91 protein-coding genes (2 of these 91 cut by a window edge) are annotated in these 115,343 nt (G+C 39.0%); 30 read left to right on the top strand and 61 right to left on the bottom strand.

Annotated features, from left to right (window positions below; all coding sequences use genetic code 11):
- Together LC418_RS10395 and LC418_RS10390 are read right to left on the bottom strand one after the other, a co-directional pair.
- On the bottom strand, positions 1–1,981 hold the 5' portion of the coding sequence (locus tag LC418_RS10395; RefSeq protein ID WP_223559038.1) for a vWA domain-containing protein. It extends 491 nt beyond the left edge of the window; only the first 1,981 of its 2,472 coding nucleotides appear in the window; the start codon lies at positions 1,979–1,981; its stop codon lies beyond the left edge, outside the window.
- 11 nt (positions 1,982–1,992) lie between these two features.
- A complete protein-coding gene (locus LC418_RS10390; protein ID WP_111954547.1) occupies positions 1,993–2,511 on the bottom strand; it encodes an RNA polymerase sigma factor in 519 nt (172 codons plus the stop codon).
- Positions 2,512–2,729: 218 nt separating this feature from the next.
- Between LC418_RS10390 and LC418_RS10385 the strand changes: the two genes are divergently transcribed.
- Complete coding sequence (locus tag LC418_RS10385) at positions 2,730–3,932, top strand: C1 family peptidase (RefSeq protein ID WP_223559037.1); 1,203 nt, start codon at positions 2,730–2,732, stop codon at positions 3,930–3,932.
- Between the two features lie 174 nt (positions 3,933–4,106).
- Positions 4,107–4,268, top strand: a complete 162-nt coding sequence (locus LC418_RS10380) for a bacteriocin-like protein (protein ID WP_157963356.1) — start codon at positions 4,107–4,109, stop codon at positions 4,266–4,268.
- A gap of 209 nt (positions 4,269–4,477) precedes the next feature.
- On the opposite strand, the gene LC418_RS10375 is transcribed toward LC418_RS10380, so the two are convergent.
- Positions 4,478–5,539 (bottom strand): NADH:flavin oxidoreductase, encoded by a 1,062-nt coding sequence (locus LC418_RS10375; protein WP_223559036.1) that lies wholly within the window; start codon positions 5,537–5,539, stop codon positions 4,478–4,480.
- 122 nt (positions 5,540–5,661) lie between these two features.
- Between LC418_RS10375 and LC418_RS10370 the strand changes: the two genes are divergently transcribed.
- Complete coding sequence (locus LC418_RS10370; protein ID WP_223559035.1) at positions 5,662–6,048, top strand: winged helix-turn-helix transcriptional regulator; 387 nt, start codon at positions 5,662–5,664, stop codon at positions 6,046–6,048.
- An 84-nt stretch (positions 6,049–6,132) separates the two neighbouring features.
- Here the strand turns inward: LC418_RS10370 and LC418_RS10365 are convergent, their stop codons facing one another.
- A complete protein-coding gene (locus LC418_RS10365) occupies positions 6,133–8,565 on the bottom strand; it encodes an alpha-ketoacid dehydrogenase subunit alpha/beta (protein WP_223559034.1) in 2,433 nt (810 codons plus the stop codon).
- 137 nt (positions 8,566–8,702) lie between these two features.
- Here LC418_RS10365 and LC418_RS10360 point away from each other — a divergent pair, with 137 nt between their 5' ends.
- Together LC418_RS10360 and LC418_RS10355 are read left to right on the top strand one after the other, a co-directional pair.
- A complete protein-coding gene (locus tag LC418_RS10360) occupies positions 8,703–8,999 on the top strand; it encodes a hypothetical protein (RefSeq protein WP_111954535.1) in 297 nt (98 codons plus the stop codon).
- 275 nt (positions 9,000–9,274) lie between these two features.
- Positions 9,275–10,066, top strand: coding sequence for a hypothetical protein (locus LC418_RS10355; protein WP_111954533.1), 792 nt, complete (start codon positions 9,275–9,277; stop codon positions 10,064–10,066).
- A 60-nt stretch (positions 10,067–10,126) separates the two neighbouring features.
- Here the strand turns inward: LC418_RS10355 and LC418_RS10350 are convergent, their stop codons facing one another.
- From LC418_RS10350 to queA, 5 genes are all read right to left on the bottom strand, one after another.
- Positions 10,127–11,104 (bottom strand): polyprenyl synthetase family protein, encoded by a 978-nt coding sequence (locus tag LC418_RS10350; protein WP_111954531.1) that lies wholly within the window; start codon positions 11,102–11,104, stop codon positions 10,127–10,129.
- Positions 11,105–11,178: 74 nt separating this feature from the next.
- The gene (locus tag LC418_RS10345) at positions 11,179–12,057 is read right to left on the bottom strand and encodes a hypothetical protein (RefSeq protein ID WP_223559033.1); all 879 of its coding nucleotides are present in this window, start codon (positions 12,055–12,057) and stop codon (positions 11,179–11,181) included.
- A 307-nt stretch (positions 12,058–12,364) separates the two neighbouring features.
- A complete protein-coding gene (locus LC418_RS10340; RefSeq protein ID WP_223559032.1) occupies positions 12,365–13,282 on the bottom strand; it encodes a sterol desaturase family protein in 918 nt (305 codons plus the stop codon).
- Positions 13,283–13,354: 72 nt separating this feature from the next.
- Positions 13,355–14,389, bottom strand: coding sequence for a dual-specificity RNA methyltransferase RlmN (rlmN, locus tag LC418_RS10335; RefSeq protein WP_111954525.1), 1,035 nt, complete (start codon positions 14,387–14,389; stop codon positions 13,355–13,357).
- 114 nt (positions 14,390–14,503) lie between these two features.
- Positions 14,504–15,553: a tRNA preQ1(34) S-adenosylmethionine ribosyltransferase-isomerase QueA gene (queA, locus tag LC418_RS10330; RefSeq protein ID WP_111954523.1), complete on the bottom strand. Its 1,050-nt coding sequence runs from the start codon at positions 15,551–15,553 to the stop codon at positions 14,504–14,506.
- 180 nt (positions 15,554–15,733) lie between these two features.
- On the opposite strand from queA, the gene LC418_RS10325 reads away from it, so the two are divergent.
- From LC418_RS10325 to LC418_RS10310, 4 genes are all read left to right on the top strand, one after another.
- Positions 15,734–16,426, top strand: a complete 693-nt coding sequence (locus tag LC418_RS10325; RefSeq protein ID WP_111955053.1) for an AIM24 family protein — start codon at positions 15,734–15,736, stop codon at positions 16,424–16,426.
- 155 nt (positions 16,427–16,581) lie between these two features.
- On the top strand, positions 16,582–17,979 hold the full coding sequence (locus LC418_RS10320) for a Gfo/Idh/MocA family protein (protein WP_223559031.1): 1,398 nt from the start codon (positions 16,582–16,584) through the stop codon (positions 17,977–17,979).
- Positions 17,969–18,874 carry a sugar phosphate nucleotidyltransferase gene (locus tag LC418_RS10315; protein ID WP_223559030.1) on the top strand — a complete coding sequence of 302 codons (906 nt, stop codon included), beginning with the start codon at positions 17,969–17,971 and terminating at the stop codon, positions 18,872–18,874. Before LC418_RS10320 ends, LC418_RS10315 begins: the two co-directional genes overlap by 11 nt.
- On the top strand, positions 18,865–19,899 hold the full coding sequence (locus LC418_RS10310; protein ID WP_223559029.1) for a phosphotransferase enzyme family protein: 1,035 nt from the start codon (positions 18,865–18,867) through the stop codon (positions 19,897–19,899). Before LC418_RS10315 ends, LC418_RS10310 begins: the two co-directional genes overlap by 10 nt.
- Before the next feature lie 197 nt (positions 19,900–20,096).
- On the opposite strand, the gene LC418_RS10305 is transcribed toward LC418_RS10310, so the two are convergent.
- The 4 genes from LC418_RS10305 to LC418_RS10290 form a co-directional block, all read right to left on the bottom strand.
- Entirely contained in the window at positions 20,097–20,588 is a 492-nt protein-coding gene (locus LC418_RS10305; protein WP_223559028.1) for a DNA-deoxyinosine glycosylase, read from the bottom strand.
- A gap of 124 nt (positions 20,589–20,712) precedes the next feature.
- Complete coding sequence (locus tag LC418_RS10300) at positions 20,713–22,707, bottom strand: S9 family peptidase (RefSeq protein ID WP_223559027.1); 1,995 nt, start codon at positions 22,705–22,707, stop codon at positions 20,713–20,715.
- Between the two features lie 265 nt (positions 22,708–22,972).
- Positions 22,973–23,317 (bottom strand): phage holin family protein, encoded by a 345-nt coding sequence (locus tag LC418_RS10295; RefSeq protein WP_111954513.1) that lies wholly within the window; start codon positions 23,315–23,317, stop codon positions 22,973–22,975.
- Positions 23,318–23,429: 112 nt separating this feature from the next.
- Positions 23,430–23,852, bottom strand: a complete 423-nt coding sequence (locus tag LC418_RS10290) for a PaaI family thioesterase (protein WP_223559026.1) — start codon at positions 23,850–23,852, stop codon at positions 23,430–23,432.
- 311 nt (positions 23,853–24,163) lie between these two features.
- On the opposite strand from LC418_RS10290, the gene LC418_RS10285 reads away from it, so the two are divergent.
- On the top strand, positions 24,164–24,586 hold the full coding sequence (locus LC418_RS10285; protein WP_223559025.1) for a hypothetical protein: 423 nt from the start codon (positions 24,164–24,166) through the stop codon (positions 24,584–24,586).
- A 2-nt stretch (positions 24,587–24,588) separates the two neighbouring features.
- Here the strand turns inward: LC418_RS10285 and LC418_RS10280 are convergent, their stop codons facing one another.
- Positions 24,589–26,712: a type IA DNA topoisomerase gene (locus LC418_RS10280; protein ID WP_223559024.1), complete on the bottom strand. Its 2,124-nt coding sequence runs from the start codon at positions 26,710–26,712 to the stop codon at positions 24,589–24,591.
- Between the two features lie 504 nt (positions 26,713–27,216).
- Here LC418_RS10280 and LC418_RS10275 point away from each other — a divergent pair.
- The 5 genes from LC418_RS10275 (at position 27,217) to LC418_RS10255 (ending at position 33,310) form a co-directional block, all read left to right on the top strand.
- Complete coding sequence (locus tag LC418_RS10275) at positions 27,217–28,212, top strand: EamA family transporter (protein ID WP_223559023.1); 996 nt, start codon at positions 27,217–27,219, stop codon at positions 28,210–28,212.
- Between the two features lie 21 nt (positions 28,213–28,233).
- Positions 28,234–29,262, top strand: coding sequence for a methionine ABC transporter ATP-binding protein (locus LC418_RS10270; RefSeq protein ID WP_223559022.1), 1,029 nt, complete (start codon positions 28,234–28,236; stop codon positions 29,260–29,262).
- Positions 29,255–29,911, top strand: a complete 657-nt coding sequence (metI, locus tag LC418_RS10265) for a methionine ABC transporter permease MetI (RefSeq protein WP_223559021.1) — start codon at positions 29,255–29,257, stop codon at positions 29,909–29,911. Before LC418_RS10270 ends, metI begins: the two co-directional genes overlap by 8 nt.
- A gap of 85 nt (positions 29,912–29,996) precedes the next feature.
- A complete protein-coding gene (metQ, locus tag LC418_RS10260; protein WP_223559020.1) occupies positions 29,997–30,815 on the top strand; it encodes a methionine ABC transporter substrate-binding lipoprotein MetQ in 819 nt (272 codons plus the stop codon).
- Positions 30,816–31,048: 233 nt separating this feature from the next.
- Complete coding sequence (locus LC418_RS10255; RefSeq protein ID WP_223559019.1) at positions 31,049–33,310, top strand: glycoside hydrolase family 3 C-terminal domain-containing protein; 2,262 nt, start codon at positions 31,049–31,051, stop codon at positions 33,308–33,310.
- Positions 33,311–33,702: 392 nt separating this feature from the next.
- On the opposite strand, the gene LC418_RS10250 is transcribed toward LC418_RS10255, so the two are convergent.
- The 8 genes from LC418_RS10250 to LC418_RS10215 form a co-directional block, all read right to left on the bottom strand.
- A complete protein-coding gene (locus tag LC418_RS10250) occupies positions 33,703–34,662 on the bottom strand; it encodes a Fic family protein (protein WP_223559018.1) in 960 nt (319 codons plus the stop codon).
- Positions 34,663–34,797: 135 nt separating this feature from the next.
- Positions 34,798–35,352 carry a DUF2652 domain-containing protein gene (locus LC418_RS10245; RefSeq protein WP_111954495.1) on the bottom strand — a complete coding sequence of 185 codons (555 nt, stop codon included), beginning with the start codon at positions 35,350–35,352 and terminating at the stop codon, positions 34,798–34,800.
- Positions 35,353–35,411: 59 nt separating this feature from the next.
- Entirely contained in the window at positions 35,412–36,830 is a 1,419-nt protein-coding gene (locus LC418_RS10240) for an efflux transporter outer membrane subunit (protein WP_223559017.1), read from the bottom strand.
- 17 nt (positions 36,831–36,847) lie between these two features.
- Positions 36,848–39,988, bottom strand: coding sequence for an efflux RND transporter permease subunit (locus LC418_RS10235; RefSeq protein WP_223559016.1), 3,141 nt, complete (start codon positions 39,986–39,988; stop codon positions 36,848–36,850).
- A gap of 9 nt (positions 39,989–39,997) precedes the next feature.
- On the bottom strand, positions 39,998–41,143 hold the full coding sequence (locus LC418_RS10230) for an efflux RND transporter periplasmic adaptor subunit (protein WP_223559015.1): 1,146 nt from the start codon (positions 41,141–41,143) through the stop codon (positions 39,998–40,000).
- 239 nt (positions 41,144–41,382) lie between these two features.
- Positions 41,383–42,300, bottom strand: coding sequence for a helix-turn-helix domain-containing protein (locus tag LC418_RS10225; protein ID WP_223559014.1), 918 nt, complete (start codon positions 42,298–42,300; stop codon positions 41,383–41,385).
- 91 nt (positions 42,301–42,391) lie between these two features.
- Entirely contained in the window at positions 42,392–43,186 is a 795-nt protein-coding gene (locus LC418_RS10220) for a metallophosphoesterase (RefSeq protein WP_223559013.1), read from the bottom strand.
- 419 nt (positions 43,187–43,605) lie between these two features.
- Positions 43,606–44,994, bottom strand: coding sequence for an MFS transporter (locus tag LC418_RS10215; protein ID WP_223559012.1), 1,389 nt, complete (start codon positions 44,992–44,994; stop codon positions 43,606–43,608).
- Positions 44,995–45,136: 142 nt separating this feature from the next.
- On the opposite strand from LC418_RS10215, the gene LC418_RS10210 reads away from it, so the two are divergent.
- Both LC418_RS10210 and LC418_RS10205 read left to right on the top strand, forming a co-directional pair.
- Positions 45,137–45,607: an Lrp/AsnC family transcriptional regulator gene (locus LC418_RS10210; RefSeq protein WP_223559011.1), complete on the top strand. Its 471-nt coding sequence runs from the start codon at positions 45,137–45,139 to the stop codon at positions 45,605–45,607.
- Between the two features lie 291 nt (positions 45,608–45,898).
- Positions 45,899–46,669 (top strand): methyltransferase domain-containing protein, encoded by a 771-nt coding sequence (locus LC418_RS10205; RefSeq protein WP_223559010.1) that lies wholly within the window; start codon positions 45,899–45,901, stop codon positions 46,667–46,669.
- Positions 46,670–46,724: 55 nt separating this feature from the next.
- Here the strand turns inward: LC418_RS10205 and LC418_RS10200 are convergent, their stop codons facing one another.
- The gene (locus LC418_RS10200; RefSeq protein ID WP_223559009.1) at positions 46,725–47,240 is read right to left on the bottom strand and encodes a hypothetical protein; all 516 of its coding nucleotides are present in this window, start codon (positions 47,238–47,240) and stop codon (positions 46,725–46,727) included.
- 19 nt (positions 47,241–47,259) lie between these two features.
- Positions 47,260–48,312, bottom strand: coding sequence for a hypothetical protein (locus LC418_RS10195; protein ID WP_223559008.1), 1,053 nt, complete (start codon positions 48,310–48,312; stop codon positions 47,260–47,262).
- 535 nt (positions 48,313–48,847) lie between these two features.
- Between LC418_RS10195 and LC418_RS10190 the strand changes: the two genes are divergently transcribed.
- Positions 48,848–50,026, top strand: a complete 1,179-nt coding sequence (locus LC418_RS10190; protein ID WP_223559007.1) for a T9SS type A sorting domain-containing protein — start codon at positions 48,848–48,850, stop codon at positions 50,024–50,026.
- Between the two features lie 88 nt (positions 50,027–50,114).
- On the opposite strand, the gene LC418_RS10185 is transcribed toward LC418_RS10190, so the two are convergent.
- The 7 genes from LC418_RS10185 to LC418_RS10155 form a co-directional block, all read right to left on the bottom strand.
- Positions 50,115–50,492, bottom strand: coding sequence for a helix-turn-helix domain-containing protein (locus LC418_RS10185; protein ID WP_223559006.1), 378 nt, complete (start codon positions 50,490–50,492; stop codon positions 50,115–50,117).
- Between the two features lie 50 nt (positions 50,493–50,542).
- A complete protein-coding gene (locus tag LC418_RS10180) occupies positions 50,543–51,943 on the bottom strand; it encodes a restriction endonuclease subunit S (RefSeq protein WP_223559005.1) in 1,401 nt (466 codons plus the stop codon).
- Complete coding sequence (locus tag LC418_RS10175) at positions 51,940–53,400, bottom strand: class I SAM-dependent DNA methyltransferase (RefSeq protein WP_223559004.1); 1,461 nt, start codon at positions 53,398–53,400, stop codon at positions 51,940–51,942. Before LC418_RS10175 ends, LC418_RS10180 begins: the two co-directional genes overlap by 4 nt.
- Positions 53,401–53,409: 9 nt before the next feature.
- Complete coding sequence (gene hsdR / locus LC418_RS10170; protein ID WP_223559003.1) at positions 53,410–56,403, bottom strand: type I restriction-modification system endonuclease; 2,994 nt, start codon at positions 56,401–56,403, stop codon at positions 53,410–53,412.
- A 344-nt stretch (positions 56,404–56,747) separates the two neighbouring features.
- Positions 56,748–57,470, bottom strand: a complete 723-nt coding sequence (locus LC418_RS10165) for a siderophore-interacting protein (protein WP_223559002.1) — start codon at positions 57,468–57,470, stop codon at positions 56,748–56,750.
- Between the two features lie 82 nt (positions 57,471–57,552).
- Entirely contained in the window at positions 57,553–58,425 is an 873-nt protein-coding gene (locus LC418_RS10160; RefSeq protein ID WP_223559001.1) for a helix-turn-helix domain-containing protein, read from the bottom strand.
- A 53-nt stretch (positions 58,426–58,478) separates the two neighbouring features.
- Positions 58,479–59,114 (bottom strand): LysE family translocator, encoded by a 636-nt coding sequence (locus LC418_RS10155; protein ID WP_223559000.1) that lies wholly within the window; start codon positions 59,112–59,114, stop codon positions 58,479–58,481.
- A 583-nt stretch (positions 59,115–59,697) separates the two neighbouring features.
- On the opposite strand from LC418_RS10155, the gene LC418_RS10150 reads away from it, so the two are divergent.
- From LC418_RS10150 to LC418_RS10135, 4 genes are all read left to right on the top strand, one after another.
- Positions 59,698–62,037, top strand: a complete 2,340-nt coding sequence (locus tag LC418_RS10150; RefSeq protein ID WP_223558999.1) for a TonB-dependent receptor — start codon at positions 59,698–59,700, stop codon at positions 62,035–62,037.
- 3 nt (positions 62,038–62,040) lie between these two features.
- On the top strand, positions 62,041–62,856 hold the full coding sequence (locus LC418_RS10145; RefSeq protein WP_223558998.1) for a DUF4249 domain-containing protein: 816 nt from the start codon (positions 62,041–62,043) through the stop codon (positions 62,854–62,856).
- A 295-nt stretch (positions 62,857–63,151) separates the two neighbouring features.
- A complete protein-coding gene (locus tag LC418_RS10140; protein ID WP_111954463.1) occupies positions 63,152–63,811 on the top strand; it encodes a hypothetical protein in 660 nt (219 codons plus the stop codon).
- 336 nt (positions 63,812–64,147) lie between these two features.
- A complete protein-coding gene (locus tag LC418_RS10135; protein WP_223558997.1) occupies positions 64,148–65,164 on the top strand; it encodes a S1 family peptidase in 1,017 nt (338 codons plus the stop codon).
- Between the two features lie 114 nt (positions 65,165–65,278).
- Here the strand turns inward: LC418_RS10135 and tssD are convergent, their stop codons facing one another.
- From tssD to LC418_RS10025, 22 genes are all read right to left on the bottom strand, one after another.
- Positions 65,279–65,686 carry a type VI secretion system tube protein TssD gene (gene tssD, locus LC418_RS10130; RefSeq protein WP_111954459.1) on the bottom strand — a complete coding sequence of 136 codons (408 nt, stop codon included), beginning with the start codon at positions 65,684–65,686 and terminating at the stop codon, positions 65,279–65,281.
- 198 nt (positions 65,687–65,884) lie between these two features.
- On the bottom strand, positions 65,885–67,450 hold the full coding sequence (locus tag LC418_RS10125) for an ABC transporter permease/substrate-binding protein (protein ID WP_223558996.1): 1,566 nt from the start codon (positions 67,448–67,450) through the stop codon (positions 65,885–65,887).
- The gene (locus LC418_RS10120) at positions 67,447–68,358 is read right to left on the bottom strand and encodes an ABC transporter ATP-binding protein (protein ID WP_223558995.1); all 912 of its coding nucleotides are present in this window, start codon (positions 68,356–68,358) and stop codon (positions 67,447–67,449) included. The genes LC418_RS10125 and LC418_RS10120 overlap by 4 nt, the downstream gene beginning before the upstream one ends.
- A 9-nt stretch (positions 68,359–68,367) precedes the next feature.
- Entirely contained in the window at positions 68,368–69,540 is a 1,173-nt protein-coding gene (gene egtB / locus LC418_RS10115; protein WP_223558994.1) for an ergothioneine biosynthesis protein EgtB, read from the bottom strand.
- A 254-nt stretch (positions 69,541–69,794) separates the two neighbouring features.
- Positions 69,795–70,778, bottom strand: a complete 984-nt coding sequence (egtD, locus tag LC418_RS10110; protein WP_223558993.1) for an L-histidine N(alpha)-methyltransferase — start codon at positions 70,776–70,778, stop codon at positions 69,795–69,797.
- Between the two features lie 139 nt (positions 70,779–70,917).
- Positions 70,918–71,412, bottom strand: a complete 495-nt coding sequence (locus LC418_RS10105) for a GNAT family N-acetyltransferase (protein ID WP_223558992.1) — start codon at positions 71,410–71,412, stop codon at positions 70,918–70,920.
- A gap of 357 nt (positions 71,413–71,769) precedes the next feature.
- Positions 71,770–72,912: a 1-acyl-sn-glycerol-3-phosphate acyltransferase gene (locus LC418_RS10100; protein ID WP_223558991.1), complete on the bottom strand. Its 1,143-nt coding sequence runs from the start codon at positions 72,910–72,912 to the stop codon at positions 71,770–71,772.
- Between the two features lie 393 nt (positions 72,913–73,305).
- On the bottom strand, positions 73,306–73,851 hold the full coding sequence (locus tag LC418_RS10095; RefSeq protein WP_223558990.1) for a hypothetical protein: 546 nt from the start codon (positions 73,849–73,851) through the stop codon (positions 73,306–73,308).
- Positions 73,852–74,035: 184 nt separating this feature from the next.
- Entirely contained in the window at positions 74,036–75,061 is a 1,026-nt protein-coding gene (locus LC418_RS10090; protein WP_111954443.1) for a terpene synthase family protein, read from the bottom strand.
- A 20-nt stretch (positions 75,062–75,081) separates the two neighbouring features.
- Positions 75,082–75,906: a terpene synthase family protein gene (locus tag LC418_RS10085; protein ID WP_223558989.1), complete on the bottom strand. Its 825-nt coding sequence runs from the start codon at positions 75,904–75,906 to the stop codon at positions 75,082–75,084.
- Between the two features lie 198 nt (positions 75,907–76,104).
- The gene (locus LC418_RS10080; RefSeq protein WP_223558988.1) at positions 76,105–77,121 is read right to left on the bottom strand and encodes a terpene synthase family protein; all 1,017 of its coding nucleotides are present in this window, start codon (positions 77,119–77,121) and stop codon (positions 76,105–76,107) included.
- Between the two features lie 28 nt (positions 77,122–77,149).
- A complete protein-coding gene (locus LC418_RS10075; protein WP_111954435.1) occupies positions 77,150–78,148 on the bottom strand; it encodes a terpene synthase family protein in 999 nt (332 codons plus the stop codon).
- Positions 78,149–78,832: 684 nt separating this feature from the next.
- Positions 78,833–79,171 carry a hypothetical protein gene (locus LC418_RS10070; protein WP_223558987.1) on the bottom strand — a complete coding sequence of 113 codons (339 nt, stop codon included), beginning with the start codon at positions 79,169–79,171 and terminating at the stop codon, positions 78,833–78,835.
- Between the two features lie 30 nt (positions 79,172–79,201).
- Entirely contained in the window at positions 79,202–79,639 is a 438-nt protein-coding gene (locus LC418_RS10065) for a hypothetical protein (RefSeq protein ID WP_223558986.1), read from the bottom strand.
- 95 nt (positions 79,640–79,734) lie between these two features.
- Positions 79,735–80,988 (bottom strand): condensation domain-containing protein, encoded by a 1,254-nt coding sequence (locus LC418_RS10060; RefSeq protein WP_223558985.1) that lies wholly within the window; start codon positions 80,986–80,988, stop codon positions 79,735–79,737.
- Positions 80,985–82,256 (bottom strand): condensation domain-containing protein, encoded by a 1,272-nt coding sequence (locus LC418_RS10055; protein ID WP_223558984.1) that lies wholly within the window; start codon positions 82,254–82,256, stop codon positions 80,985–80,987. Before LC418_RS10055 ends, LC418_RS10060 begins: the two co-directional genes overlap by 4 nt.
- A gap of 3 nt (positions 82,257–82,259) precedes the next feature.
- Positions 82,260–84,665, bottom strand: a complete 2,406-nt coding sequence (locus tag LC418_RS10050; RefSeq protein WP_223558983.1) for a glycosyltransferase — start codon at positions 84,663–84,665, stop codon at positions 82,260–82,262.
- A complete protein-coding gene (locus tag LC418_RS10045) occupies positions 84,658–85,452 on the bottom strand; it encodes an alpha/beta fold hydrolase (protein WP_223558982.1) in 795 nt (264 codons plus the stop codon). Before LC418_RS10045 ends, LC418_RS10050 begins: the two co-directional genes overlap by 8 nt.
- Entirely contained in the window at positions 85,443–85,742 is a 300-nt protein-coding gene (locus LC418_RS10040) for an acyl carrier protein (RefSeq protein ID WP_034728171.1), read from the bottom strand. Before LC418_RS10040 ends, LC418_RS10045 begins: the two co-directional genes overlap by 10 nt.
- Entirely contained in the window at positions 85,730–89,962 is a 4,233-nt protein-coding gene (locus LC418_RS10035) for a type I polyketide synthase (protein WP_223558981.1), read from the bottom strand. Before LC418_RS10035 ends, LC418_RS10040 begins: the two co-directional genes overlap by 13 nt.
- A 19-nt stretch (positions 89,963–89,981) precedes the next feature.
- Positions 89,982–96,980, bottom strand: coding sequence for a type I polyketide synthase (locus LC418_RS10030; protein WP_223558980.1), 6,999 nt, complete (start codon positions 96,978–96,980; stop codon positions 89,982–89,984).
- A gap of 695 nt (positions 96,981–97,675) precedes the next feature.
- Entirely contained in the window at positions 97,676–100,051 is a 2,376-nt protein-coding gene (locus LC418_RS10025; RefSeq protein WP_223558979.1) for a TonB-dependent receptor, read from the bottom strand.
- Positions 100,052–100,160: 109 nt separating this feature from the next.
- Between LC418_RS10025 and LC418_RS10020 the strand changes: the two genes are divergently transcribed.
- Complete coding sequence (locus tag LC418_RS10020) at positions 100,161–101,825, top strand: histidine kinase (RefSeq protein ID WP_223558978.1); 1,665 nt, start codon at positions 100,161–100,163, stop codon at positions 101,823–101,825.
- Positions 101,825–102,523, top strand: coding sequence for a LytR/AlgR family response regulator transcription factor (locus tag LC418_RS10015; protein ID WP_111959651.1), 699 nt, complete (start codon positions 101,825–101,827; stop codon positions 102,521–102,523). Before LC418_RS10020 ends, LC418_RS10015 begins: the two co-directional genes overlap by 1 nt.
- Positions 102,524–102,553: 30 nt before the next feature.
- Here LC418_RS10015 and glsA read toward each other — a convergent pair whose 3' ends face one another.
- Complete coding sequence (gene glsA, locus LC418_RS10010) at positions 102,554–103,561, bottom strand: glutaminase A (RefSeq protein WP_223558977.1); 1,008 nt, start codon at positions 103,559–103,561, stop codon at positions 102,554–102,556.
- 234 nt (positions 103,562–103,795) lie between these two features.
- On the opposite strand from glsA, the gene LC418_RS10005 reads away from it, so the two are divergent.
- The 6 genes from LC418_RS10005 (at position 103,796) to LC418_RS09980 (ending at position 108,576) form a co-directional block, all read left to right on the top strand.
- Positions 103,796–104,206 carry a hypothetical protein gene (locus LC418_RS10005; RefSeq protein WP_111959649.1) on the top strand — a complete coding sequence of 137 codons (411 nt, stop codon included), beginning with the start codon at positions 103,796–103,798 and terminating at the stop codon, positions 104,204–104,206.
- 184 nt (positions 104,207–104,390) lie between these two features.
- Positions 104,391–105,404: an NAD-dependent epimerase/dehydratase family protein gene (locus LC418_RS10000; protein ID WP_223558976.1), complete on the top strand. Its 1,014-nt coding sequence runs from the start codon at positions 104,391–104,393 to the stop codon at positions 105,402–105,404.
- A gap of 39 nt (positions 105,405–105,443) precedes the next feature.
- The gene (locus tag LC418_RS09995) at positions 105,444–106,016 is read left to right on the top strand and encodes a Crp/Fnr family transcriptional regulator (protein WP_223558975.1); all 573 of its coding nucleotides are present in this window, start codon (positions 105,444–105,446) and stop codon (positions 106,014–106,016) included.
- Positions 106,017–106,111: 95 nt separating this feature from the next.
- The gene (locus tag LC418_RS09990) at positions 106,112–106,810 is read left to right on the top strand and encodes a DUF1826 domain-containing protein (protein ID WP_223558974.1); all 699 of its coding nucleotides are present in this window, start codon (positions 106,112–106,114) and stop codon (positions 106,808–106,810) included.
- 94 nt (positions 106,811–106,904) lie between these two features.
- Complete coding sequence (locus LC418_RS09985) at positions 106,905–107,372, top strand: cupin domain-containing protein (RefSeq protein ID WP_111959641.1); 468 nt, start codon at positions 106,905–106,907, stop codon at positions 107,370–107,372.
- Positions 107,373–107,763: 391 nt separating this feature from the next.
- Positions 107,764–108,576, top strand: coding sequence for a helix-turn-helix domain-containing protein (locus LC418_RS09980; protein WP_223558973.1), 813 nt, complete (start codon positions 107,764–107,766; stop codon positions 108,574–108,576).
- A 4-nt stretch (positions 108,577–108,580) separates the two neighbouring features.
- Here LC418_RS09980 and LC418_RS09975 read toward each other — a convergent pair whose 3' ends face one another.
- The 7 genes from LC418_RS09975 to LC418_RS09945 all read right to left on the bottom strand — a co-directional run.
- Positions 108,581–108,937 (bottom strand): helix-turn-helix domain-containing protein, encoded by a 357-nt coding sequence (locus LC418_RS09975; protein ID WP_111959637.1) that lies wholly within the window; start codon positions 108,935–108,937, stop codon positions 108,581–108,583.
- Positions 108,938–108,955: 18 nt separating this feature from the next.
- A complete protein-coding gene (locus LC418_RS09970; RefSeq protein ID WP_111959635.1) occupies positions 108,956–109,396 on the bottom strand; it encodes a transposase in 441 nt (146 codons plus the stop codon).
- 49 nt (positions 109,397–109,445) lie between these two features.
- Entirely contained in the window at positions 109,446–110,258 is an 813-nt protein-coding gene (locus LC418_RS09965) for a hypothetical protein (protein ID WP_223558972.1), read from the bottom strand.
- A gap of 598 nt (positions 110,259–110,856) precedes the next feature.
- Entirely contained in the window at positions 110,857–111,732 is an 876-nt protein-coding gene (locus LC418_RS09960; RefSeq protein WP_111959631.1) for a helix-turn-helix domain-containing protein, read from the bottom strand.
- 669 nt (positions 111,733–112,401) lie between these two features.
- Entirely contained in the window at positions 112,402–113,214 is an 813-nt protein-coding gene (locus LC418_RS09955) for a helix-turn-helix domain-containing protein (protein ID WP_223558971.1), read from the bottom strand.
- A 55-nt stretch (positions 113,215–113,269) separates the two neighbouring features.
- The gene (locus LC418_RS09950; RefSeq protein WP_223558970.1) at positions 113,270–114,685 is read right to left on the bottom strand and encodes an aldehyde dehydrogenase family protein; all 1,416 of its coding nucleotides are present in this window, start codon (positions 114,683–114,685) and stop codon (positions 113,270–113,272) included.
- Positions 114,686–115,115: 430 nt separating this feature from the next.
- A protein-coding gene (locus LC418_RS09945; protein ID WP_223558969.1) for a PhzF family phenazine biosynthesis protein crosses the window boundary here: on the bottom strand, positions 115,116–115,343 show its end. Its footprint extends 561 nt past the window's final position; the window shows 228 of its 789 coding nt (coding positions 562–789); its start codon lies off the right edge, out of view; the stop codon is at positions 115,116–115,118.

The raw sequence follows: 115,343 nt of genomic DNA, 5'->3' as shown, positions 1-115,343 counted from the left end.
CATATTTAGGGTTAAACTCAATCTGGATCTTTACATCTTTTGCAATCGTATATATGCTTCCTGCAAATTCTTTTCCCAGGAATTTATTGGCTTCCTGAAGATTGTCAATGTAAGCATAATTCCCGTTTCCTTTATCAGCTAGGGTTTCAAGCGTATTATCTTTATAATTACCCATTCCAAAGCCCAGGCAAGTCAGAAAAACTCCGGATTTTCTTTTTTCTTCAATCAAAGTTTTAATATCTGAAGTGGAAGAAGCACCAACGTTAAAATCTCCATCTGTAGCTATAATTACCCGGTTGTTACCGTTTTTAATGAAATTTTCTTGCGCTAGCTTATAGGCAAGCTCAATTCCTGCACCGCCTGCCGTGCTTCCTCCTGCCTGAAGATTGTCCAGTGCAAGAACTATTTTTTCTTTCTCTCTGGCAGAAATCGGTGGCAGAACCATACCTGCACTTCCAGCATACACTACAATCCCAACCTTATCTTCAGGTCTGAGCTGGTCCAGAAGTACTTTGAAAGAGGATTTCAGGAGTGGCAGCTTATTCGGTTCATTCATTGATCCAGAAACATCTATCAGGAATACGAGATTAGATGCGGGAACTTTATCCATAGCAATATTCTTTCCCTGAAGACCTATTTTTAAAAGTTTATGGGTTGGATTCCAGGGTGCATTGCCATATTCTGTATTAATGGAAAACGGCTCGTTATTTTTCGGCTGAGGATAGCTGTATTTAAAATAATTGATCATTTCTTCAACCCTTACCGCGTTTTTATCTACGGTTTGTCCATTATTGATCATTCTTCTGATATTGGAATAGGCTGCATTATCCACGTCAATAGAAAAAGTTGACAGCGGCTGGTTTTTGGTGAGCTCAAATGGGTTTTCTTCAAATGCATCATAGCCTTCATTATCGAAAACATTCTGTTTGTATTGGCTGATTGTTTTCTGTATTTCCTCCATCCTTCTTTTCTCCTTTCTGGAAAGCCTTTTGGTCTTTATTACAATAACTCCGTTCACTCCCCTGCTCCCGTACAAAGCTGATGCACCAGCTCCTTTTACCACTTCCACACTTTCAATCTTTTTGGGATTCAATGCATTGAAATAATCACGCTGTACTATTTCACCGTTAACCACAAATAATGGTTCGTTTGTCCCTTTTAAACTTGCTGCACCTCTTATGCTTATTTGATTATTACCTGAAAAAGCATTATTGATTGCATTCATTTTATTAGCAATCTGATCATTTTTTCTCCGCTTAGTTCCATAAGCCTGAATCTGGACTCCCATTACACTTCCCTGAAGTGCTTGGGAAACAGTATTTGATGCAATATAATTTGACTGTACGCTAACAGCACTTGAGGTATAAGCCTGTACTTTTTTAGGCGCAAATCCTGTTACAACAACTTCTTCAATATTCTGCGTCTGTAAAGTATCTTTCCACTTTCCTCCTTTTCCCGGTGCAATAGTACCATTATTAGCTTCTTTCTTTTTAATATAATATTCATCTGTTGAGTAAGCATTTTTTCCTAAAGCATACCTCTCCTCATTCTTATTAACAGCTAAGGTTTCACTCTTGTTGTTCGGGACTTTAATAGCTTCATCTTTTGCGACAGAAAGGGCTTTCTGTGATGATTTTGAGATTTCAATTTCCTTTTCAATATTTGATTTAACTGTGCTGTCTACTGTATAAATGTTCTTTTTTTCAGGATGTATTTCAGTACTGTTTTCTACCATTAAAGGAGCTGAATTTTCAACAGTTCCATTTTTGCCGATAAAATAAAGTGCTCCCAAACCAAGAATTAAGCTGGCTGCAACTCCATAAGGAAACCAAACCGGTAATATTCTCTTTTTTTCTTCTATTGTATCCAATTTTTCTTCAACCTTCGCCCAAACTTTATCAAAACCCTGAAAAACAGCCGGTTCTTCTGAAAGCTTAGAAGCATCATTGAATCTTTTATCTATGTCGTGATTATTTTCCATTTTCCTAAAGTTTAAATGTTCTGATTGACTAAAAGTTCCTGTAGTTTTTTTCTTGCAAAATTGAGCTGGGATTTAGAAGTCCCTTCGCTTATCGAGAGCATGGAAGCAATTTCTTTATGGGGATACCCCTCAATGGCAAACAGATTGAAAATCGCTCTGCAGCCTTCGGGAAGAAAATTCAGCAGGCTCAGAATATCTTTCTCAAATGAAATGCTTTCTGATAAGGTTCCGGATGTTTCTGCAAAACCGTCATCCATAGAGACGAATTGAGCTTTGGTAGCTCTCAATTTCTGAAGGCATTCATTGACTGCAATTTTTTTAGCCCATCCTTCAAAGGTGTCCAGATTCTGAAGCTGGGTGATCTTGGTGAATATTTTGTAAAAAGTATCGGCCAATACTTCTTCAATATCTTCATCATTTTTCAGATAGCGTCTGCAGACTGAATACAGCCTGCCCGCCATTTTCTCGTAGATCTTCCGCTGGGCACTCCGGCTGTTACGCTGGCATTCTATTAGTAATTCTTTTTCCATAGTCAGGCTTTATACTGTAATAGATGCATAAACTGTTGAATGGGTTGGAAACATTTAGATCTTTTTTTAATAAAAGCAAAATACTTAATAAATTGATTGACAAATTAATTATTTACTTTGAACTTTTTATTCAAATTTTCACTTACAAATTTAACTTTTCCCTTTGTAACAAATCTTTAATATGAACGACTATTCATATAAATAATCTTTTTATAGTAATGAAAAATACCAAAATTGCCTCATTACTTTTTGTTTTGTCTGCAGGAAGTATGATGTTTGCCCAAGATGACTTGATCAACAAATTAAAAAACAATCAATCTCAAAATGCTAATTTTCAGTTCACAGCGTTAAAAGACGTAGGAGCTACTTCAGTAAAGAACCAGGGTTCATCAGGAACCTGCTGGAGCTACTCAGGAAATTCTTTTCTTGAATCCGAAATGCAGAGAATGGGTAAAAAACCTGTAGACCTTGCTGAAATTTTCACAGCAAGAAATTCTTACCACGATAAAGCTAAACTATATGTACTGAATAACGGAGCGATCAGCTGGGGAGACGGCGGTGAGCTGCACGATGTGGTAAACATGTACAAAAAATATGGTGCTGTTCCTCAGGATGTTTATACAGGTCTAAAATCGGGACAGACCCTTAATAATTTTAAGGAAATGCAGGGTAAACTGAAGCCTGTTTTAGACAGTCTTGTTCAGGCAGGATCAAAAGCACGGCTTACAGATAACTGGATGGATTCCGTAGATGCCATTCTGGATGAATACCTTGGAAAAGTTCCGGCTAACTTTACGTATGAAGGAAAAAATTACACTCCTAAAACATTCGCTAAAGAAGTTGTAGGGATCAACCCTGAAGATTATATCGAGATTTCTTCTTATAAGGATTATCCATATTACCAAAAATTTGTAGTTCCGATTCCTGATAACTGGAGCCATGATTCTGACTGGAATGTTCCGATGAAAGATCTTACAGCTATTATTGATAACGCCGTGAACAAAGGATATTCTGTGGGATGGGCAACGGATGTTTCCGAACCTTATTTTTCCTACAAAAACGGAGTGGCTTACGTTCCGGACATGGATCTGAGCCAGATTACTGCTGAAAACAAGCAGACTTTGTTCACTGAGCCTAAAAAAGATAAAACCATTACGGAGGATATGCGTCAGAAATCTCTTAATAACCTTTCTACAACAGATGACCACGGTATGCATATCGTAGGATTGGCAAAAGATCAGACGGGTAAGGAATATTATATGGTTAAAAATTCCTGGGGTGTAACCAATGATTTTGAGGGTTATCTGTATGTAACAAGACCGTATGTAGAATACAAATCAACGGCTATCTTAGTACACAAGAATGCCGTTCCAAAAAGCATTCTTAAGCAGCTAAAGCCTACAAAGAACATCGGTTTATAATCAACAATCACTGTTACCGGTCATTACGGTAATTTTAGATATTTAAATCTGTTAAAACTGCGCTCCAAAATATTGGAGCGCGGTTATTTTTTATGGATGGTAATATTTATTTACATACTATTTCGCTATTTAGTGAAAATAGTATACTTTTATTATCCAACAAATTATTACCATATGAAAAATTTAAAAAAATTAACAAAATCTGATTTAAAGAAAATTAACGGTGGAAATGCACCTGATTGTCCTACAGGAACAACAGCATGCTATATTCCTCCTAAAAATGGTTTTCCATCTTACTGGAAATGTATTTCAGATACTATGGAATGCCCGGATTAAGAACAATCAAAACCCTCTTTCAGAAATTCTGAAAGCGGGTTTCTTTAAATAAATAGGTGAAAAATTTAATATAAAAATAAAGAAAAATATAATTTGTGAATGGTGAATAGTGAATTCGCTTCGCTGTCAATTTTTATTTTCGCTGAAATTAAGTGAACTGTTAATTCTATTCACTTGCGAAGCAAAATTGACCATTCACTATTGCCATCTTAATACAATTTCGCCATGCTTTCTGCTGAAAAGTCAAGAAGCTCTTCTGTATTTCCGGTTTTTATTTTCTGAACCCATTGAGGGTCCTGTAAAAGTGCACGTCCTACCGCAACCAGATCAAATTCTTCATTATCCAGTCTTCTGATCAGGTCGGTCAGGTCAGTTTTTTCAGTTCCCTGCCCTGCGAAAGCACTCATGAAATCTCCTTTCAGTCCTACAGAACCTACAGTGATCGTCGGCTGTCCTGTAATTTTTTTAGCCCAACCTGCAAAATTTAAATCTGAACCTTCAAATTCCGGTTCCCAGAAACGACGTTGTGAGCAATGGAAAATATCTACTCCGGCTTCTTTTAATGGCAGTAACCATTCTTCCATTTCTGTTGGGTTATTGCTCAATCTGCTGCTGTAATCCTGTTGTTTCCATTGTGAAAGACGGAGAATAATAGTAAAATCCTCTCCTACTGCAGCTCTGATGGCTTTAATCACATCTACTGCAAAACGGTTTCTTTCTTTGATTGTTTTACCTCCATATTCATCGGTTCTTGTATTGGTTACTTCCCAAAAGAACTGATCAATAAGATAGCCATGTGCTCCATGAACCTCAACGACATCAAAACCTAAATCTTTTGCAGATTTTGCAGAAGCAGCAAACTGTGCAATGGTATCCTGAATATCTTCCAAAGTCATTGTTGAAGCTTTCTCCATGGGTGCCAGCGGATAATCTTCAGACATTCTTGTATCTCCTACATGCCAGATCTGCGGTCCCATTTTGCCACCATTCTGATGAACGGCATTGATCACATTTTTCCAGCCTGCCAATGCTTCATCCCCGTAAAAGTCCGGGATGTTCTGCATATTTTTTGAGGATGGTCTTTTGATCACGGTTCCTTCAGAAAGAATTAATCCAACTTCTGAAGCAGCTCTTCTTGCGTAATACTCAGCGATATTTTGGGTAGGAACTCCATTATCAGACTGGGCTCTGGTCATAGGAGCCATTACGATTCTGTTTTTAAGTTCCAGGTTTTTGTAAACAAACGGTTTAAATAATGATTCTGTGCTCATTTTTAAATTGATATTTTATAATTGTTACACAAAGTAACTAATAATAGTTTGTTTTTGTATCTTTTATCAAAAAAATAGTGGTAACTTCGCAGTAACTTACATTAGTAACATAAAAGTAACGCATGGTAAAGAATGAACTGATGAAATATAGCTGTCCTCTAGGCAAAGCAATGTCTGCGCTAGGAAGCAAGTGGAAACCGATCATTGTTTTGGTGATTAAAGACCGTAAGCTACGTTTCGGGGAACTAGCTGTACGAATTAATGTGATTTCCAGAAAAGTTCTTACGGACCAGTTAAGAGAGATGGAAAGTGACGGATTGGTTATTCGTGAAGAGTTTAAAGAGCTGCCTCCGAGAGTTGAATATTCATTGACAGAAAAGGGATTGGCCTTGCTGCCGATTTTGTATTTACTGGAAGAATGGGAGGCGAAATTTACTACTGAAAATTTTAATTCTGAAAAAAACTGTAGTTTATTGGATAAGGAAAACAGAAAGGAGGCCAAAGTTTGATAATTTAGTCTAAAATCCAATGTGTTAAATAAAAAACCGCTTCCAGAAGTTCTGAAAGCGGCTTAATTTTATCTAAAATCCCAATTAAAATATCGCAGGATATTTCTGAGGATTTGTTTCATTGAACATCGCGTAGATTCTTTCTACCATATCATCTGAAGATGGCTTGCTGAAATAATCTCCGTCACTTGCATAAGCAGGTCTGTGATCGTTAGCTGCAATTGTCAACGGATCTGAATCCAGGTATCTGAATGCTTTCTGCTTTTCAAGAATCTGTTGAAGAATAAATGCCGAGGTACCTCCTTCCACATCTTCATCAATCACGACCAATCTGTTGGTTCTCTTCACGCTTTCAGCAATTTCATTCGTTAAATCAAATGGAATTAATGACTGAACGTCAATAACTTCCGCAGAGATTCCCAGTTTCTCCAATTGTTCTGCTGCATCCATTACAATTCTCCATGTAGAACCGTAAGTCACCAATGTAACATCTTTTCCTTCTTTGGTCACTTCAATTTTCCCTACAGGAACAGTGAATTCACCTAAGTTATCAGGCTGCTTTTCTTTTAATCGGTATCCGTTCAGACATTCAACGATCACCGCAGGATCATCACTTTGAAGCATGGTATTGTAGAAACCAGCCGCTTTCGTTAAGTTTCTCGGTACCAATACCAGGATTCCTTTAGAAAGGTTCAGAATTCCCGCCATCGGAGAACCTGAATGCCAAACCCCTTCCAGTCTGTGACCTCTTGTTCTGATAATCACCGGAGCTTTCTGACCGCCTTTTGTTCTGTACTGAACCGTCGCCAGGTCATCACTCATTCCCTGTAAACAGTATAAAATATAATCTAAATACTGGATTTCAGCGATAGGTCTCAGACCTCTCATTGCCATACCGATACCCTGACCAAGAATGGTAGCTTCACGGATTCCGGTATCTGCTACACGTACTTCGCCGTATTTTTCCTGCATTCCTTCTAATCCCTGGTTCACGTCGCCGATATTTCCGGCATCTTCACCAAACACTAAAGTTTCAGGATATTTTTCGAAAATTTTATCAAAATTATTTCTTACCACGACTCTTCCGTCTACTTCTTCAGAATTTTCTGAGAAAACAGGCTTTATCTCCTTCACATTTTCAGCTTTCCACTGAGACTGGGAATATAAGTGGGAAGAATAGTTATCTTTTTCTATTTCAAAAACTTCATTGTACTTCTGCATCAATTGGGTTCTTTCTGCAGAACTAGTTCCTCTTGTAGCCAGTAAAGCTTTTCTTGTCAGGTGGAAAATATCTTTTTTAGCTTTGGAAACCAATTTATTGAACTGAGCAATATATCCTTCGATTTCAGCATTCTGACCTTTAAGGTTTTCAACTAATGGAAGAACAGACTGAACTAAATCTGTAATGGTTTTCTGGTAATTATCCCAGGCATTTTTCTGACCTGCTTTTACTATTTTCTTAGCTTCTTCATCTATCGCATCCAATTCTTCTGCTGAAGCAATAATTTCTTCTTTTCCTTCGATTTCGATGGAATAATTCAGGATCCATTCTTTGAATTTCACCATACCGTCAAAATCTGCCTCCCAGGAAAGACGTTCTTCATTTTTATATCTTTCATGAGATCCTGAGGTTGAGTGCCCCTGAGGCTGTGTAACCTCAATAACATGAACCACAACCGGAATACTTTCTGTTCTGGCAAAATGTTCAGCTCTGGCATAAGCATCCAATAGTGAAGGATAATCCCATGCTTTTACCTGAATGATCTCGCAACCCTGGTTTTCACCTTCTTTTCTCTGAAAACCGCTTAGCATTTCAGCAATATCTGCTTTTGCTCTCTGGTTTCTGGTTGGAACTGAAATTCCGTACCCGTCGTCCCAGATAGAAACAATCATTGGAACCTGAAGCGCACAGGCTGCATTCAATGTTTCCCAGAAATGTCCTTCTGCTGTAGAAGCATCTCCAATAGTACCGAAAGCAATTTCATTTCCTCCTTTTGAAAACTTCTCAGAACCGTCGAATTTTACACTTTTATACACTTTAGAAGCTTGGGCCAATCCTAAAAGCCTTGGCATCTGTCCCGCTGTAGGAGAAATATCGGAAGAGATATTTTTTTGTGCCGTAAGGTCTTTCCAGCTTCCGTCTTCATTTAAACTTCTTGTGGCAAAGTGCCCGTTCATCTGTCTTCCAGCTGATGCCGGCTCTCTTTCAACGCTTGTATCTGCATACAACTGAGCGAAAAAACTTTCAACCGTTAAAGCATGTACTGCCAATGCAAAAGTCTGATCCCTGTAATATCCTGAACGGAAGTCGCCATTTCTGAAAACTTTCGCCATTGCCAGCTGAGGAAGCTCCTTACCATCCCCAAAAATTCCGAATTTAGCTTTTCCTGTTAGCACTTCTCTTCTTCCAAGATAAGACATCTCACGTGATATCTTTCCTAACCTGTAGTCTTCAAGTATCTGGTTTTTAAAGTCCTGGAAAGAAATTTGCTGTGTTTCAATATAGGTTGTCTGCATAGCTAGATATAAAAGTTTTTATTCTTCAAGTATGCCGCTAATATACAATTTTTAAATTAATTTTAATTTTCAATAATCTTTTTTAAAAATTTGATAATAAAAGAATTGTGTTTTATATTGTAAAAAAATTGTAAACGATGGAAAAAAAGTCAACTCACATCCTGAATGCATCCAGCAATCTTTTAGGTTTTTCCCTGATTATCATTACCTCGCTGAAAATCACTAAAATCAGTGGGAATACACATCTTGATGAGTTTGCCGGTATAGCATGCCTGCTATTTTCCTGCAGCTGCTTTTTTTCATTTATGGCGATCCGTACCAAAAGCCAAAAGCAAGAAAATAAATATGAGACCATTGCGGATTATCTATTTTTAATCGCTTTATTTTGTATTGTTTTAGCAGTTATTATTGTGACTGTAAAAATAATTGATTAAATCTATAATCTTATCATTCCATTTTTCAAAAAATTCATTTTCTTTTGATAAATAAATCACTAGTTTGTTCTTATTATAGTAAATAATAAGAGGAGCTGTTGTATAAATTAAATCAAATAAAAGAGATATTTTTTTATGTAATCTGTAATATTCTTCTTCTAAAACACTCAAAATTATCATATCGTTAATTATTCTTTCTATAATGGTATAAAAATTGATAAATGAAATGGAAAGTTATGTAACTTTAACACACAAAAGAAAAAAAATTAAATCAAATGAAAAAAAAAATTATTTCGCTTCTTGGCGTTTTTTTAATGTCAAGCATTATCTATGCACAAGTAGGCATAAACACAAACAATCCCCAAGCCAGCTTCCATATTGATGCAGCAAAAGACAATCCATTATCTGGCACACCCTCCGCTGCACAGCAAGCTAATGATTTTGTTGTAACGAGTACTGCTAATGTTGGTATTGGGACTACGACCCCAACTGATAAGCTCGATGTAGCCTCAGGAAATGCAAGGATCCGAAACATTAATTCAAATATTGGAGTAGGAGGAACAGACAGAGTTGTTGTGGCTGATGCAAATGGTGTATTAAAAACAATAGACTTTACTGCTTATTCATTATTCCATGCCCGTCTGGCAGCCAATCAGAATTTGACATCAAGCACGATTGCTACTTTATTGTTTTCTTCTCCTTTGGCAACTTCACCGTTCTATTCTTACAATACAACCACCGGTGTATTAACTTTCAATCAACCCGGAAATTATCTGGTTACGCTACAGGCAAGCTTTGCGAGTGCTCCGGCCGGAACTCAGCTACTGGTTGGGGTAAGACCTAATCCGGATGCCAATTATCTGGGAAGAGGAAGCCATTATAATGCAACAGCAACCACTGCAACGGTAGGAGAACTGATGAACTATACCACTGTGCTGGTAATACCAACGGCAGGCTACCAGATCCGTTTTACAGCTGCTCCTAATCAAAACTGTACAGTTTTGTCTACTGAAACCGGAAGTACGGGAAGCGGAAACGTAACCAACGTTACGGTACAAAAGATTTAACCTTAAAAATAAAAAGGGATGTAGTGCTACATCCCTTTTTTTATCATTAATTCTAAATACCTAGAATTTTCTTTCAATTACGTAATCAAGCATACTGTGTAATGATCTCCTGGCTTCAGAATCCGGAAATTCTTCCAGGATATCTTTGGCTTTCTGCTGAAAATCTTTCATTACTTTTATGGCGTAATCCATGCCTCCGGAATTTTTGACAAAGTCTATAAGCTCCTTAACGCGTTTCGGATCGTTATTGTAACGCTTGATGGTATTGAAGTAGTATTTACGTTCTTTTTCACTGGCCATTTTTAAAGTATGAATCAAAGGAAGGGTCATTTTTTGCTCCTTGATATCAATTCCTACAGGCTTTCCGATGACGTTGGAACTCAGATAATCGAAAAGGTCATCCTTGATCTGGAAAGCCATCCCGGTATACGTACCGAAGTTCATCATCTTTTTAGCCAGAGTTTCATCCGCATCATTGGATAAAACCCCAATTTCACAGCAGGCAGCAATAAGAGTAGCTGTTTTCTGACGGATAATTTCATAGTAAACATCTTCTGTAATGTCCAGTTTTCGGGCCTTTTCCAGCTGGAGAAGCTCACCTTCTGACATTTCGCGGATTGTTCTGGAAATCACTCCTAAAAGATCGTAATCTTTATGGTCTGTAGAAAGCAATACGGATTTTGACAAAAGATAATCTCCTACTAAAACAGCAATTTTATTTTTCCATAAAGCATTGATGGAAAAGAAATTACGTCTTTTGAAACTTTCATCCACCACATCATCGTGTACCAGAGTTGCGGTATGGATCAACTCTATCATGGAGGCTCCGCGGTAGGTTTTTTCATTGACATCACCTATCAGCTTTGCGCAAAGGAATACGAACATAGGACGCATCTGTTTTCCTTTAGTAGTAACAATAAAACGGGTTACTTTATCCAATAAAGGCACTTTGCTCTGCATCGATTCATAAAACTTCTGTTCGAAAAGTTTCATTTCCTCATTGATCGGTCGTTTGATTTCTTCTACGATGTTTGCCAAAATCTGTTGAATGAAAGGTAAATACTAATTAATTCTCACAAAGATAATTGTTTTCAAGCAATTTCAGGACAAAATTAATCTTTGAGTTCTTCATTTGGAATAAAATAGAGGGACGGCTGTGCACTTCCCAATCCAGACCTGAATTTTTCTCCTGAAATATAGATTCCCGACTCATTAACAGCAATGCCTTCAATCTGTCCTATTGCCAAAGCACTGCCCAGATAATAATGTTTTGGGGGTTCTTTAAAAAATATGCCGGATTCCGTTTCTGTAAAAACATTGAGAAAGACTTCCGTTTTTTTGGTATAGCCTACCAGATAAAGCTTTCTGTTAAAATAAGCAGCATCGGTTACCACAAAGTTGGTTTTGTAAGATTCTGTTTTTTCTGCTTTCTGCTTTTCAGATAATTGAGGATCAATGATGTAATGAGAAGTTGATTTTGATTTCCATTCTTTGGTAAACAGGTGCAGCTTTCCGTTCAGATAGATCATGGCCTCTGCATCAAAATCATTATCTGTGTATTTTGGGATGAATTCTGTCTGTTCCGGATAATAGAATGATATTTTCGTAATGGAATCATTCTTTATATCACCGTTTTCAAAAGGTAATTTATAGATTTCCAGATCTCTTCTTATTCCTCCGTTATTCCCTATGTCTCCAATATAAAAGTTCTTTCCATCATTAGTCAAAGCCTCCCAGTCTTTATTTTTAGCATTGATTGTGAATGTATTTTTGATATCGCCCGAAGTTTCATCCAGTTCAAAAAGTTCCGGAGCATTACCGCTGTCATTGAACGTATACAGTTTTCCATTGAAAATATTCAGCCCTGATGTTTCCTTGATTTTATCATCTAAGTAACCGATTCTGTATTTTCTAATTTTTAAAAATTCCGTCTGCTGTGAAAATGAGAATTGAAAAATAATAAGGGCAGTAAAAAGAAGGAGCTTTTTCATAAGGCAAAAATAGGGGTTTGTTAGGAAACTGGAAAAGACTGAACATATTTTCAGATTGCACCTCTTTAATGTGAAACTCTCCTTAATATTCTTAACAACTTAAAAATGCTTTAATGGTTAAAAATTTTCTCCCGCAGATCAAGCAGATTTTTGGTCATCAAAGATTTAGATAAAACTTAAGCGTGTTTTTTGCCGATGTGCGTTATTGCTTCAATAAATTTAAATGTTAAAAACGTTTGTGCCTTTTGTGGCTAAATAAAGACAGCGTATCTATTGCAAATTGTCAGGTTGATTTTATTTTTTGCTTTTATTCCAGCTTTTTAGTTTGTTTTTTTAAATAATCTTTCTGATATTGTCTTACTGTTTTTCCCGTACCGTCATGTCTCCAGCCTGGAGAATTAAAAATATAATTGATCCGATCGGAAAATTTCAGTCCCGGCTGCCTGATGTCTTTCCAGATCTCTCTCCATTCATAAAGAAGAACGGTATCTGGCTTATAGTCTGGCATTTTTGGATAGATTCCATACTTTACGGGTACATCCGGGTCTTCCTTTTCGAAGGTTCCGAATATTTTATCCCAGATGATGAGGCACATGCCCATATTCCTGTCCAAATATTTGATGTTGCAGGCATGATGTACTCTATGATGGGAAGGGGTTACCAGAATGTATTCCAGTATTCCCAGTTTTTTTACAGCCTGCGTATGCACCCATGTTCCGTACACCTGCCCTATGGCATAAACCACCATAATATGCCACGGATTAAAGCCTAAAAAAGCAAGCGGAGAAAAGTAAAGATACCTGTACAGCGGTTGCAGTACCGGACTTCTAAAACCTGTGGTAAGGTTGAAATACTCTGAATTGTGGTGGGTAATGTGAACGGCCCAGAAGGCCCTGGAATGATGATCTACATAATGCAGCACATAATAGGCAAAATCTGTGACAGTAAAACAGATGAGCCAGTACCAAACCGTGAAATCCCATGTAAAAAGCCTGTGATTATAAAAGAAAAACATGATTCCCATGGCAAAAGCCTTCATGATCAGATCCAGGCCAAAATTCATCAATGCAAGATAGACACTCGTTGCCACGTCCTTTCCATTATACAGCTTAGCCTCAGAAATATGGCTGTAGATCATTTCTGCTAAAATTACTGTAGCATGAAGCGGAATTGACCATGCATAGACATTTTCAAGCCCATCTTCGCCTGTAAAGAAATCCAACATCCCTTATTAGTTTATGTAAAGGTAGGATTTTAGGAAATTTTTAAGGAAATTTTTATCTTTTTTAAGGAAATTTTAATCAGCTGTTTTATTGGCAAGCTGCCCACAGGCCGCATCAATATCTCCACCGCGGCTTTTTCTGATCATTACAGTAATTCCTGCATTTTCCAGCTGGCGTACATAATTTTCTTCTGCCTGCTTATTGCATTGGTCGTATTTTCCGTCCCCGATAGGATTATATTGGATCAGATTCACTTTGGAAGGCACCTGTTTACAGTATCTGATCAAAGCTTTGATATCTTCATCCCCATCATTGATTCCTTTCCATACGCAGTATTCAAAAGTAATCACAGAGCCAGTTTTCTGGTACCAGTACTGAAGGGCTTCCATAATATCCGTCAACGGAAATTTATCCGAGAAAGGCATGATCTCATTACGCTTGGATTCAATAGCAGAGTGAAGCGAAAGTGCCAGTTTTACACGGAGCTCATCATCTGCCAGCATTTTGATCATCTTTGGAATTCCTGATGTAGAAACGGTAATTCTTCTTGGTGACATTCCCAGACCTTCCGGCTGGGTGATTTTTCTGATGGCTTCCACTACATTTTTGTAATTCATCATCGGCTCGCCCATTCCCATGAAAACGATATTGGAAAGCGGTCTGTTGAAATACATTTTGCTTTGACTGTCAATCAGAGCCACCTGGTCCACAATTTCTGCTACCTCAAGGTTTCTCATTCTTTTGAGCCTTGCTGTTGCACAGAATTCACAGTTTAATGAACATCCCACCTGTGAAGAAACGCAGGCTGTAGTTCTTGTTTCTGTAGGAATAAGAACAGATTCCACCAGAAGTCCGTCATGAAGTTTCACACCGTTTTTGATGGTTCCGTCCGTACTTCTCTGAAGCTGATCTACAGAAACGGGATTGATGGTATATTCTTCGGAAATTTTTTCGCGGAGAGATTTCGAAAGATTCGTCATTTCATCAATCGAATGGAGGTTTTTACTCCATAACCAGTCATAAACCTGTTTTGCACGAAACGGTTTCTCCCCTAAAGTCAAAAAATAGTCTTTAAGCTGGTCTAGTGATAAAACTCGGATATCTTTCATTATTGTAAAAAGTATGATGTACAATGTACAAAGTAATAATCTTATGTATTATCTTAAGTTTTTAAACCACTAAAAAATACATTATACTTTGTACATTATACATTAATACATAATTTATAGAATTAACATGGCGTCACCGTAAGAATAGAATTTATACTTTTCTTTTACGGCTTCTTCATAAGCATGCATGATAAAATCTTTTCCGGCAAATGCAGCAATCATCATCAATAATGTTGATTTCGGCGTGTGGAAGTTGGTGATCATTGAGTTTGCTACTCCAAAATCGTGAGGCGGATAAATAAATTTGTTCGTCCAGCCGTTGAATGCAGAGATCTTTTTGTTGGAAGAAACGGAAGTTTCCAATGCTCTCATCGTTGTAGTACCTACCGCACAGACTCTTCTGTGAGCATCTACCGCTTTATTGATGATGTCAGCATTTTTCTCATCGATAATGATTTCTTCGGACTCCATTTTGTGCTTGGAAAGATCTTCCACCTCAATCGGGTTAAAAGTTCCTAAACCAACGTGAAGTGTTACTTCAGCAAAATCAATTCCTTTGATCTCCAACTTCTTCATCAGATGCTTGGAGAAGTGAAGACCTGCTGTAGGGGCAGCAACCGCTCCTTCTATTTTTGCATAGATCGTCTGGTATCTTTCTGCATCTTCCGGCTCTACTGCTCTTTTAATATATTTTGGAAGTGGAGTTTCGCCCAATTCCTTCAGTTTTGTTCTGAATTCGTCATAAGAACCATCGAATAAGAATCTCAATGTTCTTCCTCTTGAAGTTGTATTATCGATCACTTCAGCTACCAAAGATTCATCTTCAGTAAAGAATAATTTGTTACCGATTCTGATTTTTCTTGCAGGATCTACAAGAACATCCCATACTCTGGTTTCTTTATCCAGCTCTCTTAAAAGGAAAACTTCAATTTTAGCACCTGTTTTTTCCTTATTTCCATAAAGACGCGCAGGGAAAACTTTAGTATTGTTGAAAATGAATAGATCTTTCTCTTCGAAATAATCCACAACATCTTTAAACAGCTTATGCTCAATGGTTTGTGTTTTTCTGTTAAGAACCATTAATTTGGCTTCGTCTCTGTGTTCAGATGGGTGTTCTGCTAATAATTCCGCAGGAAGATCAAAATTAAAATCTGATGTTTTCATTTTTTTAAATTACGGTTTAAAAATTATTCAAATTACAAGTGTAATTTCGGAGTGCAAATATACGACATTCAATACCCCTTTGTCAAGTATTATTTAAATCAAATTGAAAACCGGGATTCTACGGTGATCCATGAGGGAAAAAAAGATTATTTTTGGAAATATTTAAAAACAATTTACACTATGAGCAAATATTCATTGGAAGCTTTCGTCAACGAAACTAAAGAAAATCCACAACAGAGAGATTATTTTGAGCTTGAAACTCCCCATATGCTGGAAATTAACCTCAACAATCAGGCTGTATGGACCAAACGAGGAAGTATGGTAGGTTATGTAGGAGGCATCAACTTCGAAAGACAGGGAATGCTGGCCGGAGGTATCGGTAATCTTTTAAAGAAAGCGATCAGCGGCGAAGGAAGCAAACTGATGAAAGCCGAAGGAAATGGTAAACTTTATGTGGCAGATGCCGGAAAGAAAGTTCGTATCCTTTATCTGAACAATGAGTCGGTATGTGTGAACGGGAATGATGTTCTTGCCCACGAACAGAATATAAAAAGTGATATCACTATGCTTAAAAGCGTTGCCGGAATGATGGCTGGCGGTCTTTTCCAGGTAAAACTTTCCGGAACCGGACATATTGCAATAACGACTCATGGTGAGCCATTAACTCTTATGGTTACTCCGGAAAATCCTGTTTTCACAGATCCTAATGCTACCGTAGCATGGTCCGGAAACTTAAGCCCGGATCTGAAAACCAATGTTTCTTTCAAAAGTCTTATCGGAAGAGGAAGCGGGGAAGAATTTCAAATGAAGTTTTCAGGAAACGGATGGGTACTGATTCAGCCGTACGAAGAAGTATATTTCACGGAAAAATAATATTAAAAATTGATGATTGTAACGGCTGCTCCTCATATCAGGGCAGCCGTTTTTATTTTCACACCGGATCTTAAATCCCCGATTCCACAGCTCAAAACCAGCACCCAATACCCCCTACTTCGCAACTTTTTAATATATTTAAGGAAAAAATTTTAATGGACACCACCTCTTCACGCAGAAACTTTATTAAGACCGCTGCTCTGGCAAGCTTTGGGGCATTGGTTCTACCTAATTCTTTATTCGCCTATTCCAATGATTTTAAATCAGATAAAAAAATCCGTGTCGGTTTTATCGGTGTAGGACTCCGCGGGCAGGAACACGTAAAGCTGCTGGCAAAACGCAATGACGTAGAAATTGTAGCTTTTGCAGATCCTGATAAAAGAATGCTTGCTGCATCGCAGAAAATATTAAAAGACAATAATAAATCTGCGGCCCAGGAATTTTCAAACGGTGACTACGACTACCGGAATCTTTTAAAACTAAAAACCATTGATGCAGTAGTAATTGCTACTCCATGGGAATGGCATCTTCCACAGGGTACCGAGGCCATGAGGGCAAAAAAAATTGTTGGTATGGAAGTTTCCGGAGCGATAAAGCTTCAGGACTGCTGGGAATTTGTAAAGGTATATGAAGAAACAAAAGTTCCTATTTTCATGATGGAGAATGTATGCTACCGCAGAGATATCATGGCTGTTCTGAATATGGTCCGTAAAGGGATGTTCGGGGAGCTGGTTCACGGAAGAGGTGGCTATCAGCATGATTTAAGAGGAGTTCTTTTCAATGACGGTGTTACGCCCTACAATTCGGGTGCTGAATTCGGAGAAAAGGGATTCAGTGAAGCACATTGGAGAACAGAACATTATGTAAAACGCAACGGTGAGCTTTATCCAACGCACGGATTGGGGCCTGTGGCAGTGATAATGGATATTAACCGTGGCAACCGCCTGACGAGGCTTTCCTCATTCTCTTCAAAGTCTGTGGGACTGCACAAATACATTGTGGAGCATCCTAAAGGCGGCGAAAATCATCCGAATGCCAAAGTAAAATTCAACCAGGGAGATATTGTTACTACACAGATTGCCTGTGCTAATGGAGAAACCATCCTTTTAACCCATGATACGAGCTTACAACGCCCTTATGATCTTGGATTCCGGGTGCAGGGAACGGAAGGTTTGTGGCAGGATTTCGGCTGGGGAGATTTCAACCAGGGGCATATTTATTTTGAAAAAACAATGAATCACACACACCGATGGGAAAATACGGAAAAATGGATGAAAGAATTTGACCATCCGATATGGAAAAAATTTGAAGATACAGCTGCAGGCGCAGGCCACGGCGGAATGGATTTCTTTGTGATGAATACCTTCATCGAATGTATCAAGCGAAATATAGAATTCCCGATGGATGTGTATGATCTTGCTCTATGGTATTCTATCACTCCGCTCAGCGAAGAATCTATTGCTAAAGGAGGCCAGGCTGTTGATATTCCGGATTTCACCAACGGAAAATGGAAGACCCGTAAACCTGTATTTGGAATGACTGATGAATTCTAAAAAGACACTACTCATATTAGCCGGAGGTTTAGGAAGCCGCTACAAAGGACTGAAGCAGATAGACGGAATTCTGGATAATGGTTCGCCAATCCTGGAATATTCTATATATGATGCCTTGAGTGCAGGTTTCAGCAAAGTTGTTATTATTGTCAACAGACGTATCCCGGAAAGTTATATTGAAAGATTAAATACAATATCCCAGAAAGAACAGTTTGAACTTCATTGGGTCTATCAGGAAAAAGAAAGCTTTCTGCCCCAAGATTATGATTCATCAGGGAGAGAAAAACCGTGGGGAACGGGCCATGCTGTTCTCTGTGCAAAAAGTGTCATACAGGAGCCTTTTGTAATGATTAATGCAGATGATTTTTATGGGAAAGAGGTTTATCAACTGGCGTCTGAGGAAATCGCCGTGCACATTTCAGAATCACAGTTTGGAATGGCTGCTTATCCTGTAGCATCTACTTTAAGTGGAAATGGAAATGTAGCCAGGGGAATATGTACTTTAGATGCTGAAAATTACCTTGTAAAAATAGAGGAACAGACCTCTATCCGAAAGGAAGGAAACCTGATTATGTATACTGAAAAAGGAAAGAATATAGAAATAGCTTCCGATACGCTGGTATCTATGAATTTTTTCATTTTTAATCCGGATATTTTCAATGCTCTCGAAATGTATTTTAATGATTTCATAAAGTCAGATCCGGAGCCCTCACAGGAATTTTATGTTCCTTCTGCCGTACAGAGAATGATTGACGAGAAAAAAGCAAAGGTACTGGTGAAAACCTCCCCATCAAAATGGATGGGTGTTACCTACGCAGATGATAAAAGCAGTATTAAAGATTTTCTGGCATCAGAGATCAAAAAAAACAGATATCCTGAAGATCTATGGAATTAAAACAAATTGTTACCGGATTTACCGGAACTGAAAATTGCAGCATCACTCCTATTACCAACGGGCTGATCAATACGACTTATTGGGTAGAGAATAAAGATTCTGAGGAAAAGTTCATCCTTCAAAGAATCAACACTCAGGTATTTCAGTTTCCGGAAATCATTACCCGTAATCATATTCTGATCAATGAAATGCTGGCAGGTGGAGACTATCCGCTACAGCCGGTCATACCAAAACCAACGTTAGCCGGAAATTTTATTGTGAAAGATGAGGAAGGAGGATCCTGGAGAATGCTCAGCTTTATTGAGGATACAAGAACTTTCTTTAAGATTCCCGATATCAAAACTGCCTATGAATCTGCAAAGGCTGTAGGGTGTTTTTTAAATATGATCAATCCCGAACATCTTCCGGATATTCAGCCTCCGATTCCCGATTTTATTAATTTTGAGAAAAGAATCCTTGATTATCAGGCTTCTTTACGATATGCGAATGAAGACCTGCTGAAAAATGCCGGACCACAAATCGAAATGATGGATAAGCTGCTTTTTCTTCCGCAAAAATGGATAGAAATGGAAAAAAACGGTTTATTACCTAAAAGAATCATACACGGAGACCCCAATGTAAGAAATATTCTTTTTGACGAAAACTCAAGGCCTCTGGCTGTTATTGACCTGGATACGGTAACTGTTTCTACGATCCTGTACGATTTCGGTGATATGGCAAGGTCTTATACCAATACTTTGGATGAAGATGATGGAAATGCCGAAAACAATTTTAACCCTCAAATTTACAGAACCGTAAAAGATGGATTTCTGTTGTATTTAAAAGATAAACTGACTTTTGAGGAGCTTGAAAACCTTGACTATGCTGCGCAGACTGTCATCTATATTCAGGCTATCCGTTTTCTGACTGATTATCTGAATGGGAATACTTACTATGCTACGAAATATGCTAATCATAACCTGGACAGAACAAGAAATCAACTGGAGCTGCTGAAAGGATTAAGGGAATATCTACGTGTTGATTAGTTTTTCCACAGATCTTATAGATTGCTACAAAGTCAGTCACTGCGAGCGTAGCGAAGCAATCTCCCGGAAGAATTTTATAATCTCTCTGACATGAAAATCTGCTTTAATATGAGATTGCTTCGTCGATACTCTCCTCGCAATGACTAACTACATTGCGTTTATTCGTCAAAACCTCTGTGACTTTTGTAATGAAAATTTTACATTAAGAATTCCAGAATCTTCTTCCACTCTTCCAGTTTCTTATCCAATGACACCGTATGAAGCGGGCTTGTTGAAGGTAGCTGAACTATTGGCAACCTATAATTTTTTCTTAAAAGCTTTTGGAGGTTTTTGTATGATTTTCCTCCGTTACAAAAGATAGCTCTAATATTGGGATGTGCCTCTAGCAGTTCATCAATTCGGTTGGCTTCTTCATTTCTGATCTCCGAATCCAGGCTTCCTTTTCTTTCGCAGGAGTCTATAACGTCCCAGACTGCTATATGCTGTTTCTTTAAAATATTTATCCGTTCAGGATAATTGTCAGTAAATTCTTCATTTAACAATTCAAAAATAATGATCCAGAATTTATTCTGCGGATGTGCATAATACTGTTGTTTTTCCAAAGATTTTACTCCGGGAATTGAACCTAAAATTAAAATTTCAGACTGATCATCGATTATTGGCGGAAAGGAGGAAATTCTGTTTTGCATACTCAAATATATAAGGTTTGGCTAAAGCCTCTTAAATCTGAAAACAAAAAGCGGGCTAAAGCCCGCTCTTATTGAATTTTGAACATTGAAAATTAATATTTTCGTTTATTCATTTATATTTTCATTACAAAGTTTCCTTCAGCCAGTCGAAGAATTCTCTCTGCCATACCAATCCGTTTTGCGGATGAAGTACCCAGTGGTTTTCGTTCGGAAAGTAAACTAATTTAGATTTCAATCCTCTTAACTTGGCTGCCTGGAAAGCTTCCTGCCCCTGCTCGTAAGGTACACGGAAATCGATTCCTCCCTGAACAATCATAATAGGCTTGTTCCATTTTTCAACAAAATTGCTTGGATTGAATTCTGTGTATGCCTTTGGAAGTGGTTTTTCCCATGGAGAACCAAGGTCCCAGTTCGCAAACCAAAGCTCTTCTGTAGTAAGGTACCATGATTTCATGTCGAACAATCCATCATGTGCGATGAATGTTTTAAATCTGTTTTCATGGATTCCAGCCAACATAAATACACTGTATCCTCCGTAGCTCGCTCCTACTGCGGCTACTCTTTCGCCATCTACATAAGGTAAAGTTTTTGCGAAATCTGTTGCTGCCAGATAATCTCTCATCGGCTGTCCGCCCCAGTCTTTAGAAATATCTTCATTCCATTTTGTTCCCCATCCCGGCATTCCTCTTCTGTTTGGGGCAACAATGATATATCCGTTGGCTGCCATTAAAGAGAAATTCCATCTTGTACTGAAATACTGAGTCAGTGCAGATTGCGGACCTCCCTGGCAATATACCAATGTAGGATATTTTTTATTGGGATCAAAATTCGGTGGATAATGGAACCAAATCCCCATCTCTTTGCCGTCTGATGTTTTCACCATCTTAAGTTCAGATTTACCTTGGGTCAACTTAGCATAAGTATCTTTGTTGACTTCGGTCACCTGCTTCATTTCACCGTTTTTCAGATTGACGGAGAATAATTCCGTTGCATGATTTATGTCTGTTCTTCCTACTAAAAGTGAAGATTTATTGTCGGTAAAGATCTCATTGACATCGAAATCACCTTTTGTAATCTGCTGTACTTTTGCTGACTTAGGATCTAAAGAGAAAAGCTGCTTTGTACCTCTGAATGCTGCTGTAAAATAAATGGCTTTTGAATCACCGCTCCAGAATACATCTCCTGAAACACTTTCATCCCATCCGGCAGTAAGATTCGTAGTTTTGCCAGATTTCCAGTCCATGATCTTTATATCATTTTTATCGGCTTCATAACCATCTCTGGCCATACTTTGCCAAACCAGTGATTTTCCGTCCGGACTGAATTTTGGATTAACATCATACCCTTTATTGGATTCGGTTAAATTCTTTGTTATTCCTGAAGCAAGGTCGTAAGCAAAAATATCTGTGTTGGTGCTTGTAGCATATTCTTTTCCGCTTTTAGGTTTGGTAACGTATAAAAGCTGAGAGGAATCCGGACTCCAGATAAAATCTTCTGCTCCTCCGAAAGGTCTTTGAGGAGAATCCCATGTTTTACCATCCAAAAGATCTTTTGCAGATTCTGCTTTATCCGTGGTATTGACTACAAATACATGGTTGTATTTTCCTTCATTGAAATAATCCCAGTGTCTGTGGTTCAGATCCGTATATACCTGGGCTGTCGTTTTAGGGGTATCGCTGTATTTGTCTTTCCCCATTAGTTTTTCTACCAGAACCTGTTTGCTGAACGCAATTTTTTTACCATCGGGAGAGATCACAATGTTATCAACTTCTCCAATGGTGTAAAATTCAGACCAGGTTTTTCCGTTGTCTTTTGAAAGAAAAATCTTATCTCCTTCCTGTGCATAAATCCCGTTTTTATCCCACTGAATAAGGGCTTTTTTACCGAAATCTATTTTGGAAGACTGGTTATTAAGAACGTTGAGAAAGTAGTTCTCATTTTTTGTCTTTTCTGTTTTCAGATCTACCTGTCCTACTTTATAGATCAATGAAGACTGATCCGGTGAAACGGCCTGTACTCCTACTTTTTTCAAAGTCCAAAGAATTTCAGGCGTCATTAACTGTTGTGCATTCATTAAGAGCGGAGCTGCCAGAGCCAGCAGACTGTACTTAAGTTTCATATGTTGATATTCATTTTTAACGGAATTATTAATCGTACTGATTTCACAACTCCTTTTATTTAATTCAAAGATGGCCAAAGTTAGTATTTAAAATAAAAATGAACGAAAGAATTAACATTAAAGTTTTGATTTATCCTGCTTTCAGTCTAAATATTTCCAGAAATGACAATACGGTCCCAAATGATACTTCTTCATCGTATTCAAAGCAATAAAAAAGTCTGCCGTAAAAACAGCAGACCTAGTATTGTATCTAATAGTGGATTAATTAATCTCCATCTGAAAACATGGAATTGGCCAGTGAAGTTACAAAGGACAGCAGCACACTGAAAATAAGTGCCCACCAGAAGCCGTCTACCACCATACTGTCTATAAAATAATCTGCGATCAGAATAATCAATGCATTGATCACTAAAGCAAATAATCCCAATGTAATGATCGTAAGCGGAAGACCTAAAAGTCCCAAAATAGGCTTTACAAAAATATTTAATACCCCCAATACGATGGCAAAAATAATGGCCGAAGAAAATCCTTCGAAATGTACACCCGGAAGCACCTTAGTCAAAAGGTAGGCAACGATTGCTGTAATGAACAGCCTGATAATTAAGTTCATATTATTATTTTTTAATGTTATGTTATTTACGTTGCAAATCCTGTTCCATTTAACCCTAAAAAAAGCTGGTAATCCCTTTATTTACTGGATATTTTTTGGTTACGTTTTCTATTTATTTGATCCTCATCATGGTTACCAATGAAGTGGCCACATGGCTTTCCGAACCTGTATTTTCATCAAGAACATAAATTTCAGTTCTTACCACAATGATTTTTGCACCCCCTTTTACAACATATGACCTCGATATGAGGGCATCTCCCATTGCAGGACGAAGATAGTTCACCTTCAGTTCAACAGTCACTACATAACAATCATCTTTATAATGGCTTACCGATGCATATCCTGAAGAAACATCCACCAGAGAAGCGATCATAGCTCCATTGAACATTCCGGCTTTCCGGGTCATCATTTCCATTTTAGGAATTTTGATCGAGACGAAATCGGTGTCTACCTCCAACAGTTCGGCATTGTAAAATTTCAATGTTTCTGAGCGGCCGAAGCTGTCTGTCATGAGTTTCTTTTTTTCCGGAGTCATGAATATTTATTTAATCTGAATGTGAACACAAAGTACACAAATGTTTTTAGAAATGCCAGAAAATTTGAAACAAGTTTGCTTCTTACTAATGAAATTTCAACAAGTTTTTAAACACTTAGGCTTTTAAGTTAAATACATTGTGCATAAGAGTACACTTAAGTTTCTATGAAAATCTTTGATTTCCTCCTTATATACTTGTTTTCAGAACGGTAAAAACTTTTGAAATTAAGTATTCAATGAATTAAAAACTTTTGTGACTTTTGTGGTTAAATAATAGGGTTTATAGTAGCTTTGCAGTAAATAGTATCCGTATGACCACAACAAAGATCTTCACATTTTTAGGCCTTCTAGTTTGTTGTATTTTTCAGGCCCAGACATTACATCTGTACGGCGGTTCCAATCAGGATCAATATCTTGGATGCTTAAATTGCGATACTTTTGATAAAAATTCGATCTGGAATTCCTACAGTGATTATGGAAATGTGCTCGGCTCAAAATCCATATGGAACGGTTCCGGAAACTATGGAAGTTCATACAGTACATATTCTCCGTGGAGCAATTATGCTTCATATCCTCCTGCCATTGTTGATCAGGATGGTAATTTTTTCGGTTATCTGACCTTAAATTCTTACAAATCTGAAAGGTCCGAGCTGGAACTGGCACAGATCTTATGCAAATACCATGATGCTATCAAAAAAGACATCAGTGGCTGGTACGATAAATTATTCCGTTAAATTTAAGAAAGCTGTACATGGAAATCTTCTCCAAGTGCTAAAATTCCCTCTGTCAATGCTTCCGAATGGGTAGTGAAACCTTTCAGTTTTGAAGTTTTACCTTTTAAAACAAGATCTAAAAGCTGTTTATCTGATAATTTCTTACCGAAAATATCAAAAGTAATTTTGAAACCACAATTCTTGAAATCGGAACAACCAACAGCTGCTTTTCCTTTGATCAGGTGATGTTCTTTACATTTCGGACATTTGGTTTCTTCCCAGGACTGAAGCTCTTTTTTTACGGCAGGTTCGCGTTTTTTCTTTTCTTTGACTTCTTCTTTTTCTTCGTACAATGTAATCACTTTCCCTTTTCCATACACCACTTTTTCGGTCAGTTCCGTCACCATCTGAATCAGCTCTTCCTTAAACTGGTTGGCTTCATATTCACCGCTTTCAATTTTACGAAGTTTTGACTCCCATTCTCCGGTTAACTCGGGACTTTTTAGCAGTTCGTCTTCAATAGTATCAATCAGCTGAATTCCGGTTTGAGTGGCAATCAGATTTTTCCTTTTCTTCTCAATATACTTTCTTTTGAAAAGGGTTTCAATGATATTGGCACGGGTAGACGGTCTTCCGATCCCGTTATTCTTCAGAAGCTCACGTAATTCTTCGTCCTCTACCTGTTTTCCGGCAGTTTCCATCGCCCTCAGTAGAGTTGCTTCGGTGTAAGGTTTTGGTGGTGTCGTCTTTCCCTGGTGGATCATTGGATCGTGAGGTCCGGTTTCCCCAACGGTAAATTCAGGGATGGTCTGTTCTTCTTCCTTCTCTTTTTCTTTATCTGTGGATTCTTCTTTAGGTTCTTTTGCATAAACCGCTCTCCATCCCGGTTCCAGTACCTGTCTTCCACTGGTTTTGAAAGGAATAGTTCCTACTTTTCCTTCTACTAATGTATTGGAAATTTTACATTCAGGATAAAAAACAGAGATAAAACGTTTTGCAATCAGGTCATACACTAACTTCTCTTCCCTGCTCAGGTTTTGAGAAGGCGGAACTTCTGTAGGGATAATCGCGTGGTGATCGGTCACTTTTGCATCATCAAAAACTGCTTTTGACTTAGGAATAGGTCCTTCCAGTAACGGGGAAACCAGATCCTGATAAAAATGCATTTTCCGAAGGATTCCTTCAATTTTAGGATACAGACTTTCAGATAAATAAGTGGTATCCACACGCGGATAAGTCACATGCTTTTTTTCGTACAGACTCTGGATATAATTTAATGTACTCTCTGCGGAGTAACCATATTTTTTGTTGGCTTCTACCTGAAGTCCCGTCAAATCAAAAAGTCTGGGATTTTTTTCTTTTCCTTCTTTAATTTCAAAAGAGACAATTTCAAAAGGATTGACTTTAAGATATTCCAAACCTTTCTCTGCACGGTCTAAAGTTTTCAACCTGTCGATCGCTGCATTGAAAATAACATCACGGTATTTGGTTTTAAGTTCCCAATATTCCTCGGTATTGAATGCATCAATCTCTTTCTGACGCTGAACCAGCATGGCCAAAGTTGGTGTCTGCACTCTCCCGATGGAAAGAACAGCTTTATTACCGCCAAACTTCTTGGTAAATAACCTCGTCGCATTAATTCCCAGCAACCAGTCACCAATCGCTCTTGCATTTCCTGCGAGGTAAAGGTTTTTATACTCTTCAGCCGGTTTCAGGTTCTCAAAACCTTCTTTAATTGCTTCTTCGGTAAGGGACGAGATCCATAAACGCTGAACGGGTTTATTACATTTTGCTTTCTGCAAAACCCATCTCTGGATCAGCTCTCCTTCCTGCCCGGCATCACCACAGTTAATGACCTCATCACATTCTTCCACCAATCTTTCAATGACTTTGAACTGGTTTTCCACGCCTTTGTTAGGGATTAATTTGATCCCAAAACTGGCTGGAATTATAGGTAACAAAAACAAATTCCAAGATTTGTATTGAGGGCCATAATCGTGAGGTTCCTTTAAGGTGCAAAGGTGCCCGAACGTCCATGTCACACAGTATCCGTTACCTTCCATATAGCCCTGTTTAGGCGTGGTAGCACCTAATACTTTGGCGATATCTCTGGCAACACTGGGCTTTTCGGCAATACAAAGTTTCATGAATTTCGGAATTATTGAAGGGGGACAAAAGTCGGGATTTTTTTTGGATTTTGCTAATTTAGTTCGGAGTTGTAGCGACTTGTTGAGGGTATAGAAAAATAATGGTTAAACGTCTTTCTTTAATAATCTAAGTAGAATTAAGCAATAAAAAAGTTTATTATCTATGAATATTAACAAAACTTAAAATAAATTAATTCATTGAAAAACAATTGATTAAAAATTCATAAAACAAAAAACATTAAAAAGTCTATTGTTTTAGTGGACTAATAAAAATATATGTCCTATATTTGCAACCGTATTCAGGAAAAGAAAAACAAAATGATACAAGGATTTAAACATCAATCAGTGAAGAAACAGACCATCAAAACTATGATGATGTGCAGCTGTATGCCTATGCATCAGAAATCCCGTGGCTGACCTTATTTTTATATTACATATTCTAAAGGCCTTACCACGTTGTAGGGCCTTTTTATTTTAATACACATCACACAAAAAACATACAGAATGAGCACTTCTAAAAACAGCTGGCTGGTGCCGGTGGCATTTATCAATATTTACGTGATTTGGGGAATTACATTCCTCGCCATTTCATTCGGTCTTAAAGGGTTTCCTCCTTTTATTCTTTCCGGATTCCGTTTCCTGGCGGCAGGGATTCTGATGATAGGCTGGCTGCTGGCTAAAGGTGAAAAAGCCAATTCCCTCATCAACTGGAAAAAGAATGCCATCACAGGAATCCTTATTCTTACTGGTGGAACCGGTCTTGTCGCCTGGGGCGAGCAGTATGTATCGGCTTCTGAAGCAGCGATTGCCATTGCAACGGGACCATTCTGGTTTATTGCTATTGATAAGAAAAACTGGAAGTATTATTTTTCAGATAAATTCATCCCAATAGGTCTAATTATTGGATTTGTAGGCTTAATCTTATTCCTGAACGGAAGCGTTTCCAGTGCACACCATGCAGCAACAGACGGAAACCTTCGAATCACCGCATTTATTGTACTGGCATTAAGTTCTGTGGCCTGGGTTTTGGGATCTTTATATTCAAAGAAAAATCCGGCCTCACAGTCTACGTTTATGAATATAGCACAGCAGCTTATCACAGCAGGTGTTGCCGCATTTATTATTGCTGCATTCAGAAAAGAATGGCATGGTTTTTCATTCTCCAATGTTCCGGTATCGGCATGGGCTGGTGTTCTGTTCCTGGTGTTCTTCGGATCGATAGTCGCTTATTTATCTTACATATGGCTGCTTTCCGTAAAACCTGCAGCTTTGGTAAGTACACATACTTATATCAACCCTATTGTTACCGTATTGGCAGGCTGGATCGTAGCCGGACAGACTATTAACGGAAGTCAGCTCTACGGATTATCCGTGATCTTAGTGGGAGTTTTGCTCACCAATGTAACTAAGTACTTCAGACTTTCAAAAAGATCAAAAGTGAAGATAAGAAGACTGAAACGGTTTTTCAATAAGACATCACCACCGTATCAGCCTATTTAAAATTAAAACTAGACATTAAAAATGATAGAAATCAAAAACATTTCAAAGACATTTCATCAAAAAAAGCAGTCTTTCAAAGCACTGGATCAGGTAAGCCTCAGTGTTGAAAAAGGAGATATTGTTGGAATCATCGGGTTTTCCGGCGCAGGAAAAAGTACATTGATCCGTACCGTGAATCTTCTGGAAAGACCTGATGAAGGCCAGATCATCATCAACGGAAGGGATTTCACTACGCTAAGTTCAAAACAACTGGCAGGTGAAAGAAAGAAAATAGGGATGATCTTCCAGCATTTTAACCTGCTTTCATCGAGAACTGTTTTTGATAATGTAGCGCTTTCATTAGAACTGGATCACATCAGTAAAGATGAGATTAAGAGAAAAGTAAATGAACTGCTGAAGATCGTAGGACTGGAAGAAAAGGCCAATGATTACCCCAAAAGCCTTTCCGGAGGGCAGAAGCAAAGAGTAGCCATCGCAAGGGCTTTAGCGAATGATCCTTACCTCCTTCTTTGTGACGAAGCCACAAGTGCGCTGGATCCGGCAACCACACAGTCTATTCTGCAGCTTTTGAGGGATATTAACCAAAGGCTTGGCATCACCATCCTGCTCATCACGCATGAAATGGAAGTCATCAAGGCCGTTTGCAATCATGTGGCGGTTATAGACAAAGGAAAATTATTAGCAAAAGGAACATTAAGCGAGATCATCTCGGATAAAGAAAATCCGGTGATCCGACAATTTATAAATTCAGATATCATGACGATTCCTCAGGAACTCAATAAAAAACTTCAGAAAGAGCCGCAAGACGGTTTATTTCCGCTGGTTGAAATAGAACTCAATGAACATATCAGTGTTGAAAAACTGCTTTCAACGCTTTATGATCAATACAAAATACCTTACCGACTTCTGAAAGCCGATGTAGAATATCTCGGTGACTCTAATTTCGGAAAACTTCTGCTTCAGCTGCAGGGTGAAACCGAAGAAAACCAGAAAGCGATCTATTATTTTAACCAGAATAAAATTCAAAATACAGTAAAAGGATATGCTTAGTGACTCGGTAATTGCTCTTTTGGGAAAGGGACTTTGGGAGACGGTTTATATGACGTTTGTTTCAGGATTTTTTGGATTTGTTTTAGGCCTTCCGGTAGGAATTTTATTGTTTTTAACAAGAAAAGGACAGCTGCTGGAAAACAAAATTTATTACAGGGTTATTTCTATTCTGGTTAATATTTTCCGGTCTATTCCTTTTATTATTTTAATTGTCTGGATGATCCCTTTTACAAGGGCAATCATTGGAACTTCCATCGGTATGAATGCTGCTTTGGTTCCATTAAGTGTCGGAGCAGCTCCGTTTATTGCCAGACTGGTGGAAAACAGCCTTCTTGAGGTTCCGCATGGTTTGATAGAAACAGCCAGAGCTTTGGGTGCATCCCCTTTGCAGATTATCCGGAAAGTATTGCTTCCTGAAGCGCTTCCTTCCCTGATCAACAATGCAGCGATCACCCTGATCACTTTGGTGGGTTATTCTGCAATGGGTGGAGCTTTGGGAGCCGGTGGACTGGGACAGATCGGATATCAATACGGTTACATCGGTTATGATGCTGTGATTATGAACGTGGTATTAGTGCTGTTGGTAGCACTGGTGTTTATTATTCAGTTTGCGGGAGATAGATTGGCTAAAAAATTTGATCACAGGTAAGTCAAAAACCGGAAATTTAAAATATAATTCTAATAATTAAAGGTGGCTTCGAGTGCCTCAGCCACCTTAATGATAAAAAAATCTAATGAAAAAGATAAAAATCATAGCCGTTTTAGCGGCTGGACTTCTCGTATTCAACGCATGTTCAGGAAAGAAAGATGATCCGAATCATATCGTGGTAGGAATTACTTACGGCCCGGAGCTGGAAATTGCCGAAGCTGCTAAAAAAGTAGCCAAGGAAAAATACAATCTTAATGTGGAGCTGATTCCCTTCAATGATTATGTGATCCCTAATGAGGCTTTGAACAACGGCGATATTGAAGCCAATGCTTTCCAGCATGTTCCTTACCTGAACGAGCAGTCGAAGCAGAGAGGCTATAAACTGGCTGTGGTAGGAAATACTTTTGTGTATCCTATTGTAGCTTATTCAAAAAAGATCAGAACAATCAGCCAGCTTCAGAACGGGAGTACAATTGTGATTCCCAATGACCCCACCAACGAAGGACGCTCCCTCCTTCTTCTTCAGAAAAACGGACTTTTAAAACTGAAAGAAGGAACAGGATTACTGCCAAAAGTTACCGATATCACCGAAAATCCTAAGCAGCTTAAAATCCTAGAGATTGAAGCTCCACAACTTCCAAGAGTTTTGGACGACAAAGAAGTAGTTATCGCGATTATCAACAATAATTTTGCATCACAAGCTGGATTAGATCCTGCTAAACAGGGTATCTTCAGCGAGGATAAAGACTCACCTTATGTGAATGTTATCGTTGCCACGCATGACAATAAAAATTCTGCTAAAGTTAAAAACTTTGTAAAAGCTTACCAGTCTGATGAAGTGGCCAAAAAAGCTGATGAGATTTTTAAAGGTGGCGCTGTAAAGGGATGGGAGGATCATGAGTGATCAGTAATGAGTAATTGGTGATGAATTTGTTACGGTTACTGGGGTTTAAGAGCCAGAGAGGTTTAGAGCTCAAAACCTCGGAATACGAAACCCATACCCCCAAACTCTAAAACTCCTATCCTCAAATTTCGAAGCCCGAGATCAAAAAAATTTATTGATTAAAATTTATTTTCTCAATTTGAGATAATAAAAATTTTACTTACTTTTGTTGTTAATCAATAAAAAGGCATTTTATGTTCAAAAAAACCGCCATTGTAAGTTTACTCACTTTTATTGCCGCTTCATATATGGCTCAGAATCATACTCAACCCGTTTATTTAGATGAATCAAAACCTGTAGAGCAGCGTATTCAGGATGCTCTTTCGAGAATGACCGTAGAAGAAAAGGTGGCTATGCTGCATGCACAGTCCAAATTCAGTTCACCCGGCGTTCCAAGACTGGGAATTCCTGAATTCTGGACCACAGACGGTCCTCACGGGGTACGTCCGGAAGTGATGTGGGACGAATGGGACCAGGCCGGTTGGACGAATGACTCTATCATTGCCTACCCCGCCCTCACTGCGCTTTCTGCAACATGGAACAAAAAAATGTCCTGGAATTACGGAAAAGCTCTGGGCGAAGAAGCCCGATACAGGAAAAAAGATATTCTTCTGGGACCCGGTGTCAATATCTACAGAACACCTTTGAACGGAAGAAACTTCGAATATATGGGTGAGGATCCTTATTTAACTTCAAAAATGGTAGTTCCGTACATCCAGGGGGTGCAATCCAATGGTGTAGCGACTTCCGTGAAGCATTTTGCTCTGAACAACCAGGAAATGTTCCGTCATACAAGCAATGTTAATGTAGATGACAGGGCGCTTTATGAAATCTATCTTCCACCTTTCAAAGCAGCGGTAACGGAAGGGGATTCCTGGACGATCATGGGTGCTTATGACATGTACAAAAATCAGTATGCCAGCCAGAATCAATATCTTTTAAATGACATTCTGAAAAAAGAATGGGGCTATAAAGGCGTTGTAGTATCGGACTGGGGAGCGGTCAACAATACGGAACAGGCTATCCACAACGGACTGGATCTTGAATTCGGGAGCTGGACGAACGGACTTTCTGCCGGAACTAAAAATGCTTACGACAATTATTATTTAGCAAAACCTTATTTAGACCTCATCAAAGCTGGAAAAGTAGGAACACAGGAACTTGACGATAAAGTAACCAGATTGCTTCGTTTAGCCTACAAAACTACGATGAACAGGAATAAACCTTTCGGAAATATTGCTTCTGAAGAACATAAAGCCGTAGCCAAAGAGATTGGCGAAGAAGGAATTGTTTTGCTGAAAAATCAGGGAAATATACTTCCTATCGATATTAATAAAGCTAAAAAAATTGCCGTTATCGGTGAAAATGCCATCAAAATTATGACGGTTGGCGGCGGATCTTCTTCTTTAAAAGTAAAATATGAAACCCTTCCATTAGACGGAATCAAATTCAGGTTTGGAAAGCAGGCTGATGTACAGTATGCAAGGGGTTATGTAGGTGACATCGGCGGAGAATATAACGGGGTAAAATCCGGACAGGACCTGAAAGATGACCGTTCTGCAGCTGAATTATTGAACGAAGCTGTAGAATTAGCCAAAAAATCCGACTATGTGATTTTCGTAGGAGGATTGAATAAGTCTGACTTCCAGGACAGTGAAGGGAACGACAGAAAAAGTTACGGACTTCCCTACAATCAGGACAATTTGATTTCTGCATTAGCAAAAGCGAATAAAAATCTTGCAGTTGTTCTGGTTTCCGGAAACGCGGTGGCTATGCCATGGATTAAAGAAGTTCCTTCTGTTGTACAGTCCTGGTATCTTGGTTCCGAGGCCGGAAATTCTATCGCTTCTGTATTGGCTGGTGATGCAAACCCGTCGGGAAAACTTCCGTTTACTTTTCCTATGAAGCTGGAAGATAATTCAGCCCATCAGTTGGGAGAATATCCCGGACAAAAAGATGAACTGGCGGCCGGAAAAGGAAAAGATCAGAAAAACCCGATCAATATTACTTATAATGAGGGTGTTTTTGTAGGCTATCGTTGGCATGATACGAAGAAAATCAAGCCTTTGTTCAGCTTCGGGCATGGATTGAGCTACACTACATTTGAGTTTGGAAAGGCTTCTGCTGATAAAAAAGTGATATCTCAGGACGATAAGATCACATTCACCGTGACTGTAAAGAATACAGGAAAGAAAGCCGGTGCTGAAGTAGCCCAGTTATACATCAGTGATAATAAAGCTTCTGTACCACGTCCTGCAAAGGAACTGAAAGGTTTCGAAAAGGTATATCTAAATCCCGGTGAGCAGAAGGAAGTGACTTTCACGATTGATAAAACAGCGTTGAGTTATTTTGATGCAGACAGGCACGAATGGACGGCTGAGCCTGGAGATTTTGAGGCGCAGATTGGAAATTCTTCGGATGCGATTAAGACGAAGGTGAAGTTTACATTGAAATAATTTTTATTAATATATTTTAAATATCGAGGCAGGTTCTAAGGAATCTGCTTTTTGTTTAAAGTGTCTTTTATGGTTGTTTTTTAACCACAGATTTCACAGATGTACACAGATGTTTATGGATATTATTTTGGATAACTTAGAATCTTCCGCTAAAAATGAAATCTGTTCTCTAAAAACTCTAAAACTCGTGCGGTAGCGCTCTATGTTTAGAATCTTATTTTGTCCCGCACTCAGACAAAAGAGTTTTCTTTACGTTCACAGATTTCATTTTCTTTACGCTCCAGTTTCTTAGGTCAATGATTGGTCGGTACTACAGATTGAAAGAGCTACTTATTTTTTTAGTTTCTTTTTTCTACTCAATTCCTTCGTCAGCATTTTAAACGTAAGCCACCTTAACCTTTGAACTGATATTCAGTCAGTCTCTGCTCTCCGTATTTTTCTAAAATCCCCTGTTCTACAGCCCATTTTAAATCCCTGCTGGCTGTAGGTGCTGAAATATTTTTAAAATATTGGAGATAATCTTTCCTGCTGAAATTTTCGCCCTTTACTTTTTCCCTAAAGATTAGTATCCTGTCTTTTGTCGTTAAATTGATATTCTGAGATTGCAAAACCTCCTGAAGAGCTTCTAAAATAATTCCCAGCATAAATTCAACAAAGGGAGTAGAATTTCCTTTTTTATCGGATTCTGAAAGTTTATTGTAATATTCCTTTTGATTCTTCTTAATAAGGCTTTCTACCGGAAGGTATTCAAATACAGGATACTGCTGCATCAGAATTAAGGTCTGCCATAATCTTCCCATTCTTCCGTTACCATCTAAAAAGGGGTGGATAAATTCAAATTCATAATGAAAAACACAGCTTTTTATTAAGACAAGTTCAGGATCCTTCTTTAAATATTGAAAAAGATCATTCATCAGACCTTTTACCATTTTTCCGGAGGGAGCAATATGTTCCACTTTAGAGCCTTTGACTATTCCTACATTGGAAGTCCTTAATTTTCCAGCCTTATCTATCAGATCTTTCATTAAAACAGCATGAGCCTTTTCCAGATCTTTAATATTGGCAGGATTAAACTGTTTTAAGCTAGCATACACTTCAATAGCATTCTGTACTTCCTGAATATCTTTCAATGGCGCAATGATTCGCTTATTATCCAGTAATGCCGTTATCTGTTCCTCGGTCAGCGTATTCCCTTCAATTTCTAATGAAGACTGGATCGTTTTAATACGGTTCTTTTTACGCAGTTCTGTTGTTGGTTTATAAAGATGATGGGCATTAATCTCTCCAATCTTTTCAGATATAGAAGCAACTAATGATAAAATTTTATCGGTAATAGTATATGGCGGTTTCAAAACTTGATAGTATCATTTGATAGTATCAAAGATATAAAATCATTTTTAATCTATACCATATCAATCCACAAAAAAATGCCCGGATCTCACCCGGGCATCACATAGCAAATTTACAAGGATTAAAAAATAGATATGCTAGTTGACACTTTCAAAATAATGAATCATTCCTCCTTCCGGAAGATGATATTTCTGTGTATTGGTTTCTGACTCGCTGTTTCCGCTGTTTTCCAGAAAAGAATTACTGAACAGGGCGTAAGACGGCTGCTCGGCAAATTCATTTTTCAGCATCTGATGGGCCTCTACTACTGTTTTACCATAAAGCTTTTTAAAATTTCCAATCGTATACTGCGAAAACTTTCCATAGTGAACGATGAATTTCAACGACATGTCAATGGCTGTACTGAGCTCCTTGCTCAATTCTTTTATCTTTTGATTAAAAGCATCCCGCATTTTCCAAAGCATCGTTGAAATATTCTGATAGGACGGTTTGTCATCATATCTGTAAAATAAAATGGCATCGCCCTCGATCTCAGAAATTTCAAAATACTGATCATTCATATCGATCAGCGTAGATAGTAGTTGTCTTACAATATATTCTCCTGTATAAAGTTTCGTATTGAACACAAATTCAGTAAACCCGCTGAAATCAGGAATAAGAATAATACCTTCATGTATATTTGTATTCTTCATAATGATTATAGTTTAAAAACCTGCTGCATCCTTATAGACGAAGCAGGTTTCATTTTACTTTATTGCCAGCCGCCGCCAACCGCTCTATATAGAGATGTAATAGCATTTAAGCGTTGGGCTTTCAGGGAAGCGAGGTCCAGTTCTGCCTGAAGCTTATTGCTTTGCGCGATGATTACTTCCACATATGTTGCTGAATTGTATTTAAATAAAATATCAGCTTTCTTCACGGCTTCACCGGATTTCGCAGCTAATCCTTCTGCAATTTTCTGCTGTTCTTCCAGCTTCTGGATCTGTACCAGCGCATCAGAAACTTCTCCAACCGCTTTTAAAACGGACTGCTTGAAATTAATTTCAGCCTGATCTGCCAGCACTTTAGACTGCTCATACTGCGTTTTTAACTGTTTTCCGTTTAAAATAGGCTGTGCAATCATTCCTGCCGCCATTCCGAAAAGCGAACCGGGAACACTGAACCAGTGACTGGCCTGGAAAGCATTCAATCCACCCTGAGCAGTAATATTCAGGGAAGGATACATGCTCACTTTTGCCACGTGGATCGCAGCAGCACTTTTCCTTACTTCGAGTTCTGCAGTTTTAATATCCGGTCTGTAGCTTAACAGCTCTGAAGGAATTCCTGCTGCAATTTTGTCCGGCGACTGTACATTATTCAGGCTCGCACTTCTCTCAATTTTATCAGGCATGGAGCCTGTCAGAAGACTCAATGCATTTTCCTGAACTGCGATAGAACTTTCAATGGCAGGAATCGTCTTTAAGATCTGATCTTTTACAATTTCCTGTTGCTGCACGGCAAGAGCAGTCGTTAAACCTAATTCCTGCTGCTTGGTTAAAAACTTCAGGGTCGTATCCGAATATTCCAGATTGGATTTTGTGATCTGCAACTGGGTATCCAGCATGAGTAAGTTGTAATATCCCTGCACTACTGAAGCCACCAGCTGGGTTTTCACCGCTTTTGCCGCTTCCTGGGTTTTAAGATATTCCGTCAGAGCCTGTTCTTTTCTTCCTCTGATCTTTCCCCAGATATCTGCTTCCCATGAAATGTTGACCGATGTGGTATAATCTTCTGTATATTTTTTTCCCATGAACTGTCCGGCCATCATTCCGTTCATACTGTTGTCTGAAGGTCGACTGATACTGGCATTTCCTACCGTTGCACTGATGGTGGGAACATTCCCCCACTTGCTCTGGTTATAAGCAAGGGAGGCGTATTCTATCTGTTTTAATGCCATAAGAAAATTATTATTCTGTGCAATGGCTTTGTCGATAAGACCAACCAGAACCGGGTCTTTAAAAAAGTCCTTGTAGCTGGTCTTTGCTATATTGTCCTGAACATCCGCAACGATACTGTCACTTCTGAAAGCTTCAGGCATTTTCACTTCAGGCTGTTCATATTTCTGAACTTTGCACGAAACGGCAACTCCTGAGATCAATGCGATATATGCTATATTTTTAATTGAATTCATTTTAATAATCATTTGGATTAATATTCCCAGTCGGCTTCTGTTATTACTTTTCCGCTCATTCTTTCATGTAAAGCCTGGAAGACTACAAAAAGCACCGGCACCACGAAAATTCCTAAAACAGTTCCGAAGATCATCCCGGAAACAGCTGCATATCCTATAGAATGGTTTCCTAACGCTGATGGTCCTATGACAAACAGCAATGGAAGAAGTCCCGCAATAAATGCCAATGATGTCATCAGAATCGGACGCAGACGAGCTTTGGCACCTTCTACCGCAGAAGCAATAAGACTTTTTCCTGCTCTTCTACGCTGAATGGCAAACTCCACAATCAGAATCCCGTTCTTAGCTAAGAGACCAATCAACATGACCAAAGCAATCTGAACGTAAATATTGTTGGAAAGATCCGCCATCGTAATTCCCACAAATACTCCTGATAAACCTACAGGAATCGCGATCAGTACAGCAAACGGAAGCACATAACTTTCATACTGCGCCGATAAAAGGAAGAATACAAATACAATACACAACCCGAAGATCATCACCGACTGTGAACCTGCACTTACTTCTTCACGGCTCATTCCTTTGTAATCGTAGGTATATCCCGGAGGAAGTACCTGCTTGCTCACCTCATCAATAGCCGCCATTGCCTGTCCTGTACTGAATCCCGGAGCCGGCATTACCGTTAAGTTGGAAGAGTTGAACAGGTTGAAACGGTCTACCACTTCTGCTCCTGTTACCTGTTTTAAACTTACCAATGTATTGATAGGAACCATTTCGCCTGAATTATTTTTAACGAAAATACCGTTCAGTGATTCTTTGTCTTCTCTCATTTCCGGAGTAGACTGAACCAGTACTCTGTAATACTTCCCGAATCTGTTGAAATCCGAAGACTGAATACTTCCGTAATAGCCCTGCATCACGCCCAACACATCGGAAACATTCACTCCAAGCTGAGCTGCTTTCACTTCATCTACCAACACTTCAAACTGCGGATAGGTTACGTCAAATGTTGTAAATGCCACCGCTACTTCCGGTCTCTGCATCAAGGCGCCCATCATTCCGTAAGAGATATTTCCGAGATTCTGAAGTTCGCCGTTGGTACGGTCCTGAAGCACAAGCTCCATACCGCTGGTATTCCCGAAACCGTCTACTGTAGGTGTATTGATGACAAGGAAATTCGCTCTTTTATCCTGGGAAAGTGTTCCCTGAACCTGACCGATAATGTCATTGATATTACTTATATTTCCTCTTTGCTCTGTTTTTTTCAGTTTAACGAAAATAGAAGCTGCTGAAGATGACATGGATCCACTGAATAAGTTCAGTCCATCCACCGAAATCACTTTTTCTACTGCGGGATTTTTCATTAACAGGTCTTCCGTATCAGAAACTACTTTGGTGGTTCTGTCTTTGGAAGCTCCCGGAGCAAGATTGGCGGTTACGATGATAAAACTCTGGTCTTCATCAGGAATAAATCCTTTAGGTGTCGTCATAGACATCCATGCGAACAAACCTCCAAATCCAACAATGATGATGGCTGCTATCCATCTTCTTTTTAACAGGAACAGGATCGCTTTTCCGTAACGGAAGGTCAGTTTATTAAAGCTTGCATTAAAACCAGCAAAGAAACGGTCTTTAAAGTTCATTTTCTCATGAGTACCCGGATGGTGCTGTTTCAAAAATATAGCACACAAAGCCGGACTCAATGTCAATGCGTTAACCGCTGAAATTACAATGGCAATAGCCAATGTCAAGGCAAACTGCTGGTAAAATAATCCTGTAGAACCACTCATAAAGGCTACCGGAACGAATACCGCAGACATAATCAGGGTAATGGAAACAATAGCACCCGTAATTTCACTCATCGCCGACATGGTCGCAGCCCTTGGGTTAAGCTTTTTATGTTCCATTTTAGCATGGACTGCTTCCACGACGACAATGGCGTCATCCACCACAATACCAATGGCCAGTACCAGGGCAAACAACGTCAGGATATTAATAGAAAAACCAAACAAATTCATAAAGAAGAACGTTCCCACAATCGATACCGGAACTGCAATCGCCGGGATCAGTGTAGAACGGAAATCCTGCAGGAAGATATACACCACGATAAATACCAGGATAAATGCCTCAATCAAAGTATGGATTACCTGATCAATGGATTGGTCCAAAGCTTCTTTTGTCGCATAAGGAATTTCATAGGCCATTCCTTCCGGGAAGGATTTTTCAAGCTCTTTCATTCTTTCCTGAAGGGCGATCTGCACCTCATTAGCATTGGATCCGGCCATTTGGAAAATAGCCATTGTCACTGACGGTTTTTTATTGAAATTAGAAGAAACGGTATAGCTATACGCCCCGAATTCTACTTTGGCAACATCTTTTAATTTTAAAACAGAACCGTCGCTCAGTGCTTTAATCGTAATATTTTCATACTGTTCAGGCTCAGTGAATTTGCCTTTGTAACGAAGAACATATTCCATCGCTTCTTTACTTCTCTCCCCGAGTCTTCCCGGTGCCGCCTCAAGGTTCTGAGTCTGGATCGCCCGTGAAACATCTGCCGGCGTAAGGTTATAAGAGGTCAGCTTATTGGGATCAAGCCATACTCTCATGGAGTAATCCTTGTTTCCGTATACCATGGCGTCTCCTACTCCTTTTACCCTTTTCAGGTCAGGAACGATGTTGATTTTAGCATAGTTTTCAAGGAAAAGATCGTCCATCTTACCGTCTTTGCTGGTTAATGAAACCATCGCAATCATACTGTTCTGTCTCTTCACCGTTGTGATTCCGGCCTGAATAACTTCTGCAGGAAGCTGGTTCGTCACCTGTGCTACCCTGTTCTGAACGTTAATGGCAGCCTGATCCGGATCTGTACCCAGTTTAAAGATGGCTGTGATACTTAACGTACCGTCGTTACTGGCTGTGGACGTAATATAGTCCATATTTTCAACCCCGTTGATGGCGTTTTCCAATGGCGGTGCTACGGATCTCGCAATCGTTTCCGCGTTGGCTCCCGGATAGGCAGCCGTTACCATTACGGTAGGTGGAGCGATATCGGGAAATTTTGTGATCGGCAGACTGATCATACCGACGATACCCAGAATAACAAGCAATACGGATATAACCGTTGCCAGTACGGGCCTTTTTATAATGGTCTTTAACATGATTTTTTCTTACGATTTTTTCGGTTGAGCATTCTTTTTCTGAGCGACTACGGGCGTTCCCGGCTGCAGTCTGTCGAAACCTGTTACGATGTACTCATCACCGGCTTTTAATCCTTTTGATACGATGAAATTATCTCCGGCCTTTCCAGTGACTTCTACCGGAAGCATCACTGCTTTTCCTCCTTTGATGGAGAATACAAAGATCTTATCCTGAATGGTTCTCGTAGAAGCTACAGGAAGAAGAACTACGTTGCTGTAAAACTGATCCATTACAATTTTCCCGGTATTCCCGCTTCTCAAAAGGTTGTCCGGATTGGTGAATTTTGCTCTTAAAGTGATGGAACCTGTGGTTTTGTTGAACTGTCCTTCCACCGCATCTATTTTTCCGGTCTGTGCATATTTTTCGCCTCCGGAAAGCAGAAGAGAAACTGCCGGTGTGTTTTTGATGATCTCATTGATGTTGCTTCCCGCCTGTTGTTTCTGGAAGCTGTTGAAATCATTTTCACTCATGCTGAAATAGGTATAAACCTCATGAATGTCTGATAAAAGCGTGATCGGCTCCTGATTGGAGGGCGTCATTAAGCTTCCCAGACGGTAATTGAACCTCCCGATAAATCCGCTTACCGGAGCTTTGATCGTAGAGAAATTAAGATTAATCTTTGCGGATTCAATCGCAGATACCGACTGACTTACCGCTCCTCTTGCTGCGTTGTAAGCAGCTTCCGCTTCTTTCACCTGGATATCAGAAACCATTTTGTTTCGTAATAATTCCTTTTTTCTGTCGAGATCAATTTTGGAAGTGGAAAGATTGGCTTGAGCTGTGATCAGGGCTGCCTGAGCACTTTTCATCTGCTCGCGGAAGATCTGGTCTTCTATTTTGAACAGAGGCTGTCCCGCTCTTACATAATCTCCTTCATCTACGAAGATCTTGCTTAAATATCCCGTAACCTGTGGTCTGATCTCTACATTGGAAATTCCTTCCACGGATGCTGCATATTCTCTGGAAACAGAAGCGTCTCCCTGCTTCACTTTTTCTATCGGAAGTTCAGGGGCCTGCTGTTGAAAAGCCTGGTTTTGATTGTTTTTCCTGCACCCCGCCAAGACGATCAGCGAGAGGAAAAGTATAGTTGATTTTTGAATAAAAAATCTCTGCATAACAATATTCCTTTTAAATTTACGGGGCAAAATTCGCCTTAAAAAAATTCAATCGAAATATTCAAAAAACTCCTTGTTTTGTCAAAAAGACTCCTAATTCTTCAAAACATGAGAAATATCATTTAACACCTTAAATAGAATACATAAATAATATAATTCCACTTTTTGTATCAGAAAACAGCAGTAATTTAGCAAAAAGACATCAATTATAAAATTTCCAAAATACAAAACACTGATTGTCAATACAAATCATCTTTTTTGTACTCTAATGGTGATTTCCCAACATGCTTTTTAAAAAATTTGCTGAAAGACGCCTGATCAGAGAACTTCAGCTCCACCGCAACATGATTGACATTGAGGTTCGGATTTCTGAGAAGAAGTCTTGCTTCCACAGCCAATACCTGATGAATAATATCTCTAGGGGATTTGAACATGGTCTTATTGATCACTTTGGTTAGATATTTCCGGCTAATACAGAGTTTGTCGGCATAGAACTGTACATTATGCTCTTCTTTAAAATGTTCCCGAACCAGCGTAAAGAAGCTGGTTGTCAGTTCATCCTCACGATGGGTCACCTGATGGGGTTTTTCAATCTTTTTGAAATAATTGTCGATCTCATAGATCACGAGTGAAAAGTGATGCCAGATCATTTCATTGAAGTAATAATCTTCTTTCTCCGCATTGTTGAGGGCCTTTAGCTCATCAAGGTGGAAATCCAGCCTTCTGTAGAGATCAGGTTCATTTCTGATAATGTGAGTAGGATCTGCTGAAAGGCTTTTCAGGACATCATTCGATTTGTAATTAAATCCGGCATCAGAAATAAATTCCAGGGAAAAGAAGATATATTTTGCTTTGTATTCTTCTGAGATCATATCTACCCAGAATATTTCTGAAAAAGGACAGAAAATGACATCGCCTTCCGATACATCATAGCTTTTGTCATCCAACCTGAAACGGATACTTCCCTGCTGGACCATAAAAATGCAGAAATAGTCTGAACGGTATGGGGTATTGAGCTTGATAAGATAATTAGCCTTATCAATTTCCATGACCACAAATTCCTTTATCCTGAGATCAAACTCTACATCCCGAAGAAGCTCTTCAAAAGTAAATACGGATACAAATTCTGAGGGATTTTCGGTAGACTTTTTAGCCATGAAGAATGAATTAGAGTACGAAATTAGGGTATTTGAGTGAAAGGGGCAAAATCAAAAAAAAGATTAAGCGGATAGAGAAAACTCTTTGATTTTACAATTCAATGATCAATTCTTTTTCATACCCATTATATTTTTCATCGATATAGCCATGCGGGTTGCAGATCACCTCGGTTTTCCCGATGTTGTATCTGCATAGCGTATGGATATGCCCATGAATCCAGTACAGTGGTTGGTGCTCTGTAATGAAATCTTCCAGATTGGAGGCATAAGCGGAAGTCACGGGATCTTCTTTGTACTGTTCCGGAACAGACTGAATGCTGGGCGCGTGATGGGTAACGACAATATTCTTTAAGCCTTTAGAGTTTTCCAGACTTTCTTTTAACCACAGCTTTGAAAACTGATGAATTTTAAAGGTATCAATGGTCCTCATTTTTGAATAGGAAGGATCCCGTCTGATCATTTTATAATCATTCATTATCGGCTGGCAGATCATTCCGTAATGTAAAGGATTTCCGAAAATAGAAAAATCCGTCCATAGTGTGGCTCCGTGAAATCTGATTCCGTCAATATCCACGGATTCATTTTCAAGAACAAATACATTGGATCCTTCAGCTGCCTGTTTTATCTTGTTTAAGGTTTTAGGATAGGAACCTTTATAATATTCATGATTTCCCAGAACATAGATGACAGGCTTATTTCCTATTTTTGATTTGATCCATTCAATTCCTTTGGTCCCAAGATTAACATCTCCGGCCAATATGACAACATCCGCATGATCAAAAAATAAATCAGTCGATCCGAATTCCTGATGAAGGTCGCTGATGATCTGTATTTTCATACTGCTAAAATAAAAAGAACCGGCACAATAATGCCGATCCTTTTTCATATAGTTTGTATATTTTTAATAAAAACTGAACTTATCGGTAATAATATTTATTTAAGTTTATATGTTCTTTTGTCTTGAAACAAAATGAACCAAAAATTCAAGACTGGAATCTTTCGCTAAAAATTAAAACTTGCTTCTAAAATTCCCAAACTCGTGCGGATTCATTGTTACCTCTTCGGTTCAATATTCTTACCGCACTCAGACAGTGGGAATTTTTTAACGAATCAAGTTATAATTTTCTTAACGCTACAGCTTCCTAGGCCATGATACAGGCTAAACTACGAAAGGAAGCAGGTGTATTCAAAATATTTATACTACAGCTTAATCAACAGCAGAGACGTCTTCTTTACTCTCCTCAAAATAGAAAGTAACAATAATTTCTTTGCGTTGAAATCATGGATTTATACATATTTCTCTTTTTATGAAACAGCAATTTCAGTCTGCCTGATTTTTAAACTTTTAAAGATAAAATACAAAAGCATTCCAAGAGCCAGTAAAGCATAACCTACCAGGATGATTAAACTCAAATCTCCAACCGCATATTTTGACGGAAAGATCTGACTCATCAGAGTCATGAACGAAAGGCCGATACCCGCTCCCAGAAAGTAACTGGTAGAACTTAAACTGGATGCCACACCATAATGAGAAGGCTCCACATCCTGAATTCCCATTACAGAAAGTGCCGTAAAACAAAATGTCATTCCTATTCCTGAAATACAGGCTGCTCCCAACAATACTACTGCCAAAGGATGCCCTGTATACACCGCAATCAGTAAGGATAAAGCGCCTGTCAGCATAAAACTCCATCCGAAAACACCCATTTGTGAAGAACTTAATCTCTTGGAAACATGAGGTAAAACAAATTTTGCTGCCAGTGCAGACATGATACTGAACGGTACAAGCATCAACCCTGCTGATGCTGCACTATGTCCCATATCTTTCTGAAGCATTAATGAAATTAGAAAAAGAAATCCTATGAAAAATGCTCCCAGTGTAAAGAAAACTGCATTAGAAACCATCAGCGATCTGTGTTTCAATAACTGTAAATCGATCAAAGGCTGAGCTACAGATTTCAGTCTGATAAATACAGCAGTCAAAAGTAAAACAGCAAGTACCAGAGAACCGATGATCATCATTGGATTTTCTTTGATATGAACCAATTCATGGGTTCCGTAGGTAAGACTCAGCAGGCCTAAAACCAGCAGCATTCCTGAAATGAGATCTGTTTTTTGTCCGGCTTCGTTTTTTTCATCTGCAGGAAGGTACTGATAGGCAAAAATCAGGGTCAATAAAAGAATGGGAACATTGATAAGAAAAACCCAGTGCCAGCTCAGATAAGTACTGATAATTCCTCCTACAGAAAGTCCGCTTCCGGAACCGATCGCAGCAAACGAACTGAAAATCCCGATCGCCCGGTTACGTTCCTGCTCTTCCCTGAAAGTATTCGTCACAATGGATAAAGCGGAAGGCATGATCAAAGCCGCTCCTAGTCCCTGAAGGGCACGGAATACAGCCAAGACTTCAAAGCTTTGCGAAAGTCCCGCTCCCAATGATGTCAGCATAAAAATAAGAGCTCCAATAAGGAATATTTTTTTACGCCCGATCTGGTCCGAAAGTTTTCCACCAATGATCAGGAAACCTCCAAAAAACAGTACATAAAGGGTCTGCAGCCACTGTACAGTCTCCGCCCCAATATGAAACTGCTCCTGAATAGAAGGAATCGTTAAATTAATAATGGCAATATCCAAAGCCTCTACAAAAGTTCCTACTGATGCTAATATTAATATTAAATTTTTCCTTGTACTCATAGATTTAAATTTCCTGCAAAATTAATTTTAAAAGAACATATGTAAAAATTATATAGTAAATTTGGAACAAATTTGTATTTTTATCAAATTTAAAAGAACAAATACATTATCACCATTAATAACAAGCTTAAAAACAGAACAAATGACCGCAGAACATTACATTCCCGATGAAAAGGACCTTTCTATCCTGCGTTTGCTACAGAAGGATGCCAAAATGAGTGTGCGTGATATTTCCGCAAGGATCAATTTAAGCCCCACCCCTACCCATGAACGGATCAAGCGGATGGAAAAGCTTGGCATTATCAGGGAGTATACGGCTGTACTAGACCGTAAAAAGGTAAATAAAGGCATGATGGTGATCTGCATGATTGCCCTGAATGTTCACAATAAAAAAACAGCCGGAAAGTTCATTGAAGAAGTAGGAAAACTGAAAGAAGTTGTAGAGTTTTACAACATCAGCGGGGATTTTGATTTTATGCTGAAGATCCTGGCTCCGAATATGGATGACTTCCATGAGTTTTTTGTCAATAAGCTCTCTGAAATTGAGGGCATCGGGCAGACGAAAAGTATTTTTGTGATGAACAGCATTAAGGAAAGCGCGCAGATTTTATAAAGGATGGAAACGGGAAGATGGGAGATGGAGGCGCTTTCAGTCTGTAAATGGATTCAAGAGCTTTTTAAGATCCTTGTCAAGTTTTAAAACCATGACAAAGACTTTTACCAAATTCATACTAAATTAAAACCTCAAATATTCAATAAAAACGAGATTGATTACCCTTTCTCACTACAGTAACTTCCCGCTTCCATCTTCCCGCTCCCCATCTTTTAAGAATCTTTTAATATTTTAATTTCCTTATTCTATTCAGGAATTGCTAAATTGAAGATTCATTTAAATTCACTGAATATGCCTTGGAATCCTGACGTTTACAATCAATTTAAAAATATCCGTTTTAAGCCGTTTTATGATCTCACCGAGCTGATCACCGATGAAAGTAATATGAAAGCAGTAGATATCGGATGTGGAACAGGTGAGCAGACTGCCATCTTTACGGATAAACTTCAGGGAGCTGTTTTTACTGGAATAGATTCTTCTCCCGAAATGCTTGAAAAATCCAGGACCCTTGAAAATGAACGTCTCCACTTTAAATTATCGACAACTGAAGCTATGCTTGATGCTGATGAAAGCTGGGATCTTATTTTCAGTAACGCTGCCCTGCAATGGTCCGACAACCATCAGGAATTATTTCCGAAGCTGATCTCCAAACTGAATGTGGGTGGTCAACTAGCTGTACAGATGCCTTATCAGCCGGGAAATACCCTGAATAAGATTCTTTTTGAGCTGGCGGATGAAGAGCCGTTTAAATCTCAGCTTAACAGCTGGAACCGCCCTTCTGCCGTCCTGACCATTGATGAATATACACAGATCCTCTTCGATAACGGCATTCAAGATTTGAATCTTTCCCAAAAGGTATATCCTATTATTGCCGAAGATTATGATACCCTATTCAACTTTATTTCAGGATCGGCCTTGATTCCTTACCTGGAAAGACTTGATGAGGAACAGCAAAAAACCTTTACAACAGAGTTCAAACTGCGTATTACGAGGAATTTTCCAAAACTTCCGGCTATTTATGCTTTCAAAAGAATCCTGCTGTATGGGAGAAAAAATAAATAAAAAAAGCCCTGTTTACTTCTAATACAGGGCTTTTTTGAATAGTCTTATCGTATTGCTATTTCCAATAATTCCAGACCGTTCCGTCAAAAACAGCAAACGTTTTACTGGCTGTATCGTAGCATATCATTCCCGGGTACGGATTTTTCACATTGAGATGCGGCGAAGATATTTTGGGAAGAATCATCGCTTTATCTGATGATTCAAGGACCAGCACTCCATCTGCGCTACCTTCCTTATTACCTATCACTACGCCATTTCCGGCCTCATCCGAATCATTAGGTATTACTGATGCAGCATTTCCCACATCACTAAGCGCTTTCCAAGTATTATTTTCGCACACCTTCACTTTGCCATCGGATGTATCAAATACAAATGTTCCGTTTGCCGGACTGCCTGCAGGAATTCCCTGTGTTGCCGGAAGAATAAGCCCTTTTGTATTGGTGGATGTATTATTGAAATCCAGTATGGTGCTTCTTCCGTCAATTGTTTCTTTCCCTATAGCGACCTGAGTGTAAAAAACATTAAAAATCATCAATGTCAGGGCTATACTTATCTTTTTTATAGGTTTCATATTATGTTCAAAATTTAGGTTAATCATTACAGCTTCTTTCAATACATTTCCATTGGGTACCGTTGTACAGTTTAACACAGTTGTCCTGAATATCATAAACAAGCATTCCTTCTTTCGGTTCAGCAACTGCATCTCCTGGCTTAGGAGTCTGGTCTACATGCTGCACTCTGGTGATAACAAAGCCTTTAGTTTTCGATTCTAATGCAAGAAAACCATTAGGAATATTCTCAGGCCAGCTTTTGGTTTTTTGCTGTGTAGTGATTCCCATTTTCGTATAGCCATCAGGGGTTCCCGAAAGTCCGGGTTTTGTACAGTAATTATCTAATTCATGAACAATTTCATCCGCAAAACCACAGGCAAATTTATCATCAGGAAGCCCGGCAGGCCAAAGACCCGGACATGAAGCCTGAGTAGCATTTGGTCCGCAGAAGCTGGCATTTCCGGGAGCAAGCCCTGTTACCGTATCCATTGCAATGGCTATAATCTGGCTGTCATTACTGAGTATGGAGCTTCCCCCTCCATTTACCTGGGCTTTGGCAATACAATAGGCTTTTCCCAAAGGAGCACCAACATAATTTATAAAAGGATAGGTAATGGACTGCTGGCTGAAAGTTCCGCATATTTCCACAACGCTGTATGTTCCCATATCAATGGTTGAAGTAGCTCCGGGAAATGTCCCCCAGAATGAAGGGTCTCCCTGAGAAACCGAACCGGTAAGGGAAAGGTAAGCTTTTGTTCCCAGTTTCACTTTTGAGTTCTTCTGGCTTCCGAAAACTCCTATGATGATTGATCCCTCAGATTTTACACTGGCAGCATCTCTGATCTCAAGGTTACCGTTTACCGTAACACCTTTTACAGTAAGCACTCCTCCAGGTTCAATAATAAGAAGTGTACCCTGTGGGATGGTTATATCATTAGCTAAAGTCAGGTTTCCGGTAAGACAGTAAGTCTGTCCGGGATTCATTGCCTGACCTGTGTAGGCTGTACATTGCGCGTTCGTAATACCGTAAAAAAGAACCATTAACAAGAAAATGAATTTCCCATTAATGGTGCTAAAATTTAAATTATTCATATGACTTTATAATAAATTAATATTTCTCACATAATTTAATGCGTTAAAAATAAAATTTTAGTTAGCCCTCTATTCAACAATTTACATACCAAAATTTTATTCAGAGCCTCATTTGAACTCGAATTATTCCGGTCAAAAACACTTAATTAACGCAATAACAGGAAATTAAACACGTGTTTAAAAAAATAAAATTTATTTTAAAAATTAAATCAGTGTTTGCCAATTCAGATTGATTTCTTTTTAACAGCATTTATAAAAAAGATGACCATCATGATGTATCTCCTGAATTAAAATTTATTGTTTCAAATTTAACTCAGTCACAACTCAGTTATATCCGTATTGAAAAGGCTTTCAAAAGTAATTAGATGACACAAATGAAATGTATAGAAATTAATTATAATGCACAGATTTCCCTTTATTACTGAATTTAAAGCAATAAACAATCCTTAGACATCACATTAAAGTGAGAAAAAACCCATTACAATAATAATATTTCATACTTTAGTGATAACTAAAACCATCAAAATTCAAATTTATGAAAACACCATTATTATCCATGAAAAGTGGCCTGGCAGCAGCTATGCTTTTTTTAGCAGGAATTGCTAATGCCCAGCAATGGCAAATTACCGGAAACGCTGGCATCACATCGGCAAATTATGCAGGCACAGTAGATCCGAGACCTTTTTTCCTGAGAACCAACGGAGCATCTGCCAATCCGGGACAAGCTATCCTTAATGAAGCAGGTTCGTTTATCGTAGACGCCGTGAATAACTCCAATACCGCCAAAGTAAAAGGAAGTATCGTGACGGGAAGCTCCAATATTCTTGGAGGACTGGCCAGCAGTTCTATAGTAAGCGGCTGGGGAAATGATCTCGCCAACGGTGGAGGTGCCAACATCGTGAGCGGACAGGACAATATTGTTCTAAATAATTCAAGCAAGTCTGTGGCATTGGGCTGGAAAAACACTATCAGAAACCATAACCAGTTCGCATTAGGGGTAGGTATCGATCTTAAGGATGTATATTCCGGAGGATTCGGAATTGACCTGGCTGCTACCGGAAACCGTTCTTTCGTGATTGGGTCCGGAACCGGAGGAGTGAAACTGACGAATAATATTCCGCTGTCCATTATGTTTGGCTTATCTCCTACATCAACCATGCTAATCAAGGATCAAAGTGTCGGCATTCTTACACTCGCCCCGACTGCTAATTTCCACACGGTGGGAACGGTAAGGCATGAAAATCTGCCCACAGGAAGCGGCCGCGCCCTGGTTGTAGATGCGAGTGGAAATGTAATGGTTTCGAATACGCCGCTCAACAAAACATCTTCGGCTTCAGATGAAACCATCCAGCAGCTGGAAGACCGCATTAAAAACCTTGAAAATACAGTAGAGGAACTGAAACAGCTTCTATTGAATAAAGGCGTTTCATCAACTGATCTTTCTTCTTCAGATGTTGCTCAACTCGCTCAAAATGTTCCCAATCCCACCAAAAACGGAACGAGCATCAGCTATTATCTTCCGAAAAGTACAAAAACAGCTTCTATTGAAGTATACAACATCACTGGCCAACTGGTGAAATCCCTCCCACTCCGTGAGAAAGGCAACGGAACGATCACCCTATCAGGTTCAGATCTTCAATCCGGCACGTATGTATATACCATGATGGCAGACGGAAAAATGACGGGTTCTAAAAAAATGGTTATCCGGGATTAAATTCTTGATATATTATTTTCAAAAAAACGGCTGAAGAGGATTCTTCAGCTGTTTTTTTGATTCGATCTGTTTTCCGAAGAAAAGAATATTATTTTTTGGATTTAAGGATTTTCACCTCCCGTTTCAGGGAATCTATCTGTTCTTTTAGAATTTTAATATATTCCTGCTGGTTTTCCAGAATATATTCCGGGATATTATTATAGTAATGATTACAATTTATTCCTGATGAACTATCATTAAAAGTTGTATTATCATTATTATTCTGTACAACCGCTGGCTCCCTTTCTTCTTTTATTTCCTCTACTTTAACATCTAATGCTTTGGCCAGCTTTTCCCACTCATCATCATAGATCTTTACGCCGCCACTCTCCTTTCGGGAATAGTTGGAAACGTCTGTTGCCAGGATATTAGACATGTATTCCTGTGTGAAGCCTCTTTGCTTTCGTAGATTTCTTAGCTTTTCCATAGTGGTGGGTGTGTTTCTTGCAAATATAGAGAAAATTGGTGATTGAGATTTTATTTTTTCTTCACCTCACTTTTCAATTTTAGAATTTCTTTTAATAGATCTTTAGCATCTCCATCTGTAGGAAGCTGTGGAACTAATTCTCCTTTGAAAGCTTTATGTAGAATGGCTTGTGGAAGACTATCTATTTTTTCTTTTAGAATTTTGTAGCGTTTTTCTATGACATCTGCCTTTAAGAATAAACTTTCAATTCGAGTAACTATTTCTTGTTGTTCCTCAAAAGGAGGAAGGTTAATAGTCAAACTTCTCACAGAAATTTTATCTATAGATTTCGTTGTAACTCCTCTTACATATTTATTCGTATTTTCTTTTGAAAATTCAGAAATTAAATGATAATAGATATATTTATTATTATATCTATTGTTTATTCTAAGCATAAAAAGATTCATTGCTAATGAAGATGGCATATCTAATTTTGGCATAAAATAGACAGATCCTGCATTACCAATTTTACTTATTAAAATTTCACCCCCATGCAATTTTGATTTAGATAAAAAATTATATGCCTTTTCATTTATATAAATCAATAAATCATTAAAATTATTTTTCTCAAAATTTGTTGATCGAATCATTGCGGCATAACTCTTATCTTCTAATAATGTTACGTTCTCTTTCAATATTTCATAACTTCCATTTGCGTGGTAATCAGTCAAATCTTCTAGCAGATATCCTAAATGAATGAGATTCCAAGATTTAGGAGACTTCATAGGCAATAAACTGTCTGATAAAATTTTTACTTTCTCATCTAAATACATTCTATTCTTAGATATTTTTTTTTCATCTCTCCAACCTACTGTTAGTTCTCCTGTAATTGCTTGCATTAAAACCTGTTTGCGAAAATCCTTAAGTAATTGAGGAATACGTTCCAGTGCTTTTTTCATTACTTCATGTTGTGCAAATAAAGAATCCAACTTTGCTACAATACGTTCTTGTTCTGGTAATGGAGGGAGAGGGAAAGATATTGATTGTAATTTTGGTGCATTAATATTTTTCACCGCAATTCCTACAGCACTATCTGATACAGCTTTCCAATAGAAATTTGATTGTAAAAAATAAGAAATTAGCCTAGGAGTGATTATAGGTTTAAATCTAATTAAATATGAAGCATACAAAACATTGGGCTCAATCTCTTTAACTAAATAACTAAATCCAATTGACCCTGCACGTGAGATTACTATATCATCTTTACATAAAACATAATCTTCAACATTATTAGGCAAATCAATACAAAATGGAACAGAATCCCATTTAACATTTCCTTTGCCTATATCTGTTGTCCTTAGATATTTATATTCTCCAAAATTTTGTGATTTTGTAGTCCATCCATATTGTGGTTTAGTTGTTACAGTTCCTAGAGTTGTTTCAATCCAATTTTTTGGCAATTCTGTAATCATTTCAGTTCTTTAATCAAGTTTTCCAGTTCGGTTTGTATTAGTAAAAGCTCCTTTAAAGCATCATTGGCAATATCTAATGGTTCGCCTATATCCGAGGACTTAGTTAAACTATCATCTGCAATCAATCCTAAATCCAAAGAATCATTTTTCTTTGCAATTTCTTCACGGGAAATACATTGCCAACGTTCGTCTTTTATTTGCTTTCTTTTTTCTTCATCTATGGCTCCTTCATATTGTTTTACTACATTTTCTGCAGTTAATCCACCTGTGTAAGCTGTGATAAAATTATCAAAAGCTTTTTCTGTAAAAGGTGTTCTTTTTCCAAAGTTGGGCATATTGGTTCTCATATCATAGAACCATACATTTTTGGTATTGCCTTCTCCTTTTTTTCCTCTTGTAAAGAAAAGCACATTGGTCTTCACTCCGGCAGCATAGAAAATACCAGTTGGTAAACGTAGAATAGTATGAAGATTACATTTCTCCATTAGATCTTTTCGGATGCGTTGTCCATCACCATCTTCAAATAAGACATTATCCGGTAAAACTACCGCTGCACGTCCTGTTCCATCAGTAATAAGGCTTCTGTAAATATGCTGTAAGAAATTAAGCTGTTTGTTGCTTGAGATATATTTTAAATCTGTTCTGGTAGGCTTTTCTCCTCCTTTTTTAGTCCCAAATGGAGGATTGGCTAAGACACCATTAAAACCTTTTAGGTTTTCACCTAAACTTGTTAAAGTATCTCCTAATAGAATCTCACTTTCCATGCCATGAAGACGAGCATTCATAAGGGCTAAACGATGGGCATCAGCAACTAACTCTACTCCGGAGAAAGCATTTTCTTCCTGAAACTTGATTTTATCAGCGGGTAATGTATAGCGATAATCATATTTTTCTTTTAAATAATGATCCGCAGAAATCATAAAACCAAAAGTTCCACAGGCAGGATCATTCCATTTTTCGCCTAATTTTGGAGCCATTAACTTTACCATTACATTAATCAAAGGACGCGGAGTAAAATACTGTCCTGCACCGCTTTTTTTCTCCCCTGCATTTTTCTCCAAAAGACTTTCATAGATATCTCCCATGACATCACGGTCGGACTCTTCATACCAGTCAAGCTTATCAATGGCCTGAACCAATGTATTAAAGTTTACCGGTTTGGTTAGAGTGGTAGAAGCATTGGTATAGATATCTTTAATAGACACGCTTGTTGTTTCTTTACTTACCGTTGCCAAAAACTTTCTGTACAAATCAAATGCTTTCACATTATCTGTTTCTTCTACAAATTGTTTCCATCTGTATTCTTCAGGAATCTGATCTGCAAAACCTTTTACTTCGGATAATTTAAGAAAAAGAATAAAAGTAAGTTCGTTAAGATATTGGTGGTATGTTACGCCGTCATCGCGCAACACATTACATAAGTTCCAAAGTTTATTGGCTATTTCCTGTGCGCTCATTATACATTATTATGCTGAATACAATTCTCTGTTCAGCTCTGTTATCAATTCTTCCAATTCGCTATTAAATATCTTGTTTAGCCTAATAAAACCTCCCTCATCTACAAAAGGTCTTAGATCTAAATCCTGTTTTGTCAGTATGGTTTCAGCCATCAGTTGTTTCTCAAAACGGTCTATCCATTTCAGCTGTACCGCATTCCATGGATGGTTTGATTTTAATTTGCTAATCGCTTTCTGGACACGTTCCTGTGGAGTAATCAAGTCAATTCCCATAGAAAGTGTTCTGATATAAGCGATAATATCGGCCGCAATATCCACATTTTTTGTGGATTTCCAAGCCGTATTCAGAGAAGTTTCATTAAAACCTTTTTCATCCAGAAGTAACTTCAATTCTTTTAAGGATTTACGATCCAGCTCCTGTGGCTTATTGCAAATAACGTTGATGGCTACAATGGTATTGCCATTTTCCTGAAGGAATTTTTTGAACTCTTCAATATAATCTTCCGGCTTAGCTGCATTTCCATATCCACGGGTAACTTCCATTACTTCATCTTCATGTGTGGAAACAAACTGTGAATATTTTTTGTATACTTTCGTATCAAGATAATTCCAAAGTGAGCTTAACTGTTCTACAGTTTTTTTTATATCAGAGCTAGCTGCAGTCTTCAAAGACTCTATGAGACCTTCTATAGAATCTCCATTCGTATGATAAGAAATATGTTCTTTATGCTCATTAGTAAGATTCCGTGATTTACGCTGTAATTTTGCAATGATTTGCTCAACCTGTTTGTATAAACGCTGCTCATCGGAAATTCTCTGCGTCTCTTCTACCAACTGCTGGAATGTATATGAAGGATTTCCTACGGTCTGTATTTGGGTATAGTCTTTTAATGCTTCGTATAGTCGTACTGCATCAAATATTTTAAATGATTCTTTTCCAATCTCCGGGCAAAGACGGGTTGCTCTTCCCATCATTTGTTCGTATAGTATACGGGAACATACACGGCGCATAAATACAATATTGCATATAGATGGAACATCAATTCCTGTAGTCAAAAGGTCTACAGTAACAACAATGTTCGGATATCTCTCATTTTTGAAATCCCTTGTTAATTGTGCATTGTCATAAACGCTTCCCGTAATCTTCTGAATGGCTTTTTCATGAACATCAACACCTATTTTCTCAAATTCTTCACCAAGCATATTAATTATTGTATCTGCATGGCTATCTCTTGCTGCAAAAATTATTGTTTTCTCGTTCCCTTCAGGGTCTAAACTTTTAACAAGTTCCTGAACGACAACTCTGTTAAAATTATCATTAAGAACCTGTTTGTTGAAATGTTCTACATCAAATTTTAATTCATCCTCCAATTCTTCCAAGTCGGTTACTTCTCCGGTTTCTGCATCATACACCTGAGGCTTTTCTCCTCTTTCCCATGTAATTCCCTCAGTGTTAAGAACCGTAGAAATATTAAAAGGAGGCTCATGATCTACCAAATTACCGTCAACCACAGCTTGTCGATAAGAATAATTGAAAACCGATTCTCCAAAAATTTCCTTTGTATGATGAGCTGGAGTAGCCGTCATCCCTACTTTAAAAGCATCAAAATAATCCAATACTTTTCGATACTGTGCTACATAATCATCTTCATTACGGATACCAAAATCATCTTCATTCATATCTTTGTCCAATTGGTAGCCACGATGCGCCTCATCAACAATAACACAATCATAAGTATCTACAGTCAGTGGCTCTCCTTCGTTGTAAAAAAGTCTTTTTACCATGCTCTGAACTGTGGCAAAGTGAAGACGGGATTCAGAATCTGGTTTGGTTATTCCGAGATCATCGAACTGGTAAATTCCTCCAAAAGATTGCTGAGCTTCAACTTTATTTTCTTTTATGCTATCACGTGCCTGTGTGGCCAGAAGTTTTCGATCTGTTAAAAACAAAATTCTTTTAAAACGGTTCGCTTTTATTAATCTGTAAATTAATCCGTTTATTGTTCTGGTCTTCCCCGTTCCGGTTGCCATAACGAGTAAGGCTCTTTTATCATCGGGAAATTCAATGATTTTTTTTTCGACCGATTTTATGGCTTCTATCTGATAGTCACGAAGGCTTAACCCACTCGGAGAAGTCAGATATTCATAATCACTTTCTAAAAGCTTTTCACCCGCAGCTTCTGAATCTCTGTTGTATAATTCTTTTAGTCCTTCAGGCGAATACCAACCTTTTAAAGCATACGCACGGTTTGTAGACTTTCTTATATCCTGAAACCAAATTCCACTTTTAGTTTTTAGCTGTTCTATATATTTTTTTCCGTTCGTAGAATACAAAAAAGGAACTTTATAAGTGTCCCATTGTCCTAATAAAACAATTTCTTCCTGGGATAAAATGTTCTCAGAGTATATTTTCGATTGTCTAAGATTGGTAGAGATATCAGTATTATATTTTTTTGCTTCCACCAAACCGTACAGCTGTGTTCCAATAAACAAAGCATAATCAGCATATTTTGTTCCGCATGGCCATTCTGCAATTGCTTTGTTTTTTCCCTTTTCAGGTAATGTCTTTTTGTTTTTGTAATTGATATTATCTGTATCACATTCCCAACCTGCAGCCCTCAATTGAACATCAATTAGCTGAATTCTTGTATCATATTCGTTCAGATTAATTTTATCCGCATAAAACTGAGCTTTTTCTCTTCTGCTTTTTATTTCAGCTTCGGAAACATTAAGTGCTTGAATTTTTAATTCATAATTTTCTAACTGAATTGTTATTTCATCTACTTTATCTGTTAATATAGATATTTCTGTTTCTGATTTGTTGGGAGGCAATTGATACACCAGATTTTCAATAAGATCATTTCCATTGTAAGTTTCAAAAAACCATTTCGCCAGACTAAATATTTTCTTTAAAATAAACAAAGCTTCGGCTGAAGTATTAGTCCCGTTATGTGAAGCCTTATTACCTGAGATTCTTACAGTATGAAAGATATCTGCAATCACTACAGGTAAAATATCATGTTGATTGAGATATTGGATAATTTCGTGTTGTTTTAAATGTGAAATTTCTTCCGATTCAAAACCAGCAATTAGGCTAACCAGTTTTTCACAAAATAATCGTGATTTTACTATTGATGAACTGGCATCTACATGATATAAAATTTCAGTTAATCGAGCGCAATTAAATAGTTCAGGATAATCATCCTTAAGAAAATAAAATTTCGAATCCATCAAGTATATAAACTAATTTTAAAGATAATAAAAATCTTCATTACTCTAGGAACGTATTAAATATTTCTTGTGAATTGGAGGAAAACTAAAGTAAATATTAATAAAACTAACTCTTCTTACAACCCCCTCTTCCCCTCCATCCAATACGCCTGCGACCTGATACACTTCCCATCCACCCCTTTTGCCTTAAGAAATTTGCGAACCACCGACATGGTATTTCCGTTTCCTGTAAGATAGAAAACCGCTTCATTATTGTAAACGGCTTGTTTTTCTTCCTTTAAAAAGTCGTTTAAAGCTTCCATGATGTTCTGAATGTCGTTTTTAGGAGCGTGATAGCCGTACAGTTCCAATTTTTTCAAAACAGAGGAATCTTCCAGCTCATGAAGGCATACAAATGCACCGCCGATCTCTTCCACTGCTTCTTTGATGGACAGAGAACTTCCCAGCGAAGTTGCATCCCCTATGGAAAAATGGATTTCTGCATTGGGCTCAAAAAAGCGTTTCCCTCTTGGCATCAGTATTTTTGTAGTTTCACCTGGTGAAAGACGGCTTGCAAAACGGCTTCCTACAGCATCCGTATCATGAAGATGGAAGATCACATCAAAAGTTCCTGCGTTCTTATTAAAACTGAAGGGTGAATAATTTCGGTAATCCCTTTCGTTGACTCTTATTCCTATAGCGTAAGCCGGTTCAAAAGGAACATCTTGCAGATCAGAAGTAAAACGGATAAGGCGGAGATCTTTTGAAACAGCTTCTGTATGGGTAACGGTGCATTCTTTAAATTTTGAGGACATGACATTTTCTAATGTATCATTCATCCATTTTGGTAGGCTTGGCATAAATAATTTTTAATGCAAAGGAAGCTTCAAAATGAATGCAGACCGATAGCCGTATCAGGGTATTAGTTGGACAATTCGTGGGTTACTTCCTGTTCCGGTATTTGTCCCGGAATTCTGTCGGCGGGCAGCCTTCAACCTTAGAAAATAAGCGGGAAAAATAGGCATGATCGCTGTAGCCCAGCTCATACGCAATTTCTTTTACACTAAGTTGAGTGAAGGATAAAAGTCTTTTGGCTTCTATCAAAACTTCCTGATGGATCCAGTGCTGGGCAGATTTACCTGTTACCTCACGAATAACCTCAGTCAGATAGCCGGGTGAAATATTCAAAAGCCCGGCATAGGCTGATGGACTTTTCAGGGTTTTAAATTCTTTTCTTACCAGAATTCTGAACTTTCTGGTCAATTGAACGGCACGGCTTTCACTGGATGCTCCTGCATGATTTCCACCTAAAAAGATAAGGACATACAAGCCTGTAAAAGCACTGATTAATGACTGAACAACAAAAAATCCTTCTTTAGTAGCCAGCATTTCTTCCGTACAGGACATCTGAAGCAACCCGGCACAGGCATTGAGCTTTTCAACCCAGCTACCATCAGCAGGTACCGGCTGTACATCTACTAAAGTTTCTTCAAAAACCGATCTTGCAGCATCGGGTAACAGGTCTGCTTTCACGGCAATAAACCATCCGGTGACCTTTTCCATTAAAATTCCCTGATGAACCTGACCGGGTAGCAAAAAGAAAACAGCAGCATCCCGGGCTTCTATGATCTTGAAATCAACCATCATCTTAGCCCTTCCACTTTCCAGAAATGTAAAAATATAATGGCTGTCCCGGTGGATTCCTTTATCAAAAAGATTATCTATGGTGCTCATCGTCCGCTTTTCAATTCTTTCGATCAGGATACCATGCCGGGTAATACTGTTTAAATCATAAGTGGGAATGGTCTGTTTCATGCTTTGGAATCATTTATTGATACAACATTTACAGCAATAAGCTACATACCCGCTTATTTAGCCTTCGACAAAGCCATTTTTACAGCTAAATAAGTAAGTACGCCCGCCATAAACCATTTCTGAATCTTTACCCAAAATGGATTACCCGCAAAAAATGCGGCCACCTTTGCAGCTGTGAGTACGATGATAAAATTAACGCTGAAGCTTACAAAAACCTGGACAATTCCCAGTTCAAAGCTTTGCAATAAAACAGAACCATATTCAGGTTTTATGAACTGCGGGAAAAAGGACAGGTAAAATACAGCGACTTTCGGGTTCAGTGCGCTGGTGAGGAAGCCAACGCTAAAAAGCTTTTTGGTACCATCATGCGGGCTGTTTTCATCTACTTCAAATATATTTTTACTCTTAGGTTTTATTGCCTGGTACGCTAAATACAGAAGATAAACGATTCCAAGTGTTTTCAGAACGGTATAAGCAACCGGAACTGCCAGTAATACCGCTGTAAGCCCGAAAGATACCATGACAATATGAAACATAAAACCACATACTACTCCTGCCAGAGAAATCAGTCCGGATTTTTTTCCCTGTGTAATTGATTTTGAAATGAGGTAGATCATATTAGGCCCGGGACTTATCACTAAAACAAGGGCAGCCAGAACAAAGAATAAAAGTTCGTGAAGTGGAATCATTTTTTATGCAGTTATTTATTAAACAGTCTGTGCGGAAAATAAGGTACCCGGATTCGGAGAATACTCATTGAACAAATATATTTAATTTCATTCACAGTCTGTATAAAGTGATACTCATTTTTATCTGCAGTGATCATTTAACATTAAGATGACAATAAAATATAAGCCTGGTTGTGGTATTTTGTTATTTTTGTATTCCCGGAACAGGGATTTTCTACCTTTTCAGGATAACCATACCAAAAACTATGAACCGAAATCAATTGCTGCCTGTTAACTATACAGGAAAAAAGACCATAAAGAGATCAATTCAGTCTCAAAATACCCTCCCGCCTCTTCAGGCTATTCAGGAACCCATCTGCCATAAAAGATTGAGAAATTCTTATTCCGGTTTTAGTATCTGGTAGAATATTTTTTTCAACTTCTGTAATATCGCTTGAATTTTTACGTTTGACAGTAAACCATGAACCATTACCTAACATTAAAAGTTTTACCCGTCTAATTCCTTTTCTGCAATTAGCTTTAACATCACCCAACCTAAACATACTATTTGACAGGATTTCTACTACATTAAAATTTAAACTCAATGCAAAAATTGTTTTTTAAAACTGCCGTCACCGCCGCTGTAGTCTGTTTCAGCTCCATGGCGCTGGCGCAGCAGAAATACTCGGTAAGCGGTACTGTGAAGGATAATAAGAACGGAGAGCTGCTGATCGGGGTTACTGTAAAAGTAAGTGAAGATCCGTCTGTTTCTGTGGTTGCCAACGAATATGGCTTTTATTCCCTGTCACTTCCCGAAGGAAGTTATACGCTGATCGTTTCCTATCCGGGTTACCGTGATTTTGAGCTGCCGGTAAAGGTGGAACAGAATACCAAGCTGGATCTGCCACTCGACCAGGAAGAAAAAGGAGATGAAAAAGTGGGGAAAATTGATGAAGTCGTTATTTCAGGGATTAAAAAGGATAAAAACCTTACTTCGGCCCAGATGGGAACTGAAACTTTAAGCATCAAAAATATAGAAAAACTGCCGGTTTTGTTCGGGGAAAAGGATGTGATGAAAACGATACAGCTTTTACCGGGAATCAAAAGCAATGGTGAAGGAAGCAGCGGATTCAGCGTAAGAGGCGGTGCTACGGATCAGAACCTGATCTTACTGGATGAAGCACCTGTTTATAATGCTTCGCACTTATTAGGTTTCTTCAGCACCTTCAACAGTGATGCACTGAAAGATGCCAGCATTATTAAAGGAAACAGTCCTGCCCAGTACGGGGGCCGTCTTTCTTCTGTGATGGATGTTAAAATGAAAGACGGAAATAATAAGGATTATAATGTGAATGGAGGAATTGGACTGATCAGCAGCAGATTGAGTGTGGAAGGTCCTATTCAGAAGGAAAAATCTTCATTCATTGTTTCCGGAAGAAGGACCTATGCCGATCTGTTTCTTAAGACAAGCGATGATTATAAGGACAGTAAGCTTTATTTCTACGATTTGAATTTGAAAGCCAATTATCAGATTAATGAGAACAACCGTCTTTATTTATCCGGATATTTCGGAAGAGATGTCCTGGGACTGGGTGATACCTTCTCAACAGATTGGGGAAATACAACGGCAACACTCCGATGGAACAGTATTATCAGCAGTAAGCTGTTTTCCAATACTTCATTAATTTACAGCAATTACAATTATAAAATCAGCCTGAAAAGCAATGATAATACGTTTGGCCTTGATTCCCAGATCGAGGACTGGAACCTTAAGCAGGATTTCACGTGGTTTGCCGGAAATAAGCATTCGGTGCGTTTCGGGCTTCAGTCTATTCACCATACGATCACGCCAAGCAGTGCTTCCGGTACGAGTGTGAGCAGCTTTCCGAGAAACCCGAGAAAATCATGGGAAAATGCGGTGTATATCAATGATGATTTTAAAGCCTCAGATAAATTAACCGTAAATTATGGTTTAAGGCTTTCTACCTTCAGCATTTTGGGTGGTGACACGTATAATACCTATGATAATGGAGTGATTACGGACAGCAGATTCCTGGAAAAGGGTAAATTCGGGAAAACATACTTTAATCTTGAACCGAGAATTACCGCCAATTATCGCATCAATGAGGTAAGCAGCATCAAGGCCGGATATTCCCGCAACACACAGAATCTGCACCTTCTGAGCAACAGCAGCAGCGGAAATCCTACAGACCAGTGGATCGGGAGCAGCTACAGCGTAAAGCCGGAAATAGCCGATCAGATCAGTGCCGGATACAGCAGAAATTTCAATCATAACAATTATGAACTGAACGCTGAGATTTATTACAAATCCATGCAAAACCAGATCGACTTTAAAAATGGTGCGCAGATTACCTTTGATACGGCAGCAGATGTAGAAAGTGAATTGCTGTATGGTAAAGGAAGAGCCTACGGACTGGAACTGATCGCCAAGAAGAAAAGCGGAAGATTGACAGGATGGATTTCTTACACGTTGTCTAAAACAGAAAGAAAAATAAACGGAATCAATGATAATGAGTGGTATAATGCCAGAATGGACAAAACCCACGATCTATCTATTGTCGCCACTTATGAACTGAATAAGAAATGGTCTTTATCCGGATTATTCCTTTATAGCACAGGGAATGCCGTTACATTCCCTACTGCCAAATATGAGCTGAACGGGCAGACTATTTTTCAGTACAGCAGCAGGAATGCAGACCGTATGCCTGCCTACCACAGAATGGATCTGAGCGCTACCTATGAACCGGAATCTACCAAGCGTTTCAAAGGATCATGGTCATTCGGTATTTATAATCTCTACGGCAGGGAAAATGCCTATACCATTACGTTTGAAGACAATCCGAACAATCCTGGAACAACGCGCGCTATGCAGACTTCCCTTTTCCGTTGGGTACCCAATATCACTTATAATTTCAAATTTTAGATCATGAAGAATATCATTTTTATCATATTATCGCTGTTTTTACTAACTTCCTGTGAAAAAGAGATCGATCTTGATCTGGATGACAAGAGTGGAAACATCGTCATAGAAGGCAATATAACAAACCAGCCGGGACCCTATATTGTAAGAATCACAAAATCTGTAGCTTTTACACAAAACAATCAATATCCTGCGGTTACTGATGCACAGGTTGTTGTAAGTGATAATACAGGCCAAACAGAAACTTTACAGTATGTAGGGGACGGCAAATATATAACCACAGCTTTTACCGGAGTGACCGGGAGAACCTATACCCTGAGAATACAGGCTGAAGGAAAGCAGTATACGGCTCAAAGTACCATGCCTGAAGTTGTCAGCTTTGATGGCCTGACGCAGGATTCGTTTACCTTCGGAAGCGAAACCACCTATACCCTTTTACCTGTTTTCACCGACCCCGCGGTATTAGGTAACCGTTATCTTTTCAATTTTACCATCAATAACATGACGAAAAAGACATTTGAGGTATTTTCAGATAATGTAAATAACGGAATGGTCAACCAAAGACCTTTGTTTCTCCCGAATGAGGATAATGATGATGACCCTACGGATCATAAGGTAGTGCCCGGGGATACTGTTTATGTAGAAATGCAGTCCATTGATCACAATATATTCACCTATTATTCTGCTCTTCTTCAGATTTCAGGGGATGGCGGGCCCGGCGGAGGCGTTACCCCTTCCAATCCTCCAAGTAATATTAACAATGGGGCTTTGGGTTATTTCTCAGCACATACGGTACAGAAAAAAAGTATTGTCATTCAATAAATTATAATCATCAAGCTATATAAAAAGGCTATTCCTAATAATTTGGAGTAGCCTTTTTTATCGCTCTGCTAAAATTATTCTTCTACAGTTTATCTGAATTGTTTTATCAGAATTCATGTTTACAGGATTGGTTAAAAAATAATTCACAAACAACTAATAAACAATACATTACCATCAATAAGTATTTCTACTGACGATAATATTTGGTTATTTACACGCTAAAATCCGGTTCTTTTTCTTCGTTCCTTTGAGTTGTTCAATAAGTAATTACAAACACCAACCAAAAAACAAAACAATGGAAACAATTCAAATTACACAGACCGAAGTGGGTTTCAAAGATCCGTTCGAACGCGTTATTTCAACCTCAAAAGCAGGAGGAGAATCCAAAGAGTCTTATTCTATCGAGGTAGCAGGAGAAGGACAGCTTACAGGGCTTTCCTATAGTGTACCGCCATTCACTCAGGGAAGAATCACAGCTTCTCTTCAGGTATCTGCCATGTCCAGCCAGGATGTGAAAAATCTGAATGACCTGGCCATGAGCATGCTGAGTGCCAGCTATAAAGAAGAAGTTAAAGAGTACGAAAAAACATCGGCAAGTGCCAATTTATCCGTTTGGACTTGGTTCTTCGGTGGCGGTGGCGCTTCTGCTTCTTATGAAAAAACAAAAGAATCTATGAAATCCAAAGGGCTTACGGAGGCTCAGATCACCACATTAATGGATGCTTTTCTTGAAAAGGCAAAGCAGATGTCTACTGTAAATATTGACTTTTACGTGAATAATTCGGCCAATGACTTTGCTGTTTCGGGGGACCTGTACCTGTATACGGTTTCAGGAACCATCAAAACTGAAAAAGGAACGGCACAGTACCGTATGCTGGCTGATCAGGCTTCTGCAGGCGGACCTCCTCCTTCTGGCGGCGGTGCTCCTTCTTCGGGAACCATTAAACTGAACTAACATTCAGTTTTAAGTTTATTGAGATGATTCAAGTTCGGAACGGTGATGCCGTTCCGAATTTTGATAAAGTAGTTATTACCTATTCTATTTAGCCTGAGTTCCGGATAAGACATTTCTGTTTTTAATAAGGTAAGCCTGAAGCCTGAAGAGAAAAGTTTTTGAGGTCATAAAAAATAATTATACATCAGTTTTTATTAATTTTCTTAAGACTAATTAATTCAATTTTAAGAAACATCAGTCCAATAATAACTTCAAACCTCCCACTTCCAGCTTCCAGCACATTAATCTTTTCTTAACCCGAACTCCTATTTATCAATCCAATAAAACCACCAAATCATGAAACTAAGTAAAGAAGAACTGGCCCTGCACGATGAAATGGCCAAAAGACTCCCTGAACTCGTTGAAGAGTATTTTAAAAGACCCGAGATCACTTCTTTAGGGGTCTCTTTGAAAACAGTGAACGATCAACTGATTCCAAGTCTCAGCTATACGTTTGGAGTAAAAAAGAAACTGCCTTTAGCCAAAATCAGCAATCCAATTCCAGCTGCCCTTTTTGGTCATCCTACAGACGTTGTGGAGTTTGAAATTCAGTCTAATAATTTAGCAGCTCCGGATTCAGTTTTGGCAGCAAGAAATGAAAAAACAGATCCGCTTATCGGCGGGGTAAGCATTTCGGCTAACGGGGAACTGATGCAGAACGGAAGGGAAGTCGCCGGAAACGGGACGTTGGGCGTCATGGTAAATAAAACAGGGGACGATAATCCTTATTTAATAACGTGTGCCCATGTACTGGCAGGAACGACCACAGAACTGGATTCGGATGTGTGCCAGCAGTCTAAATGGGAAACAACCCTGAATTATTGTCACAACTGTGCGTCCCTGAAGAGTTATTACCATGAAAATGTTACATTTAAACGTAATTCAGCAACGATCAGTGCATGGCTGGACTGTGCTATTGCAAGAAAGGGATGGTTCAGATACGCCACAATAGGAAAAGTATACGGTGTGGGAAATATCATTGGGGGATTTTCTGATATCAACCCTGAACTTATTGGTGAGGAAGTGATGAAAAGCGGCATTGCAACAGAAGTCACCACCGGGGAAGTAACAAGTATTACCACTTCGCTGAAAGCCAGAAACTTTAACGGTACAGAAGTGACAGCCAATAATATGATTATGGTAAAGGGTAACTCAGGATCTTTTTCTGCTTCAGGAGATTCCGGGTCTGCCGTTTTTACAACTAATGGCTCCCTGATGATCGGTGTGCTTACAGGCGCTGGGCTTACCAGCGGCTTAACTTCCGTTTCTGCGGCTGATGCTATTTTAAGCCAGTGGTCGGATTTGAGTTTTTAAATTCAAAAAAAGATCAGTCCACAAACTTTATTTACAAACAAAAAAGACAGAATGGTATCCTAATATTTTGGGTAACCATTCTGTCTGATTTTTTAAAATTAAGAAATTATATTCCTAAGAAGTAGGCCATTCTGCTTTGTAAGAAGAATTACCTAAGTCAATCTGCTCTGCACTTACGATGAAGCTGATGTACATACTGTTTTCATCTACAGCATTGAAATCTACTTCGTGCTGAATTACATATCCGTTCTCCCATTTCAGAGTAGTCAGTGTTCCTTCTTCATGAGATTTGTTGAACGTTACTTCTCCGGTTGTAGGCTTGTATTTTCCGTTCAGAAGACTTTCCAGAATATCTGATTTTTCTGTAGCTTCCACTGTGATTTTGATAAGCGCATTAGAAGGATCTGATGCCACTCTACCTGATACGTCTGTAGAACGTGATACACTGTAGTGAAGTTTTAGCAGTTTCTGCCCTTCTCCACCATTGAATTTTAAGATTCCTCTTGAATTTCTTTCTGCCATGATTTGTAAATTAATGGTTAATATTTTGTGATCTGATGTTATTCTAATTCACCAAATATAGAAGTAGTTGCGGTATAAAAAGGGCTTTTTATGATTTATCTGAGAAAGTGTAGTAGTAGTACGACTAACAAGTGTTAGGGTTTTTTATTAATTATAAATCAAATATTTACAGTTTTAAAGGAAAGATCAGATTTTATTTTATCTGTCTTTGAAATATTTTTTAAGATCTGATATATTCTTTATCTGAAGATCCTGAGACTGTTTTCTGCGCATCATCAATGCATAGGAATTATTGAATCCTAGAGGCTTAAGCCACTGAATACCGTACTGCTTTTTAAACTCCGAATTGACATAGTTGTATGTTTTATCAGGACTCTGGGTTACATTTTTAAGCGTTTGCTCCGAAGGCTTTAAAAGGACCAGAAGTCCGGTTCCCGTATATTCAGGATAAAAATCAATTCCATCATTCATTAAGGCATCAAAACAGATCTTGGTACCACCCAGCCCTGTTTTTGTTTCCACCTTATAGTCTGTATAGCCTTCAATAAGCATTTTATACATTTCTGTGAGAATATACTGCTCACCAAAAATCTTCGACCCTATCCGTATCGTTCCGGCATTTCCTTTCCTTGAATTTTTATACAAATTATTTTTAATTAAAAAATCCTTTGCTATTTTTTCCGGTGTCTGGTTAAGATAATCAGATTTATAATTCAGATCGGTCATTATGGAGTCATTGAATTTACCGGCCAGCAGACCAAGGGTTTCTTCCAGCTCAGGAAATTTCTTCAGTGTTTTCGTTTTAAGAATGGGTGCTGCAAAATAAGGCGGAAATATTTTTTTGTCATCATTCAGAACATACAGGTCAAAAGCTTTGATCCTGCCATCGGTAGAATATCCGCTGATAAGATCCAGTTCCTTTTCATAGGCCGCTTTATACATAATGGCATCGTTTACCACAACAGGATTTACATTCAGTCCGTACACCGAACGCAAACCGAGGTCACCATCCTGTCTTCCCATAAATTCAGGGGTAAAACCTGCCTTAATTTTATTCTTTGACCCGGAAGTAAACAGATAAGCTGCACCAACAATAATAAAAACAGCCGGAATTATATATTTCAGTTTCTGAAATAAACGATAGCCGGATTTCTGAACAATGGCAATGGTTTGGTCGAGCAAAACCGCCAACAAAGCTGCAGGAATAGCACCTGCCAGGATCATATTGGTATTATTCAGAGAGATACCTCCGAAAATAAACTCGCCCAAGCCACCTGCTGCCACAAAGGATGCCAATGTAGCCACTCCGACATTGATCACCGCTGCCGTTCGGATTCCGGCAATGATAACAGGCATGGCCAGAGGAAGTTTCACTTTAAAAAGGAGCTGCCTTCTGTTCATTCCCATTGCTTTTGCCGCTTCTACAACGGTGGGGCTTACTTCTGTAATCCCTGTATAGGTGTTTCGGATGATGGGTAAAAGAGCATAAATTAACAGGGCAACGATAGCCGGCCTGGCCCCGATTCCAAAAACAGGAATCATAAAACCCAGCAGGGCAATACTCGGAATAGTCTGCAAAATACCGGCAAAACCAAGCACAGGGCTGGAGAATTTTCTTTTCCTCGCAATCAGTATTCCTAAAGGTACACCGACAACAATTGCCAAAAGTAATGACAGAAAGGTAAGCCCCAGATGCTGTACAACCTGGGTCAGTAATTTTTCCTGCTGTTCTATGATAAACTGCCAAAGACTTTGCTGCGTCATACGATCTGTAATTTTCTATATTCATTGAATGTCCTGATCAGGCTTTCATAATATTCAGTGTTTCTGTGATCCGAGCTTAATTTCTGTAAAGCATTCCAGACACTGGTGTTTTCAGTAAAACCAAATTCACTGTACAGGCTTTCTGAATTAGCAAGATCTTTCAAAACCGCAATTTTATATTCAAGCAAAAGCCTGTTTTCGGTAAAAAATTCATTGACAAAATCGTTTTGAGGACGATAAAGCATCTCTTCAGGGGTTCCTGTCTGGATAATTTTCCCTTTATCCATAAGGCATATGTGGTGTCCCAGTTCAAAAGCTTCCTGAACATCATGGGTAACCAGTATAATGGTTTTATTTTTAAGCTCTTCCAGCGATTTAAATTCTGAATGAATATCAGCCTTCGTGATATTGTCCAGCGCTCCGAAAGGCTCGTCCATCAGCAGAACGGGTGTATTGGCGATCAGAGCTCTTGCAATGCCCACTCTCTGCTGCTGTCCCCCACTCAGTTCGCCGGGAAACCGTGAAAGTATATCTTCTGAAAGATGAAGCTTATTCAACAGTTCATGGGTCCGGTTTTCTGTTTTCTTCCTGTCCCATCTCAGCAATTCCGGGACTACGGCAATATTCTGTTGGATGGTGTAATGAGGAAACAGACCGGAATGCTGCATCACAAAACCGATTCCCATTCGCAGTTCTTCCGGTTTCTGATCACGGATATTTTTACCGTTGATGGAAATATTTCCTGAATCTGCTTCTACAAGCCGATTGATCATTTTAAGGGTCGTCGTTTTGCCACAACCGCTCGTTCCCAGAAGGACTAATATTTCCTGATCATGGGCCTGAAAAGAAATATCGTCTACTGCAGGTTTTCCGTTAAAATTCTTTGAAACTGATTCAACTGTAATCATTGGCAAAAATTATTGAGCAAGTCTGATTCCTGTAAACTGCCATTTCAGATTGGTCTGAAAGAAATTACGATAGGTCTTCCTGCTGTGTCCGGCAGGTGTAGCCTCAGAAGCACCACGCAAAACCATTTGATTGACCATGAATTTGCCGTTATACTCTCCTACTGCTCCCGCTTCTTTCTTGAAACCGGGATATGGTAAATAGGCAGAATTGGTCCATTCCCAACGGTTTCCCCAATTGAAATTACCGGATGCTGCTTCCCACTCTGCTTCGGTAGGCAGGCGCATTTCTTTCCAGGATGCAAAAGCAGAGGCCTCATAAAAATTAATGTGGCAGACTGCCTCATTAAGGTCAACTTCCTGTAAGCCGTTTAGGGTATAGTTCATCCATTTTCCATCAATAAAATGCCAGTACAGCGGAGATTCTGCATTGCTCTGCTTTACCCAATCCCATCCTTCAGCATGCCAGTGTCTGAAATCGGTATACCCTCCAGCTTCCATAAACTGCAGATATTCTCCGTTGGTCACCAGCTGATCTGCAATTTCAAAATCATTAAGATATACTTTATGCCTGCCCAATTCATTATCAAAGCAGAAATCTTCTCCTTTGAACCCGATTTCATAAATTCCTTCGGAAAACTTTAGCATTTCAGCAGGTCTATAGCTTTCTTTTTTTGAGATCAATTCTTTTCTATAGGCTGGAAAAAGCGGATTGTGTCCTAAGATGTATTTAATATCGGTAATTAATAATTCCTGGTGCTGCTGTTCATGATTAAGACCCAATTCTAAGAGCGGTTCAACAGTTTCAGTCATAAACCTGCTCTGAAGAAATATTTTCATATGCTCATCCACATATTGCCTGTATTTATAAATATCCGAAACGGAAGGACGGCTGAGATTTCCACGGTCGGTACGGATCACTCTTGCCCCAATAGTTTCGTAATAGCTGTTAAAGACAAAATTATACTGGGCATCGAAAACTTTATAATCAGGAAAATTGGGAATGAGAATAAAAGTCTCAAAAAACCAGGTGGTATGGCCAAGATGCCATTTCGGAGGGCTTACATCTATGATGGGCTGCACTACATAATCCTCAATTTCCAAAGGAGCACAGATTTCTTCGGAATGTTTTCGGATATCTGTATACTTTTTTACTAAATCCGTTGTCGCTATATTCAGTGTCATGCTCTTTAGTTTTTAGTAGGTTATAATTTAAGTTCAAATAAATATACTTCTTATTTTTCTTTGAAAGAACGTTTGTTTCTATGAGATCTGATTAATCTGTGGAGTATTATGCTTTTTATTTAACGCAAAGTTTTATTAGTTCAAACATATTATTTAGATAAGCAAAAAAGTCAACAAAGTTGTTGACGAAGCTGTACGGTTGTTGATTTGCTTCTTGAGAATTCATGGTATTAATTCTGTCCCCTTATTTCTCTTTATTTTGCCTGCCAGACGACATCTACAAACCATTTTTTTGAGTCTTTGATCTCTCCTATCCGTTTAAAACCCGATTTTTCTCTTAATTCCTCAATTTTTTCTTCAGAAAATTTCTGTGAAATTTCCATGTCAATGAGTTCATTTTCTTCAAATGAAATGCTGTCGTTTCCTATTTTTACGGTCTGTTTTTGCAGGCTTACAAGATAGCTTTTACAGGCTCCGCTTATGGGATCATAGGTTTGATAATGCTGGAATTGTTTCAAGTCAAAATTGGCATCAAGTTCCCGGTTGATACGGGTCAGCAGATTAAGGTTAAATGCTGCCGTAATACCTTTCCGGTCGTTGTAAGCATTTAAAATAGTGTGAGGATTTTTCTTGAGATCGAAACCGACCAATACCCTGTCGCCGGAAGTCAGATTCCGGTTTAAACTGTGACAAAAATTTTCAGCTTCCCCGGGATTCATATTGCCTATATTGCTTCCTAAAAACAGGATAACTTTTCTTCTGCCGGAAAGTGACGCTGCTTTCTGAAGCATTTCAAAATATTCTCCTTCCAAAGCCTGTACTTCCAAATCCGGTAATTCCCGGCTCAATTTTTCTTTTAATATGGAAAGGATGTTGCCTGAGATATCAATAGGCATATAGGTGAACTGAGTTCCCTTTTCCACCAGATGCCTCAATAAAAATGTGGACTTCATGGCATCTCCAGCTCCCAGTTCGATCAAATCGAATGGCTCATTTTCAGGGATAACAAGACGGGCCAGATCAGTTGTTTTATTTTTGAAGATGTCGAGCTCACACTGGGTGAGGTAATATTCAGGCATAGCCATGATTTCCTGGAAAAGCCGGTCTCCTTCTTTATCGTAAAAGTATTTTGAAGATAATCTTTTGGGACTGTTTTTCAAGCCTTCCAGAACATCCGGACGAAAACTGTCAACATGATGATTTTCAACCTTTGGGCATGGGTTTATTTGTAAATTCATATGTTTTAATTTGTGTGGTTGTTAGTTCACTACAACTATCTTGCCGCCTCAACGTTGAATTTACAAAAAAATATTTTCTATCGTTTCATTAACATAAATATCTGCTTAATTGATGTAACTGATCGTCCGCTCTGAGCATTTATTTTCCTAGTTCATACTCGATTTCACCATCATTTAAATCTGCTGTTTTCACAAAATTAAGCCGTTCCAGCAGTTTAATTGCAGGGCCGTTATGCTGATCTGTTGCTGCCCATATACGCTTCAGCCCTAATGTATGCAGTCCGAAATCAATGGCCAGCGTCATTCCGGCAGTCATATATCCTTTGCCGTAATATTGTGCCAATAAAACACAGCCCAGCTCACCTTCTCCTTTGTCCAATCCCCGGTAATACCCGCAGGTCCCAACAATTTTATGAGTTTCATTGTCCACGATGCCCCAGTGAATAGAATTTCCATCCAGATAATCCTGATTGATCTTTGCCTGCATTTCTGCTGCCTGTTGAACAGTTTCCGCCCGGATAGCATCATAAAATGAGATTTCGATAAGATCATCAAGGTCTGCATCCTTAATCTGTCGTAATGATACCCTATCGCCTGTTATGTGTGGAAAATACTCATGTTGAAATAGTTTCATGCTTTTTAGTTTTTAATCAGCCGTTAAGATATGAATAGCCCAAACGTTACTCATGCTTTTTTAGGAAAATTTTAAATTTAAAAGTAGTTAAGGATACTAGACAAAAATAATGCATTATCTTTCTGTCTTTGTTTTTTTGTCTTGAAACAAAATGAACCAAAAATTCAAGGCTGGAAACTTTCACTAAAAATTAAAACTTAATCCTAAAATTTCCAAACTCGTGCGGAGAGAGTATTTCTGCTTCGTTTCAGTTGACGATCCCGCACTCAAACAGTGGAAATTTTTAACGGATAAAATTTTAATTTTCTTAACGCTCCAGCTTCCTAGAACGATATTCGAATAACTTTTCAGCAATACTTACATTAATGAGTTGTTCTCATACTTCTTTTTATTGATCAGAGGATTCGCATACATGGTAAGAAAAAACTCTTTGGAAATGGCATCAGAAGGGTCTATACGCATTTCAAGTCTGCGCACAAACAGTTGTTTTTCCTGTTCTGTATATTGATCAGCATAAGTATCGGTATTGTGAAGCAGGTCGTAAGCTATAAATTTGGTTGGCCAAAGCCTATAGTTCTGAATGATTGAATCATCAATGATCTGCGCAATTGCCTGCAGCTGCTTATTTTTATTTTCAGAATTGGCCGCAATATCATCCAGCTCAGTATCAAGAACGTTGCCTGCATGCAGGTGAATCCGTTTTTTCTGACCTAAAACTCCACTGAGCATGGTCATAAAATCCTCATCTTTACCTTTAACGTACTCCTCATCTCTGTGCCTGGCCAAAAGCTGCGGCATTTTTAAGGAATCTGTAGGATCATATTCGTAGGAAATAGATACGGGAACGATTTTCAGGGTTTTAAAATAATCTGCCAATGGCATATCTTCTGCAGCCATAGCAAGCATTTTTAAAACGCCCTGCTGGGTAACATCATTTCCGTCTTTTGTACGGCCTTCGCGCTGGGCAATCCAGACGGAACGGTTTTCTTTATGTAAAAGTTCTTTAATATATTCCGACATGATCTGGGAGCTCTTCAGCTGCTCACGAAGCGGCAATCCTCTCTGAACGAGAAAATTACGGTTCAGTTTGGCCAGGTCATGTAAAAAAGTTTTCTGAACAAGATTATCGCCTATCGCTGAAGCCGTCATGATAAGGCCTTTCTCCAAAAGAACCAGGTTGATGAGTGAAGTATCTAAAACAATATCTCTATGGTTCGAAATGAAAAGATACGGCGTCTGCTTATCCAGCTTATCGAATCCCGAAGTGGTAAGGCCCTCGGAACTTTTCGCAAGGATCTGACGAATGGTATAGGCAATAAAATTGTGCTGAAAATCACTTACAGAGTGAATGTTTTTAAACTGCTCTCTCCAGATTTTCTTATCCGTATCAGGAAAAGTAAAACTCATCAGCGCGTTCATCATAGGATCGCGGGCAATTCCAAGTAATGCTTCATTCACTTCACTGTCATCAAAAAACCGGATCTCATCGAACTTTGACATGTAATACTGTTAAAATTAAACTTTTTGCAAAAGAACAAAAATTTATTGAGGGTACGCCACAATGTTTGTTAAAGTATTATGATTTACGTTTAAGTTTAAACGGACAATCTGTTTTTATAAATAGATAAAACATTAAACCAATTATCAATCCATTTTATAAGTTCTTTTGTCTTGAAACAAAAGAACCAAAAATTCAAGGCTGGAATCTTCCGCTAAAAATTAAAATTTGCTCCTAAAATCCCCAAAACTCGTGCGGATTCAAGATTACTTTTTCAGTTCTATATTCGGGACGCACTCAGACAGTGGGAATTTTTTAACGGATCAATTTTTAATTTTTTTAACGCTACAGCTTCCTAAGCCGATAAACAGGTTACCATAATAAAAAGAGAGCCATTATTTTACTTTTTCCAATAGGTACAATTTAGCGCCTGAAAATGCCAGTTTAGGCATCAGGTTTCCTTCCAGCACCATGGTTTTGTTGTTGACATCAATTACTGAAATATAATTATTGGAATTGTATTCTATATAGTTTTCTTTTTCTTTGGTTAAAGGATTTTTTCCGAATTCCATAGAATATTTTACCCAATCTTCTTCTCCCGAACTGCAATGTACCGGTTTGAATTTGGATTTTTTAGCCTTGAAAATAATCTGGTCAAAACCTTCCGTACAATCTGATGTAAATGAACTTTCCGGATTCTGATCTTTTGAAAAGTCTTCAAACGAGCCTTTATAAACCCCTACAATTTTCCAGGTTCCATCCACACGGTCTTCATCTATTTTTCCTTTGGCTTTGCTTACCGCCCAGCTGATGCCATTCACCGTTCCTTTTACAGCTTTGTAGCCTATGGTCGCAGCTCCTGTCACTACTTTTGCAGCGGTTCTTACAACGCAGGAGTTCAGCACAAATGCGGCTGAGGCCAGTAATATTATTTTTTTCATATCATCAAGTTATTAAGAATACGAAGATAAGATTTTAAAAATATTATGTTTATTCCTGTAGTGTGGATTTTCAGCTTTAGTGATCTACTGCTTGAAAAAAAGTATATTTTTCGAAAAATAAAAAAACAGCAAAAAATTTCATCTTTGCTGTTTTTTTATTACTTCAACAGTATTCTATTTGCAGCTATTTCTGTACAAAAATACTGTGTGGGATAAGAATGTCATCTCCTTCTCTTCCATATTGTGGCACAATAAATCCTTTCGGTTCATACCGGTTGGTTCCGGAGTTATAATACCAGTTGGCACATCCGCTTATCTGTAGCTTAATATGGTAAATATGATCGTATGCCTGTTGTTGAAAAGCTCCAAAATCCGGGAGTGACTTGTGCAGATCATCCAATTCCTGACCATAGGCATCGTGCAGTCTCATCGCTTCAGTACAGGCCTCCTGATAGGTAAGGTTATACTGATGGCTTAAAATGAAAATAATATTCAGACTTTCACTTTCTATTTCAAGTTCTTTTTTCAGAGAAGCAAAATCATTCTGGATCACAATAATCAGGGAGAGCAGCTCTCTGCAACGCTGTACAATAGGGTGATTATAGATAAAAACCGGCAATGGAGAATTCGTTGCAGGATCTATCAGATCACCATACGGCCACATCCCGATTGAATATTTTCTAAAGCTGAGATAATGCGGAAGTAACGGATAGATTCTTTTCTCGGCCTGTTTGAAAGGGATTTCCTCGATCATTCCGTAGATGATGAATTCATAAAAATTGATAGCCACCCTGTCTATCCAGAAACGAGGCATAAATGTTTCCCACTCTTTTCGTGCTTTTGCCATTTGCCGGAGAATACCAATTTCATCCGGAAGAGGATCATCTCCCATCATGACTTCATATACCCTTTCTGCCATCGCTTTCAGTTCTTTTGCGGGAGTCATTCCGAAATAGTCATCAAATAGTGTGATGTAGATCATTAACCTAGCACAAGGGCGCATCCGTTCTATGCTGTCACAGGTAGGATTCATATAGGTAGCTACGCGGGACAGGAACTGGGGTTTGCATCTTTTTATTCCTTCTTCAGAAATAAAAGTATAATCATGGTCATACCATATTTTTTCTTCGTCATCAAAGGCATTGGCAATTGGGCTGGTAACGGTGGGCCATGGGTAGCGGCATTTAGGAACAACTAAATCTTCTCTCATGGGTTTATTTTTTATCAATTTTAAATAGTTTTCACATCATTACTAATTTCCGGCCAGGCAAAACCCACTCCTCCATGCTGGTATCTTTCAGTTTCCAAATAAAAAGAATTCACTCCCTGAAGTCCAACTCCTGCATAATAAACGAACTTGTCTACGTGCTCCTGATATTCACCAAACTCGCGGTATTCAGCATGTAAGGCAAGTACTTTTGCCAATTCTTCATTATGGATGCGGAATGCCTGTGCGCAGGCATCCTCCAATGAAAGATTATATTCCTGCTGTAATACAAAAACCAGGTTAAAAACCTCTGTACCCTTCGCCATTTCTTTTGGCAGAGAATGAATATCATTTTGCCATGCAACAACCAGGGTCATATGAGATATCATTTTTTGAACGACAACATGCTCAAAAATATGTTTAGGAAGTACAAGACCTGATTCAATCTCACCTAAGATCAGATAGGGACGCATAAGAACAGAATATTCACGAATGGTTTTGAAAAGCGTAAGTGACGGTGGACGCTCTGCTATTTTATAAGGGTACTCCAGTTCAATCCCATATCTGAATGACTGATAAAAGTAATAAATAAAACGCTCCACCCATAGGTCGGGCATCAACGCGCGGAATTCGTCCCTTATTAACGCCATATGTTGGTAGAGAGCATTTTCATCCTCCTTTGGTTGGGCACCTTTGAGAATGTCTACACAACGAATCCGTAACTGTTGGATTTCCTCCAGGGACGAATGCTCCACCTGATCATCAAGAGCCACGTACTGAAGCATAAACCTGTTACAGGGAATACTCTGTTCATAGGTTAAGTCCGGCCACATACGCGCAGTGCACATGTGCAGCCTCATTTTCTTGTATGTTGTGCGTTGTTTTTCGGTCAGGAAAGTGTAATCATTATCAATCCATCCGTCCATATCTTTACCCATCTGTTCTGCATTTGGATTGATAAGGTCGGGCCAAGGATAATGGCCACGTGGCAGATAATCTTTTGAATTATATTCTTCCGGTTTCATATTGTTTATTGTTGTTTGTCATTATAGAAAAATTTTATTTTCAGGGAGAATACTGTCTCTTTTTTCAATATCCCTGTAGCCATCCGGTTTATAACGTAATGTGTCCAAATGATACCAGGTATTTAAGCCTTGTATTCCAATTCCCATGTGTAGGGCATAGTTTTCAATATCTTTATTTATACTCCCAAAATCTGGAAGAGCTGATTGCAAGGCAACAAACTCTGTCACACACGCATCATGAAAACGTAGGGCTTCTTTACAGGCTTCGCCAAAAGTTAGTCCGTATTCATCTTCCATTACCCTTATTAAATCACAGGGAACTTTGCTTGTACCCCTTACTGATTCTTTTTCTAAAGAATAAAAGTCATTCTGAAAACCTATAATTTTCCCCATAAGTGACCGTATCCTCTGTATTACAGGATGATCGACAACATGCTTCGGAAGTGTAAATCCTATTTCACATTCCACAAAATTCATAAAAGGGATCACTGCTACATCAAATTCCCGAATAATAGAATAAACAGCCAAATTGGGACGTGTGCCAGTTGCCGTATATGCTGTCATTTCTCTTATTCCAAAAAGAAGATATTCATACATGTCCTTGGCCATGCGCTCCATCCATTCATTGGGCATAAAAGCTCGGTATTCATCACGCATAATAGCGTATTGGTGAAAGAAAGCCATTTCATCAGGAAGTGGATCCGCTCCCAATAATATTGATCTTACCCGTTCTGCTGCATGCTTTATCTCTTCCCTTGTACTTAGCTCATAATAATCGTCACTCACAGTGACTGCTACCATCCACCTAACGGCAGGTTTCATACGTTCATAGCTTGTATTTTCATTGGGCAGCATCCTTATTGTTGTATAGGCTAAATTGGCAATTTTGTATAATCTTCGTTCGGACGCTGTTAAAAATGTGTAATCATTGTCGAGCCAACCCTCTGCATCTTCTTTCAGCCGTTCGACATGAGCAGGAATAGAAGTCTCAGGGAATGGGTAATACCCCAGCGACAATGGGTTTTGGTAACTGTTCATATTGGATTATTTAAGATGCTTATTAATATTATATTTGATTTAGCCTTTCTTTCAGTTCCTTTACATCCGGAAATTCCAGTGCATTGTAACGGCCAAGTTTTGTAGAAATATTTTTCCAACCGCTTAGGACCATGCTCATATAATGTACCCAATTGACAACTGCATCCTGCCAGATACCGAAGTCAGGCAAAGAAGACTGAAGGGTTACAAATTCTTTCAGGTCTTCATTGTGCAGGCGCAGATCTTCAAGGCAGGCATCTTCCAGTGAGATCTGGCGTTCGTGCTGGATCACTTTAACAATATTGTAATAAACACTGTCGGTTGCTTCATCTTTCACTACAGACTGTACTTCGTTGAAATAAGTCACCAGATGACAGGCCAGAGTCTGCAGGCGGCGGATAACCGGATGCTCATGGATCTCCGGTGGAAGAATGATTCCTGTTTCTACCTCTGTGAGCTGTAAAAAAGGATACAGGCAGATAGAATCTTCCCTTAGCGCAATGCATTCTTCTATGGTCGGAAACATTTTTTTCTCCTTGTATTGAAGTTCAGTTTCCAGTCCGGTAAAGTATCTGCTGATCATCTTTGTAAACCGCACGATTGATTCCTGAGGGATAAACTGCAACAGTTCCTGCCTTAATGAAGCCAGCATAGATCCTAATGGTATTGTTGCTTCTTCAGCGCTTAACTCACCATTGAGAACTGCAACGGACTGGATATGGATTTTTTTAATATCTCCAGATGTGCTTTCCTCGTACAGATCGTCATTATAAAGTGTCCACAACATCAGTCTGCAGATAGGTTTGAAACGTTCAAGCGATGCTGTGGGAAACCATTGGGCAGCAATATGTGCAGTTTTAGTTTTTTTGTATTTTTTGCGGAGGTCAGGGTTCTGTTCATAAAGCCACAGATATTCGCCATCTATCCATTGGTTTTCGGTAATTTCCTGCAGCTGGTCTGCATGAGGGTTCTTTAATGTCGGGAAGGGATAATTAAATTGTTTGTTTAAGAGTTCAAGTGTGTTCATGGTTTTATTATTTTACTGTTTTTTCACATAAGGATACTATTTATAGGTATAAGTAGTTTAAAATTGATCACTGATAGCGGGGCAAATAAATTAGTGTAAACATAAATCCCAACCTATCCATAAATAGTTGTACTTAAGACAAATTAAGAGGCTGATACCAAATAAACTAATTTATATTGAGCTTACCTGTTATATTTCTGTATGGGTTCGTGTAAGTATTAGAAGCAGGAAGAGATCAGCTCCCTAACTTTATTGAAAGAAAAATTTTCATAAATTTTAATTTGATGATTAATATTTTTACGGCATTAGTTTATAGCAATGAAAATAAAAAAAAATACAACACAATTCAATTTTATTTCACATAAGTTTGACATTAATAACCATATAATCCTGATAAGCAATATTTAAGGGCCTTTGTGAACAACAAAAACATTTAAATGCAGCACGGAATACCAATATTATTGTTTTTTGGGGTCTTTTTTTCTCCCGTTTATGAACACAGGACCATAAGAATAATGTAATCTGATAAAAAATATTGTGATAATCGGTTTCTATCTGCTATCATGCAGACAATATCCTGCAACGAAATACCCAATTAAAACATTACAAATCATCACCCTTACAATTAGAAAATAAACCCGGCAGGCAAAGTAATTTTCAACTGAATCCGCATGAGAGAAGCTTCTAAAAAATATCTATTTCAATAGCAATATCTATATCTTCTATTTCTATATGGTTGATGCTGTCCAGCTGAAATGTTCCTTTTGCTGAAAAAGATTTACTGTAAGTTATATCATCACCCTCATTATCTGATTGCAATGTTAGGTTACACGCAAAAAAGCCTTCATTAACTGAAAATGTTTTTGAAGGAGTGTCAACAAAAATATCCTCTTGACTGATTTCTACCTGCCAATTTTTGCAGACATAATTTTCCGGCTGTGTATTGCTTAATACATCACTCCAGATTCTGTAATCATTGCTAAATTTTTCTGCAATGTGATCTTTAATCTTGTTAATTTCCATGGTTATAGTTTTTTGATGTTAGAATTAAAGTCAGTAGTTAGCCATCTCAGGCTTATACATCCATCTCCTCAACCTTCTCACCGGCAGATACACAAAAATAACAGAAAGAATTCCTGCCAGCACGCCTACAAGCACTGCCATAGCCGTAGCATCCAGTTTATAATATTTTGAAAAACCGTACTGTGCAAAAAGCAGGACAGACAATACCAATAATCCCGTGGTGAGTCCGTGCAGAATGCTCAGTTTGGTCATCAGTTTCTTTTTATTGAGTTGCTCATCTACGGTAAACTCAATGGCACCCTGCTCGGCAGCAATAATGACCCGGTTGATGACATCGATGGTAAGCACCACCGGTAAGAATATGGCCATGGGCAGGGTCAGCCGGGCCAGATTTTGGGTTCCGGAAAAGAAGTGTGTGTATCCCAATTCCTGAAAGCTGGCGTAAGCGATAATGAAATTGAAGAACACATTTGGAAGGACATAATAAATCGTCCGCCTGATGAGAAAGCGTTTCAGCGTGGTTTTCTTGAGTTTTTTAGGGGGTGGCGGCTTCAGTTTAAATTTCATAGCGACGAGGTCAGGAGTTCAATGGCTTTATTTTTAATGGTAACAGCTTCTTCTTTCGGCAGAAAATGCTCATTGGACATAAACGTAAAATCCATTTGCTGATTATACGTTGTGGCGACCAAAGTATTCGAATTCAGCCATGGAAAAGCAACAGTCGGACTGATGACGGTTTCTACTTTAAAATTTTTATAATCGCTTGGGATATTGATCCTTCCCATATTGGAAAGCGTTACATCATGCCCACCTTTACTGGATTTCATCATGGAAATCATACGTTCAGCAACGGGATGCATCTGCTCACCCATCCACAGAAGCTCTCTCGCCTCCATTTTTTCTATTTTTCCGACAAGATCTTTTTTGATCTGTCTGGCATTATCCAGTAGATCTGTACTTCCTTTTTTTAATGACAATTCAACGGTCGGCGCAAAAGCAAATACATGATCCTGCCTGATCTCCGGAATAAAATGACGGACATCTACAGGACTGATCACCTTACCTTTTGCCTGCTTTCCCTGAATCTCCTGAAAAGCCTGCATAAATGAGGAACAGAACAAAGCATGTACAGAAACACCATGAGCTTTGGACTTTTCAGTGATTTGCGCAGTTGTATCTGAACTCAACTTCCAATGGACCACGTAATTTTTTCCGAGGTTTCTTATCTTACTTTTTCGCTGCATAAGAAAAAAGAGTCGGGCCATCACCAGGTAAAAACGGGCTTTGCGCTTCTTTTTTTTCATATTGAAATCCAAAGGCAGAAAATCATCTACAGAACTGAATACCTCATAAGGCTGCAGCTCCACAGCAGGATCATCCAGTAAAGCAAGAAGTTCCGTCATCATGGTGACAAGGGAAGTTCCGTCGCAGATACAGTGAGGCAGTACCCAAAGAATTTCGGACACATCATTTCCTTTAATCCAAACCAATTGGGCCAGTGGCTTTTTTTCATCTTTAAACAACCGGAACCACTCAGTTTCGGATTCCTGTAGCCAGTCTTCATCAGTTTTCCGTTCAACAATACGAAGCGGAATAGACTCAATTCCTTTTACTTCTATAAAAAACGGATACTTTTCACTGCTATTATCAATTCTGGTTCTCAGCAAAGGATGTTTCTGCTGGATTTTTTCTAAAGCAGCCTTAAGGTTTTCCTCAGGGATACTCCCTTTGATTTTTGCCGTAAATACACAATTGACAGGGGTTTCCGGATCAACGTACATGATCCGTTCCACCATCATTAAATTTCGCCTGATCATAATACTGCTATATGGTCTAATTGTAATTTCACCGTCTGAATCACCTCATCACGAATGGCTAAGGCTTCAGCATACGGTAAATATCCTTCGCTTCCTACAAAAGAAAAATCCATTTCCCCGTTGAATGTTGATGTCACCATCGTCGTCGTATTACCCAAAGGCCCAATCACAGAAGGACTGAAAATAGTATCCAGTGTAAATTCTTTGTATTGATGGGGAATCTGAATGCGTCCCAGATTGGAAAACATGCAGTCGTTGGAAGACTTGCCATGCTTCAACAGCTTCGTGAAATTTTTCAAAGCATCATGGGCAGACTCCATCACCATCATCGTAATGTAAGGATTAAGCTTGGAGGTTTTCCGTTCTACAGATTCCTGCATCAGTCTTAAGTTTTCCGAGAAACTTATTTTTTGATTCGCTGAAACCACAATCATCAGTCCGAAAGCAAAAATATGGTCTTCTTTGATCTGGCTGGCAAAACGCCTGATATCCACCGGACACGAAACCTTATTGAAAGCCGCAGTACCCCTTACTTTACTGAATGCCTGGAGTAGAACTGCACATAAAAAAGTGTTCACTGTAACTTCCTGCGATTTACAGTAGGCAATCAGTTCCTGACTCATCTCTTTGTCGAATTTCCAGTGAATAAGATAGTCATTTTGCCGGTCAACGGCTTTTTTGTTGACAGGAATACATTTGATGGCTGTCGCCGCCAGTCTTCCGATCACTTTCGCTTTCAGTTTTTGTTTGCGATTCGTTAAAACCTCAGCAGGAACCACATCATGAATTCCGAGTATGGGATTTTCCACCCCAATTTCTGCAGAAGGACGATCCAGAAGCTGCAAAAATTCATACAGAAAAGCCATCGCAGAACCGCCATCGCATAAACAGTGATGAAAAGAAAAAAGCATATCTGAAACCTCTTCCCCCTTCATCCATACAAATCGGATCAGCGGTAATTCTCCATAGTTAAATAAGGTTTTCCACTCTCTTGCGGATTCTTCTTTCCAGTCATTCTCTCCTTTTCGGACCACCATCCGTATCGGGATGGGCAGAAGTCTTTCCGGAACTTCAAACCATGGGATATTGTTTTCATCATGGCTGATGAGTGCTCTCAACCACGGATGCTTGCGCTGAATCTGGTTCAGCGCATGTTGAATATTTTCCTCTTTAAAGGTTCCGCGCAACCGGAACGGAATCACCGCATTGAAAGGTTCTGTTCCGTCACCCAGCAGCATGCGCTCACCAAATAACAATTTTCTTTTCATAAACTATACTGTAACTAATGTTGAACGATGTTGCTGTACAAAATCTTCCAGAAGCTCTACCGCACGGTCATTGCCGCCGGCATTCAGTAAGTTCGTCTGAACCTCCTTCGCTGCGTTTCTGTAGGCAGGATTTTCCAGCAGTTCAAAAACGGTTTCACGAAGAGCTTCAACACGCAATCGCTTGTATCGGATGCTGATTCCACAGCCCGCCTTTTCGATTAATTTTGCAATATGAAAATGGTCGTAAGCAATAGGCGTAATCAACATCGGTAATCCGTTGGTGAAAGTATCATTAACGGTATTAAAACCTCCGTGACAGATCACCACATCCATATGAGGCATCAATGCAGATTGTGGCACAAAACCATTCACGATGAAATTAGAAGGCCATTCATCAAATATGTCCGGCGGAGTGGCTGCAATAACCGTTACAGGCTGATCTGCAAAAGCAGCAATCACCTTTTCAAAAAAGGCTTTCCGTATGTCTACCAACAAAGTCCCGAGTGATACAAATATTTTCGGTGTCGTAGATGCTTCCAGTTTTTCCCAGTCAAAAGGAGCCGGATTCGGACGTCCTTTTACGGGACCTACAAATCTCATATGGGACGGAACGGTTTCAAAATCCGCAAACGTCTGTGAGGTGAATACCAGATTTAACTTATTGGAATGGATAAAAATCCCTTCATCATTGATTCCCACTTCTTTTTGAAGATCCTTGATCAGGTTTTGCTGCCATTCGAATATTTTTGGGGCATTATTCGCGGTATCGCCCATTACATCAGGGGGAACAGGCGTAGTCGTTACACACGGAATATGATGTTTGTGGGCAAAAAGAGCTCCTCCGAAAGTGATGCAGTCATTCACCAGAACATCCGGTTTCCAGCTTTCCATCAGACGCTCCAATCCGGGCATCATCATCTTGGCAAACGGAACATAGGTTTCTTCCAGTGCGAGCTTCATCACTTCAGGTCCTGAACAGGCCGGACCGTCATCCTGTCTCTTTAAAATACGCTGAATATCCTCCTGAAACGGACTCAAATCTTCTTCAGGATAAAAATAACTTCCTCCTTCAGGAATGTGTTTGTTATCTAAAGGGGTAATTCCAAACCATTTCACCTCGTGTCCACGGGCGATCAGGCTGGCTCCCACACTTAAGGTCGGGCTGATATGTCCAAAAAACGGTGGGATCACAAATAAAAATTTAGACCCCGGCTTTATGGTTTCCTCAACAGGGATTAATGCTTTTTCAAGCAAATTGGCTGCAGTGGCTGTACCTCCGGCTTCGGTGAAAGATTCACGAACCGTTTCAGCAGCTTCTTTATATTCTGAATGATGCAAGATATTTTTCACGGCTTCGTTTAAGTGATGGGATTTAAATCTGTTAAAATTAAGACGCTCTCCTGCTCCGGTACGCACGACGCGTCCTGCTACATGAGACTGATCATACGCAATCGGGATCACAACCAACGGAAGACCATTGGAAAGGGCTTCTGAAACGGTATTGTGACCTCCGTGACAAACGACTCCGTCCAGGTAAGGCAGCAGATCCAGTTGAGGAACCTGATGATAGACCATAAAGTTCTCCGGCCAGCTGTCAAAAAGCTGCGGGTCAGAGACCAGTACAACGGTCAGATCTTCATCTTTAAAGGCATCTACCACTTTTTGGAAGAACGCTTTTTTATGATCATGATCGAAAGTCGTTCCGATGCTTACCAGGATCTTTTTATTCGTACTGCTTTTCAATCTGTCCCAGTCAAATTCACAGGAGATGCGGCGTTCCGTAAGAACAGGTCCTGTGAACTGATAGTTTTCCGGCAGATCCATTTCCCCAAAGAAATATTTTGAAGTTAAAACAAGAGTCAACAGATCAGAAGAGGCTAATGAACGGTTTTCCGTTACACCCAGTTCTTTCTGCAACTCAATAATTTTGTTGACTTCCCATTCATGCACTTTAGGCAGCTCGTCCATCATTTTAATGGCCGCCGGAGCGGTAACGGACGTACTGTAGGGAAGATTCAGTTTTTTAGCAGCAATAGCGGCGGCAAATAACTGATGATCGCCAATCACCATATCGGGCTGATATTGTTTTAGTAAGGTAACGATCCCATTGTAGCAATGTCTGTTTAAAGGAATCAATACGTCATCGTAAAGAAACTTAATACTGTCGATACCGTAGACTACTTTTTTAGAAATAATATCGAGATAGCTCTCACTTTCTCTTTTTTCTTCGTCGGTCTGGTCATATTGAATGAGTAAAAGTTCTCCCCCGGCAGGAAGCTTTGTACTTAAATTTTTATCAAGACTGATCCAGGCCACTTCATGTCCTCTTTGCAGTAATTCTGCGCCGATGCTTAAGGTTGGATTGACATGGCCTGTCAATGGTGGAACAACAAATACAAATTTAGCCATGATTTTGTGTTAATGCGTTAGATAGTGATTGAGATAAAAAATGAACCATCGATTCTGCGATCCGAACGGGTTCCTGTATCGGGACATTGTGATCTCCCTGAATCAGTTCCAGTTCAGATGAAATGATCTGCGTTTTCAGCCATTCTCCTGTAGGTTTACAGTTCGATTCAGATCCGTAAAGCAGAAGTGTGGGAGTATGCAGCTCTGAGAAATCAGCTTCCCCCAGAAAATGTTTTTCCCTGATCATATCTGCTTTGATGCTGGTCTTTTCAAACAGGAATTCATACATCCGGTGGTTTTTCTCCATCTGCCTTTTACCCATCTGAACTTTGGTGGTATCCGTAAAATTGGCCACATAATGTTCGAGGAATTCTTTACTATACTCATCGATGATGTTACGGGCCTTTTCGTCTTGAGGATCAGGTGCTTCTATAACGACCAGCTGACTGACACGTTCCGGCGCTTTCAATGCTGTTTTCAAAGCGATCAGTCCTCCGAAACTGTATCCGGCCAGATGTACTTTTTTAAGGTTTAAAACATCCATCAGAGCCAGCAAATCGGATGACATACTTTCCAGATCGTAGCCGTCTGTAAAACGCTCACTCATGCCATGGCTTTTCAGATCGTACATCACCACATGGAAATGCTTCGCCAGAATCGGGGCAATATTGAAATAATAAATGGAGAGGTTGCTGAACATCCCGTGGATAAGCACCAATGTCTGTTCAGCCCCTTTGTTGAGTTCCTGAATATGAACCTGTTTATGGTTTACATTGATTATTGGCATTCGTAGATATAATTGATGATCATACGGAGGTCAAGGTTGATCAGTTCGTCTAAATCCATAGAAGACAGCCATCCAGTGAAATCAATCTGATCCCCGAAATGCGCTTTGATCTTCTCGGAAAAAGAAACGATTTCTATGCTGTCCATTTCCAGGTCTTTCGTGAATGAGCTGTCCGGAGTGATATCCATTTCCTCTACAAATTCGGCACCTATCACTTCCGTAATAAAACCTTTTAAAAGAGTGAACAATTCTTCGTGATTCAATTTTAATGTGTTGTTTATAGTGTCCATCCGATAATATATTTTTTATGTTTAATAGTTTTTATTTCAGTTTGGCTGATCCATAAATGGTCCCCTTCGATATGTGTGATTTCAAAGGCTTTTGGATTTCCTTTCAGTCCGGTTCCCAGAAACTTTCCGTAGGCTTCTTTGGCTACCCAGAATTTGGTGGTCCATTCCGCCTGATCTCTGTCTTTTAATAAGGTTAATTCGTGACCGGTAAATACCAGGTCATAAAATCCGGAGCTTCGTTCTTCCATGATCTCCATGTCGATTCCCACCGGGCCGCCATAACGTGCAATACCCACCGCGTCCTTTTCTTTATGGGCTAAAGAAATATGGATATCTTCCGTAACATCGCCGATCAGATAAGGTTTTCCGACTTCATCCTTTCCTATTTCAAAAGTGATCGGAAAACAAGGGTGGTTTTTCTTTTCACGGAGAAGGTTTCGTACCGCATCTTTCACGGCTACACGGCTCACCATCCATTCTTTTCGTTTGTTGGGAAACAATTGCTGATGATATTGTTTTTCCGTTTGGTTGAAATATCTTTTAAGAATAAAATCCCACGAAGCCACTCTGGTATACGCCTGATGAAAGAAAAATACTTCAGGGGCTATTTCCTCCGAAAGACGGTTGTGCAAAGGCGACATGGAGACATTCCACAGCGGTTCATCGATTTCCAGACGGCGGTTTTGCCAGCCTGTAATCGCGCACCATACCTTTCCATCTCTTTTCAAGATGATATCGGCAATGGCAAATTCTTCATTGAGCTCAGTAAGGATGCAGGTACATTCAAAAATACCTTCCTGATCTTTCATATCTCCAAAGAATTCAATATCTCTGATTTTCACAGGGAAAGCAATACGGTCCTTGGTCAGGGTAAGCTGCAGCCACAATCCGAATAATTGTCCGGCATTATCCAGTAAAGAACCTTTTCCACCGTTTCCTTTGATTTTTCCTACAATTCCTTTCGTTCCTACTGCTGAAATCTCTGTAATTCCCTGGTAGAGTTCTCCATGGAACATATGTTTGTCATAGATCTCTTCTGGCGTTCTTTCAATAGGTAGAAGGTCCCCGATTGCCAGGTTAAAGGTCGGAACAGCAGGTGCAGATGAAGCCAGTAAAACTTCTGCATTCGCAAAGTTTTCAATATCAAGGTAAGCATGGTTATTGGAGCGCCATTCTCCTTTGACTGTTTTTTCAAAAGGCTTGGCAACATTCATCCATTGAAACACACTCACATTCATTATTTTATGAACGCGGGTTCCCGGTATTTCAGCCTGTGCTATTTCTCCTAACTGCTCAAAAATCATGGTCATCGGGATCACCGGTTCCATATCAGAGACATTGGTCCATCCTTTCGGCTGTCTCAATAAACTGTGATCGATGAGGTAAGGATGCGTATCTAAAGTGACATGCAAAAGCTTCGAGAAATTCTTACTGACGGGTGTTCTAGAAACCACAGGTCTTGGGATTGTAATTTCTGGGCGGTTTTGAAACAGTGTCAATACTTCTTCCTGCATCCGGATCATATCGGTGATATTTTCCTGGAAAGCCTGAACCAGAGGGTGACCTGTCTTAGCTACCGCTGCTGAAACCGTATTTTGTTTCGGCATTTCAAAAGACTGCGCCAGATTTTGAATTTCTTTAAAATCACGAATAATCGGCGAACCTAACTGTAATTTGATTCCCTTTCCTGATGATTTTTTAGATTGATTCTGTACTTCTAAAAAGTCCAATGCTACGGTTTTACCTTCCACAAATAATGCGGCTACCACACGTTGCAGCTGAGCCAGGGCAGATCTTGTAGCCACGCTGGAAGCAATCGTACTGAATGGTTTTCCTTTCAAAGTATCATCAATAAATCCAATAAGTCCTCCGGTACCAATCTGAATAAAGAATTTTGCGCCTTCTTCATACAGTTTATCCGTCAGTTCACGGAAACGGACCGGCTGCACCAAATGCTCTGCGCTTAGTTTTCTGATCGCATCCTGATCGGCAGGATACGGTTCTAAAGTCGTTGCAGACCACAACGGGATTTTCGTCTGTTGAAACTGCGCTTTTTCCATTCCTGCTAAGATCACATCCAGTTTATCAGCGATAAACGGTGAGTGAAAACCGGACTGGAACGGCAGGATCTGATGAAAGATCTGTTTTGATTTTAACAATGGAACCAGCTCATCCAGAGCAGCATTACTACCACAAAGAATCACCTGATTGGGGCAGTTATCATTGGAAATATAAAGATTGGGAATAGCATCTATAAAAGGCTTCACCGCATCAATCCCCGCTCCGATCGCAATGAATCTGGAATCTTTTAATTCAAAGGTTTCCGGATTCAGAACATCAATCAAAGCTTTAACAGAATTCACTTCTGCCAGTTCTGAGGAGTATCCTGCCAGCCATTCTCCCAGGCTGTGTCCCGCATTCATATCAGGAACAATTCCCAGTTTTTTCAGGGCATTATCCAAAATGCTGCATTTGTTGAAAATTCCCAATGCATCGCTTAATAAACCTTCTCCTTCTGTTTCGATAGGCTCGGTTAATCCAAAATAACGGCTCACACTATCTACTTCTCCTTTCGCAAGGCCATCCAGACCAGGAAATACGAAGGCGATTTTACCTCCATCTTTCAGTAAAGGGGTGTTGGTGTACCAGATATCCTGTTTATTGCGCCATGGATTATTTTTAGCTACAATTTTAGTCGCTTTTTCTATTCTTTCAGGGGTCGGGTTGAATAAAGCAATCCGGTAATCCCCTTCTCCTACTCTGTTATCGTTGTTCTTTAAAGCAGCAAGCAATTCTTCGTGTGTAGGTCTTGCCAATACTAAAACGCGGTCTTTTTTCGGCATATCATAACCTTCCAAAACGACGTGTGCATTGATCCCTCCAAATCCGAAGGCATTGACTGCCGCTACTTTCGGCAAGCCTGTTTTTGACCAGCTTTTCGGTTCCTGTACCGGAGCAAAACGGGTCTGCTCCATATCAGCAATTGGATTTTCACAATATAATGTAGGTGGTAACATATCATGATGAAGCGCCAGACAGGTCTTGATTAAACCTGCGATCCCGGCAGCCGGCATAGCATGTCCGATATTGGATTTAACGGAACCGATTCCTGCAGCCTGCGTTGTTTCTTCTTTAGTAAAGAACTGAGCCAGGGTCTGAAGTTCTGTTTTATCTCCAAGCGGTGTCCCTGTGCCGTGGGCTTCAAGATAACCGATCTGCTTTTCATCAAGATCTGCATTGATCCAGGCCTGTTGTAAAGCTTTAAGCTGACCTTTAACGGACGGGCTCATTACACTGGTTCCATTCCCATCGCTGCTTACTCCAACACCTTTGATCACGGCGTAGATTTTATCCTGATCGCGGACTGCATCTTCCAATCGCTTTAACACGACGAAACCACAGCCTTCACCAATTAATAATCCGTCTGCATCCATACTGAACGGCTTGATCTGCTGTTGGTGAGACAAAGCTCCCAACTGGGCAAAAATACTCCAGAAAGCAGCGTTCTGTCCGGTATGTACACCTCCTGCTATGACCATATCACAACGGCCACGGTTGAGTTCCTGAACGGCGTGATCTACGGCGATCAGGGCACTGGCACAGGCAGCATCTACTGTAAAAGCAGCGCCTCCCAGATTGAAACGATTCGCGACTAAAGAAGCAACCAGATTGGGAATCAATCCCATGGCTGTATCTGCGGCAAAACGGCCTTTTCTTTCCTGGAAAGCATGTTTCACCTTTTCGATATCTGCTGAAGATACCTGAGGCAGTAATTCCTGCAACAGCGAAGAAATCTGTTCTCCGGTGCGCACGATTTCAATGGCACGCGTTGCGCCGGGACCGGTATAGTTTCCTTTACCGATAATGATTCCGGTTTTCTCAAGAGATGTTCCCTTTTGAAATACACCGGCATCTTCCAACGCTTTCTGCACCAGATCAAGGGTTAATAAATGATCCGGCTCGGTGCCTTCTACTGCTAACGGGAGAATCCCAAAAGCCGTAGGATCAAATTCATAATCTGAAATAAATCCACCGCGTTGACAGTAAAATCTGTCGACAGGACTGGTAGCATCACTAAAGTGTACAGGATCAATCCGATCAGCAGGAGCCAATTGGGTGGAATCTACTTTATTGATAATATTCTGCCAAAAAGTATGGGCATCCTGTGCCCCGGGAAAGACACAGGATAAGCCAATAACAGCAACATCTGTTTTTTTCATAGTTATCGTATACAGAGGTTTACCAGTTGTTTCCGGACATGATCAATACCTGACTTTCGGTTCCGTATTTGATCTCATTAAGGAAAATTTCTTTCCCCTGATCCAATGGAATTAAAGAAATACCGCGGCGTTCATATTCTGTTTCCAGAGTCGATGAAACCATCCCGGCTCCTTTCCATGGGCCCCAGTTGATGGAGATTACTTTTCCTTTTAATTTTTTGTTTAAAGCTTTCGCATAATCATCCAGTACAGAGTTGGCCGCAGCATAATCTGTCTGCCCTTTGTTCCCGTATACTGAAGCGATGCTTGAGAAGAGCACTACAAACTGACAATCGGCTCGAAGTTGTTCTGCCAATACACGAAGAGGTTTTACTTTCGTATCAAAGACACGTTCAAATGAGCTGGAGGTTTTCTGTCTGAACAGTTTGTCTTCCAAAAGACCTGCCCCATGAATAACGCCGTCCAAACGGTTGTATTTTTCGTAAATATTTTTGATCAGATCTGATAATCCCTCTTCATCACAAAGATCTAAGGACTGATACAATACGGTATTTCCTATCTGCTCCATATCACGGATGGTACGCAGGATCTGATTGTTTTTAAAAATTCTTACGGTCTCTTTTTCTATTTCGGAAGGAGAAGTGAATTTTCCGGTTTTAATAAGATAGCTTCTTATTTCTTCCTTGGTTTTCATGGCTTCCACTTCTTTAAGGTCTGCTATGACATCTCTGGGATCTGCTGATCTTCCTACCAGAATATAGGTACACGGATATGCTCCGGACATATGTTTCACCAATTCAGAAGTGATCCCCTGTCCGCCTCCGAGTACCAGAACTACAGATTCCTGATCCAGTTGGATATGGGCTTCTTCAAGACTTGTTGACAATGGAGAAGGGATGATCTCTATTTTATGCCTTTGGTCGTGTTTGTAAACGACTTCGGAAGGTTTATCTGTGGTTAATATTTCTTTTAAAGCGATCTCTGTAATCTGATCAACTTCCTGTGGTGTACTCAGACTGATCAGCCTGCAAGAGGTTTGTTCAAATTCTCTCGCTAAACTTTTAAAAAGTCCCGGATAACCTTTGTAATGACGTAAAAGACGGGTATCAGTCAGTTCCTGAATATGAGCCGGAATATCTGAAATCAGATACACCCATTTGGCTTTATCAAGATCCAGTTTCTTGATCTGATCTACGTGATCAATGATGCTGTGTTTTACGGTTGAGGAGAACAGATCCAGAATGATGAGTCCATCAAAATCTTTAAGATCTTTTTCCGTATCCACCAATTCTGCGATAGCGCCATATTTTTCAAGGGTATTTTTGATCGCCATCGTCTGCGGACTGTTGTCCTGAGTAATGGCAAAACGTTTTCCTTTTATAATTTCTGTATTCTGCTCTGTAGAAACATCGGTTGGAGTCAGGTCAAAACGAAGACGTGACAATAAATTCTGTACCGGTTCAGCATCAGCATCGGTGTTTCCACTCATTTCGCTGATCCATGAGGCCAGTCCTTTTAATGTTTTAATGGCTGCCAGTTTTTCCATCAGATCATCCGCCTGGTCCATATCCTGACCGAAACCTATTTTGGTTTTAAGGTCTCCGATAATTTCCATTCTTTTAATAGAGTCAATGCTCAAATCTGCTTCAAGGTCAAGATCCAATCCAGGCATTTCCTTTGGATAACCCGTTTTCTCACTGACAATATCCAGAATTATATTTTGAAGCTCTTCAAGAGAGAATGCAGATTTACTTTCTACTTCTGAAGTAGTTATTACCGTAGTTCCGTTTTTTTCAGGAGCAGCTATTGGAGTTCCAGTCAGTTCTGTCAACCAGGAAACCAGACCGCTTAACGTTTTGATCGATGCTAATTTTTCCATGACCGTATCTTCATCAGCATTACCTGATGTAAGCGCTCCCAACTCACTGCGAAGTGTTCCAATGATTTCTACCCTTTTGATAGAGTCAATACTCAAATCAGCTTCCAGGTCCATTTCCATACCGAGCATTTCGTGTGGATATCCTGTTTTATCGCTGACCACCTGTAGCAACAGGGTTTTAATATCTTTTACCGGAGCCTGTTTTACCGAAACAGCAGCTGGCTTTTCTACATGGACCGGCTGTGCAGGAATCGTCACTAAACGATCGTTCACTGGTGCTTGTACCGGCGCAGCATAAACAGGTGCAGGGCTGACTTGTGGATTCTGTCCCAGGAAGGAAAGCATCACATCACGCTGTGCCTGAATCAGCTGTTTCATGGTATTTAAGTATTCCTGAAGCATACGTTCAGCAGCAGGCTGAGATTCGGCTACAGGGGCTGGTTGGTTATTTGTAAAATTGTTCATGGCAATAGGATTTAATATCGGTAATGCACCGTTAGTCGGCAGATTACCTGTGGTTGGATGTGCCGTCTGTCCGTTCACACGCCAGATGGCTGGATTTTTCTTATACAGTTCAGGCTGGTCTATCTGAATCAGTTTAGCATTACGGCCGTCGAAAAGTTTTTCAATGCTGAAGCTTCGGCCTGTTCCCAGATATTGTGCCAGCATGGAAAGAAGATGGCTCAGTTTATTTCGGTTGCTGTCTTCTACATACAGAATCAGCTGATCTTTCTCTAAGCAGGATTTAGTCAGTCCGGAAAGGACTTTTCCAGGGCCTACTTCGATGAATATTCTGGCTCCGTCTTCATACATCGCCTGAAGTTCTTCTACAAATCTTACGGGCTGCACCAGATGATCCGTGAGTCTTTCTTTGATTTCCGATGGACTTGTTGGATAGATTTCCGCAGTTGTATTCGACCAAACCGGAATCTGCATTTCCTGGAAAGGAATGTCTTTTAAAACCTCATCATATAAGCCTTTAGACTTAGCCAATAACGGACTGTGGAATGCACACGCAACTTCTAATTTCTTTGCAGAGATGCGTTCCTGTTTTAGGGTTTCCATTAATTTATTGATGGCAGGCGTACTTCCCGCCACCACACATTGGGTCGGAGCATTATAATTAACCGGATAACAACCTTCTGTTTTATCTAATACCGGTTGCAACTGTTCTCTTGTTACGCTTACCGCAATCATAGTTCCCGGATCACCTCCTTCTACTGAATCCAGAATGACATGAGCCCTTTGAATACTTAGATCAACCAGTTTTTCTTCTTCAAAAACTCCGGCAAAACATAAAGCCGGTAATTCACCATAACTGTGACCTGCCACCATATCCGGAACGATGTCCAGTGATTTCAGGAAGTTAGCTAAAGCCAGGTCAACCATTCCTAAGATAGGTTGTGCCAGACGGGTATCTTTAATGGTTTCTTTCTGTTGTTTTAAAGCAGCTTCATTAAATGCTGAAGGGAAAACTACTTTCTCCAATTCAGGATATCCTTCAATCAGGTTACGCATGGCCGGAAAAGCGACGAACAGATCGCGGGCCATATTGATTCTCTGACTGCCCTGTCCGGGGAAAAGGAAAGCTACTTTACCGTCACGTTTATTCACCGTGAAAGTGTCTTTACTTTCAATGCCGGATAGTGCCAGTTCGATGTTCATCATCAAATGTTCGGCGGTATCAGCAACGATGGTTAACTGAATTGGTTTTTCTGAGCCTACTGCCAAGCTGTAAGCCATATCTTTTAATGGAATATCACCGTTAACCTCTAATAAAGATTTAATCTGTGACAATTGAATTTTCGCATCCTCATAAGTCTCCCCACGGAATACAAATAATTCTGACGGCCACGATTGCAATACAGCAGAATCGTCTTCCTTAGGATGATTGGCAATGACCGTATGGAAATTGGTTCCCCCGAATCCAAAAGCACTGATTCCTGCATAACGGTTTTTCTCACCCCATAATCCACTTTCTGCATAAAAAGCAAAAGGGCTGGTTTGGGCATTATAATAAGCATTAGGCTGCTGTAAATGAAGTGTTGGTGGTTTTACGCCGTGGTATACCGCCAGTGAAGCTTTGATCAGTCCGGCTAATCCTGCCGCACATTTGGTATGCCCGATCTGCGTTTTTACGGAACCTAAGTGAGTCTGTCCCGGTATGGCTCCTGAACGGCTGAATAAATTCGTGAGTGCACTCAGTTCAGTTTTATCTCCTACTACAGTTCCAGTTCCATGGGCTTCCACTAAACCAACTGACGCAGGACTGATTCCTGCCTGGGTGTACGCGCGTTCCAACGCCCGTACCTGTCCTATTTTTCTCGGGGCTGTAAGACCTAACGCTTTTCCGTCACTTGATCCTCCTACTCCTTTGATCACAGAATAAATACGGTCACCATCTCTAACAGCATCTTCGTATCTTTTTAAGACTAGTATTGCCACTCCTTCTCCAAGGGCAATTCCGTCGGCTTCTCCGTCAAATGTCGCGCATCTTCCTTTTCTGGAAAGTGCATGAGTGCTTGAAAACATAAGATAATCATTGATCCCGTTATGTAAATCTGCTCCTCCGGCAAGCACCATATCGGATTTGCCTAATACAAGTTCCTGACAGGCCAGATCAATAGCTGCCAGAGAAGAGGCACAAGCCGCATCTACCGTGAAATTTCTTCCCCCCAGATCCAGACGGTTTGTAATTCTCCCTGCGATCACATTAGCCAAAATACCAGGAAATGAATCTTCCGTCGTATGGGGAAATGCCTGCTTCACTTCTTCATGAAGTTCTCCGAAAACCTGTTTATAGTATCCTCTGAAACTATAGCTGTTGGCGAGATCATTACCGCCTTCAGCGCCTATAATAACAGAAATATTTTCTCTGTTGATGTGTTTTTCTCCATAGCCTGCATCCTCCATCGCACGCTTGGCAACCAATAAGGTCAGCAGCTGTGTGGGTTCAATGGCAGCAAGGGATTGTGGAGGAATTCCGAAGGCCAAAGGATCGAAATCAATTTTCGGAATAAATCCTCCCCATTTGGAATGAGATACATCCGGTCCGTCTGAATCCGGATGGTAATACAATTCTTTGTTCCAGCGCTCATCAGGAACTTCTGTGACACTGTCTCTTCCTAAGATGATGTTTCGCCAGTATTCTTCAAGGTTTTTGGCTCCCGGGAAAATACATTCCATCCCGACAATCGCTACATCCAGAGGTTTTTCTGTGGATACCGGCTGTTCCGGTAAAGCCGCCTCTTCAATGTATTTATAGTTATCAATACTTACATTCTGATGAAGGGATGCAAGGGAAATCACCCGGTTTTGCATCGTAGCCACCTGACCGATCATGTACATTCCAAGATCCAGCTGCTCGTTTTTAGGAACATTAACCAACTTGTCTCCCTGACGGTCAATTCCTTTTGCAGCAATTCTAAGCCGGCCCACATTTAGTTTTTCAAGCTGTTCCCAAATTTCTTTTTTATCCATTCCGGCTGCCAGAAGTTTAATTTTCTCGGTGCTGAAATGTTTAGCAAAAGCTGTATTTAAACAACGTGTTTCGTGTCCCGGTGCTGTTTCCAGTAAAACTGTGTCTTTTGCCTGCATAGCCTGCACCTGGAATTCTTCCTGAATAGCTCCGGTACGTACAGCTTCTTCCGTATAGAGATAGGCTGTTCCGATCAGTACTCCAACCTTTACGCCTCTTGCTGCTAACGGAGCTGCCATGATAGAAACGAATGCTGTTGAAAATGCATTATGAATTCCGCCCGCAAAAAATACGCTGATATTTTCAGGATGTTCTTCTTTTAAAATACGTTCAATCTGTTTTTCCCAAAGCACCATGCTGGAAAGCGGACCTACGTGACCACCGCATTCACGGCCTTCAAAGATGAAGTTGGTAGCGCCTTCTTTCAGGAAAATATCCAGTAATGCAGGAGAAGGAACGTGAAGGAAGGTGGTAATTCCCGCCTTTTCAAATACTTTAGCCTGTGCAGGTCTTCCTCCGGCAATAAGGACTACGGGAGGTTTCGCTTCCAATATATAAGCAGTCTGCTCTTCTCTCAATTCCTGAGGGGCAAATCCAAGAATACCTACACCCCACGTTTTTTCACCAGCCAGTTTTTTGGTTTCCATCACTAAAGCTTTCGCCTGCTCACCTTTCAACAATGATAAAGCGACAAAAGGCAAAGCGCCTGCATCTGCTACTGCGTTGGCGAACAACGGAACATCGCTGACACGGGTCATTGGTCCCTGTGCGATAGGATAACGCAATCCCAGCTTTTGAGCCATTATATTATTCTCACTGATCACTTTAAGTGCTTTAGCCTGCTTCAAATGACCATACATGGCTTCTCTGAATCCAAAAACCATTTTTTTCAGGGTTTTGAAATCTTCATACAGATCTATTGCCAATGAAATATCCTGGCCCATAGGAATATAGCTGTTGTTTAGGTCAAGATCAGTAAAATATTGTCTCAGCTCATCAGCCGTGATATCTTCCGGTAGCGCAGGTGAGTTGGGTCTCACCAATATCCGGTGATTCGCTATTATTTTAGTTTCGGTACCATTCAGTTTTGAGGAAAGGTCTTTGATCTCCTGAGGAACGGAACTTTCGGGGAATAATGCCAGCTGGCTATCCAGTACAACACCTGCTGCACCCAGTGCTTTGGCAGCAGCAGCTGTATGAATCCCTACTCCTCCATGCATCCAAACGGGAACAGAATTAATTTCTTTGATGACACGCTGAAATAATACAAATGTAGACTCATAGCCTACGAGGCCACCTGCTTCATTGCCTTTGATAATAATCCCTTCTGCACCGGACTGTTCGGCCAACCTGGCTTCATCTAAACTGGTCACCTGATAAATAACGGGAAGATCCGGTATAAGGTTCATTAAAATACCGGACGGAAGGATGGCCAACCTAACTTTTTCGGGAATCTGAAGGGATATAAATTTGTCGTTCGGCAGATAGATCCCATAAGAAGGTATATCTGTCTGGTTCATTTGATTCAGCGCTTCCTGAGCTGCTTTTGAATCATGTCCTAAGCTTAAGACGGGAAACGCACCTGCCTCATGTAATTTCAGCATAAGATTAACATCCGGCTTTTCAAAAGGCGTTACACCAATAATGGCTAAGTTTTTCATTGCATTCATGATATTGAGATAATAACTGGGAAATTATATAACACAACTCGCAACCTTTCGGCATAAAGAGCATTTATCAATTATTAAGGAATAAAAATAATAAATTTATATTACATTTCTAATCATAAATAAAATTTAATAATTAATTATTAATAATTAATTATTATTAATTTAAATACCATTAAAAAATATAGATTATATTTCTATTATCGAAAAATGAGACAGCACAACCTATAAGCTTCAATTATAAAGGTTTATAATTGATAATTTAAAGCAAATATAGAAATAAAAAATAAAATAAATCAAAAATAAGGGAATTATTTTTCTATATTACAAAAATATAACACACCTATAAAAGCGTATGAAATCTACATAATCTGTAGTTTGCTGATCCGGTAAAAAGAATCGGTAAATTCAGAATTTTGAAAAAATAATAACAAAATTTCATAAGATTTTCGCAAAAAAAATAACGTTACCGGAAAGCAACGTTATGATAATAAGAAGATTATAAAAAAATCCTTATTATTTGATTGACAAAATTATATCATCCATTAATATTTCATCTGTCATCTGTTAGTATTTTTTTCGTCACAGAAGACGAAAGATCAAATTTAAATCAAAAAATGCGCTCGCAGATTTTGCAGATCAGGCAGAAATTATTGTTTTATTTAAAATGCCAATAAATTATCTAAAATTTAATCTCTGTTGCCACTTTTAGCTTGCCGTACCGTCTGATTATCTTTTTGGTTGAATCTGTACACCAGCGTTAAACGATAGCGGGCAGCATTAGGAATACTGGCCTGGCTGATTTCGTAATCTGCCCCTACAGTTCTGCTGTTTGACTTTCGTAATCCAAACAGGTTGCTTATATCAAACATAAGCGTTGCTTTGTCTTTTAAAAAAGTCTTGCTGAGTCCAACATCAATACTGTGAAGTGCATCTGTATGAGTCTGGGCAGTAGCATTGGCTCCTCTGAAATTATAAAGCGTTTGAAAAGCAAGTTTGTTCTTCAGTTTCAGCTGGGCACTTACGCGGGCGGTTAAGGTATTCCCGGAATAATCGAAGCTTTGATCTTTATAACTGCCCTGTTCGGCATAATGAAACAGATTAAACTCTGTATTAACCTGCAGCCATTTGACAGGATTATAAAGCACTGACAGCTCAAAACCGTGACGGGTTTCCCTTTTTATATTAACCGGCATTGTAATAAACAGCCCCTCTGCATTCCGGAACGTATAATCTTCCATTACTCCGGTATTTCGTTGATAATAGAAGGATGGATTAAAGGTAAGCGTCTTCCAGTTTTTAAGAAAAGCGATTTCAAAAACATTGACATAAGATGGATTAAGATCCGGATTTCCCACATAACGACTGCTTAGATCAGTCAGTTCATTAAAAGGATAAATCATGCCCAGCCTTGGCCTGTTGATTCTTTTGCTGTAGCTTCCCTGTAAGGTAGTCCGCTCATTGAAACGATAGCTTACATTTAATGTTGGAAACAGACGGTTATAATTTTTCTCATTGGTATAGGTGCCCGCACGGTCTTCGATACCGATATGGGTAAGCTCGCCACGTAAACCTGCCTGATAACTTAAAGCTCCGGTCTTTCCGGAAAACTGTACGTAAGCACTTCCAATCAATTCTTTATATAACAAATGATTATCAATCTGATCAATGATCTCCCAGCCCGCTGAATTCTGCTGTTCCGCGATAAAGTCGGTGTTTACTCTCCGGTCTTCTAACTTCAAACCGAATTCCAAAGTGGAAGTACTGTCCAGTGGCTGCACCATATCTGTTTTAATCATAAAATCCTTGCTCTCACCCATTGAACCCGTCCTGATCATTGGTAAGTCTACAGCAGCTGGAAATATTTTGCGGGTTGATAAGTTCCAGTCTTTGTCACTATCCCAGAAGTCATACTGCATATCTACAGTCAGCTTCTTTCCTGCTTTAGCAAAGTTTTTGGTATAATTGAATTCGAGCTGGTTATAGCTGCGCTTTTCCCATGATTCGCCCTTTCTGGTGAGACTGCTGTCGATAATTCCGTTTTTATTTGAATATAAATAATTAAGCTGGGTCTTGTCATGATCGTGGGTTGAATTCCTCATGAAAGCTGCGGTAATGGTATTATGATCATTGATCTTAAAGTCGGCCCCAAAATAAAGTAATTTGGCATCATCATGCCTGTTCTCATCCTGTCTCTGGTCCAGATCTGCCCGTGTTCCTGAAAGTCCCGTAGACTGTTTCATTGTATACAGACCTACATAATCTGAGAACCGGATGCCGTAGGTAGCAAACAGATTGAGTTTATTTGATTTATAATTCAGGCTGGGGCTGATACGGGTTTCGTTGGGTATGCCGCCTACCAGACGCAGCTGACCATTGAACCCTGCCTTTTTATTTTTTTTAAGTATGATATTGATAATCCCCGCAGAGCCACCTGCATCGAATCTGGAAGAAGGATTGGTAATCACCTCCACGCGCTCTACCTGATCGGCAGGCACCTGTTCCAAAGCATTGCTCTGAGTCAGTCCGGTCCGGCGGCCGTCAATTAATACCAATACATTAGAATTCCCCCGTAAACTGATTTCTCCACCCGGACTCACACTAACAGAAGGAACAACGTTGAGAAGATCCGTCACCGCACCTGACTGCGAGAGGACATCCTTACCTACTTCAAAGACTTTTTTGTCCAGTTTTAAACTGACCGATGAACGCTGTCCTGTTACAGACACTTCCTGTAACAGTTTTGTATCAGGCTCTAAAATGACCGTTCCCACATTGATTACCTCATCAGTCTTAACCTCCACAGGCCTGCTGATTGTCTGAAAACCCGCAAGAGTATAACTGATGGTATAGTTTCCAGCCGTAATGCTTTCCAGCCTGAATATGCCTTTAGCATCCGAAATACCGGCGGCAATCGCCCGATCTCCGTTATCCTTTAATGTTACCGTTACATAAGATATGGGTATATCCTGTTTTTCCTGAATGACTCCAGTAATCTGACCTTTCTGTGCAAATGAATACTGAACAGACAAGATGATAAAAAAAATGATGGCTACTTGTTTCATGATGTAAATTTAAATCGTAGAAACAGCCATTCACAGAAGAAACATCTGAACAGCTCCACAAGCTTTCAAACGACATCTGATTTTTCAAATTAGCTTGTATATTTACATTATGTATTATTTAATATTTTTATTAACGCTGCTTGACCTGCTGGCCATACCTGTTATCCGCAATGAAGATCCGGTACCGGTTTATAAAACCGGAGATAATATGGCCTGGATAAGTAAAAATTATAATGATAAAGACTGGTCTGAGACCAGGGATAATACTTCGGATAAAATATTCTGGTCACGTACCCATGTTGATTTACGTCCGGTGGAAAACGAGCTGATACCTCTCGGTCTTCAGATCAATTCTTTCGGTGCTTTTGAAGTGTACTGGGATGGTGTACTGATCGGCAGAAACGGACAGCTTCCGAAAAATGGAAATCCGGAAATACCGGGAACTGAATGCAGTTATTACAGGATTCCGAATCATCTGATTTCGCCCGGGCTTCATACGATTGCCATGCGCAGCTCCCAATCCCTGTATCCTGATGTCCAGCGGAGTATTGGATTCACAATCAATAATTACGAAACATTACTGACATACCCACTGGTCACAACGGCCTATATGAACCTGATGGCCGGAGCTTTTCTGATCGCTGCCGTTTATTATTTCTTCCTCTATCTGAACAGCAAAAGAAAACAGAAAGACATCCTTATATTTGCGACCATATGCCTTCTTTTTTTCACTTTACTGATCATGGAATATCTGAAATTCCATGTGAAACTCCCCTATTCTGAGTTCTTCTTACGTCTTGAAATCATCGGATGGCTGACGTTTACCAATGCGCTGCTGGTTCCTTGGTATTTTATTATTCAGTTTAACTTCAGATATGGGAAATGGCTGATGCTCGCCCTGCTGCTGACACTGCTTGGACTTTATTGGTTCAATTACGGGCACTATGACCTGACTGCCCGGCTCTATAGCCTGGCCATGCTGATAACTGCCTTCATTGTGGTTCTGAATGGTATTCTTCAAAAGGAAAAAGGAGGTTTTATTGCTCTGACTGCTCTTTTGGCAAGTGCATTGGTCAACAGGCTTGTGGTTTATGATTATGGGTTATTCATTAGTTTTACTATCATTGTACTCTCTATGCTTTATCTGCATTCTATCCGTACCAGTGTCATTGAGGCAGAGCATCAGAATGCTGTTTTACTTTCGTCGAGGCTGCAACTGGAATTGCTTAAAAAGAATATTCAGCCTCACTTTTTAAGAAATACACTGACTTCGATGATGGACTGGGTAGAAGAATCCCCCAAGGACGGAGCCCGCTTTATACAGGCATTGGCTACAGAATTTGACATTATGAACGAAATCTCTGAACAGACCCTGATCCCTGTTACGAAAGAACTGGAGTTATGCCGCCAACACTTGTCAGTTATGGGTTTTCGGAAGGAAATAAATTATATCTGGGAACAAAAAGGAATCGATGAAACACAGCTGATACCTCCGGCAATCATTCATACCCTGCTGGAGAATGGTATTACACACAGCGAGCCACTGTCCGGAAATACAATTCAATTTGTACTCCATTATTCTTTATCAAAAGAGGCTCACCAATATACTTTTGAAACTATCGCGAAGAACCGGCCAATCATGACGGACCGCGCGGGCGGAAACGGCTTTAAGTATATCAAAGCAAGACTGACTGAAAGTTATGGCCAAAACTGGAAACTCGAATCGGGCTCTACGGAAACCGGCTGGATGTCTACCATTCAAATTGTAAGGTGATGAATATAGTAATTATAGAGGATGAGGCCAGAATTGCACGACGTTTACAGCGTATGACGTCCGAATTCTTTACGGACAGACCCCATGAAATCATTATCTGTGATTCCCTGCAAAAGGGACTTGATCAGGTTTCAACCCGAATTCCCGATCTGCTCCTACTTGATCTTAATCTCAATGGGGATAATGGTTTTGAACTATTGGAACATATGGTAGCCGCTTCTTTTCATACCATAATTGTTTCTGCCAATACAGATAAGGCGATTACCGCTTTTGCGTACGGGGTTCTTGATTTTGTTCCCAAACCCTTTGACCAGGACAGACTTTTTAAGGCTTTAACAAGATTCGTCAGCCCTGCCATAAAACCGGATGAAGGCATTAAATACCTCGCTGTAAAAAGAGCCGGACAGGTTCGTTTGATCAATATTTCTGAGGTGATCTACATCAAAGGGGCCGGAATTTATACTGAGCTGCATCTCAGTAACGGACAGAATGAGCTTCATGATAAATCCCTTGAATATTTGCAGCAACTTCTTCCTGAGAGGTTTGAACGCATTCATAAGTCTTATCTTGTTAATTTTCAGCAGATCGAAAAAATTATCATCAATCCCGGCACACGGTATGGAGCCTTGCTTAAAACAGGTGAAGTATTGCCTGTAGGACGTTCGAAGTATAAAGACCTGAAAAATAAAATGGTCTGATGTCTGAATTCGACATGTGAAGACCTATTCTTAAAACAGACTCAGGTCATACTGTTTCACCAGGTCTAAAATCATATGATAACCGGCCGAGGAATTTCCATGCTGATCTAATGCGGGACTGAAAACACCGATACCCATTTTCCCGGGAACGCTCACGGCAATTCCGCCTCCAACACCGGATTTGCTAGGTACGCCTACTGTTCTGGCATATTCTCCACTGAATTCGTACATCCCGGCTATTAGCATTTGTGACTGTACCAATCTTGCCAGCTCTTCATTTTTATAGATAGAATCCCCATCGAACCGAACACATTCATTGGCAAAGAAATATCCAATTTTAGCCAAATCTTCAGCCGTAAGCTCAATAGAACATTGTTTGAAATAATTGTCCAGCTGATCTTCATTTCCCGAGATCAGTCCGTTGTTTTTCATCAGGTAAAACATGCCACGGTTACGGTGGCCTGTAGATTTTTCGGATTCGTAAACGGATGTATTGTAATCAATTGTATTATTTTTGGTTATATATCTTACCAAATCCAAAATTTTAAGAAATGGTTTTTCACCTTCTCCTGAAATTAGTGAAGTGGTAAGAATAGCTCCCGCATTCATCATCGGATTCAATGGCTTGCCCGTCGTTTCAAGGTTGGAAAAGTGATTGAAAGGTTTATCGGTTCCAAAATACCCCATTTTATCAAAAACATTTGCCTCCCCTTTCTCATTGACAGCAATCATTAATGCAATGATTTTGGAGATACTCTGCATGGTAAATTTCTTGTGAACATCGCCAGTATTAAAGATTTTACCGTTTTTACCAACCACTGAAAAAGCGATTGCTCTGGCATCCATTTTACCTAGTTCAGGAATGTAATCAGCCACTTTCCCTTCCGTATAATAGTTTCTATTTTTTTCCAGGATGCTGTTTAAGGTTTTTTCCGAAATTGTGGAAATATCTGCTTTCTGGGCATACATCACTGTGTTTAAGGAAAGAAAAGCTGCAATACAGATTCTTTTTGCAGAAAGTAAAAAACTATTATTCATAAAGGTATTTTCGGCCAACAACTTATCATCAACCTTTAAAAACAAAGATAAAGCATTTCCTCCTCTGCCAGCAAATCTACAGGAAAATATAGTTCTCAGTTTTGTTTTCCTAACCTAAGTATTTCTACCCAAAGCCATAATTGGTCATTTGTACTCTAAAACAGCTGTATTCTTCTTTGTTACTTTGGAATACAGAACAGTTAATAAAAAAATAACCAACAAAATAAATTCAATATGGACACTACAAACATCAATGCCAACTCTGCCGGCCAGCTTCAATTGGGTGGAGGCGCACAATTCTGGGTTTATCTTTCACCTCAGAACGATACATCCAAAATGATTTCCACATGGCGCGTTACATTCTCACAGGGTAACTGGAGCGATTCGATTTCCAGTGAAGCTCCGACGAAACAAATTCAGACCCCAAATCTTTCGGGTATTTTTGAAATTAAAGTGGAATTATTAAGCGGTTCTACCGGTACATGGCGCCAAATTCCGCCTCAGGCAGGAAGTTACAATGAAATAGGCTGCAATTCGAACTGCGCTTCTATGGTAGGTATTGTTGCTGACAGCACCAACCCTGCTCCCGGAGCTATTAATGCCCATTTCTGGACAACCTGGGATGCTATGTGCAAAGCAGGATAAAACAATTGGCTCATGGTATTAAGCTGTCAGCCATTCATTTAATGACATCATATACAAAACAGATGAAGCTGTCTCATTATTGAGATGGCTTTATATTTTTATCGCAGAAACCGTCATTATCTAACAAAAGTCAAGTGCATTGGCAAACAGTTGCAGGAACTTTGTGTCATTAAAATAAGCAATTATGATACAGAAAAATCTGGCTTTAGTTTCCGGGGCCAACGGACATTTAGGAAATAATCTGGTAAGATTCCTGATCAATAAAGGAGTTCCTGTAAGAGCCAGCGTAAGAAATATTAATAATAAAGCACCATTTACAGGATTGGACTGCGAGGTGGTACAGGCAGATATCACCGACAAATCGTCTTTTATAAAAGCTTTACAGGGAGTGGAAACATTCTATGCAGTGGGAGCATCTTTCAAGCTGTGGGCACAGGATCCTAAAACAGAAATTTATGATGTGAATATTCAGGGAACAAAAAATACTATTGAAGCCGCAGCAGAAGCAGGCGTAAAACGTATTGTTTATGTAAGTTCTATAGCGGCATTAGATTATACAAAACTCCCTACCAAAGAAAGTTACGGCTACAATCCTGACCGCAGGGATATGTATTACAATTCTAAAAACGACGGCGAAAAGCTGGCATTTGAACTGGCCAGAAAACTGGGAATAGAAATAGTATCCGTGATGCCTTCAGCAATGATCGGAAGTGAGGCTTTTTTACCGCTGAACGTTTCTTATGGAGTTTTAAAGCTCATTCTCAATAAAGAAATCCCGGTAGATACTAAAATAACCCTGAACTGGATCGATGTAAAAGATGTTGCAGAAGGTTGTTACCTGGCTGCACAGAATGGCCGTGACGGAGAACGCTATATCCTTGCCAATGAGAAGTGTATGACCATTACAGACACTACTATCTTAGCCAATACATTATTTCCTGAGCTAAAGATCAAAATTCCCGGTTCAGTGCCTAAAGTTATTTTATTTACTATTGCCGGAATTATGGAGCTTACTGCTAAAATACAGAAAAAGCCACCTGTTCTGACCCGCAAGGATATTGCGATGTTTTCGGGTTTGCAGCAAGATTTTGACATTACAAAATCCAGAAAAGAATTGGGATTCAACCCCAAAAGTCCGGAACAGGCAGTAAAGGAAGCACTACTTTATTTAATGGAGCATAAAGAGCTATTGAAATAGTTGTTGTAAATTTGAATTTATAACCATTTGTAAGGTACGATGCAGCAGAAATTAATTGATTTTATCCAGTCCGGACATCCTCTTTCCCAAATGGATAAGGATTTGATTTTTCAATATTTTGAACCGGTACTTTTTCCTAAAAACCGTATTATTGAAGAAGCGGGAAAAGTACCGGAATACCTTTATTATATCATATCAGGCTATCTACGCCTATTCCATTATAACGAAAATGGAGATGAGGTAACAACGCACATCAATTGTCCTCCGGGATTTTTTACCTCCTATTTTAATTTCATAAATGCAACAAAATCTAATGAAAATGTTGAATGCATCACTGAATGTGAGCTCCTACGAATCACCAGGACGGATCTTGATTCTTTAACTTCAAAAAGTGAAGCTATGAAAGATTTCAGCATAGAAGTTTTTCAAAAATCTATTGTCTATAATGAAACCCGATCCACTGAGCTCGCCACTCTTTCCGGAGAAAAACGCTACAGGAAACTTATTGAAAATTATCCGGGAATCCTGCATAATGTGCCTATTACCTATATTGCTTCTTTCCTGGGAATGAAGCCTGAAAGCCTGAGCCGTATCCGCAGGAAACTGATATAAAATAATCTCCTCATAAAATCCAAATAATATCTGGTATTGGCCTTCATTATCTTATAGCCTAATCCTTATTTTTGCAGAACATTAAGCAATTTATTATGAATCTAAAATTTTCTGACCACAATCAAATTGGAGTAGTTTCTACTTTTTCTGAGCTTATAAATACCAATTTTCAGGGAGCGATGAATGCAGTTTGCTGGGACAGAAATTTAGACGGTGATTTTAAAGAAATTGTGTCTCAACTTCAATTAAAAGAGAATATTACGGAAGTTTCCATTGAAGATCTTTTAGCACTGCAGCTATCAGAAGAAGGGAATGCTGCAAGGGAAATTATCTTGAGTGATTTAAAGCAATTAGCTGATTTCGGAGCCTCCCCTTCCCTTAATTTACTCAAAAGTTACGAGCGAGATGAGGAGTTCGATTTTATTTCAACCGATGTATATTCGTATCATGTGGACCGCTCGCCTGTTGGTACCCAAACTTTTTTATGTACCTACCATGGTGCTGCAAGTGATATCTTACCTAATGATCAGGCTACACAAAAAATCCTGATTCCGGAAATCCGGGAAAAGCTTAAAGAATTACATGACGGTCCGGAAGCAGAATTCGAAATGTTCCTGAAAGACTGTTTCTTCGATCTGCATTATCAGCCCAAGTCCAATGCCCAACCCATAAATTTAGGATCAGGGCATCTTTGGAAATTGGCAGTAGATCATCCGGGGCAGCAAGTCCTGCCTTGTATTCATAGGGCTCCTGTTGAAAGGGATGGTGAGTATAGGCTGTTGCTGATTTGCTAAATGGTTGATTTTTCAATAAAAGCTGTTTTGCTTGCATTCCTGTATAATTTTTGGTAAATTGATGTACATTATTTTAAATCAATATCTAACTCACATGGCTGATACAGTTATATTATCTGAAGGAGCGGAATTCGATCACGTTATACAGGAGGTTTCAAAATACATCCACCTTTATGTAATGGCCTTTGAAAAGGAAGAGCGAAGCATTATACGCATAGATAAACGTGAAAAAATGTATGGCGGAAACGGAACTGTATATATGATCCAAATGTTCGATCAGAATGAGCTGACCAATAATCGTCTGGGTGCTTATATGGTTCTATTAAATACAGGTGATGAATCCGGGTTTCATACCCACAATGAAAAAAATGAAGAAGAACTATATATTGTTGTACATGGAGCCGGAGAGTATCGTGAAAGAACCGGAACTCAGGGACCGGAGCGAAAAAAAATACTTCAAAAAGGAGATATTACAGCCATCAGTTCCATAGGCTATCATTCTATTGAAAACATCGGAGATGAACCTTTGGTTATGTTTGTTATTACGACTAATAATCCTTAATAAAGAATAAAGCTTAACATCCATCTCAACTAAGCCGTAAAATATTGGAAAGGTTTTGCCTTGCGTTCACAGAGCTCCTGTTGAAAGGATGCTGCTTTTGATCAGTTAGAAGATTGGTATTTATTAAGTATGATATGATTAACATTTTTTGTATCTCCGGATCATCTCTTATTCCATTTTATCTTCGCTTCTCGCCTGAAGGCAAAAGGTTTTCTTTATTGAAAATAATTATCATTTTTTTTCGGAAATTGATAACTGACGCGAGATTATTTGCCATATTATTGTGTTTTCATGATAACATCGTTTTAAAAAAAATATATTGATAGGTATTCCCACAATCATTATGAGTTCCGTTTTTTATCTCATATCTTATATCTTCATTTCCTGTACAATGGAGGTTGAAAAGAAAAAAAATTTAAATGTCTCTTCTGAAATTTACAATTGTACACATGTAAATAACCAAACAAAATCATGGTCACATCCAAAGCTTCAAGAATTTTTAAAGATATTTACTGTTAACCCTATGTTTCTAGTGTTAGGGAGCAATAAATCAAAAACAGAAGGAAGTGATATAGCTTGCATATGCAGCCAAAAGATGAAGGAGCTCAATTTAATGGTTAAGGATTGCAAAGGATGCCTCAGGCCAATTGGGAATCCGACGCAGATTAAAATTTTGATTTTATGCTTAGCCGCTTCAATAACGATAATTATCGGTTTAATCATATTCATCAGAATAAAACCAAATACAAATAACAATTCAGACATTTATTTGCCTGAAAAAAGCACAGAAATAAGCCCCACAGAAATACCCGATGCCAAATTACCAAATTCAATTAGTAGCAGTACTGAACTGTTGATCCTGGAAAAGCTAAATAATTTTGAAGATAATAACATGTTTACAAAAAAGGGGGTCACCCTTGGCAATCTTGCTACAGAGTTTGGAACGAATGTAAAATATTTATCTGCAATTATTAAAAAATATAAATCTGACAGCTTTAAGACCTATATTAATACTCTCAGGATAAATTATATAATCGGCAAGATGGACAGTGATATTTCTTATAAAAAATATAAGATAAGCTATCTTGCAGAAGTTACCGGCTTTGCCACCGCTTCTTCGTTCACCAAAACTTTTAAAGAAATTACAGGCCTCCCTCCATCCTTATACTTTGAAAATAAATATGATAAATCGGTTTCCGAATAATAAACTAATTGCAGCTTTCAGTAACTGAAATCAAGTGGGTATATTTTTTTTTCCACTTGGTTATCGTATTCCTGCTTAATTTAAAGATTGAAGCAGTTCGCATATTACTTAAATCGTTTTTAATTTGGTAATTTAAAATCTTTGAAATACTGTGTTTATTATATGCTTTGTGTTTTTGATTCAAAGTGAATGTGTCCTTATCAATACCTCCAAAAATTTTTTGATTCAGCTCAATTATATCGAATTGAGATAGCTCATTTTTACTTAAAATCGGCATACAGACATCTTTCCTGTCCGGAAATTTTTGTTCAAGTATATCTAAAAAGATCAGCTTATAGTTTGGTGTAAGATTCTTCTCCATATCATTATCTTTATTGATTTAAGCTTCTGTACTTTCATATTTAGATATCCATTTATACAGGGTTGTCTTTGGGATTCCGTACCTATTTATAATTTGTAATTTTGTCATTTCTCCGGAAGAAATCTTCTCCATGATAAAGGCTATTATTTCCACTGTATACAGATTTTTATGCAATTCTGTCCTTGCTGGCTTTTTCACCTCGTCATCTTCACTGCTGAGACGAGCCTTTGCTTTAGGAGAATATAATATCAGGTGCTGAGTGTAAACCCTGAAAAAATCGTACTTTAAAAGCTTGCACCAGCTGAGAAGGATCTCTGCATCCAAAGTTTCAGCTTCATACATTTTGTTGATTTCGTTCATGTCACATTTGAAAAACCTGCAGATATGGCTTGTTTTAAGTCCTGATTCCATGACTTTTAAATCAATTAATTTCCCGATATGTATTTTCTTATAATTCATGCCCTATTGCCAATCATCAGGCAAAGTCTTTTAAGTTCAATGATGGATACTAGTCAGAAACTTTATATACAGATACTGACACTTTACTATCGGTGAGTAATGATAAATTAACGTTTCCAGTTTCAACAGCAAATGTGATTGTTTCACCAGCATTCAGCGGAACAATAGCTCCAAGAGTAGTGGAAGTAACAGGTACCGAAGCAAGTGTGACACTAAGAATAGATACACGGACAGCATCAATAATTTTCTGCTCAAATACAGTATTGCCATTTTTCAGGATACCTAACCTTTTACCCCCTAACACACTTAAATCAACACCACCCGCCAACTGAACTTCATACTTCACATCATAAAGTCCTGTTTTTGGAGCTGTATAAACTCCATTGTTGAGAAGCGTAGAAATTCCTGTTTTAGTGTCTGTTGATGTAAGGCTTATTTTATTCCAGCTTGTCCCGGAAATACCTAAATTTATTAACGACCAAGCACCATTTTTACTTGCAAAAAGTGTCGTTCCCGTTCCGCCTGTCTCTTTATTACCATTCAAGACTGCCCAGACATTGTTAGGAGCATCATAATAGTAATAGCCTGATGCTGTGACTTGCACTGTTTTGGGTGTTGACGTCCCAACGGGCGCTGTAACATACACTATAGCTCCATTTTGAACATTACCGTACACAGAATCTTTTGCTTTTAATTGATCTCCTGTAATTCTTGGAGGTAACAGTCCATCAATTGAAGTAGTTATAGTTGGATTTCCTACAATATCCATCGTTGCAGAAGGATTTGCGGTATTTACTCCCACCTGTGCATAAAATACTGATGTTATGCCTACAGTGAATGCTAATAATGAGTTTTTTTTCATGGTATATATTAGATTTGGTTGTAAAAATTACTAGTTATTAATGCTCACAGAGCCTAAAGATGCTCTAGCATTAACAATGTAAAAGTCAACACAAAATCACAGGCATACAAACGAATATCTACCCATTTTCGGAAATCTAATTGATGAAATTTCCGAAAACAGCTATATCTTTTTAAAGTAATAATGACGTTGTTATCGCTATGAATAAAGAATAAGAAGATTATTCCTCTGAAGTAATTATCGTTTAAAAACTATAGACCTTGAATAAGGAGTCCAAACTTTGCCGTTTTGTCTTGCTAAAATATAATAGCTATCCTTTTTCAGAATATCACCATCCAACTAATTAATTTGATCATTTTTATGCGCTTATATATCAATAGTTTTGGATAAAAAAGATTTTAATTTGTATTCATGAAAAAATATAATTCAGCTTAAGCTTTGGCTGGCTGATTTGGCTTTTTAGAAATAATTTTTTTTTTCATCATTTGTGTTGTTACCACACCTAATATAATAAAAGGTGTGGTTTTTACTTCATTAAAATCTAATTTGTTTAAGAAATCAAGCCTTATGATCTGACCATATTAAGCTTATAAAGGAATTATTTTTTTACTGAAAGGGATCTAAATTGAGATGGAGTTAAGTCTGTTTTGGATTTAAAAAACTTAATAAAATTGGTTACCTCTTTAAAGCCCAGCTTATAGGCGATTTCACTTATACTTTTATCCTGGTAACAGAGATTTCTTTTGATTTCCAGAATCATCCTGTTGATCAGCCATTGTTTTGGGGTTTGTTTTTCTTCCTCTAGAAAAGCAATTTGAAGTGTTCGCAAACTCACATTTAAATTTTCAACATAAAATTCTAATGTATGCCTTTGGTGGATATTTTTATTAACCATAGACTTGAATTTTGACAGTAACAGCTTGTTCTTGGAAACATCGAGCTTTCTATCTTTATACTCTGATAAGTTTTCTGCAATTAAAAGGATATTGAATAAGTAATTATTTAAAATAGCAGACTGAGCTTCATGATAGGGTCTCTTAAGCTCATCATTTATAAAGCTGAATAAGGCGGAAATCTCATCAAATCTTTCCCTTACATCAAAATACGGTAAATTTAATGGATCATTAAATAAATCTGATTGTCCAAAAAACTGGGTCTGGCATAAATTATTTGTACAAAAAAAGTCTTCAGTAAAAATTAACACCCTCCCCTTGTAATTGGCAGGCTCATGAAATTGAGTCACTTGATTTTGAGTAACAAAAAGCATATACTTTTGTTCTATATCAATGGTAGTAAAATCTATGGTATGCTTCCCCTCGCCTTCGTCGAAAAGATAGATGACATTAAATTCTGTTCTATGTGGCTGGAATAGCTCGGAAGACCGTAGTAATAGCAACTCCGATATGCTTTTGGTGTTGATATAAGAAACACCATTATCAGCATTGAGAAAGGGCTCGATTAGAAATTCTTCCATAATTCATATTTTATTTAAACGAAATGATTAATGCTGATATATTACAGTTTTTTATATTCATATTTAAAAACTTAATCGGATACCTGCCAAACTAATGTATTATGAAGGAATATTTGTAATAAAAATTCCTGCCACAACTACAATGTGTATTCAAAAAAAACTGCACCTATACCGATGCAGTTTAAACACAAATGATAAAAAAATATCTAGAATCTCTTAAGTCCTCAATTATTTTAAACCTATACAACTCTTTTTGAGTACTGCTACAAAAATAATTCCTCAAAATGAAATCATTTCGATAAAAAAACGTATAAAAAAGGTAAATATGCGAATTGAAGAAATAAAATTTTCTCTTTAAATATTTAAAAAGTTAATATGTTTCTCTAATTGGTAGAAAATTAAGATACATTTTCCCCTTATGATCTTTATTTGCATACTTAACTGGTGACAAATTCAACTGATTTGTCGTTCGAGGAAAACTTCATAAGTATCAAGATTTCAGTTACTATCTTTGCAATCTAGAAAATCAACTAGCCAACGAGCTGGTAAGAAAATTGAATCTTTACTTCCGATCAATGGTGAGGTGAATTAATTTTAAATAGAAATTATAATGCAAAACAAGTGAATATTACCAATAACATCAGAAAAAGAAAATAAGGATAAAAAAGTTTAAGTACTGATACCTCTCTCAATTTTTGTAGGACTGTACCCAAACTGTTTTTTAAATGTATAAGAAAAATGTGAAAGATCCTCAAAACCCAGATCAACAAAAATATCAGACGCGGATTTGCCTTCTTCTTTTATCAAAAAATGAGCTTCATTCAGACGTTTTTGCAGAATCCATTTATGCGGTGAAGACTGAAATATTTTTTCAAAATCACGTTTAAATGTAGCAAGACTTCTTCCTGTGAGATAAGCAAAGCGTTTGAGATTAACATTGTATCTATAGTTCTGATTCATAAAGGCTTCCAGATCAATTTTAAAAGGCTCGGAAAAATCAAAAAGGATATTTTTCAGTTCAGGCTGGGCTTGCAATAAAATTAAAAGAAGTTCTTTTATTTTCAGGTCAATCAGAGACTGATTTTTCAGGTTACTTTCCAGAAGTGTCTGTAAAGAGATCATAAAATTCTGAAGTACAGCATTGACTTCGATAGGAATAAGAGACTTTGCCGTAACCGAATGTTCAGTATGAAGATTATATTCTTTCGAAAAGTTTATTAAATCTTCATCACTCAAATAGATATTCATACTTTCAAACACACCGTTTTCAGGTGGAATTTTAACAAACTTCACTAACTGATTTTTTCTGATAAGATTAAAATCTCCTGGATTTGCGGCATAAGTGCCATTACTATCTGACAACATAAAACTACCCGAAATCTGATACGAAAGAGTATGTTTCGGAACAAAATTTTCGCCTTTCCTATTCAGTTTGTGATAACAGGAGTAGACAATATCCTTAGTTTGTAATCTGTTGTTCATATCGAAAAATAAAAGCATTACCTATTGCGTAATGCTTTATCAAATTTACAAATTATTATTTCAGAATTGCTTTTGGTTCAAGGTAAGCTTCCAAACCATAGGTACCGTATTCTCTTCCGATTCCTGATTGTTTAAAGCCACCAAAAGGAACCAATGGATCATGATTGAAACCATTAATACAAATTCTTCCAGCATCAATTTGAGAAGCAACATGCATTGCTCTTTCTGGATCTGCTGAACTAATATAAGCAGCCAATCCGTAAGGTGAATCATTTGCAATTTCAATTGCTTCATCTTCTGTTTTATAAGGGATGATGGATAAAACCGGACCAAAAATCTCTTCCTGAGCGATTCTCATTTTGTTGTTGACGTTGGTGAAAATTGTAGCTTTTACAAAGTTTCCCTCTTCTAGCCCTTCAGGTTTTCCTTCGCCGCCGGCAAGTAATACGGCGCCTTCCTCCAAACCTAATTTAATATAACTTTGAACTCTGTCAAACTGTTTCACACTGACCATCGGGCCAATATGAGTATCCTCATTCTGAGGTAAATTAACAATGATTTTGTCAACAGTAGCTTTTGCAATGGCATTTACTTTATCCAGTTTATTTTCGGGTACCAAAAGTCTTGTCGGTGCAATACAAGCTTGCCCACTGTTCATATAAGCTCCATAAACTGCCATTGGAATGGTTTTTTCCAAATCTGCATCATCAAGAATAATGTTCGGAGACTTTCCACCCAATTCCAAAGTGACACGTTTCATTGTATCGACAGCAATTTTTGCAATTAGTTTCCCAACTGCTGTAGAACCTGTGAATGAAATTTTAGAAACGTCCGGGTTACTGGTCAATTCTGTGCCAACCACATTTCCCAGACCTGTCACGAAGTTGATGATCCCCTCCGGCAAGCCGGCATCATGAAATGCTTCCATCAAAACCTGAGTCTGCAGACTGCTCATCTCGCTAGGTTTGATTACAACGGTACATCCTGCTGCAATCGCTGTAGCAACTTTGCTGCAGATGGAGCTGTTGCTGGAATTCCAGGGCGTAATGATTCCGACTACACCAACAGGTTGTAATTTCACGAATGAAGAATTGATGGTTTCTTCAAATTTGTACGTCTGAAGCACTTCTATCATACTGTCGAACCAGGCTCCGGTATGCTTACTGCTCATCGTAACGAATTGGCGTGTACCACCATATTCTTCAATCATGATATCAATAAAATCCTGTTGCCTTTTTTCGACTGCAGTTCTTAATTTTCTCAAATAATCAATGCGTGTAGCAACTGTAGATTTAGAAAAACTTTTGAACGCAACTTTTGCCGCAGCGATTGCATTTTTCGCATCTATTTCATCAGCTAATGTGACTTCTCCGATCTTTTGATTATTAGATGGATTGATCACATCAAAAATTTCTGCCCCGTGTGGAGTAACAAACATACCGTTGATGTAAATTTTATTTACTATTTTCATTTTGTTGATTTTAATGATACAAATTTAGAATGATGACTTAACTTGAACTTTGTAGAAAAGCTCAAATTAACTTTGTAAAAAAGCTCAGGCCATAAAAGCAGAGATAAGGATTATCTTGCCACGAATACATTGGTTCTAAAAACAATGGTCATGGTAAGTTCATTCTAATTCATATGTTACATTTACGTTTCCCTAATCTAATGCCTCTGACAACCCTGTAAGATCGTTAACCGGGACTAATTTGATTACTATTAAAAATGGCGCCGCTTATCTAAAAGCGGCGCCATTTGGTTTTTGGCCAACAAGATAGGGCTTATCTAAGCACTTCTTATAAGACCGGGTTCGTTTGAGTCAAATTAAAAGTGATGACTAAGTCCTTTCTCGTCCTTATGTTTGAGTTGTTAGACTATACAGCCTGATCAGAATAACATTATTCTATCCATAAATGTCCCACAGAATAGGTTCTGGCTTTACCTGCCACAATCACTCTTTCATTTTTGTTTTCACAATAGAGCTGGCCGCCTCTTTCCGATAGCTGGCGGGCGAAAAGCTTATCTTTTCCTAATCTTGATGACCAGAAAGGAATAAGCGAGCAGTGTGCAGAGCCGGTTACAGGATCTTCAAGAATAGACGACTGCGGCGTAAAATATCTTGAAAC

This window comes from Chryseobacterium lathyri (assembly GCF_019970085.1).
GTDB lineage: Bacteria > Bacteroidota > Bacteroidia > Flavobacteriales > Weeksellaceae > Chryseobacterium > Chryseobacterium lathyri.
This window is presented reverse-complemented; position numbering and strand designations above follow the sequence as displayed.

Bases quoted from the DNA above. Each gene is read 5' to 3' on its own strand.
- LC418_RS09980 (WP_223558973.1), top strand. From the start codon at position 107,764: ATGGAGGTTGAAAAGAAAAAAAATTTAAATGTCTCTTCTGAAATTTAC.
- metQ (WP_223559020.1), top strand. From the start codon at position 29,997: ATGAAAAAGATAAAAATCATAGCCGTTTTAGCGGCTGGACTTCTCGTA.
- LC418_RS10165 (WP_223559002.1), bottom strand. From the start codon at position 57,470: ATGCCAAGCCTACCAAAATGGATGAATGATACATTAGAAAATGTCATG.
- LC418_RS10270 (WP_223559022.1), top strand. From the start codon at position 28,234: ATGATAGAAATCAAAAACATTTCAAAGACATTTCATCAAAAAAAGCAG.
- LC418_RS09970 (WP_111959635.1), bottom strand. From the start codon at position 109,396: ATGAATTATAAGAAAATACATATCGGGAAATTAATTGATTTAAAAGTC.
- LC418_RS10275 (WP_223559023.1), top strand. From the start codon at position 27,217: ATGAGCACTTCTAAAAACAGCTGGCTGGTGCCGGTGGCATTTATCAAT.
- LC418_RS10360 (WP_111954535.1), top strand. From the start codon at position 8,703: ATGGAAAAAAAGTCAACTCACATCCTGAATGCATCCAGCAATCTTTTA.
- LC418_RS10055 (WP_223558984.1), bottom strand. From the start codon at position 82,256: ATGAAAAGAAAATTGTTATTTGGTGAGCGCATGCTGCTGGGTGACGGA.
- LC418_RS09960 (WP_111959631.1), bottom strand. From the start codon at position 111,732: ATGGAAGAATTTCTAATCGAGCCCTTTCTCAATGCTGATAATGGTGTT.
- LC418_RS10315 (WP_223559030.1), top strand. From the start codon at position 17,969: ATGAATTCTAAAAAGACACTACTCATATTAGCCGGAGGTTTAGGAAGC.
- LC418_RS10285 (WP_223559025.1), top strand. From the start codon at position 24,164: ATGACCACAACAAAGATCTTCACATTTTTAGGCCTTCTAGTTTGTTGT.
- LC418_RS10220 (WP_223559013.1), bottom strand. From the start codon at position 43,186: ATGAAAAAGGATCGGCATTATTGTGCCGGTTCTTTTTATTTTAGCAGT.
- LC418_RS10345 (WP_223559033.1), bottom strand. From the start codon at position 12,057: ATGAAAAAGCTCCTTCTTTTTACTGCCCTTATTATTTTTCAATTCTCA.
- rlmN (WP_111954525.1), bottom strand. From the start codon at position 14,389: ATGAAAGATATCCGAGTTTTATCACTAGACCAGCTTAAAGACTATTTT.
- LC418_RS10225 (WP_223559014.1), bottom strand. From the start codon at position 42,300: ATGGCTAAAAAGTCTACCGAAAATCCCTCAGAATTTGTATCCGTATTT.
- LC418_RS10025 (WP_223558979.1), bottom strand. From the start codon at position 100,051: ATGAAACAAGTAGCCATCATTTTTTTTATCATCTTGTCTGTTCAGTAT.
- LC418_RS10100 (WP_223558991.1), bottom strand. From the start codon at position 72,912: ATGTCAAAGTTCGATGAGATCCGGTTTTTTGATGACAGTGAAGTGAAT.
- LC418_RS10300 (WP_223559027.1), bottom strand. From the start codon at position 22,707: ATGAAACTTAAGTACAGTCTGCTGGCTCTGGCAGCTCCGCTCTTAATG.
- LC418_RS10050 (WP_223558983.1), bottom strand. From the start codon at position 84,665: ATGGCTAAATTTGTATTTGTTGTTCCACCATTGACAGGCCATGTCAAT.
- LC418_RS10160 (WP_223559001.1), bottom strand. From the start codon at position 58,425: ATGAAACAGACCATTCCCACTTATGATTTAAACAGTATTACCCGGCAT.
- LC418_RS10385 (WP_223559037.1), top strand. From the start codon at position 2,730: ATGAAAAATACCAAAATTGCCTCATTACTTTTTGTTTTGTCTGCAGGA.
- LC418_RS10365 (WP_223559034.1), bottom strand. From the start codon at position 8,565: ATGCAGACAACCTATATTGAAACACAGCAAATTTCTTTCCAGGACTTT.
- LC418_RS10320 (WP_223559031.1), top strand. From the start codon at position 16,582: ATGGACACCACCTCTTCACGCAGAAACTTTATTAAGACCGCTGCTCTG.
- LC418_RS10140 (WP_111954463.1), top strand. From the start codon at position 63,152: ATGGAAACAATTCAAATTACACAGACCGAAGTGGGTTTCAAAGATCCG.
- LC418_RS10370 (WP_223559035.1), top strand. From the start codon at position 5,662: ATGGTAAAGAATGAACTGATGAAATATAGCTGTCCTCTAGGCAAAGCA.
- LC418_RS10080 (WP_223558988.1), bottom strand. From the start codon at position 77,121: ATGAACAGTTACCAAAACCCATTGTCGCTGGGGTATTACCCATTCCCT.
- LC418_RS10295 (WP_111954513.1), bottom strand. From the start codon at position 23,317: ATGAACTTAATTATCAGGCTGTTCATTACAGCAATCGTTGCCTACCTT.
- LC418_RS10145 (WP_223558998.1), top strand. From the start codon at position 62,041: ATGAAGAATATCATTTTTATCATATTATCGCTGTTTTTACTAACTTCC.
- LC418_RS10230 (WP_223559015.1), bottom strand. From the start codon at position 41,143: ATGCAGAGATTTTTTATTCAAAAATCAACTATACTTTTCCTCTCGCTG.
- LC418_RS10075 (WP_111954435.1), bottom strand. From the start codon at position 78,148: ATGAACACACTTGAACTCTTAAACAAACAATTTAATTATCCCTTCCCG.
- LC418_RS10180 (WP_223559005.1), bottom strand. From the start codon at position 51,943: ATGATTACAGAATTGCCAAAAAATTGGATTGAAACAACTCTAGGAACT.
- LC418_RS10215 (WP_223559012.1), bottom strand. From the start codon at position 44,994: ATGAGTACAAGGAAAAATTTAATATTAATATTAGCATCAGTAGGAACT.
- LC418_RS10150 (WP_223558999.1), top strand. From the start codon at position 59,698: ATGCAAAAATTGTTTTTTAAAACTGCCGTCACCGCCGCTGTAGTCTGT.
- LC418_RS10095 (WP_223558990.1), bottom strand. From the start codon at position 73,851: ATGAAAAAAATAATATTACTGGCCTCAGCCGCATTTGTGCTGAACTCC.
- LC418_RS09965 (WP_223558972.1), bottom strand. From the start codon at position 110,258: ATGAAAAAAAACTCATTATTAGCATTCACTGTAGGCATAACATCAGTA.
- metI (WP_223559021.1), top strand. From the start codon at position 29,255: ATGCTTAGTGACTCGGTAATTGCTCTTTTGGGAAAGGGACTTTGGGAG.
- tssD (WP_111954459.1), bottom strand. From the start codon at position 65,686: ATGGCAGAAAGAAATTCAAGAGGAATCTTAAAATTCAATGGTGGAGAA.
- LC418_RS10155 (WP_223559000.1), bottom strand. From the start codon at position 59,114: ATGATTCCACTTCACGAACTTTTATTCTTTGTTCTGGCTGCCCTTGTT.
- LC418_RS10355 (WP_111954533.1), top strand. From the start codon at position 9,275: ATGAAAAAAAAAATTATTTCGCTTCTTGGCGTTTTTTTAATGTCAAGC.
- LC418_RS10085 (WP_223558989.1), bottom strand. From the start codon at position 75,906: ATGTGCACTGCGCGTATGTGGCCGGACTTAACCTATGAACAGAGTATT.
- LC418_RS10210 (WP_223559011.1), top strand. From the start codon at position 45,137: ATGACCGCAGAACATTACATTCCCGATGAAAAGGACCTTTCTATCCTG.
- LC418_RS10325 (WP_111955053.1), top strand. From the start codon at position 15,734: ATGAGCAAATATTCATTGGAAGCTTTCGTCAACGAAACTAAAGAAAAT.
- glsA (WP_223558977.1), bottom strand. From the start codon at position 103,561: ATGAATAATAGTTTTTTACTTTCTGCAAAAAGAATCTGTATTGCAGCT.
- LC418_RS09975 (WP_111959637.1), bottom strand. From the start codon at position 108,937: ATGGAGAAGAATCTTACACCAAACTATAAGCTGATCTTTTTAGATATA.
- LC418_RS10000 (WP_223558976.1), top strand. From the start codon at position 104,391: ATGATACAGAAAAATCTGGCTTTAGTTTCCGGGGCCAACGGACATTTA.
- LC418_RS10135 (WP_223558997.1), top strand. From the start codon at position 64,148: ATGAAACTAAGTAAAGAAGAACTGGCCCTGCACGATGAAATGGCCAAA.
- LC418_RS10200 (WP_223559009.1), bottom strand. From the start codon at position 47,240: ATGAAACCTATAAAAAAGATAAGTATAGCCCTGACATTGATGATTTTT.
- LC418_RS10125 (WP_223558996.1), bottom strand. From the start codon at position 67,450: ATGACGCAGCAAAGTCTTTGGCAGTTTATCATAGAACAGCAGGAAAAA.
- LC418_RS10020 (WP_223558978.1), top strand. From the start codon at position 100,161: ATGTATTATTTAATATTTTTATTAACGCTGCTTGACCTGCTGGCCATA.
- LC418_RS09990 (WP_223558974.1), top strand. From the start codon at position 106,112: ATGAATCTAAAATTTTCTGACCACAATCAAATTGGAGTAGTTTCTACT.
- LC418_RS10290 (WP_223559026.1), bottom strand. From the start codon at position 23,852: ATGACTCCGGAAAAAAAGAAACTCATGACAGACAGCTTCGGCCGCTCA.
- LC418_RS10305 (WP_223559028.1), bottom strand. From the start codon at position 20,588: ATGCAAAACAGAATTTCCTCCTTTCCGCCAATAATCGATGATCAGTCT.
- LC418_RS10040 (WP_034728171.1), bottom strand. From the start codon at position 85,742: ATGGACACTATAAACAACACATTAAAATTGAATCACGAAGAATTGTTC.
- LC418_RS10060 (WP_223558985.1), bottom strand. From the start codon at position 80,988: ATGATCAGGCGAAATTTAATGATGGTGGAACGGATCATGTACGTTGAT.
- LC418_RS10030 (WP_223558980.1), bottom strand. From the start codon at position 96,980: ATGAAAAACTTAGCCATTATTGGTGTAACGCCTTTTGAAAAGCCGGAT.
- LC418_RS10380 (WP_157963356.1), top strand. From the start codon at position 4,107: ATGAAAAATTTAAAAAAATTAACAAAATCTGATTTAAAGAAAATTAAC.
- LC418_RS10090 (WP_111954443.1), bottom strand. From the start codon at position 75,061: ATGAGAGAAGATTTAGTTGTTCCTAAATGCCGCTACCCATGGCCCACC.
- LC418_RS10205 (WP_223559010.1), top strand. From the start codon at position 45,899: ATGCCTTGGAATCCTGACGTTTACAATCAATTTAAAAATATCCGTTTT.
- LC418_RS10070 (WP_223558987.1), bottom strand. From the start codon at position 79,171: ATGGAAATTAACAAGATTAAAGATCACATTGCAGAAAAATTTAGCAAT.
- LC418_RS10340 (WP_223559032.1), bottom strand. From the start codon at position 13,282: ATGTTGGATTTCTTTACAGGCGAAGATGGGCTTGAAAATGTCTATGCA.
- LC418_RS10310 (WP_223559029.1), top strand. From the start codon at position 18,865: ATGGAATTAAAACAAATTGTTACCGGATTTACCGGAACTGAAAATTGC.
- LC418_RS10005 (WP_111959649.1), top strand. From the start codon at position 103,796: ATGGACACTACAAACATCAATGCCAACTCTGCCGGCCAGCTTCAATTG.
- queA (WP_111954523.1), bottom strand. From the start codon at position 15,553: ATGAAAACATCAGATTTTAATTTTGATCTTCCTGCGGAATTATTAGCA.
- LC418_RS10015 (WP_111959651.1), top strand. From the start codon at position 101,825: ATGAATATAGTAATTATAGAGGATGAGGCCAGAATTGCACGACGTTTA.
- LC418_RS10235 (WP_223559016.1), bottom strand. From the start codon at position 39,988: ATGTTAAAGACCATTATAAAAAGGCCCGTACTGGCAACGGTTATATCC.
- LC418_RS10375 (WP_223559036.1), bottom strand. From the start codon at position 5,539: ATGAGCACAGAATCATTATTTAAACCGTTTGTTTACAAAAACCTGGAA.
- LC418_RS10240 (WP_223559017.1), bottom strand. From the start codon at position 36,830: ATGAATTCAATTAAAAATATAGCATATATCGCATTGATCTCAGGAGTT.
- egtD (WP_223558993.1), bottom strand. From the start codon at position 70,778: ATGAATTTACAAATAAACCCATGCCCAAAGGTTGAAAATCATCATGTT.
- LC418_RS10190 (WP_223559007.1), top strand. From the start codon at position 48,848: ATGAAAACACCATTATTATCCATGAAAAGTGGCCTGGCAGCAGCTATG.
- LC418_RS10185 (WP_223559006.1), bottom strand. From the start codon at position 50,492: ATGGAAAAGCTAAGAAATCTACGAAAGCAAAGAGGCTTCACACAGGAA.
- LC418_RS10280 (WP_223559024.1), bottom strand. From the start codon at position 26,712: ATGAAACTTTGTATTGCCGAAAAGCCCAGTGTTGCCAGAGATATCGCC.
- LC418_RS09950 (WP_223558970.1), bottom strand. From the start codon at position 114,685: ATGAAAATAGTAAATAAAATTTACATCAACGGTATGTTTGTTACTCCA.
- LC418_RS09985 (WP_111959641.1), top strand. From the start codon at position 106,905: ATGGCTGATACAGTTATATTATCTGAAGGAGCGGAATTCGATCACGTT.
- LC418_RS10195 (WP_223559008.1), bottom strand. From the start codon at position 48,312: ATGAATAATTTAAATTTTAGCACCATTAATGGGAAATTCATTTTCTTG.
- LC418_RS10045 (WP_223558982.1), bottom strand. From the start codon at position 85,452: ATGCCAATAATCAATGTAAACCATAAACAGGTTCATATTCAGGAACTC.
- LC418_RS09955 (WP_223558971.1), bottom strand. From the start codon at position 113,214: ATGAACAACAGATTACAAACTAAGGATATTGTCTACTCCTGTTATCAC.
- LC418_RS10035 (WP_223558981.1), bottom strand. From the start codon at position 89,962: ATGAAAAAAACAGATGTTGCTGTTATTGGCTTATCCTGTGTCTTTCCC.
- egtB (WP_223558994.1), bottom strand. From the start codon at position 69,540: ATGACACTGAATATAGCGACAACGGATTTAGTAAAAAAGTATACAGAT.
- LC418_RS10175 (WP_223559004.1), bottom strand. From the start codon at position 53,400: ATGAGCGCACAGGAAATAGCCAATAAACTTTGGAACTTATGTAATGTG.
- LC418_RS09995 (WP_223558975.1), top strand. From the start codon at position 105,444: ATGCAGCAGAAATTAATTGATTTTATCCAGTCCGGACATCCTCTTTCC.
- LC418_RS10105 (WP_223558992.1), bottom strand. From the start codon at position 71,412: ATGAAACTATTTCAACATGAGTATTTTCCACACATAACAGGCGATAGG.
- LC418_RS10245 (WP_111954495.1), bottom strand. From the start codon at position 35,352: ATGAAGAATACAAATATACATGAAGGTATTATTCTTATTCCTGATTTC.
- LC418_RS10390 (WP_111954547.1), bottom strand. From the start codon at position 2,511: ATGGAAAAAGAATTACTAATAGAATGCCAGCGTAACAGCCGGAGTGCC.
- LC418_RS10120 (WP_223558995.1), bottom strand. From the start codon at position 68,358: ATGATTACAGTTGAATCAGTTTCAAAGAATTTTAACGGAAAACCTGCA.
- LC418_RS10255 (WP_223559019.1), top strand. From the start codon at position 31,049: ATGTTCAAAAAAACCGCCATTGTAAGTTTACTCACTTTTATTGCCGCT.